This is a genomic window from Agrobacterium salinitolerans (assembly GCF_002008225.1).
Classification (GTDB): Bacteria; Pseudomonadota; Alphaproteobacteria; order Rhizobiales; family Rhizobiaceae; genus Agrobacterium; species Agrobacterium salinitolerans.
Map to the genome: position 1 here is coordinate 1 of NZ_MRDH01000037.1, position 115343 is coordinate 115343.

Genomic DNA, 115343 nt, shown 5'->3' on the forward strand with positions numbered 1-115343 from the left:
CTGTTCAGGAGCAGGTTTCTTCAACATGTCCCAATGAATCATAAACCCCCAGCTCACGCCAGGGGTTTGTCAGCAGTCTGGGCCGCGCTTCGAAGCGCGGCCCTTTTTGTGCCTTGTCAATAGGTCTGTGTCGGTTGCGACAGGCCGTCGCCGATCACGCCGTTACCATATTGCGCCACGGGCACACCGTCCTGGCTAATCGGCACGCCCTGTTGTGCGGGGCCGAGCGCCGTCACCACGATCGGTGTCCCGTCGGGTACGCGGTTATAAAGATCGATGATATCCTGGTTCAGCAGGCGAACGCAGCCTGAGGATACCGACTTGCCGATGGTCCACCATTCCGGCGAACCGTGCAGGCGGTAGATCGTGTCTTTGCCATCCTTGAAGATATAGAGCGCACGCGCGCCGAGAGGGTTCTTGAGGCCCGGCTCCATGCCGCCGTTGCGGCTGCTATAGGGTTCCAGCTCCGGCTGGCGCGCTATCATCTCATCGGGTGGCGTCCAGCGCGGCCATTGCCGCTTGTACTGAATGACGCCGCGGCCGGACCATTCAAAGCCCGCGCGGCCAAGACCGACGCCGTAACGCATGGCCTGATTGTTCTCATAGGTGAGATAGAGGAAATGATTGGCCGTATCGACCACGATGACGCCGGGGCGCTCACCCGTCGGGTTTGCCACCATTTGCCGCAGGAACTGACGCGGAATCCGCTTATAGGGAATCTCGGGCAGCGGGAACTGTTCGTCCGGCTTGGGGCCATACATCATAGCGTACATCGGGTCGTCAGCGGGCGGCGCAGGCCTCACGGCCTCACGCGTCGTCGTGTTGCAGCCCGCAAGGCCGGCAAGCGCCACACCACCTGCTCCAAGCAGGAAACCCCGCCGGGTCGTCATCGTCTTATTCAATTGAAAAACCTCATTTACGTCATCTCACGCCGGCAAAGGGATCTGCCAGCGCCGCCTCGGGGCGGCTTATAGGATACTTCGTGCCGGAAACCCGCGACGCCATGGCCTTGGCGCCGCTGGATTTCAAAATGGCTCGGAAGCTTGGATGCATGCCGCCGTCTACATACGCGCTGAGCGGGGCGGAAGTTCCGTCGCTCATGGCAGCGGCAAGCTTTTGTTGCTCTTCGGCCAGTTTCGACGCCACCAGCGGATCCTGCTGGTTGATCGCCGGAGGGCAGGCCGCCAACGGATCGGCAGGTTCGCCTTCCGCGAATTCACTGTTGAAAACATAACGGCGGCCGCAGACGGAAACCTTGGGCTGCCTGCGCGTTACCTCGAAATAATCGTAGCCTTCCTTCAGCGTCTTCCAGAACGGCATGTTGGGGTCGTCCCGATGCGCCGCCATGTTCCTTGCGGTCATACGGAAGGGATAGGCCTGCACCTGAAAGCGGTCCTGTCCGCCCTGGAGCGCACGCGCGACGATGGCATAAATCTCACCAACCTGGGCATCCGTCATGGCGTAGCAGCCGGAAGACGAGCAGGCGCCATGCACCATCAGCGCCTCACCGGTGTAACCGAGCGCCGATTCCAGCCGGTTAGGATAACCGAGATTGAAGGAGACATAATATTGTGAGTTCGGGTTCAACATGCCGGCCGAAACATGATAAAAACCTTCCGGCGCCTGCCGGTCGCCCGACTTCATCTTGGGGCCGAGTTTTCCGGACCAGCGGCACATGGGATAAGCCTTGAGCAGAGCGTAATTTCCGGTCTTGTCGATCTTCCAGACCTCAAGCTCGCTTTCCTGCTTGAAAATGCGAACGAGGACAGGACTTTCCGGGCGCATGCTCTTGGCCGACATCTGCGCCATCATCTTGGACGACAGTTTCGGCGGGTCTTTCTTGACGCTATCGAGCCCCATGGAAGTGCACGCGGCAAGGCCGCCGCCGATCGCAACGATCGCAGCCATTCTTGCCCCTGCCCTTACCTTTTGCCGCAACCCCGCAACCGCGAAATCCAGCATTGCCTGCATGCCCATGTATCGTTCTGCCCGCCTGATTTGCCCGCCTTTCCGGCAGACGCTTAACTATCGAAGGTGGCCACAACACGGCAACCTCGCCCATGGACAAAGTCTCGTGAACAGACGTTACCCATTCGTTAATCATAAAGACACAAGCCTGTGATGCCGCTGGCGTTGAGCTTAAAGGCTGCAGATTATCGGAGCAGCCCTTGGCCGCCATCGATCCAAACCGGCGTGCCGGTAATGTGGCGGGACGCATCCGACGCCAGGAAACCGATCAACGCGGCGACGTCGTCGCTCGTTCCGGCCACGCCGCCGGTTACCGGAATATCCCCAGCCGGGAAACGAACTGGAACCTCCGTTTTTTCCCGCCCGCGTATATCGGTATTTTCATCAATTGCCGTTTCGATTTCGCCCGGACACACCGCATTGACGCGAATACGCTGGCGCCCCAGCTCAAGCGCCAGTTGCTGCGCCATGGCGAGTTGCCCGGCCTTCGTCACGGAGTAGGCCGTAGCACCGGGCGATGTGAAGGTTCGGGTGCCATTGATCGACGAAATGATAACGATGGATCCGCCGCCGGCCGCTTTCAGATGCGGCACGCTGGCATGGACGGTCAGATAGGTGCCGCGCAGGTTGATGCGGATCGTATCGTCCCATTCGGACGGTTTCAGCTCATCGATGGGCGCCCAGACACCATTGACGCCGGCATTGGCCACCACGACATCAAGCCGGCCGAAATCCTCAACCAGCGCTGCGACCGCGTGACGCATGGCCGCCTCATCCGCCACATCGGCCATGAGCACTTTCGAAGAACCGGATTCGGCTCCTATTTCACGCGCGACATTGTTCAATTCCGATTCGGTGCGGCCCAACAGACCGACCGAGAAGCCCTGCGCCGACAGATGAAGGGCGGCGGCGCGCCCGATGCCGGAGCCAGCGCCGGTCACCAGTGCAACTTTGCGAACAACCAATGTCACTGCCCTCCTTTTCGCGAAGCAATGGAGGTGACCGTTGCCGAGACGGGATCACTCGCCGGGAAACTGTCTTCCAGTCCCTCTTCCAACTCCTCCTCCAGAATGTCGCGATCCTTCGATGTGCGAGCGCTCGCCTGTCCGTGCGGAGCTTCATCCTGCGCCGTACCTAGAGCGGAAAATTGCGAAGGCGCATCCGCGCCATGGCGCGTTCCGAAGGCGGTCAGTTGCACCATCACAGCGCTCGCCCGCTTGATGGCCTCGGCATCGTCGATCCCTTCAAGACCGTCGGCGAGGCGGACCGAGACCTGATCGCCGTCGCTGCCGACGAACTCGATGGAGATAACCCCGTTATTGCGTTTTACATAGGTCGTGGAAAGTTGCATGACATGCCCTCCGGCTGGGGAAGCACCGATACGAATCCGATGCTGGAAAACGGTTAAATCCTGAATTCACAACGATGGCAGAGCGGAAGGGTTCCAGATGAATCAGGCCTTTGGCCCGGAAATGCAGGAGCCTTTCTTCCTGCGCGATGCGGTGGATGTCGCCCGCGCCCTCATCGGCGCGGAGTTCCGCATTGGCGATACCGGCGGCATCATCGTGGAGACAGAGGCCTATCATCCGGACGACCCGGCATCCCACAGCTTCAACGGGCAGACGCCGCGCAACAGCGCGATGTTCGGCCCGGCCGGCCGTCTTTATGTCTACCGCTCCTATGGTATTCACTGGTGCGCCAACTTTGTCTGCGCCCCCGGTTCCGCCGTACTTCTGCGCGCCATCGAACCCATGACCGGCATAGACATAATGAAACTGCGAAGGGGAACTGACAAGCCGAAACTTCTCTGTTCTGGTCCGGGTAGACTCTGTCAGGCGCTGGCTATTACTGGGGAGATGGACGGCGCGCCGTTGGACGCAGCGCCTTTTTTCCTGCAGTTGCCGAAAGAAGCCACCGCCGTTACCAGCGGCAGACGAATCGGCATCAGCCGCGCGACGGAATATCCGTGGCGCTTCGGGCTAAAAGGCTCGGCTTTCGTCAGCAAGAAATTCGAGAATTGAAAGGTGTGAAAGGCGAGAGCACCCTCGGCGGCTCGTCATTTTCGTCGGGGTTGGGAATCGGCGCCTCGTCCGGCAACCGGTCAGGTTCCGGTTCTTCTACCGGCGGTATATCCGGCTGCGGCGGCATAGGCATAGGCGGTTCGGGATAGGGTTCGACGGGAACGGCTGGCATGGCGGCCTCCTGATAACCAAGCTTTGCCACCGTGGACACAAGCAGCAGTTTTATAGCATGGGACAGCGCCTTCGCGCTTAAACAAGTCAGGCGGCGCAACACCCAATTCGCCCATCGGTCAAATGCCGGTCAGGTCCCTTCGGTCGGGTTGCGCCGCCTCGCGGGTCGTATAGGGAAAACGCGGAGACGGCCCGTCCGTTCCGTTTTAATGAGGTTTTTTGCGCCGGCTCAGGCGAAACCCAGCGCGCTGCGGGAAACGTCGCGATTTTCACAATAGTCGCGGGAATGGGCCTCGTGACCATGTTCGCGAGCGGTCGAGCGGGTCAATTCCCGGCTTGGAACATTGAGCAACGCATCGGCATAGGTGCCGGTCGCCTCGACGTCATCGATCACAGTCTGCTGTTGCAGCTTTAGAAATTCAAACATCCGTCCACCTCCTTCGACACGTCCCCTCAACGCGCCGGCCCGGGTCCTGTTCCATAACGCCCGTGACTGTTCCGATTATACATGAGACGACGCGGACGTATAGATGACGAAAGGCGAACGTCATCAAACGACGTTCGCAAAATGGAGTGGAATCAGTGAGCTATGGCACCAGGCTCAGGCCGGACTGACCGACTCCCGCAAGATCAGTTCGACCGGCCACAATTCCTGAACCTCGCTGACGGGGCGACCGCCGATGATCTGCAAAAGCAGGTCCGTCACCCGCATCCCCGCCATGCGCATGGGCGAGCGAGTGGTAGAAAGCGGCGGCATCATGCTTTCCGGCGTGAGGTAAGGAAAAACGTCGTCATGGGCGATGACGGAGACATCCTTGCCGATCGTCAGCCCCATCTGCGTGGCCGCTCGATAGACACCCTGTGCCGTCATCATCGCGCCTGCCACGAAGGCCGTCGGGCGCGGCGTCTGCTCCAGAAGCGAGCGGGCGAAACGGAAGGCCGCCTCCTCGCTGAAATGCTCACTCATCATGAACCGCGGATCGGGCGTAATGCCGTGGGTCGCCAGCGCCTTCCGAAAACCCTGCTCGCGGTCCTGCACGAAAGTGCGGCCAACCGGACCATTGATAAGGGCGATACGCCTGTGTCCGCGCTCCAGAAAATGGATTGTCGGACGATAGGTCACATCGTGATTGTCGATATCGAGCCAGGCATGTTCGAAAGGCGTTTTTGAGCGGCCGTGCACGATGAAGGGCACACCCAGCCGGTTGAGCAGCGCAATGCGCTCATCCTCCGGGCGCGGCGAATGCACGATGATGCCATCCACCCGGCCGCTCGCCGCAAGCCGGCTGAAAATCGCCAGTTCCTCGTCAATATTATTGTCGACCGTGACACTGACGAGGATGTCGGTCTCCTCATTTTCCAGCCGTGTCGCCATGCCGCCCATGAATTCCGAAAAGAAATGCCCGCCGCCTGAACGACCCATGACAACGCCGATGGCGCCGGCCCTGCCCGTTGCAAGCCTCACGGCGTTGGCATTCGGCCGGTAGCCATATTTCAGCGCAGCCTCCATCACCCGCTGGCGCGTTTCCTCGCGCACCTCGGGGTAGCCGCCCAGCGCCCGGCTGACGGTGGTGGGCGAAAGCCCGACTTTCTCTGCGAATTCCTTGAGCTTCATAATTTTTTGCCAATTTGCCCCTGCATGCGTTGCCGCCGCGGATTTTTCAAGCCGACAAAAATTGAAAACGATTTCAATTTTCCTTCACCTGAAACCTTACAGTTGATCATTCCCAAAGGCAAACGCCGAAAATTACAGACTAAATCAGCCGATTTCCGGGAAAATAGAAAGAGTATTGACAGATCGCTCGGCTTTTGAGAGCCTCGCATCAGTCAAAAGCGCTTTCAATTTTGAGGATAATCGGAAGCGTCAACGGAGGAGTTTGACAATGAATATTTCCCTGAAGACTTTGTTCCTGTGCGGAACCGTATTTTGCGGCGCCGTTTCGGCTCAGGCGGCCGAACTTTCGATCGCCGCCAACTCGACCGGCAAAAACATCGCATTTTTCAAGGAGCGGATAGCCGCCTTCGAAAAAGAAACCGGTCACAAGGTCAATCTCGTCACCATGCCGTCATCGTCCAGCGAACAGTTCAGCCAGTACCGGCTGTGGCTTGCCGCCGGCAACAAGGATGTCGACGTCTACCAGACGGACGTGATCTGGGCGCCGCAGCTGGCCGACCAGTTCGTGGATCTGACCGCAGCGACTAAAGATGTCATCGGCGATCATTTCCCCTCCATCGTCGCTTCGCAGACGGTAGACGGCAAGCTCGTCGCCATGCCGATGTTCACCGACGCGCCAGCGCTTTTCTATCGCAAGGACCTTCTGGAAAAATACGGCAAACAACCGCCGAAAACCTGGAAGGAACTGAGCGAGACCGCCAAGGAAATCCAGGACAAGGAGCGCGAGGCTGGCCAGAAGGACCTCTGGGGCTTCGTTTTCCAGGGCAGCGCCTATGAAGGCCTGACCTGCAACGCGCTGGAATGGATCGCCTCTGCCGGTGGCGGCCATATCGTCGAGACCAACGGCGATATCTCCGTGAACAATGAAAAAGCCGCGGCCGCCATCGAAACCGCCAAGGGCTGGGTCGGCACCATCGCGCCGCAGGGCGTGCTTGCTTACAAGGAAGAAGAAGCGCGCGGCGTCTGGCAGACCGGCAATTCCGTCTTCATGCGCAACTGGCCCTATGCCTATGCACTGGGCAATGGCGACGACAGCGCCATCAAGGGCAAGTTTGGCGTCACCCCGCTGCCCGCCGGTGCGGAAGGCGAGGCCCCTGCCTCGACACTCGGCGGCTGGAACCTCGCCGTTTCGAAATATTCCGACGATCAGGAAGCGGCCATTCAGCTGGTGAAATTCCTGGCGTCGAAAGATACCCAGAAGATGCGCGCGATCCAGCTCTCCAACATGCCGACGATCGCATCCCTTTACGATGACAAGGATGTCGCCGACGCGCAGCCCTTCATGCCGACATGGAAACCAATCTTCCAGACCGCCGTTCCGCGTCCCTCCGCCGCGGCGAAGGTGAAATATAACGAAGTTTCCGCCAAGTTCTGGGGCGCCGTGCACAACACGCTCTCCGGCAACGGCACGGCGGCTGAGAATCTCGAACTTCTCGAGGTTGAACTGACCGATCTCAAAGGCAACGGCTGGTAATCCGGCCCGCGCGGGCGGCGGTCTCGCCTGATCGCCTTCCGCGCCCCAACCGCGAGATATCCCCATGAACGACATCGCCCTTCAAAAACCGGTCGCGGCATCCGGCGCCAGCTCCGACCTGCAATCGGAACGCCTGAAATCCGCCTGGCTGTTCCTTGCCCCCACATTTCTGGTGCTGGCGCTGGTGGCCGGCTGGCCGCTGGTGCGCACCGTGTGGTTCAGCCTCACCGACGCTTCGCTGACCAATCTGGAGGGTGCGCAATTCGTCGGCCTCAAGAACTATCTTACCTGGATCACGCTCAGCAGCGGCCGCACCATCTATCGCGGCCTTCTTGCCGATCCCGCATGGTGGGGCGCGGTTCTCAACACACTCAAATTCACCATCCTCTCTGTCAGCTTCGAAACCGTGCTAGGCCTCGTCGTCGCTCTGGTTCTGAACGCGGAGTTCAAAGGACGCGGCTTTGTGCGCGCCGCCATCCTCGTGCCATGGGCCATTCCGACCATCGTCTCGGCGCAGATGTGGGCGTGGATGCTGAACGACCAATTCGGTATCCTGAACGACCTGTTCCTCAATCTTGGGCTGATCTCCCAGAAGATCGCGTGGACAGCCAATCCGGATACCGCAATGGTCGCCGTGCTGATCGTCGATATCTGGAAGACGACGCCGTTCATGGCGCTGCTCATCCTCGCCGGCTTGCAGATGGTGCCGAAGGACATGTATGAGGCGGCCAAAGTGGACGGCATCCACCCCGTCAAAGTGTTCTTCCGCGTCACGCTGCCGATGATCAGGCCCGCGCTCATGGTCGCTGTCATCTTCCGCATGCTGGATGCGATGCGCGTCTTCGACCTTATCTACATCCTGACGCCGAATAATGCCCAGACCCGCACCATGTCGGTGCTGGCGCGCGAGAACCTGTTCGATTTCGACAAGTTCGCTTACGGTGCTGCAGCCTCCACCATGCTGTTCCTCATCATCGCCTCGATCACCGTCATCTATATGTGGCTGGGGCGCGTCAACACCGATGGAGCCGCGCGATGACCCTGCCAAGCATCCTGAAAACCACCGCGTTTTATGCGCTGGTCGCCGTCATCATGGTGATTTCGGTATTCCCGTTTTACTACGCGATCCTGACGAGCCTGAAATCCGGCTCGGCGCTGTTTCAGGTCAACTACTGGCCGCGTGAATTCTCGTTGACCAATTACAACTTCGTCATCGGCAACGGCACGTTCCTACGCAATCTCGGCAATTCGCTGTTCGTTGCGTCTTCAGTCGTCGTACTGTCGCTGTTCCTTGCGGTAACGGCGTCCTATGCGCTTGCACGTGTCCGTTTCCGGGGCCGCTCGCTGCTTCTGCTCACCATCCTCTCGGTTTCGATGTTCCCGCAGATCGCCGTTCTTGCCGGCCTGTTCGAACTGATCCGCTGGGCTGGCATCTTCAACACGCCGCTCGCGCTGATCTTTTCCTACATGATCTTCACCCTGCCCTTCACGGTATGGGTGCTGACAACCTTCATGCGTGACCTGCCGATCGAAATCGAGGAAGCGGCAATCGTCGATGGCGCAACCCCATGGGTCATCATCACCCAGGTGTTCATGCCCTTGATGTGGCCAGCGCTCGTCACGACAGGGCTTCTCGCCTTCATCGCGGCGTGGAACGAGTTCCTCTTCGCGCTCACCTTCACCTCATCGAACGAGCAGCGCACGGTGCCTGTCGCCATCGCGCTCCTGTCGGGCGGCTCGCAGTTCGAAATCCCCTGGGGAACGATCATGGCGGCCTCCGTCATCGTCACAGCACCCCTCGTCGTCCTCGTTCTGATCTTCCAGCGACGCATCATCTCCGGCCTCACCGCCGGCGGCGTCAAAGGCTAGGAGAAACATCATGACCACCATTCAACTGCGCGATCTTCGCAAATCCTTCGGCGCCTTCGATGTCATCAAGGGCATCGACATGGATATCCGCTCCGGCGAATTCATGGTCTTTGTCGGCCCTTCCGGCTGCGGCAAGTCCACGCTTCTGCGCCTCATCTGTGGGCTGGAAGAGATTTCGAGCGGCACCCTGTCCTTCGACGGCGAGGCGGTGAACCGCCTGCCGCCCGCCAAACGCGGCGTCGCCATGGTCTTCCAGTCCTATGCGCTTTATCCGCATATGACCGTGTTCGAGAACATGGCCTTCGGCATGAAATTGTCAGGTGCGAACAAGGAACAGCGCAGGAAACGCGTGGAAGCGGCAGCCGAGATGCTGCAGCTCACACCCTATCTGGAACGTCTGCCGAAGCAGCTTTCCGGCGGCCAGCGCCAGCGTGTTGCGATCGGCCGCGCCATCGTGCGAGATCCGAAGGTGTTCCTGTTCGACGAACCGCTCTCCAACCTCGATGCGGCGCTGCGCGTCGCCACCCGTCTGGAAATCGCCAAGCTGCATCGCGAAATGCATGACACGACAATGATCTACGTTACCCACGATCAGGTGGAGGCTATGACGCTCGCCGACCGAATCTGCGTGTTGCGTGACGGCCGCGTCGAGCAGATCGGCACGCCGCTGGAGCTTTATGAAAGCCCTGTCAACACCTTCGTCGCAGGCTTCATCGGCTCGCCGAAGATGAACTTCCTCACCGGCAAATATGCCGAAGCCGAAGGCGCAAAAACCATCGGCATCCGCCCCGAACACATCGCCATCGCCCCCAACGGCGACGGCTGGAGCGGCGAGATCGTGCATTCGGAAATGCTGGGATCGGACAGCTATATCTATGTCGAGATTGGCGCGGATGAACCCGTCGTCGTTCGTGAAGAGGGCGTGACCGGCCGCACGGCGGGCGAACGCATCGCCGTTGTGCCGGATGAGGCTCAAATCCACCGTTTCGACGCCGAGGGCCGGGCGCTTACCCGCAACCCTGCCAGGGGTGCCGCCTGAACATTCAACTTTCGCCGGGCTCACCCAAAGTCCCGGCTTTCACCGAGGAGCATGACAATGACCATCAACACCGTTGTATGGGGCGAAAATATCCACGAACACATCAACGAGACGGTGCGTTCGATCTATCCAAACGGCATGCACAACACCATCGCCGACGCGCTGAACCAGAACCCTGAGATCAATGCCACGACAGCTACGCTGCAGGAGCCGGAACACGGGCTTTCGCAGGAGCGCCTCGACAAGACCGACGTTCTCGTCTGGTGGGGCCACAAGGACCATGGCGCGGTTCAGGATGAAATCGTCGAGCGTGTCGCCAAGCGCGTCTGGGAAGGCATGGGCCTGATCGTCCTGCATTCCGGCCACTTCTCCAAGCCGTTCAAGCGTTTGATGGGCACGCCATGCGCGCTGAAATGGCGTGAGGCAGGCGAACGCGAGCGTCTGTGGACAATCAATCCGCGCCACCCGATTGCCGCCGGCCTGCCGGAACATTTCGAGCTCGAAAACGAGGAAATGTATGGCGAACAGTTCTCCGTGCCGGAGCCGCTGGAAACCGTCTTCATCTCCTGGTTCCAGGGCGGCGAAGTCTTCAGATCCGGACTCACCTGGCGTCGCGGCGCCGGCAACATCTTCTATTTCCGCCCCGGGCACGAAACCTATCCGACCTATCACGATGCCAATGTCCAGAAGGTCATCAGCAATTCGGTGAAATGGGCCTATAATCCGATTGGCGCACTGAAGAGCATTCACGACGCCCCTAATGTCCCCATCGACAAGGCGCTGGAGCCCATCGAAGAACGCGGTCCCAAGCTGCACAAGGCAGGCGAAGCAGGTTACAGGTAAACACCATGAGACTTCTCATTCTCGGAACCGGCGGCATGGCCAACAATCATGCGACCTATTTCTCACAAATTCCCGGCGTCGAACTGGTCGCGGCGGTGGATGTGGATGACGTGGTGGTGCGCGGCTTTGCGCTCCGCCACAACATCCCGCTTTCCTTCACCTCGTTGGACGACGCCATCGCCTGGGGTGAATTCGATGCGGCAGCCAATGTCACGCCGGACGCAATCCACCACCCGACCAGCCTGAAGCTGCTTGCGGCCGGCAAGCATGTCTTCTGCGAAAAGCCGCTGGCGGAAAACTACGCCAAGGCCGCCGAAATGGCCGATGCCGCCGAGAAGGCTGGCCTCGTCGCCATGGTCAACCTCACCTATCGCAACGTCGCACCCTTGCAGGCGGCGCGTGAAATGGTGTTGGCCGGCGAAATCGGCAAGGTGCGGCATCTGGAAGCCTCCTATCTCCAGAGCTGGCTCGTTTCCAAGGCCTGGGGCGACTGGATGACGGAGAGCAAGTGGCTGTGGCGGCTTTCCACCAAGCACGGCTCGAACGGCGTGCTCGGCGATGTCGGCATCCACATTCTCGACTTCGCCTCCTATGGCGCGGGCAGCGATGTGGAGCGCATCTTCACGCGGCTGAAGACCTTCGACAAATATGAAGGCAACAAGATCGGCGCCTACGATCTCGACGCCAATGACAGCTTCACCATGACCGCCGAGTTGGAAAACGGCGCCATGGGCGTCATTCACGCCAGCCGCTGGGCAACGGGCCATCTCAACGAACTGCGCCTGCGCATCCACGGCGACAAGGGCGCTCTAGAAGTCATCCACACGCCCGATTACTCCAGCCTGCGCGCCTGCGTCGGTGACGATGTGGAAAAGGCGATCTGGAAGACGATCGATGTCGACCCGGTGCCGACGAATTACGAAAAATTCGCCAAGGCGGTGATGGAAGGTGGCGTCGCCGACCCGGACTTCCGCCACGCCGCCAATCTGCAGAAGGTGCTCGATCTGTCGATCATTGCGGATCGGGAAAGGCGCGAGCTGACCGTTTCGGCTTGATGTGAAAGAACAACATGCGGCAAAACGTTGCTGCATGCTTCTTCTCCCCGCCGGGGAGAAGAAGCAAGTGGCACCCGCTCGCTCAATCCGCTATTCGCTTTCTCAAAGACGTGGACTACGACGTGGAATTTTAATCCTTCCGCGCAACCTATACCCCCCGCTTATTCCCCCACAACAGCACATGCAGCTGCGGCAGCACGCGGGCGGAAAACCAGCGATCCACGCTGACCTTGTCCACCAGCCACAACATCCGGTCCATCACCCCATCGATATCGACACGCGCATCATCGTCATCCGGCGGTGGCGGGGTGTGGTTGCCGGGCTGGAGATAGACAGGCAGATGCGGGAAACGTGCGGATGCCGCCTTGGCATAGGCATAGTCCGCATCGTCGAACACCACGATCTTCAGCGCCACCTGCGGTCCGTCGCCGGCGGCGGCAAGACAGCTTTCGAAGGCTTGCCAGTCGGTTTCCATTTCGCTCGATGGCGGCTTGGGGCTCAGCACCAGATGGTCGAGATCGGCAAACCAGTCTTTGGCGATACTGCCCTGCGTTTCCAGCGCAAAGCGATACCCCTCGCCCTGCCCCTTCGATATCAAAGATCCGAGCGGCTGGATGGCCGGATTGCCGCCAGACAGCGAGACCGTCAGCGGCACGCCGCCGGACAGCCGCCGCACCTCCTGCCAGATTGCGTCGATCGACATGGGTTTCCACGTTTCGCGATAATCGCTATCGACCGCGTGCAGCGTGTCGCACCAGGAACAGCGATAATCGCAGCCGCCGGTGCGCACGAAGACGGTCGGCAGACCGATCAGCAGACCTTCGCCCTGAATGGTGGGCCCGAAGATTTCGCTGATGCGGATCGTTGCGTCCTTCGCTGCAATCTTGTGTGCAGCCATCGTCATGGCCGGTATTCCGCCCAGGTCTTGGCGGTTTCGCTGACGCGCACGGCGCTGGTTTCCGGCAGACGCTCTTTGCACCAGTCATAAAAATGCTTCGCCAGGCATTCCGCCGTCACCCGGTCATGGCCGAGAACGTCATTCAGGTGGCGATGGTCGAACTTGTCGTCGATGTAGTGCTTCAGCGGCGCAAGCTCATGATAATCGCGCACGAAACCGTGCTCGTTCAGCGCTTCGCCTGCCAGCTCGATCTCGACAATGTAATTATGCCCATGCAGGCGATTGCACTGGTGATCCGACGGCAGGCTTTTCAACTGATGAGAGGCGGAAAAGTGAAACTCCTTGGTGATGCGGAACATCAACGCACCTCCTGCGCCGCAAAGGCGTGCGTGGCCGCCACCCAGAAGTCCGGGTCCTCATAGTCTGTCGGATCGGTGACGCCTGCCAGATGAAAGGCCTCGCGCCGTTCCACGCAGGTGCCACAGCGGCCGCAGTGGCGCAAGCCACCCTTGTAACAGGACCATGTTTCACCGAAGGGCGTTCCATATTTTGCACCATCGGTCACGATGGCCGCCTTGGAAACGGTGACGTAGGGCGCGAAGAGTTTCACATCGGCATAGCCTTCAAGCGCGTGCGCCTGCATGGCGTTGAAGCTGTCGATGAAGCCCGGCCGACAGTCGGGGTAGATGAAATGATCGCCGCCGTGCACCGCAATCGCCACCGCATCCGCCTGCTGCGCGGCAGCCAGCCCAAAAGCAATGGTGAGCATGATGGCATTGCGGTTCGGCACCACGGTGGAGCGCATGGTCTCCTCCGCATAGTGGCCATCAGGCACCTCCACATCGTCGGTCAGTGCGGAACCGGTGAGATGCGCGCCGATGGTTCTGATATCGATAATATGATGCGGCACGCCGAGCCGTCTGGCGCAATCGGCGGCAAAATCCAGTTCCTTCCTGTGGCGCTGGCCATAATCGAAGGAGACGAGAGCGAGAAGCTCATGTTCCGCGGCGATTTTATGCGCGAGCGAAACGGAGTCCAATCCGCCGGAGCAGATGACGATAGTTTTCATAATTTAGGATCCCTTGTTTTGACCGGGTGGGCTGCGACCGGATACGGCGCGGCTTTAAAGCAAAGCGAAGGGATTGTGAAGGGCTGCCGCGAAAACAGGAAAGCGGCGAAGTCGCCTTCGCCGCTTTCCGGATCATAAACGCATTAGCGCAGCAGCGCCTGCGCCTCCTCGATGCCGAGGGCTGCCGGCTGTGTGCAGGTCGTTGTCATCTCGATGAAGCGGCCTTCCTCACCGGACTTCAATATCGAGGTCATCACGTCGATACCGTGCAGGGAGCGATCCAGCGAGCAACGTGCATCACGGCCCTCCAGAATGGCAATCGCCATATCGGCAAGGCCGGCCGTGCGGTAATTGGCGCGCGGGCCGTGGGGACTTTCCTGGTTGGAAATGCCGAAAGGATGCGCCCAGTCTTCCAGCGGCTGGATATTCTTGTCTCGGCCGCTGGCTTCGACAACCCCGCCGAAGAAATTGGGGTCCGGCACATAGATCGAGCCTTCCGTGCCGTAGAGTTCCATATTGGCGTGGCGGTGTGACCAGACATCCCAGCTGGCGGAAAGTGTGATCGTCGCACCGTTCACAAATTCCAGCAGCGCGTGGATATTGGTCGGCGTTTCGACAGGAATGACCTCGCCGTTCAGCGGCTGGCTGGTCACCGTACGGGTCGGATTGGCCATGCTTGTCAACGCGCCGACGCGCTTTATCGGGCCGATGAGGTTGATGAGATTGGCAACGTAATAGGGACCGAGATCGAGGATCGGCCCGCCGCCCTTCAGGAAGAAGAAGCCCGGATTGGGGTGCCACATCTCCATGCCGGGGCTCATAACGTGGCAGGTTCCGGACGTGATGCGGCCGACCTTGCCGTCATCGATATATTGCCGCGCAAGCTGATGCGCACCGCCGAGGAAAGTATCCGGGGCGCAGCCGACGGAGAGATTTTTCTCGCGGGCAATGCGCCGCAGCTCCTCACCCTCTTCCAGCGAAAGCACCAGCGGCTTTTCCGAATAGACGTGTTTTCCCGCCTCAAGGGCTGCTTTCGACACCGGGAAATGTGCAGCGGGGATGGTGAGGTTCACCACCACATCGATTTCGGGATTGGCGAGCAGTTCCTCGATGGACTGCGCGACAACACCGAATTCTTCCGCCCTCAGCTCCGCCGCATTGCGGTTGAGATCAGCGCAGGCCAGCACCTTGATGCCCTTGAAGAGCGGTGCCAGCGAAAAATAAGCAGACGAGATATTGCCGCATCCGATGATGCCGACGCCAAGATCTCTGGCCATGATTTAGACTCCGAAAATTGAAACTTAGTAGGTTTTGAAGGACGCGATCGAGCGGGTGATCAGCCGGTCGATATCCTTCGGATTGTCGTGCTCGACCACGAAATGTTTCGTGGCGGATTTCGCCTTCAGCGCCGCGACGAGGCCTTTCCAGTCCACCGTGCCATGGCCGACATCGGCCCAGCCGTCCTCATCCGCATTCTCGCCAGCCGGCGCGATATCCTTGACATGCACGGCGGAGATGCGCTTGCCGTAGCTTTCGATCCAGGCGAGCGGATCGGCATTGCCTCTGATAATCCAGGCTATATCCGCCTCCCATTTCAGGTCCGGGCCGCCGGCAAAAATCTGCTCCTGCGGGGTGGAGCCGTCGGCGAGCTGCTTGAATTCAAAGTCATGGTTATGCCAGCCGAAAGTCAGACCGGCATCCACGAAGGGCTTTCCGGCCTCCTGCAGACGCTTGCCGAAGGCAAACCAGCCAGCGGCGTCTGTCGGGCGCTGATCAGGCATCAGATAAGGGCAATAGATTGCCTCTACACCCAGAACCGTGGCAATATTGAGCGCCTTTTTCGGGTCACCCTCGAGAAGATCGAGGCCGAAATGACCGGTCGGCATCGAAAGGCCGTTGGCTTCGAGTTCGGAGCGCAGGCCTTTTAGGCCTGGTTCATCCAGCGAAGCATACATCGCGCCATAACCCTCGACATGTTTATAACCCGCAGCCGAAAGCTTTTTCAGAATATCGGAAAAAGGCTGGAAATTGCGGGCGCTGTAAAGCTGAAAACCGAGTTCTGTCATTGTCTCCTCCATAGAGATCTGGGTCTTGGGATTGTGTGGGGGAAATCGGAGGCGCTCTAGAGCCGCTCCTCGCTTTGCGCGTCAAACAGTGAGGCCATCGTCATGTCGAGGCCGAGGCGCACCTTCGTGCCCGGAGAGAACCGCCTGTGGCCGCCGACGCGGACCGACATGGTGTGCCCGGCATGTTTCAGCCAGATCAGATTGTCGGCCCCCATCGGCTCCTCGATATCGACGATTGCCTCATGCACTTCGCCACCGACGATATCGGCATCGACCCGCACATGTTCCGGGCGCACCCCGAGAACGACGGCGCGGCCGCCGGCCAGCGGCGTTTCCGCATGATAACCGTCCAGCGCGAAGGTGACGCCGTTGGTGGTGAAGACCACCTTGCCGTCCTTTTCGATCAACTCGCCGCGCAGAAAATTCATCGAGGGGGAACCGATGAAACCGGCGACGAAGAGGTTCCGCGGTTTGTTGTAGATGGTGACGGGGTCCGCCAACTGCTGGATGACGCCGCTCTTCATGATGGCGATGCGATCCGCCAGCGTCAGCGCCTCGATCTGGTCGTGCGTCACATAGATCATGGTGTTCTTCAGCGACTGGTGCAGCCGCTTGATTTCGACACGCAGTTCCGAGCGCAGCTTGGCGTCGAGGTTCGAGAGCGGCTCGTCGAACAGGAACACATCCACATCGCGCACCAGCGCCCGACCGATCGCCACGCGCTGGCGCTGGCCGCCGGAAAGCTCGGCCGGCTTGCGCTTCAGCAAAGGCTCGATCTGCAAAATGCCCGCCGCCCTTTTGACGCGGCGGTCGATCTCCTCCTTCGGCACCTTGGCGACCTGAAGGCCGAAGGACAGGTTCTTTTCCACCGTCATCTGCGGATAAAGCGCGTAGGACTGGAACACCATGCCAATGCCGCGATCCTTCGGCTCTTCCCAGGTGACGTTGCGGTCCTTGATGTATATCTGTCCGTCGGTCGGTTCCAGAAGCCCGGCAATGCAGTTGAGAAGGGTCGACTTGCCGCAGCCGGACGAGCCGAGCAGCACGAGGAATTCGCCGTCATAAATATCGAGATTGAGATCTTTCAGCACGGCAACGGCGCCGAAGGACAGTGAAAGATCGCGGATGGAAACGCTTTTGTTCATATAGCTCAACCTTTTACTGCGCCGGCGGCAATGCCGCGGACGAAAAGCCTGCCGGAGACGAAATAAACGATCAGCGGCACGGCCCCGGTCAGAAGCGTGGCGGCCATGTTGACGTTGTATTCCTTCACGCCCTGCACGGAGTTGACGATGTTATTGAGCTGCACCGTCATCGGGTAATATTCCGGCCGGGTGAAGACGACACCGAACAGGAAGTCGTTCCAGATGCCGGTCACCTGCAGGATCATCGCCACGACGAAGATCGGCAGCGACATGGGCAGCATGATGCGGAAATAGATTTGCCAGAAGTTCGCGCCGTCAATGCGCGCTGCCTTGAACAATTCTTCCGGCAGCGAAGCGAAATAGTTGCGAAACAGCAACGTCAGGATCGGCATGCCGAAGATGGTGTGCACGATGACGAGGCCGGTCAGCGTGCCATAGACACCCATTTCCCGTAGCACGATGACGATCGGATAGATCATTACCTGATAGGGGATGAAGGCGCCGATGATAAGGATCGAGAAGAACAGCTCCGATCCCTTGAACTTCCAATTCGCCATAGCGTAGCCGCTGACGGAAGCGACGATGATGGAAATGACCACCGATGGTACGAGAATGCGCACGGAGTTCCAGAACCCACGCGAAAGCCCGTCGCAGTTAAGCCCGGTGCAGGCATTCGCCCAGGCTTTCACCCAGGGTTCGAAAGTGATTTCCACCGGCGGCGCGAAGATGTTGCCGAGCCGGATTTCCGGCATGCCTTTCAGCGAGGTCACGACCATCACGTATAGCGGCAGCAGGTAATAGGCGGCAGCCACAAACAGCGTGCCGTAAAGAATGATGTTGCGGCGTGAAAAGGTCTTCCTCGGTTTCCTGCCGCGAGGGCCGGAAAGGTCCGGGGCAACCGCATCGCTGGCGGTGACAACCGTGTTCAATGTGCTGATATTAGCCACGCTTCTTGCCTCCGAATTCGAGGTAGGCCCATGGAATGACGATGATCGCGACCGTCAGGAGCATCATTGTGGAGGCGGCAAAGCCCTGCCCCAGATTCTGCGCCTGAAACATGTAGTCATAGACATATTTCGCCGGCACTTCGGACGCGATGCCCGGCCCGCCGCTCGTCTGCGCCACGACAAGATCGTAAACCTTGACGATGCCGCTGGCGATGATGACCAGCGTGGTGATGAAGACCGGCCGCATCATGGGAATGATGATGAGAATATAAGTCTTCCACATCGGAATGCCGTCGACGCGCGCCGCCTTCCAGATATCCTCGTCAATGCCGCGAAGACCGGCGAGCATCAGGCACATGACGAGCCCCGTGCCCTGCCAGAGCGCGGCAATCAGAATGCCGTAGATGACGATCTGGGAATTATAGAGCGGATCGAAAGTAAAGCTTTCCCAGCCCATCGAGCGGACCACGGACTGGATGCCGAATTCCGGGTTCAGCAGCCATTGCCAGACGAGGCCGGTGACGATGAAGGACAGGGCGAAGGGATAAAGGAAGATCGTGCGGAAGGTGTTTTCAAAGCGGATCTTCTGATCCATCAGCGCCGCCAGCACAAAGCCGATAACGAGGCTGAAAATCAGCGACAGAATACCGTAGATCGCCAGGTTCTGGATGGAGACGATCCAGCGTGGTGCTGCCCACAAACGCTCATATTGATCGAAGCCGATAAAGCTTGCCCGCGGCAGAAGCTTGGAATTGGTGAAGGAATAAACCACTGTCCAGATCGTGCCGCCGAGGAAAATCACCATCGCGGTCAGGATCATCGGAATGGAGGCAATCTTGGAATTGAGATTGCGGAAAAGCTGGTTGGGGCGCCCTGAGCGCGCTTGACCTGCCATGCTACCTCCTCCTGTAACGTTACAGTTAGCGGTCAGGCAAAAGCCTCGCCGCATGAAACCCCTGCCCGTGCTGGTGATTTTGCACAGGCAGGACGCTGGAAGGGAAAGCGTCGAAGCGCTTTCCCACCCGGAGAGATCACAATCAGTCCGCCGAACCGATAATGTCTGCGAAGCGCTTCTGCCCGTCTTCCGCCGACATCGAGCCCGCAAAGAACTCCGCCATCAGGTCTTCCTTTTGTTTCTGCGTATCGGCAGAAATCAGCTGGTCGGTGCTGGTCAGCGCATTGCCCTTGGCCAGAATTGCCAGACCCTTTTTCATGCAGTCATTGGCTGCATTGAGGTCGACGTCACCGCGGATCGGCAGCGAGCCTTTCTTCAGGTTAAAGGCAACCTGCGTTTTCGGATCGACGATGGTTGCGGCAAGAACGTCCTGCGCCTTGGTTTTCGCCTCGTCCTTCAAAACAGGGAAATAAAAGGCGTCGCCACCCGTGGTGAGGTATTCACTAAGACCAAGTCCGGGAAGGCAGGAATAGTCCGTGCCGGCTTTCTGGTTGGCAAGCTGGAATTCACCCTGCGCCCAGTCCCCCATGATCTGGCCGCCGGCCTTGCCGGTGATAACCATGTTGGTGGCCTGGTTCCAGTCCTGAACATTGGTGCCCTTGGCCATGTCGCGCGCCTCGACGGCAGCCGCGAAAATCTTCGCCATCTCAGGCCCGGCTGCAGTCTCGGCATCCTTGTCGCCATAGACTTTCTGATAAATGTCCTTGCCGCCGAGCGAAAGCGTCAGCGTGTCGAACAGGCCGTTGGCCTGCCAGGCCTGCCCACCGAGCGCGAGCGGCTGGATACCGGCCTTTTTCAGCGCCGGTGCGGCGGCGACAAACTCCGTCCAGTTTTTCGGAACTTCGACGCCCGCCTTCTTGAAGGCTTCATTGGAAAGCCACAGCCATTGCCAGGAGTGGATGTTAACCGGCGCGCAATAAATCTTGCCGTCGATGGTGCAGCTGTCAAGCAGGCTCGCGGGCTTGATGACGTCTTTCCAGTTGCCCTTTGCAGCAACATCGGACAGGTCGCGCATCAGGCCTGCTTGAACAAGCTCTTCCGCCTGCCGGCCGTGGTTGAACTGGGTCGCACCCATCGGGTCACCGCCGGTGATGCGGCTGATCATGATCGGCCGGGCCGTGCCGCCCGAACCGGCAATCGCGCCGTCAACCCATTTGTTACCGGTGGCGTCGAAAGCCTTGGCCAATTCGGCGACCGCGGCGGCTTCGCCGCCCGATGTCCACCAATGGGTCACCTCAAGATCGGTGGCCCCGGCGATACCCGCCGGAATCATGACGCTGGCCAAAAAGGCCGCAGAAATAACACGCATTCGCATGAGTCTCCTCCCTCACTGAAACGTTACAGTTGGAACGTATGCGAAGATTTTTGATTAGGCAACCGCCTAAAATACGAATCTCGATGTGGCAATTTCGGACATGCCTTGCGACTGGAAACCTCGCAAATCGACGACCGGCGGCATGCCAGGTCCTGCCGGCCTGCCCCTTCCATTCCTACAATTTCTGCAAGGGACGCGGCTGCCGCATCCGTATTTGAATAAGGGGGCTCACCCTTTAAACATACAAACGAGCCGGAACGCCTTCCGCCTCGCCTCTGTCGTGCTGCCTCACAACACTATCCATTATTGCCTCTTATAGTCATCCTCGATGCGGATGACATCATCCTCGCCGATATAGGCTCCGGTCTGGATTTCGACCAGTTCGAGCGGAATCTGCCCCTCATTGGCAAGCCGATGTGACTCGCCGATCGGGATGTAAACCGACTGGTTCTCCGTCAGCAGCCGGGTTTCCTCGCCAATCGTCACCGTCGCCGTGCCCTTGACGACGATCCAGTGTTCCGAGCGGTGATAATGTTTCTGGAATGAGATGCGGTGGCCGGGATCGACCGTGATGTGGCCGACCCGGTAGCGCTCGTCCACATACATGTGTTCGATATAACCCCAAGGGCGATAGACCCGCTTGTGGGTCTGCGTCTGCGGTGCGTGTTCGCCATTCTTCAGCGTCTCCACCAGACCCTTCACATCCTGCACCCGGTTTTTCGGCACCACCAGAACCGCATCCTTGGTGGCCACGACAACCATGTCCCTGGCGCCCACCACCGTCGTCAGCAATTGCGTCGAATGGATGAGGCAGCCTTCGGAATCGATGAAGACGCCGTTGCCTTCCAGCGCATTGTCGTTGCCGCGCTTGTCGGCAATTTCCCAGATCGCATCCCAGCTGCCGATATCCGACCAGCGGAAATGGCCGTGCACCACCGCCATGCGTTTGGTCTTCTCGATCACCGCATAGTCGATGGAATTTTTCGGCGAAGCCTCGAAGCTTTCCTGATGAAGGCGCACGAAACCCAGGTCGCTTTCATATTGGTCGACCGCTTGCGTCACCGCCGCCAGAATCTCCGGGGCAAAGGCCTTCAGCTCGGCAATCATCACATCGGAACGGAACAGGAAATTGCCGGAATTCCAGAGATAACCTTTTTCCAGATAGGAGATCGCCGTCTTCATATCCGGTTTCTCCACAAAGGCATCCACGGTGCTGAGGTCTTCCTCGCCGTCGATCGCCTCGCCCGGCTTGATATAACCGTAGGAGGTGCGCGGTTCGGTCGGCACCAGGCCGAAGACGACGATATTGCCCTGATCGGCGGCTTTTGCGCCGAGTTTCACGGCGTCGGAGAACTTGTCGGCATCGAGCACCACATGATCGGCGGCAAGCGCCAGCACCAGGCATCCTGGCTCGCGGCGCTCGGCCAGCACGGCGGCGGCGGCCATGGCGGCGGCGCTGTCGCGGCGGGCGGGCTCCAGCACCACCGTCGCCGGCAAATCGATTTCTTCCGCCTGACGGCGGGCGAAGAAACGGAAATCCTCGTTGGTGATGACAAGCGGCTCGGCATAGAGGCTCTTGTCGCCCACCCGCTGCAACGTTTGCTGATAGGTCGAAAGATTGCCGACCAGCGGCTGGAACTGCTTGGGCAACTGATCGCGCGAGACGGGCCAAAGTCGGGAGCCCGCACCGCCAGCCAGAAGAACCGGCGTGATCTTTCGAGTATGTTCCTTCACGGCAAAACCTTTCCAATATCAAAAATTTTCCGGCGCGCCGGACAATTTACATATTTCCCAATGCCGCCATCATCGGTTTGCGAGCGGGCAAGCGCAAGCTCATAAATTCGCCTTGTGAAAGCTTGGTGAATGAGCAACAGGGCATTTGGAGGACATGTCGATTGCCCGGGGACCCGTTTCGCTAACGCGACATGGCTTGTGAGGTTCCACAGAACTCGCCACGGAAAAGCCCACGAGGATCGCGGCAATGCACCACCCACGGATCCGCATCTGCGGTCGGGCGGTGGCGCACGGGCCGGATAATCCAGCAACGGGTCAAGAACGACGACTTAATCGATTAAATCCGGCCGCAAATTTCATCACGCTTAAATTTGCTGCACTGAACAACATTCAAGACTTGGCAGACGCGCGAAAAATACAATAACAACGGCGGATATTTTTACAATGTTATCGACACGAAAGCACGTTCAGCCCATGTCCGACACGACGAAGCCCGCCAGCACAAGAACATCGGTTACGGATCAGGAAGCCCTGGATTTTCACGCTCAAGGCAGGCCGGGGAAACTGGAAATCACCCCGACCAAGCCGATGGCGACGCAGCGGGATCTGTCGCTTGCCTATTCGCCTGGCGTGGCCGTACCAGTGAAAGCCATCGCCGAAAATCCGGCGACCGCTTACGATTATACAACGCGCGGCAACATGGTTGCGGTCATCTCCAACGGCACCGCCATCCTGGGTCTCGGCAATCTCGGCGCTCTGGCCTCCAAGCCGGTCATGGAAGGCAAGTCGGTCCTTTTCAAGCGCTTCGCCGATGTCGATTCCATTGACCTCGAGGTCGATACCGAAGACGCCGATGAGTTCATCAATTGTGTGCGTTACCTCGGACCCTCCTTCGGCGGTATCAATCTGGAAGACATCAAGGCGCCGGAATGTTTCATCATCGAAAGCCGCCTGCGCGAGCTGATGGACATTCCCGTTTTCCATGACGACCAGCACGGCACCGCCATCATCGCCGCCGCCGGCCTCATCAACGCCATCGAGTTGACGGGCCGCGACTTCAAGACCACCAAGCTGGTCTGCAACGGCGCGGGCGCTGCGGCAATCGCCTGCATGGACCTCATCAAGGCCATGGGGTTCAACCCTGAAAACATCACGCTCTGCGATACCAAGGGCGTGATCTATCAGGGCCGTGCCGAAGGCATGAACCAGTGGAAATCCGCCCATGCGGTGAAAACCAACAACCGCACGCTGGCGGAAGCCATGAAGGGTGCGGATGTGGTGTTCGGCCTCTCCCAAAAGGGCGCTTTCAGCGAAGAGATGATCCGCTCCATGGCGCCGAAGCCGATCATCTTCGCCATGGCCAATCCGGACCCGGAAATTACGCCGGAAGAAGTGTCGCGCATCCGCGACGACGCCATCATGGCGACCGGGCGTTCGGACTACCCGAACCAGGTCAATAACGTCCTCGGCTTTCCCTATATCTTCCGTGGCGCGCTCGATGTTCGCGCCAGCCAGATCAACGATGCGATGAAGATCGCGGCGGCACAGGCGCTGGCCGATCTTGCCCGCGAGGATGTGCCTGACGATGTGGCCGCCGCCTATCAGGGCAACCGTCCGCGCTTCGGGTCGCAATACATCATTCCGGTTCCCTTCGATCCGCGCCTGATTTCGGCAATTCCTGTGGCCGTGGCGAAAGCGGCGATTGAAACCGGCGTCGCCCGCCGGGAGCTGCCCGATCTCGATGCCTATGCCCGCGAGCTTTCCGCCCGTCGCGACCCGATGGCTTCCACCACGCAGCGCCTTTACGAACGGGTGCGCCGCTCGCCCAAGCGGGTCGTGTTTGCGGAAGCCGAAGAAGAACAGGTCATGCGCGCGGCGATTTCCTTCACCGCGCAGGGCCTCGGCACCGCCATCCTGCTCGGCCGTGACGACATCATCCGGGCCAATGCGGAACGCGCCGGCATCGATCTCGACCGCGCCAATATCGAGATCACCAATGCGCGCCTTTCCAGCCGTGTCGATGCCTATGTCGATTACCTCTATGCGCGCCTGCAGCGCGGCGGTTTCCTGCTGCGCGACGTACAGCGCCTGATCCATAACGACCGCAACCATTTCGCCGCCTGCATGGTGGCGATGGGCGATGCGGACGCCGTGGTCACCGGCGTCACCCGCAATTACTCCACGGCGCTGGAAGATATTCGCCGTTGCATCAACACAAAGCCCGGCCATCGCGTCATCGGCGTTTCGCTGGTGGTCTCGCGCAACCGAACCGTCTTCGTTGCCGATACGGCCGTGCATGATATGCCGAATGCCGAGGACCTGGCGGATATCGCCGAAGAGGCCGCCCACCTTGCACGCCGTTTCGGTTACGAACCGCGCGTTGCCATGCTCGCCTATTCCACTTTCGGCCAGCCGGTCGGCGAACGCTCCGACAAAGTACGTGAGGCCGTGAAAATCCTCGACAAGCGAAACGTCAATTTCGAGGTCGATGGCGAAATGTCGGCCGATATAGCACTCAACCATCACCGCATGCAGAGCCAGTATCCCTTCGCGCGTCTTTCCGGCCCGGCCAATGTACTGGTCATGCCCGCCATCCATTCCGCCTCCATCTCCACCAAGATGCTGCAGGAACTGGGCGGCGCGACCGTCATCGGCCCGCTTCTCGTCGGCCTCGACAAGTCGGTGCAGATCACTTCGATGGGCGCGAAAGACAGCGACATCGTTAACATGGCGGCAATCGCGGCCTACAACGCCGGTCGTTAAGACGGGCTGGAGGTTGCAGCACGTTTCTTCGCACCGGGGAGGCGCGTTGCAATATCCATCGCCTGGCCCCTTTCTGGTCTGGAGATTTTGGAAGCGTATCGCTGGCCCGCCTCTGTCTGAGGCGGGCTTTTTCGTGGTCTTGAGGGTGGTTTGGGTGGATTTCAGGCCCGATGAGACGTTGTCGGCGTCGGCAATGTCACCCAGAGGGGCGTGTTGAAAGCCACCACTGCTAGCAAGATCTGCGCCTTTGTCTCGACGATCCCACGGTAGCGGATCACGCCGGGGCCAATACGGTTCTTCAGTGTGGCAAATGTCGTTTCCACGGCCGCCCGACCCTTCAATATCATAGGGTTAAGGCGGACAAGACGCAGCGTCAGGATACGGTGACGCCGATTCGGCCGGCGCGTCGGCGATGGGGGCAACGTTACCGTCGCCCCCGACATTCCCGTCAAACGTAACGATTGACCACGTTTTCCAGATACTCCTGACGGCCGGACTTCGGCTCAGGATTGATATCCTCACGCTCGACCAGCGCTGCAATCTCTTCCAGCTTCAGCTCGCCACGCAGCATCTTCTGGGCTTCAGCCGAATCCCACTTGGCGTAACGCTCGGCAAGCGGTTTCGACAATGCGCCGTCCTCGATCATCTTCGCCGCTGCTTTCAGGCCACGGGCGCAGCAATCCATGCCGCCGATATGGCCGATCAGCAGATCCTGCGGATCGAGCGACTGGCGGCGCAGCTTGGAATCGAAGTTGGTGCCACCGTTCTTGAAACCGCCGCCGGCAAGAACATGGTAATAAGCCAGCGCCATTTCCGGCACGTTGTTGGGGAACTGGTCGGTATCCCAGCCGGACTGGTAGTCGTTGCGGTTCATGTCGATGGAGCCGAAAATGCCGAAGGCATTGGCCATGGCCAGCTCATGTTCGAAGGAATGGCCGGCGAGGATGGCATGGCCCTGCTCGATATTGACCTTCACTTCCTTTTCGAGACCGTTCTTTTGCAGGAAGGCATAAACGGTGGCGACATCGTAATCGTACTGGTGCTTGGTCGGCTCCTGCGGCTTCGGCTCGATCAGGATCGTGCCTTCGAAGCCGATCTTGTATTTGTATTCCACCACCAGATTGAGGAAACGGCCGAGCTGGTCGAGTTCACGCGACAGATCGGTGTTGAGCAGCGTTTCATAACCTTCACGACCGCCCCACAGAACATAGTTGGCGCCGCCAAGCTTCTTGGTGGCATCCATGCAGGTCTTCACCGTGGCTGCGGAGAAAGCGAAGACGTCAGGATCGGGATTGGTCGCAGCGCCCGACATGAATCGGCGGTTCGAGAAAAGGTTGGCCGTGCCCCACAGCAGCTTCACGCCGGTATCGGCCTGCTTCTGCGCGAAATAATCGACGATTTCGTTGAGATTTTTGGTGTTCTCGGCGAAGTTCTTGCCTTCCGGGCGCACATCGGCGTCGTGGAAGCAATAGAACGGCGAACCGAGCAGGGAGAAAAATTCGAAAGCCACATCGGCCTTCAGCTTGGCGGCCTGCATGGTGTCTTCGAACCACGGACGCTGGAATGTCTGGCCACCGAAGGGGTCACCGCCCGGCCATGTGAAGGTGTGCCAATAGGCTACCGCGAAACGCAGGTGATCTTCCATGCGCTTGCCGGCGACGATCTCGTCGGGATTGTAGTGGCGGAAGGCCAGCGGATTGGTGCTGTCGGGGCCTTCATATTTGATCTTGGCGATATCGCCGAAGAAGCCTGTCGTCATTGGGTGGTTCCTCCATGGTGGGCTTGGGTGGTGTTTGACAATTTCAAGGTTGGAGGGTGTGGCTCACCCCCCTCTGCCCTGCCGGACATCTCCCCCTCAAGGGGGGAGATCGACTCGTAGTTACGTCCTCACCTCTCGCGAGGCGTAGTATGAAGTGAGGTGTCCGCCACTTGCCGATCTCCCCCCTTGAGGGGGAGATGCCCGGCAGGGCAGAGGGGGGTGACGCCGCACACGCCGCGTCTCACTGCGAAAGCGCCCTTATCGCCGGATAAAGCGCATGATACCGCCTGTAAGCCTCCTCATAAGCCGCGGCCAGATCAGCCACCGGCTCAATCGTCCGCGCCGTCTCCGGCTGCGAGCAGACGGCCACCGGATCGGCCCCGGTCGCGGCAATCAGGCCGAGGCGGGCGGCACCAAAGGCCGCGCCGAAATCGCCCTCGGCCGGAATATCCACGGGAACACCAAGCGAGGTGGCGATCGAGGCCAGCCAGTAAGTCGAGCGCGAGCCGCCGCCGATGGCGGTGACGCGGGAGATTGAGGTGCCGGCCGATTTCAGCGCTTCGAGATTATCGCGGATGGCGAAGGTCACGCCTTCCAGCACGGCCTGGGTCAGCGCTTTGCGGTCGCTTTCATGCGACAGGCCGATGAAGGAACCACGGATGGCAGCATCATTATGCGGCGTGCGTTCGCCGGAAAGATAGGGCGCGAAAGTGACGCCGGAGGGGGCCAGAAGCGTCTCGCCGAGTTCACTGGTCAGATCGGCAGCGGATTGGCCGGTGAGGCGCGAATACCAGTTCAACGCATCCGTCGCGGAGAGGATGACGCCCATCTGGTGCCAAGTGTCGGGCAGCGCATGGCAGAAGGCATGCACGGCGCTTTCCGGCTTCGGCAGGTAAGAAGCGTTGGCGGCAAAGAGCACGCCCGATGTGCCTAGCGATACGAAGGCATGGCCTTCCTTCACCGTGCCCATGCCGCAGGCGGAAGCGGCATTGTCGCCCGCGCCGCCGGCGACCACGGCACGGCCGGAAATGCCCCATTCGGAAGCCAGCTCACTGCGCAGAACGCCCGCCTCATCCGTGCCTTCCACCAGCGACGGCATGTGTTTTTCATCGAGCCCCGTCGCCGCAAGCAGATCGGAAGACCATTTGCGCGCACCGGTATCGAGCCAGGCGGTGCCGGCGGAGTCGGACATCTCGGAGATATATTCGCCCGTCAGCCAAAGACGCAGATAATCCTTCGGCAGCAGCACCTTGGCCACTTTCGCGAAGATGTCGGGCTCGTTCTTCGCCACCCAGGCAAGCTTCGGCGCGGTAAAACCGGGGAAAACGATATTGCCTGTGATCTTGCGGAAACGCGGATCGGCATCGAGAGCGGCAGCCTCGGCATGGGAGCGCGTGTCGTTCCACAGGATGCAGGGGCGCAGCACCTTGCCTTCGGCATCCACAAGCGTCGCGCCATGCATCTGACCGGAAAGGCCGATGCCCTTGACGGCGGCAAGCTCTTTCGCAAACTTCTGCTTCAGGCCGGCAACGGCGGTTTTTGTCGCGGCGATCCAGTCTGCCGGGTCCTGTTCCGACCAACCATGATGCGGGCGCGAAACATCCAGCGAGCCGTTGGCCGAGCCGATGATTTTCTGATCGCCGTCCATCAGCAGGGCTTTGACGCCTGACGTGCCAAGATCGAGACCGAGATACATGTATTTCTCCATTCCGGCGCGCCTTGCGCCACTTCCAGCCTGTTTGCTCAGGGAAGATTGTCCCTGAGGAAGATGTCGATACGAATACGTTCCTGCGCGGCGATGACGGGCAGGCCATCGGCGCGCGCCTTCAACACGCGGATGGCGCTGCGCACCTCATGTCCCGCATCCTGGTTGAGCACGGCATCGAGCAGCCCTTGCCGCAGCGCATTGGCGGTGTTTTCCGTCAGTTCATGGGCGATGACCGAAAGCGCTCTTTCGCCATCTGCGGCACAAAGCGCGCGGATGAGACCGCGATTGCCGGCACCGAGACTGTAGATACCGGAAAGGGCATCATTGCGTAGAGCATCGCGCACCAGCGCATCGACGGTGAGCGGATCGTCCCTGCCCTCCAGCACCGGCAGCAACCGCAGCTGGGGAAATTCCGATTCGATGACGGCGCGAAATCCTTCCAGACGTTCGCGATGGTCACGCACCAGCATGGAGCCGGCAACAACGGCGACATCGCCGCCGCGCCCGGAGAGGAAACGCCCCATCAAGCTTGCCGCCGTGCGTCCGGCCGCAACGTTGTCCACACCGGCATAATGATCGCGCCTCGAGCCGGAAAGGTCGGACACCAATGTGACAGTGGCGATGCCATCTTCCGCCAGCCGGTCGGCGGCCTCGGCCACGTCTTCGGAATCGGTTGCGACGAAGGCAACGCCCGAGGGCTTTTCCCGGCGTGCAACTTCCAGTGCCTCGGTCAGTGCCGCGGCATTAAACGGCGGCACCTCGATGACACGGATGGCCGTGCGCTCCAGATGGGAGCGGCTGGCCGCCGCCCGCACCTCGGCGCGCAGCGTCGCCATAAAGGAATTGTCATTGCCGGGCAGGATGAAGACCATGGAGTAGTTGCGGCCCTTGGCCAAATTGGCGGCCGCGATATCGCGCACATAACCAAGCTCGGCAATGGCGGCTTCCACCCGCGCCCGCGTCGCCGCATGCACGCCAGGGCGCATGTTCAACACCCGGTCGATGGTGGCAAGGCTGACGCCTGCCCGCTCTGCAATATCATGAACTGTCGGCTTCATGGCTCCTCCCTCCCCCTTGCATATCCAGCTTTGCCGCCGCCGTAAATCGAAAAATGATGTACGTACCTCATATTTCATCAACCGGCTGCGGAATATCGATGCCCGCATGGGCTGAGGTTAATAAAGCGTCCGCCGGTAGTCCTGCTCCAGCTGCTCGTCCATCTTCTGCATCTCGCGCCCGTCCCTCGGCGCCCCCGTTGTCTCATCGAGAATGATCTTGATAAGCGAGGGCATTTCCGACCGGACCTGCAAATGCGCGGGATCCCACAGGTGGGAGCGCCGGAATGCCTTGGCGCAATGCATGAAGACCTCATCAACCTTCACGACGATGGCAAGTTTGGGAATACGATCCGCAACGCTCATGAGCTGAAGAAGATCGGGATCGTAGCTCAGTGTCGCCCGCCCGTTCACCCGCAGGGTGTCGTCAAAGCCGGGCACGATGAACAACAGACCCACAACGGGGTTGGCGATGATGTTGCTGAGAGTATCAAGGCGATTGTTGCCCGGCCGGTCCGGGATCACCAGGGTGCGGCCATCAAGAACCTTTACGAAGCCCGGCGGATCGCCGCGGGGGCTGACATCGGCCCTTCCTTCGAGATTCTGGGTACCGATGCAGAGAAACGGGGACCGTCTTATGAATTCCTGCGCATGTACGCCAAGCCTGTCCTGACACTTCTGTATCGCCAGCGCATGTGTCGGCTCGAACAACCCGCGAAGCGACTGCTCATCCGTTATGGCAAAGTCTGGCCTGATTGCAAAGTTTGGAGTGAGTTCCAAGTCCGTCATGATCTCCCCCTCTGAACAGCTCTGCCCAGCGGCAAAAATCCAGATCAACCGTCCTCCCGGCCCCGATTTCGCTCCCTCTGTGCATTATTTGAGGTACGTACCTCAATAATTGGTATACATGGATTGCCCGTTGCGATCAACAGCTGAAATCGGCCAACAGCCGCATTGGAATTTTGGACGGACGCAAAAAAGGGGCCGTCATTCCGACGGCCCCAGCTCTGCGGTGGATGGGAGGGGATTGTTATCAGTGCGCCGCATCTGGCGGCGGCGCTGCCTTGGGTTTCTGAATCAGCACGGTCATGAAGATCAGGCTGGAGAACAGGATCGTCAGCGCGAAGAACACATCCGCGAAGGCCAAAATCCATGCCTGCTGCGAGACCATGCCAACCATTTTCTTGACCGCGATGGATGCGCCGTCCAGGCCGTAGGAATCGTAGTTGGCGCCGACATTGTTCAGCCATTCCAGCGCCTGCGGGTTGGAGTAGCTGATATGTTCGGCCAGCCGCACATAATGGTCGTCCGTGCGCTGCGACAGCATGGTGTTGATGATGGCAAGACCAACCGCGCCGCCGAGGTTACGGGTGAGGTTGAAGAGGCCGGATGCATTGCGGATACGGGCGGGCGGCAGCGTGCCGAGCGCGATATTGTTGATCGGCACCATACACATCATCAGGCCGAAACCGCGCAGGATTTGCGGGATCAACAGCTCGTAGAAATCCCAGTCCGTCGTCACATGCGTCATGATCCATGTGCCGCAGCCGAAGCTGATGAAGCCGATGGCCATCATGATGCGCGGATCGAGCTTGGTGGAGACCTTGCCGGCAATCGGCGCGGTGAAGAACATGGCAAGACCGGATACGAACATGGTCTCGCCGATCATCAGCGCATCATATCCCCTCACCCGGCCGAGATAGAGCGGGTAGAGATATGTAAGGCCATAAAGCCCGATGCCCATGACGAAGGAGAAGAGCGAGCCGATGGAGAAGTTGCGGTCGGCAAAGGCGCGGATATCCACGACAGGGAATTCCACTTTGAAGGCGCGCCAGAAGAACACGACGGCGCCGACGACCATCGCAATCGAGCCCAGCACAATGTGTTCGTCGTTGAACCAGTCCTTGTTGTTGCCCTCTTCCAGCACATATTCCAGCGAGCCGAGGAAAACCGCCATCGAAAGCAGACCCCACCAGTCGAACTTCTTCCAGAGCGACTTTTCCGGCTTGTCGAAATCGATCAGGCTCCAGGTCAGGATGGTGACGATGATGCCGGGGATAATGTTGACGAGGAACAGCCAGTGCCAGGAAAAGGCATTGGAAAGATAACCGCCGACCGTCGGGCCGATGGTGGGTGCGAGCGTGGCGACAAGACCGATGATCGGCGAGACGACAGAACGCTTCGACGGCGGGAAGATGGTGAAGGCCGCCGCAAAGACCGACGGGATCATACCGCCGCCGATAAAGCCCTGGATCGCGCGATAGACGATCATCTGGTCGATATTGGTGGCGGTGGCGCAAAGCGCGCTCGATATGGTGAAGCCGGCAGCACAAGTGGCGAAGAGCACCCGCGTGGAGAGGATGCGCGCCAACGTGCCCGACAGCGGGATCATGATCACTTCCGCGATCAGATAGGACGTCTGCACCCAGGCGATCTCATCGGACCCCGCGCCGAGGCCGGCCTGGATTTCCGCAAGCGAGGCGGAGACGATCTGAATGTCGAGAATGGACATGAACATGCCGAAGACCATCGCGAAAAACGCGATGAGCCTGCGCCTGTCCATCGGGGGATCGGCGGGGATGGACGCCCCGCCCGTACCGACAACCGTAGCCGCCATGATCTTGACCTCAACGGCGCATCAGCGATGCGCCTTACTTGGCTTCCGGGTTGGCTTGCGCCGTTTTCGTGGTTTCCGGCGCCGTGCGGGTATCGACATCGACAACGACGCTGAGGCCGGCGCGCAGATTGTGCTTTTCAAGGTCTTCCTTGGAGAAGACGATACGAACCGGCACGCGCTGGATGACCTTAGTGAAGTTGCCCGTCGCGTTTTCCGGCGGCAGCATGGAGAAGACCGAGCCTGAGCCGGGCGAGATCGACTGCACCGTGCCTTCGATGGTCGCATCGTCGAAAGCATCGACATGGACGCGAACCTTCGAACCCGGCACAACGCGGGCGAGCTGCGTTTCCTTGAAATTAGCGTCGATATAAAGCTCGTTCATCGGCACCAGCGACGCCAGGCGCTTGCCGACTGACACCAGATCGCCACTCTGCACCGCCAGATTACCGATGACGCCGTCATAGGGCGCCTTCAGAACCGTGAAGGACAGGTCACGGGCGGCCTTGTCACGCGAGAGCTGCAGCGAACGGATGGTGCTTTCGGCTTCCTCGCGCTGGGCACGCAGAAGTTCCACATTGGCCTTGGCCGAAGCGATGGCGGCATCGCCGGCCACGACATTCGCCTTGGCCTGATCAAGCGCGACCTGCGCATTGTCGGAGGCGGCGACCGTGCCGACATCCTTCGCCTGTAGCTCGCTCGCGCGCTTCTGGGTGATTTCAGCGCCGCGAAGGGCGGCATCCAGCGCGCCCTTCTGGGCAACCGCCTGTTCCAGTGCAGCTTCGCCGCCGATGATCTGCGCATCGATGCGCTTCAGCGACAGTTCTTCGGTGCGGATCTGCGCTTCGGCCTGCTCAAGGGCGATGCGGTAATCGCCGTCGTCCAGCGTCACCAGCGGATCGCCTGCCTTCACTTCCTGGTTCTCGACGACGTTCACCTTGGCGACGTAGCCGGAAACCTTCGGTGCGATGACGGCAATGTCGCCTTCGATATAGGCGTCGTCCGTCGACACAAGGAAGCGCCCGTCAGTCCACCAGTTATAACCATACCAGCCAGCACCGGCCAGCAGGGCGACGGCGATGACGGGGAGAAGTTTGGAACGCTTTTTCTGCTTCGGCGCAGCCGTTGTCTGAGCAGGCGGCGCGGCCGGAGCCTCGGCCGGCTTTGCGGGAGAGGTCTCGGCCTTGGCGGAGATATCCGCCTCTTCCGCATCGTTGACGGCGCGAACCGCGCTATTCTTCTGGGCCGACATGAGAGCTTACCGTGATAGATTGAAGAAAGTTTTTCGAACTGAACCGTTCGGTTCGATTGACATAATCTCTTTCCTGACACATATCAAGTGTTATCGAACCGATTGGTTCGACGTTCGGTTAATTTTTTTTACGCCATTGCAATGCTAAGAGGCGGTAGCGATGGCAGGTGAAGACAGGGATATGGAGACGGAAACGGAAACGGGCTGTCCGGGCAATGCCGCCGGGCGTTTTGCGGCGGGCGAAGACCCGGCCAAACGCGCGCAGATTCTGGCAGGTGCCTGGCGCGTGTTCAAGCGCAAGGGTTTCGATGCCGCCAGCATGAACGACATCACGCGCGAGGCGGGCGTTTCCAAGGGCACGATCTATGTCTATTTCTCCAACAAGGAGGACCTGTTCGCCGCGCTGGTCGATCACCATCGGCAGGAATTCGCCAACTCGATGCGCGATATTCTCGCCGGCACCGAAGAGGTGCGCGACGGACTGAGACAATTCGGCAAGGCCTTCGCCAACAAGATGATCTGTTCCGAGATGATCCCGGCCATGCGGTCGGTCATCGGCGTCATCGACCGCATGCCGAAATTGGCGCAGCGCTTCTTCATCGCCGCGCCCAACAATGTCCGCACCGTGCTCCAGGATTTCATCGAACATCATGTCGCGCTCGGCCATCTGCAGGTCGATGACGTGGAACTGGCCGCCCGGCAATATATCGAGCTTTCCACCGGCACCTTCTTCAAGCTGCGCCTGTTCGGCGAGATCGACGGCCCGGTTCCGGAAGAAGAGCTGGACCGGGTGATCGCCAGCGCCATTATGGTATTCATGGCCGCCTACGGAACCGACAAGGCCTGAAATCATTCAGCAACGGAAAATATGCCAATACGCGGACTGCGCGAAATTTCGATAAAATCCTGCGCTGTGGAGCCATCATTTCCTTGTTTCTCGCGTATTGCGCTATAAGTTCCACCCACCGGCTGTTTCGGCTGGCCTTGTTGCTGAAAGGAAAAACGACCTGATGGAGTCCATTCTCCCTCTTTTATCTGACCCCGCCGCCTGGGTGGCGCTCGTCACGCTGATCGTCATGGAGGTCGTGCTCGGCATCGACAACCTGATCTTCATCTCCATCCTCACCAACAAGCTGCCGCCCGAACAGCGCGAAAAAGCCCGCAAGATCGGTATAGGCCTTGCGCTCATCATGCGCCTCGGCCTGCTCGGCACCGTCGCATGGATCGTGCAGCTCACCACGCCGGTCTTCGAAGTCTTCGGCCATGCTTTCTCGTGGAAGGACATGATTCTCATCGCCGGCGGTCTTTTCCTGATGTGGAAGGCCACGAAGGAAATTCACCACAATGTCGACCCGGAAGATCACAAGGAAGACATGGTGGGCGGCCCGGCCGCTATGAATTTCGGCGCCGCCATCGGCCAGATTCTGCTGCTCGACCTCGTCTTCTCGGTAGACAGCATCATCACCGCCGTCGGCATGACACCGCATCTGCCGATCATGATCGTCGCGGTCATCGTGGCCGTCACCGTCATGCTGCTGGCCGCAACGCCGCTCGCCAACTTCATCGAGCGCAACCCCACCATCGTCATGCTGGCGCTCGCCTTCCTGATGATGATCGGCACAACGCTGATCGCCGAAGGCATGGGCTTCCATGTTCCGAAAGGCTACGTCTATGCCGCCATGGCGTTCTCGGCGCTGGTGGAACTGCTCAACATGCTCGCCCGCAATGCGAGGCGCAGGAAGAAGGCCAGCGCGGAAGAGGCGCATTGACGGCACTTCCTTTTGTCATGCCGGACCAGATCCCGCATATTTTCAGCCCAGGCCCTTGGGCTGAGAAAACTCTTCCCGCTGCGTGAGAGCCCCGGCGGCCGGATACCGGTGCGGGGCCGGCATGACGGAAAGGCAGGAATGGCCGTATCCACTCCGGAACCGCTTCACCCCGGCTTGCGTTCTTTGATATCCTCGTCGATAGAGTCATTCTCCGCTTCTCCTTCGAAAGCATGAACCAGCATGACGACAGACCAGATCCTCGCCTTCACCGTCATCGCCGGCATGATGGTTGCGTTCATCTGGGACAGGCTGCGTTACGATGTCGTCGCCTGCAGTGCGCTGCTCGTGGCGGTGGTTCTTGGCGTCGTGCCTTTCGACAAGGCTTTTTCCGGGTTTTCGGATGATATCGTGATTATCGTCGGCAGCGCTCTGGTGGTCAGTTCGGCGGTGGCGCGGTCAGGCGTCGTCGACATGACGATCAAGAAATATTTTCCCGAAATGCATTCGAAGAGCCTGCAACTTGCCTTCCTGATGATCGTCGTCGCGGTCATGTCAGCCTTCATCAAGAATATCGGCGCGCTCGCCATCATGATGCCGGTCGCTTTCCAGTTCGCCCGCAAGTCCGGCAGTCCGGTCTCTTATTATCTGATGCCCATGGCCTTCGCCGCACTCCTGGGCGGGCTGATGACGCAGATCGGCACCTCGCCCAATATCGTCGTCTCACGACTGCGCGAAGAAATGACCGGGCAGAGTTTTTCGATGTTCGACTTCACACCCGTCGGAGCCGGCCTCACCGTCATCGGCATCATCTTCCTGACCTTCGGTTACCGGCTTCTGCCGGTGCGCAACCGCGAAAAGGCCTCTGTAGAGGATATTCTCGACCAAGCCTCCTATACGGCGGAAGCGACGCTGCCGGCGGACAGCAACTTTGCGGAAAAGCCGCTGCGCACGCTGCTGAAACAGGCCGATGGCGACGTGATTGCTAGCACGATCCTGCGCGGGCCGCGGCGCATCTCCCCCTTCCCCGACGTGAAGCTCAAAGCTGGCGACACTATTCTGCTCGAAGGCAGCCCGGAGGGGCTGGACCGCATCGTCTCCCAGGCAAAGTTGCAGCTCTCCGGCAAGCCGCTGATGGAGAACGGCCAGAAGACTGCCGATCTCATTTCCATGGAGGCCGTCATCAGCAATGAATCGGTGCTGAGCGGCATTTCCGCGCGCGAGCTTTCACTCTCTTATACGCGCGGCGTCAACCTGATCGCCGTCAGCCGGCGCGGCCAGCGTGTCAGCCAGCGGCTCTCCGAGTTGACATTGCAGGCGGGCGATGTCGTTCTTCTACAGGGAAGCCGCAAGAACCTGCCGCAGGTGCTGCAGGAATTTTCGCTCTTACCGCTGGCGCAACGGGAAATCCTGCTGGGCGTGCAGCGCCGCGCGCTTTTGCCCGTCATCGTGCTTGCCGCCGCCATGATCGCCGCCGGCAGCGGGGTGGTGCCGGTCTCCGTCGCCTTTTTCGCAGCCGCCTTCCTGATGATCGTCGTCGGTGCGATCCCGCTGACCGAGGTCTATAAATCCATTGACGGACCGATCCTCGTCATGCTCGCCACCCTCATTCCCGTCAGCGACTCGCTCCGCACCACCGGCGCAAGCGAACTCATGGCCGCCTGGCTTGGCCAGGCCGCGCAGGGATTGCCGCCCTTTGCGGCGCTCGGCATGATCCTGCTCACAGCCATGGCGGTCACGCCCTTTCTCAACAATGCCGCCACCGTGCTGGTCATGGCCCCCATCGCCGCCGGTTTCGCCACCACACTCGGTTTCAAGCCAGAGGCCTTCCTGATGGCGGTGGCAATTGGCGCGGGTTGCGATTTCCTCACCCCCATCGGCCACCAGTGCAACACTCTGGTCATGGGCCCCGGCGGTTACCGCTTCAGCGACTATCCGCGGCTTGGCCTGCCGCTGTCGATCATGATCGTCATCGCCAGCATTCCCATGCTACTTTACGTCTGGCCCGTGAACTAGGGCTCTCAGCTGGGACGCTGAACAAGCGCGGGCTTCGTATTTCCTTGACGCCTGCGGCAGAATATGGCCTAAGCCGAAGCCGAACGGGAATGTGCAAAAGGCGCTTTCATTGCGTCTTCCAACATGATTTCCTGCCGCATCCAAACGAAAACATCGTGACAGACGGGTGAAGCCGCCCCGATGTCACTGCCACGTCACGACGAGTGAATTTCATGACCACTTCCGGCGTTCGCGTCCGCATCGCACCTTCCCCCACCGGCGAGCCGCATGTCGGCACCGCCTATATCGCGCTGTTCAACTATCTCTTCGCCAAGAAACACGGCGGCGAGTTCATCCTGCGCATTGAGGATACCGACGCCACCCGCTCGACCCTCGAATACGAGCAGAAGGTGCTGGAAGCCCTGCGCTGGACCGGCCTCACCTGGTCGGAAGGCCCCGATGTCGGCGGCCCTCACGGCCCCTACCGCCAGTCCGAGCGCAAGGCCATGTATTGGCCATATGCCGAAGAACTTCTCGAAAAAGGCCATGCCTTCCGCTGTTTCTGCACGCCCGAGCGGCTGGAGCAGATGCGCGAAGCCCAGCGCGCGGCCGGCAAGCCGCCGAAATATGACGGCCATTGCCTCAACCTGAAGGCCGAGGAGGTGACCGCCCGCGTTGCCGCCGGTGAAGCGAACGTCGTGCGCATGAAAATTCCGACCGAAGGGTCGTGCGATTTCCATGACGGCGTTTATGGCGACGTGTCGATCCCGTGGGATTCCGTCGACATGCAGGTGCTGATCAAGGCCGACGGCATGCCGACCTATCACATGGCCAATGTCATCGACGACCACCTGATGAAGATCAGCCATGTGGCGCGCGGCGAAGAATGGCTGGCATCTGTGCCCAAGCACATTCTGCTTTACCGTTATTTCGGCTGGCAGGAGCCGGTGTTCATGCATCTTTCGCTGATGCGCAACGCCGACAAGTCGAAGCTTTCCAAGCGCAAGAACCCGACCTCGATCTCCTATTATTCTGCGCTCGGTTACCTGCCGGAAGCGCTGATGAACTTCCTTGGCCTGTTTTTCATCCAGATCGCCGAGGGCGAAGAGCTTCTCACCATGGAAGAGCTCGCCGCAAAGTTCGACCCGGAGGCGCTTTCCAAAGCCGGCGCTATTTTCGACATCCAGAAACTGGACTGGCTGAACGGCCGCTGGCTGCGCGAAAAGCTCTCGCCGGAAGAGTTCATTGCCCGCACAATGGAATGGGCGATGGAGAATTCCCGCCTGACCGAGGGCCTGAAGCTTGCCCAGAGCCGCGTTTCCAAGCTCGGTGAGCTGCCGAACCTTGCCGGCTTTCTGCTCGCAAGCGATGCTGGCCTCACACCCGCTTCCTTTGCCGGGCTGAAGAGCAAGCCGGAGGAAATCCACGAAATCCTCACCACCGTTGCAGCAGACCTCGAAAAGATGCCTGACTGGAACGTGGAAGCCATCGAGGCCGAGCTGCGCGATGTGGCCGAACGCACCGGCAAGAAGCTGCGCGTCGTCACCCCGCCGCTGTTCGTCGCCATGTCCGGATCGTCGCGCTCGCTGCCGCTGTTTGACTCGATGGCGCTGCTTGGCCGCTCTGTGGTGCGCCAGCGCCTGAAGGCTGCGATTACCGTTGTGGCCACGATGGTTGGCAGCGGAAGCTGATAATTTGGTGTTGGCGTTCACGCCGGCATCTTGAAATATACCCCTCTGCTTGGGGTACCCCCCCTCTGCCCTGCCGGGCATCTCCCCCTCAAGGGGGGAGATCGACAAGCGGCTGACACCTTGCCCATGGAACGGGCGGGCGTGGCATCTGATCTCCCCCCTTGAGGGGGAGATGCCCGGCAGGACAGAGGGGGGTAAGCCCCGAGCGCAAAGGGTAACCGCAACGAACAAGCCCGCTTAAGGCAAAAAACATGACCGACACCAAGACCGAAACCACCGCCCTTTCCTCCGACGCGACAGAAGTGCGCCGCCAGAAACTTGCGCTGCTGCGCGAGCAGATCGGCGACGTCTATCCGGCGCATTTCCACCGCACGATGAGCAATGCCGAGCTGGCGGAAAAATATGCCGATATCGAAGCCGACGTCGAAACCGGCGATACGGTGACGGTGGCGGGACGCGTTTATTCCTCGCGCAATTCCGGCATGTTCATGGATATCCATGACGCCTCCGGCAAGGTGCAGATTTTCTCTCACAAGGATACGACGCCGGAAGCGGCTCGCAACCTGCTGCCGATGATCGATATCGGCGACATCATCGGCGTAACCGGCAAGGTGCGCCGCACCAAGCGCGGCGAACTGACGATCAACGCCGAAGAAATCACCATGCTGACCAAGTCGCTGCTGCCGATGCCGGAGAAGTGGCACGGCGTCTCCGACATCGAGCTGCGTTACCGCAAGCGCCACCTCGACATCCTCTCTAACGAGGAATCCAAGCTGCGCTTCCTTCAGCGGTCGAAGATTCTCTCCGGCATCCGCCGTTTCATGGAAGCCGAAGGTTTCCTCGAAGTCGAGACGCCGATGTTGCAGACCGTTTATGGCGGTGCGACGGCTGATCCGTTCAAGACCTTCCACAACACGCTGAAGATGGACATGTATCTGCGCATTGCGCCGGAACTGTTCCTGAAGCGCACGCTGGTATCGGGCCTTTCCGACAAGGTGTTCGAAATCAACCGCAACTTCCGCAATGAAGGCGTCTCCACCCGGCACAATCCTGAATTCACCATGATGGAGTGCTATTGGGCCTATGCCGACTACGAAGACATCATGGGTCTCGTTGAGCGGCTGTTCGAGACGCTCGCGATCTCGCTGCATGGCACCACCGAGGTGGAATTCCAGGGCCAGACGATCTCCTTCAAGGGTCCGTTCAAGCGCGTTCCCATGCCCGATGCGGTGAAGGAAGCGACGGGCATCGACTTCCTCGCCATCAAGACCGACGAAGAAGCCCGCGCTGCCGCCAAGGCTGCCGGTTTCGCCGTCGAGAAGGACTGGACCTGGGGCGAATGCCTTGCTTTCATCTTTGAAGAAAAGGTCGAAGGTACGCTGATCCAGCCGAGCCACGTCACCCATTTCCCGAAGGACATCTCGCCCTTCGCCAAGGAAGTACCGGGCGAACCGCGCCTTGTCGAGCGTTTTGAGAGCTATTGCAACGCCTGGGAAGTGGGCAATGCATTCTCGGAACTCAACGATCCCGAAGAGCAGCGCCGCCGCATGGTGGAGCAGCTGGAGCAGGCCCATGCCCGCGGCGAAAAGGACAAGCAGCTGGACGACGAGTTCCTTGACGCCATCGACCAGGGCATGCCCCCCGCCGGCGGCCTCGGCATCGGTGTCGATCGCCTGATCATGCTGCTCACCAACGCCCCGTCGATCCGCGACGTCATCCTATTCCCTGCCCGCCGCAACAAGGCGGATTGAGGGGATAAAGCCAGGCGGCCGAAAAGCCGCCTGCTTCAAATGAGAGTCTTATGCCGTTTCGATCAATTTAAACCGGACCGCGGTGGGACAGGCCCGACAATGACGGTCGAGTATAACGGACCAAGAGAGCAAGACAGCCTGGATGTCAAACAACATCCCATCGCGGCCGCTATCTTTAATGCCCCGGGGTCCCCACACCCGGCTCTTCCGCAGCGACATTCTCATTCGCTGCTGCCTTCTCCTCCGCCGCCTGCGCGGTCGTCGAGCCCTTTCCGAAGATCAGTGATTTCAGATAGGACAGGCTGAAGACGCTGCCGCCGCTGGCTTCCGGCGTCGAGGTCAGAAGTTCGTCGGCAGCCGGTTCGCCATGCGCTTCGGGAGACGGAGTTTCACCGTGGGGTTCGGGTGTCGTTTCGTCATGACCAGGCTCTTTCGGCGCAGCACCATGTTCCCCGCCGGCCTCACCCTTGCCTTCGCCGTGAGCTGTGGTGGACTTGGTTTCGTGGCCGCCCGCTTCCGGCTCCGTGGCGGGCGTCGCGCAATCAGCCAAATCGCTGAGGCTTGCCGCCAGCGCCTCGGTATCTTCGAGCGGCAGATCGATGCGCAGGCCGTAAAACTGGCCGCTGCCATTCGCCGCGCCGTCATAATAGAAGGCGGAATAACGATGGGCATCCGCGCCTTCGGGAATCTTTGCCGGATCGGGAATGAAGACCACCTGCGCGGCAATGGCGCGGCCGCGCATTTCCGAACGCAGTTGCGGACCGTTCTGGTCCAGCACGGAAACCTGCACCAGATCGGGTTTCTGCTTGTCGTAAACCGCCCTTGCGACACGAAGCGCCGTCTTCAGCCGCTCTGCGCCGTCACCGCCCTGGGTGCGAATGAATTTGCGGACCCATAGGGAACCGTTCTTGCGGATATTGACCGTCTGGACCGCGTCGCAGGAAAGCCCGTTGGTAGAAGCGTAGGATGGACCGAGCAGCCGCTCGCTGCCGATAAAAACGGCAGCAGAGCCGGTCGCACCCGCCAAAAGCAGGATCCCGCCTCCAATCATAACGAGCTTGCGCGAAAACCGCATTCGTCCGAATACAGCTTTCACCCGCAACATCCTGACATCAAGTACCCCGTCTTACGCCCTCACCCCGAAACGTGGCTCGAAGAATGAGGAACACACGCGGGACGAGCTCCGGACCACGCTGTCCGAGCCTCGCGATAGTGCCGCTTTCTCATTGAAAAAAGTTTAATCCCATAGGCACAAGACCGGCAAAAACGCGCCAATTTCGGACATTTGCGAAATGCACTAATTTGCGAATGATTTGCAATAGCGTTGACAAGCGTGATTTTATAACAGATGGTATTGCGAATTAATCGCAACAAAATCTGGTGAGCCCCGTGAACTTCCATAAAATCCGCCACGCCATTTTCGCTTTTTCGCTTTTCCTTCCCGGTGCTGCCCTCGCTCAGGAAAAACCGACCGTCGTGACGACCTTCACCATCATCGCCGACATGGCGCGCAATGTGGCGGGCGATGCGGCCGAGGTGGAAAGCATCACCAAGCCGGGCGCTGAAATTCACAACTACCAGCCGACGCCGCGCGATATTCTCAAAGCCCGCAAGGCTGATCTGGTGCTTCGCAACGGCCTCAATCTGGAATTGTGGTTCGAAAAGTTCCTGGCCAACCTCTCCGGCGTGCCGAGCGTGACGGTGAGCGAAGGCGTGGAGCCCATGGCCATCAGCGGCGGGGCGTACCAGGGAAAACCCAATCCGCACGCCTGGATGTCCCCCGATAACGCCTTGATCTACGTGGAAAATATCCGCAAGGGCCTGACGGATATCGACCCTGCCCATGCGGATGTCTATGCCGCCAATGCCAAGGCCTATTCGGACAAGATCAGAGCCACCGTGCAGCCGATCCGCGACACGCTTTCCGTTCTGCCTGAAAACAAGCGCTGGTTGGTGACGAGCGAAGGCGCGTTTTCCTATCTCGCCCGCGATTTCGGCCTGAAGGAACTGTTCCTGTGGCCGGTCAATGCCGACAGCCAGGGCACACCGCAGCAGGTGCGCGGCGTGATCGACGCCATGCGCGAGCACAATATCCACGTCATCTTCAGCGAAAGCACGGTTTCCGCCGATCCCGCCCAGCAGGTGGCAAAGGAAACCGGCGCAGCCTATGGCGGCATCCTCTATGTGGACTCGCTGAGCGAGGCGGACGGTCCGGTTCCGACCTATCTGGACCTTCTGCGCGTCACCAGCGAAACAATCGCCAAGGGGCTGTCTTCATGAGAATGGGCAGTAAAAAAGCAGGCGGCCTGACGGTTCAAAATGCGACAGTGACCTATCGAAACGGCCACACCGCATTAAGAAATGCCAGCTTTTCCATCCCCCGCGGAACGATCACTGCACTTGTCGGCGTCAATGGCGCCGGCAAGTCCACGATTTTCAAGGCGATCATGGGTTTCGTGCCTTTGGCCGCCGGTTCCGTCTCGATCTTCGACCTGCCGGTGAAGGAAGCGCTCAGAAAAAACCTTGTCGCTTATGTGCCACAGGCCGAGGAGGTGGACTGGAGTTTTCCGGTGTTGGTCGAGGATGTGGTGATGATGGGCCGTTATGGCCACATGAATTTCCTGCGCATCCCGTCGAAACGCGACCACCAGATGGTCGAGGAAGCGCTGAAACGCGTCAACATGCTCGATTATCGCAAGCGCCAGATCGGCGAACTATCCGGCGGGCAGAAGAAGCGGGTGTTTCTCGCCCGCGCGCTTGCGCAGGAGGGTCAGGTGATCCTGCTGGATGAGCCGTTCACCGGTGTCGATGTGACGACGGAAGAGCAGATCGTCGCGCTTCTGAAAGCGCTGCGTGACGAAGGCCGGGTCATGCTGGTTTCCACCCATAATCTCGGCAGCGTGCCGGAATTCTGTGACCGCGCGGTCTTCGTCAAGGGCACGGTGCTGGCATCGGGCAAGACGGCGGACACCTTCAACGAGGAGAACCTGCAAAAGGCCTTCGGCGGCAGCCTGCGCCACTTCGTGCTTGGCGGGGCCGACCTGCATGACGACGCCGATCCTCGCCGGGTGAAGGTCATCACCGATGACGAGCGGCCCTTCGTGATCTATGGCAAGAACGGCCAGAACGGGCGCGATCCTGAGGCTCCGAAAGAAAAAGTCGATGATAAACAGCCTTCTTGAGCCTTTCACTTATGGTTATATGCTGAACGCCATCTGGGTCAGCGCACTGGTGGGCGGAGTCTGCGGCTTTCTCTCCGCCTATCTGATGCTGAAGGGCTGGTCGCTGATCGGCGATGCTCTTTCCCATGCCATCGTTCCCGGTGTTGCGGGCGCCTATATGCTCGGCCTGCCCTTTTCGCTCGGTGCTTTTCTTTCCGGCGGGCTTGCAGCCGGTTCCATGCTGTTCCTGAACCAGAAGACGCGACTGAAGGAAGACGCCATCATCGGGCTGATCTTCACCTCGTTTTTCGGGCTTGGCCTGTTCATGGTGTCGCTCTCGCCCACCTCGGTGAATATACAGACCATCGTGCTCGGCAATATTCTGGCGATCACCGCCGAAGACACCATTCAGCTGGCGCTGATCGGCGGCATCAGCCTCATCGTGCTGGCGCTGAAATGGCGTGACTTCATGGTGGTGTTCTTTGATGAGAACCATGCCCGCACCGTGGGGCTGAAACCGGAAGTGCTGAAGGTGATCTTCTTCACCCTGCTGGCCGCATCGACGGTTGCCGCCCTGCAGACGGTCGGGGCTTTCCTCGTCGTTGCCATGGTGGTGACGCCGGGCGCCACCGCCTATCTCTTGACCGACCGTTTCGAGCGGCTGATCCTGATGAGCCTCATCATCGGCGCGGCCACCAGCTTCGTCGGCGCCTATCTCAGCTATTTCCTCGATGGCGCGACGGGCGGTGTCATCGTCGTGCTGCAGACGGCGATCTTCCTTGCCGCCTTCGTTTTTGCGCCAAAGCACGGCCTGCTCGCATCCCGCGCCAAGGCCCGCAAGGCACTGGAGGAAACGCCATGAGCGACACTCTCGAACTCGCCATCCTGCCGTTTCAGCTGCCCTTCATGCAATATGCCTTCGTCATTACACTCATGATCGCCGTGCCAATGGCGATGCTCTCCTGTTTTCTGGTGCTGAAGGGCTGGTCGCTGATGGGGGATGCGGTTTCCCATGCCGTGCTGCCCGGCGTGGTGGTGGCCTATATCGTTGGCATACCGCTCTCCATCGGTGCTTTCATCGCCGGCATGATCTGCGCGCTCGGCACGGGTTTCATCAAGGAAAACAGCCGCATCAAGGAAGATACGGTGCTCGGCATCGTCTTCTCGGGAATGTTCGGTCTGGGGCTGGTGCTTTATGTGAAGGTGCAGAGCGATGTCCATCTCGATCATATCCTCTTCGGCGACATGCTCGGCATTGCGCCATCAGACATGTTGGAAACAGGGGTGATCGCACTTTTCGCCACGCTGTTCCTCGGCATCCTGCGCAAGGACCTGTTGGTCAACGCCTTCGATGCGCAGCACGCCAAAGCCATCGGCCTGCCGGTGCGCCTGCTGCATTATGGTCTGCTGATGGTGTTATCGCTGACCGTCGTCGGTGCATTGAAGGCGGTGGGCATCATTCTCTCAGTCGCCATGCTGGTCGCGCCGGGCGCAATCGCCTTCCTGCTGACCCGGCGTTTTTCCGCCATGCTGCTGGTGGCGATTACGGTAGCGGTCGCCTCATCGCTTTCGGGCATATGGCTAAGTTTCCTGATCGACAGTGCGCCGGCTCCGACCATCGTCATGTTCATGAGCCTTGCTTTCGTTGCCACCTTCATCCGCACCACCTGGAAGGCCCGGCGGATCGATGCTGCGGGAGAGACAGGCTTCTAGAGCATCTCCGGTGAAAGCCGGTTCACCTGAAATGCTCTTTCTCTTTGCTTTTGTGCAGTCCGAACGCAAAACCGCTAACGCACTTTTGCTGGACATGCTCGAGAACAACGATTTTTGCGGGCGTGTGGAACATTTCCGCCTTTTGCGCGTCATTTTACTGAGCCAGTCGCGGGGCGTCAGGCTCGGGAAAATTATGCAAAAGGGGAAGCACCATGCTGAAGTGGGCTCTTATTTTCTTCGTGATTTCTTTGATCGCAGGCGTATTCGGCTTTACCGGAATTTCGGCGGCCGCAGCGGGCGTGGCCCGCATTCTGTTCTTCATCGCCGTGGTGATCTTCCTGGTCTTCCTCGTGCTTGCACTGATGGCCGGAAGCGCGGTCGTCTGAATGAAAAAAGGCGACCCGGTTTTATGCCGGTCGCCTTTTCTCTTTCCAGTAAAGATAATCAGCCCGTCCAGCCGCCATCGATCACATGAATCTGGCCGGTGGTGAAACCAGCCTCGTCCGACGCGAGATAGGTAACAAGTGCGGCGATTTCTTCCGGCGTGGCGATACGGCCCATCGGCTGGCGGGCGATGAAATCGGCCAGCGCCTGTTCGTAGTTGCCAGTGGCGCGCAGGCGGTCATGCAAGGACGGGCTGTCGACGGTGCCGGGGCAAATGGCGTTGCAGCGAATGCCCTTGGTGACGAAATCGGCGGCGATGGCCTTGGTGAGACCCACGACGGCCGCCTTGGAAGCGGTATAGGCGAAACGGTTGGGCACGCCCTTCACGCTTGAAGCAACCGACGACATGTTGACGATCGCGCCCTTGCCCTTTTCCAGCATGCCGGGCAGGAAGGCGCGGCAAGTGCGGTACATGGCCTTGGCATTGAGATCGAAGGAGAAATCCCAGTCCTTTTCTTCACAATCGAGAATCGTGCCGGAATGCACGAAGCCGGCGCAGTTGAACAGCACATCCGCATGGCCGATATCCGCGGCGAAATCCTTGACGCCATCACCATCAAGCACGTTCAGAACCCGGGTTTCCGCACCTTTAAGGGTGGAAAGCGCCTGCTCGTTGATATCGGTGGCGATGACGCGCGCGCCGAGCGATGTGAAGCGCTCCGCCGTCGCCCGGCCGATACCCTGACCGGCGGCGGTGATCACCACTGTCCGGCCGTTAAAATCCTGCACCATGAATAGCCTCCCGCTAAGGCGCGCCCATCCGCCGTGGACTGGAACGCTGAATTTGAATGATCTCAAATATGGATCGACAATTCATATGTAAACGCGGTATTCATATGGCGTCAAGCAAACTTGCGCGGATGCGGGGTATCGGGCAACCATATTTTAACGTACCCCGCGGGGCGCACACACAAACCATCATCGAGGCCAGATGACCGACGAAGACAGCGAAAGATATCGCGCTCCCGCCCTCGACAAGGGGCTAGACATTCTCGAACTTCTGGCCCGCACCGATGGCGGGCTGACGCAGATCGAGATCGCCAAGTCTATCGGTAAAAGCCCGAACGAGCTTTATCGCATGCTGGACCGGCTGGTGCGCCGCGGCTACGTACAGCGGCTTGACGGCGACCGGTTCTCGCTTACGCTGAAGATGTTCGGGCTCGCCCATTTCCATGCACCGATACGCCGGCTGGTCTCTTTCGCCGCACCCGTCATGCGCGATTTTTCGGCGAGCGCCGAGCAGGCCTGTCATCTGGCCGTTTATGACCGCGGCAGCGTCGTCGTCATCGCCCAGCAGGAATCCGCCACCTACTGGGCCATGTCCATGCGGGTCGGCGCGCAGATGAGCCTGTTCCACACCGGTTCCGGCCATGTGCTTCTGGCCTTCCAGACAGAGGCGCAGCGCCAGATCATGATAACCGAACAGGTGCGCGGCAGCGGCGAAACCGTGCCGCCGGACCTCGCCGGGCGGCTGGCGGAGGTGCGCAAAAACGGTTTCGAATCCATGGACAGCCTTCAGACCGCCGGCGTGCGCAATATTTCCGCACCGGTGCTGACGCTGGACGGGACGGCGCTCGCCGTCATCACCTGCCCCTATATCACGCCGCTCGGCGGCAAGGCCCCGACACGCGAGGCCTGTGAAGCGCTGATCTGCGAGGCGGCAAAACGGATTTCCGAAGTGGCTACCGGAAATGGAAACTCCTGAAACCCACAAAAAAACGCGACCGGCAGGGACCCGATCGCGCTTTGAGTGACTGGAGATTTATATCTCTTAAACGTCAGGGGAACGTGGATGGTTCCCCCCTTTTTGTATCAGGCCGCAGCCAGCGTCAGTTCCTTGCGGACCATTTCGCGCAGCGTCACCAGATCCTTGGCGAACAGGCGGATGCCTTCCGAGAGCTTCTCGGTGGCCATCGCATCTTCGTTGAGCGCCCAGCGGAATGCCTTCTCGTCGAGCGACTGTAGCGGCTCTGCCTTGACGTCGTCAGCCGAAAGCTTGCGCTCCAGCTTGCCGCTGTCCTTGTCCAACTCTTCCAGCAGCGCCGGGCTGATCGTCAGGCGGTCGCAACCGGCCAGCGCCTCGATTTCGCCGACATTGCGGAAGGAAGCGCCCATGACAACGGTGCCGATGCCATTGGCCTTGTAATAATTGTAGATGCTGCGCACGGAAACGACACCCGGATCGGTCTCGGCGGTGTAGGTCTCGCCGGTCGACTTCTTGTACCAGTCCAGGATACGGCCAACGAAGGGTGAGATGAGGAAAGCCTTGGCTTCGGCGCAGGCAATCGCCTGGGCCTGCGAGAACAGCAGCGTCAGATTGCAGTCGATGCCTTCGGACTGGAGAACCTCGGCAGCCTTGATGCCTTCCCAGGTGGAGGCGAGCTTGATGAGGATGCGTTCACGCTCGATGCCGCGCTCCTTATAGGCCGCGATGATGTGGCGCGCCTTGGTGATGGAGGCTTCCGTATCAAAGGAAAGGTCGGCATCGACTTCGGTCGAAACGCGGCCCGGAACGAGGCCGGCAAGGGCCGCGCCCACCGAAATGGCAAGGCGGTCGGCAACGGCTGCAACCACGGCGTCAGACTGGCCGCCCTGCTTCTTGCCCCATGCCACGGCTTCCTTCACCGCGTCGGCGAAGGCTGGCGTGCCAAGCGCTTTGAGAACGATGGTCGGGTTGGTGGTGCAATCCACCGGCTTCAGGCGCGCTACAGCCTCGATGTCACCAGTATCGGCAACAACAGTGGTGATGGCGCGCAGTTGTTCGAGTTTGGACGTCATGGCGAATGATCCTTCATGATCTCTGGTAAACTTGCTCAGCCGTCATTTCGTTCCCGCACCATGGGTGCGCCCAAGGCCGAAATCGCGGTTTGTCCGGCTCCGACTATCGCAAGCGGCGCGGTCGAAAGTCAAGACATTTGCGCATCGCAATTGACATAAGTTTCACGCCTGCGATACTCCGCAAACATAAAGAATGGCGGAAACCGTGGCAAAACTGAGAAGAGAAACCCATACGGCCTATTCGGAAGCGGCGTCTCTGCGGCTGCGCGCCGCATGGCTCTATTATAATCAGGGCATGACGCAAAAGGATGTCGCCGAAAAACTGGGTATCAGCCGCTCCACCGTCATCCGCCTGCTCGATGAAGCGATGAAGCGCTCCGAAGTGCAGATATGGATCAATGAAGGGATCGAGGATTTCGTCTCGCTGGCCGGCCAGCTGGAGGCAGCCTACGGGCTGGACGAGGCCGTCATCATCCCTTCGCCCGACCCGTCTCCCGCCGGCCCATCTGCCACCAGCAAGACAAGCGCGGAAGGCACCGCCAAGGCCGTCGGCCTCGCACTCGGGCAATTCCTCTCCGAAGCGGTGCCGAACGGCGCCACCATCGGCGTCGGCTGGGGCCGCACCATGACCGCCTCGCTCTCCAGCTTTCGCCCGCCGCGGCGGGAAAACTGCAAGGTCGTCTCCCTGCTGGGCGGTATCGTCGCCGTGCACCAGACCAATCCGCTCGATTACACCTGGCGGCTGGCAAGCGCGCTTGGGGCGGAATGTTACATGTTCCTCGCGCCGCTTTTGGTGGATTCGGTCGAGACCAAGCGGGCGCTGATCGAAAAATGCGGGCTCGCCACCCTTTACGATCTCGCCGAAACGCTCGATCTCGCCATCGTCTCCTGCGGCGATATCGGTCCGCATTCGACCTCTTTGTCGGAAGGTTTCATTTCCAAGGCGACGCTTCAAGAACTCATCGACGCCGGCTGCGTCTGCGACACCATGTTCAATTTCATCGACGCCGAGGGCCGCTCGGTCGATCACCCGATCAACCAGCGCGCCATGGCAATCGATCTCGACACGCTGCGCAAGGCCAAACATATCGTACTCGCCTCCGGCGGTGCCCACCGCGCCATCGCAATCCGCGCCACCATCAAGCGTATCGGGTGCAATACGCTGATAACAGACGAGGCGGCGGCACGAGCGTTGATGGAGCTGGTTTAGGTGTTGTCGGGCCATTCACGGTCAATATTCGCCCCGCATCATCCTCGCCCTTGAGGCGAGGATCCACAAGCGGCTTGGTCGTGGATCCTCGGGTCAAGCCCGAGGATGACGTCGCGTATGAAGGGTCCGTGCAATATGCGCCCAGATTAAATGGATCTAAGTCAGATCGGCAAAGATAATCAACCCAATCACACCTTCCCCGTTTCCCAGCCGAGCATCGCCCGCTTGCGGGTCAGGCCCCAGTGATACCCCGTCAGCGCCCCGCTTTTACCGACGGCGCGATGGCAGGGAACGACGAAGGACACCGGGTTGGCGCCGACCGCCGCACCCACGGCACGCGACGCGGTGGGCTGGCCGATATCGCAGGCGATGTGCGAATAGGTAACCGCGCGGCCCATTGGGATCTTCAGGAGGCTTTCCCATACACGCACCTGAAAATCCGTGCCGAGCAGCACGACGCGCAGCGGCCTGTCCGCCGACCACATGGACGGATCGAAGATGCGCGCGGCGTAGGGCGCGGTCGCTTCGCGATCCTCGACATAGCCCGCATTCGGCCAGCGGCCGGCCATGTCCTCGAAACAGGCCCTTTCCTCACCCGGATCGGCAAAGGCGCAACCGGCAAGGCCACGATCTGTCACCATGACCAGCGCAAGGCCGAAGGGCGAGGTGTGGAAACCGTAACGGATCGTCAGCCCACCGCCCTTCGCCTTCCATTCGCCGGGCGACATGGCCTCATGGGTGACGAACAGATCGTGCAGCCGTCCCGGCCCCGACATGCCGACCTCGATCGAGGTTTCCAAGAGCGGCAAATCCTCCTCGCGCAACAGCCGCTTGGCATGATCGAGCGTTACGGCCTGCAGGAAGGCCTTGGGCGAAAGGCCGGCCCAGCGAGTGAAGGTCTTCTGCAATTGCGTCGGCGACTGGCCGAGCTCTGCGGCAATGGCTTCGAGGGAGGGCTGCTCGCGATAATCCAGCGTCAAAAGCTCGATAACCCCGCGCACCGTGTCGTAGTCGGATCCGATGGGGGTAATGTCTTCGTTCAACGTAATATTGGCGTTCATCGCAAATCTCCTAGCGCTTGACAGGAAACCATCAAAGCGTGTCGGCCTCCACCCGTTTCTTGCGCCGTACTCAGTTTCTATCGAGATACCAGCCTCGAGCCGATAGGACGAGTTGTAAGCGGAATTATCCGCTCACATCCGCCGCCGCACAGTCGCCAACGCACCGCCGAAAGCCTTGGCGAAGCTTTCACGGTCATCGGGATTGAGAAACGAACCAATATCGGTCGCCCGGCCTTCACCCGTCACATGCATGGAGACGATGCCGATCTCGTCATGCCGCCTGACCCTGAAGCGCGCCCAGAAGGGATTGAAGCGATGCTCCACTATACGCCCAGCCGGCGAAAATTTGCGGATCGACAGGCTGGTGCGCGAAACGCTGACCTCTTCCCGTGCCTTCGCAGCCCGGTAATTGGCGCGGAAGGCGGCATAAAGCAGCAGAAAATCCAGTCCGAAGAACAGGCCGACGGGCCATGCCCCGGTGGCGAGGAAAAAGCCGCCATAGACAAGGCAGGCCAGACCGGAGAAAAGCAGGAGCAGCCGGAAACCCCTTCTGCCAAGCGAACGGTGCGGAACGAGTTCCGCCGCGAAAATCGGCTGGTCGTTGAGCGTATCCACGTTGCTTTCCTTTGGGCGGGCTGGCTATAGATAGTCCATGACAATCGCCAAAAAACGATCCAGCACCCAAACATCGAAAAAGTCAAATCCGGCATCCGTCCGCAAGCCGGCGCGGGTGAAAACGGTCTATTCAAAGGATGAGCTGACCGAAATCTTCCGCCGTTTTTCCATTCAGCGGCCGGAGCCGAAAGGCGAGCTGGAACATACCAATCCCTTCACCCTGCTGGTGGCCGTGGCGCTTTCCGCACAGGCGACCGATGTGGGCGTGAACCGGGCCACACGCGCTCTGTTCAAGGTGGCCGATACCCCGGAAAAGATGCTGGCGCTCGGCGAGGAAGAACTGATCAGCCATATCAAGACCATCGGGCTTTACCGCAACAAGGCGAAAAACGTTATCGCCCTGTCGCACATGCTGATCGACAATTTCGGCGGCGAGGTGCCGAAAACCCGCGAGGAGCTGGTGACCCTGCCGGGCGTTGGCCGCAAGACGGCCAATGTGGTGATGTCGATGGCCTTCGGCGTGCCCACGCTTGCGGTGGATACCCACGTCTTCCGCATCGCCAACCGGCTCTGTCTTGCGCCGGGCAAAACCCCTGACGAGGTTGAAGACCGGCTGATCCGCATCATTCCCGAGCAATATCTGTTCCATGCCCATCGCTGGCTGATCCTGCACGGGCGTTATTGCTGCAAGGCGCGCAAGCCGGAATGCGAGCGCTGCGTGATCGCCGATATCTGCAAGTCGCCGGAAAAGACCTTCGATATTCCAGCACCGCTGGTGGAGTTACCCGCGCAGTTGTTCGGTGCGGCCGGCGGCGAATGAGGGGTCGCGTCGGCTGACGGCCTTGTGCAGATGTACCATCATCGAGGCGGCAAAAAGCGGCGTCAGCAGATTGAGGAACGGCACCGCCAGAAAGGCCGCTATCACCAGCCCGGCCATGAAGACGGTGGCGCGGTGTTTTGAGCGAAACAACCTCGCTTCGGCGGGCGAGCGGAAACGCATCGCCGCGAACTCGAAGAATTCCCGTCCGAGCAGGTAGCCGTTCACCAGGAAAAACGCGATGAGATTGATACCCGGCACCAGAAGCAGCAACAGCGCGACAAGGTTGCCGACAATAACGACACCGAAGAACTTGATGGACGACAGAACGGCCTCGCCGACCGGCATCGCGTTGCCCGGCGGATCGTTCGGATAGTTCTTTTTCTCAACCACTTCGGCGACATCGTCGAGAAACAGGCCGGCAATGACGGCGGTGACCGGCGAAATGAGCAGCGCGAGCGCCAGCGCCAGCCCGATACCCGCGAAAATGGCGAAAACGAAGGTCAGCCAGCCCGCCCAGTCCGGCACGCCGGGGATCAACGCATCCACCCACGGCAAGGCGAAATAAATGAAGATCGAGCGGATGGCGAACCACAGCGCCGCAAGCACGAGAAGCGTGAGCCCCAGAACCTTCCAGAATACCGACCGGGTTTCGGCGGCAAAGAGATTGTGGAAGGCAAGCCTCGCCGCATCAAAAATCATCTGGAACTCCTCGACGCCTTTGGCGCTGAAACACACTTACCAAAACGAGAGATAGGCGCTGCCCATCCGCTCTGCAAGACGGACGGAAAGATGCCAAATGCCCGGATCTAAACCGCAGATGGAATTTCTCTTGAATAAAAGGTATCTCTAAAATATAATAATACACCTATTACATTTCGCATTCCGGTCCGGTGGAGGACAAGGCCGGGAAGACCTATCCCCCACCGTCAAGTCGCGGTTCGCACGCTCGTTTGCGCGCGCGCATGCATCATCGTTCAATAAAGATAAAAGAATGAGGCGTTGGTGGAAAAGCTGCTGTTGAACCTTACGCGTGCCATGAAGGCAGGCACCCCTTCGGAGCGCAAGATCGCCAAATATCTGATCGAACATCTGGACGAATTGCCGTTCGAGACGGCGCAGACGCTGGCCGCCAAGCTCAGCCTCAGTCCGATGACGGTCGGCCGTTTCCTGCGCTCGCTGGGATACCGGCAATTCAGCGATATCCGCGCCGATCTGCGCCATGCCGAAGAAACGGCCAGCACGGAGCTGCCGGCCATGGGCGAGAGCGGCGAACGCCATTCCAGCCCGTTTTCACAGCTTCTGTCGCAGCAGATCCAGGCCATCCAGACGGCCTTCGACATGACCACCCAATCGATCTGGCGGATCGCCATGAACGAGATCGCCACGGCCGGCGATGTTTTTCTGGCAACCTCTCCGGAAGGTCTCGATGCCGGACGTCATTTCTACGGGCGGCTTCTGGAGAGCCGGGGCCATATCCATTATCTCGGCAGCGACAGCGCGGCCTATGTCGCCCTGTGGGATTTCGACCCCGCGCGATCGCTGCTCGTCATCATGGATTGCGGCGGCGCCCCGTCGCCGCTGCAACGCTTGTCGGCAATGGCGCGCAAGAGCGGCTACAGGACATTGCTGATCACCACACGCTTTTATGAATGGGGACCGGAAAGCGCCGATCTCTGTCTTGCCATGCCGCAGGCGCAAAATGGCGGCCAGGGCCTGCTGCAACTGGTCTCCCTGCTGGAATTCACCCTTTGTGCGCTCAGCGCCAGCGCCGATGACAGCAACAGGGCAAGGGCAAAAAACCTCACCGTCCTGAAACGCTCGCTGCGCGGTTGATTGCGGCTAACAGCAGCGGCGGCATATGGATCGAGCGGTTGCCGCGCGTTTCTTCTCCCCGCGGGGGAGACGTCCGCGGCAGCGGGATTAGGGGGCGAGAGTGCGTTCCATCGCTGGCGTCCCCTCTCATCTGACCCTTCGGGCCACCTTCTTCCTGGCGGGGAGAAGAAACGCGCGGCACCCGTCAACGCCTGTCATTTGCCTTCAGAAAATCAAAGGCTTTCCAGTTCCTGACGATGCCGGTACATGGCGAGAAAACGACGATAATCCCGCTCATAACGGGGGCCACGCGCCGGATTACCTGATATTTCAGCATTGCCCGGATACATGGCGGCCCCTGCCGCCGCAAGGCTTGCATGCACCCCGCCAGCCGTCGCCGCCGTCATCGCCGTGCCGAGAAGTACCGCATCGGCGGTGGCGGGAACCACGATACGCTTGCCCGTCACATCGGCATAAAGCTCCATCAGCAGCGGGTTCTTCACATGCCCGCCGGTAACGTGCAGGCTTTCCACCGCATAACCGAAACGCTCCATGGCGTCGAGCACATGGCGGGCGCCGAGCGCGATGGCGACGGCCGTGCGCCAGTAGAGGCGGCAGAGACTGTCGAAAGAGGTATCCAAAGTCAGTCCGCTGATGACGCCAACGGCATGGGGATCGGCAAGCGGCGAGCGGTTGCCGTGGAAATCCGGCAGGACGTGCAGCCGCTCGGCGAAAGCCTCGCCCTCAAGCGCGCGCAATTCCGTTACCCGCGCAACGATGCGGGCATGCAGCGCCGTATCCGGCTCACCGCCTGCCGCATGCATGCGCACGATATGGTCGAGCAGCGCGCCGGTGGCCGATTGCCCGCCCTCCACCAGCCAGTGCCCGGGCAGGATCGCCTGCCAATAGGGCCCCCAGAGGCTGTGGCCGGGCATCTGCCGCTCCGACATAGCCACAAGGCAGCTCGATGTACCGGCGATCAGCGCCACATGCCGTCCCACATCCGCAGACAGGCAGCCGCCTAGCGCACCAAGCGCGCCGGCATAGGCGTCGATCATGCCCGCCGCCACCTGGCAGCCGGTATCGAGACCCAGTTCGGCGGCAGCTTCGGGCGAAAGCGGGCCAATGCTATCACCCGGCATTACCGTGGTCTCCGGCAGCCCTGCCCGCTCTCTCAAATCGGCAAGGCCCGCCAGTTCAAGATAATCCGCCTGCCAGCCGGGATTTTCCTGCGCCAGGAAATTCCACTTCGCCGTCTGCGTGCAATTTGAGCGCTGCGCTGAACCGGTCGCCTTCCAGGTCAGAAAATCCGCCAGATCGAAAGCGAAGCACATGCGCGACCAGCTTGCCGCCATATGCGTCTTCAGCCACATCAGCTTCGGCATCTGCATTTCCGGCGAGACGCTGTTGCCGGCGAAATCCAGCACCCGGTGGCCGGATGCTGTCAGCCGGTCGGCTTCGCCAATCGCCCGGTGATCGAGCCAGACGATAGTGTCGAAGCAGTCTTCGCCGGTAGTGGAAACCGAGACCGGCGCGCCCCGCCCATCGCGGATGACCAGCGAGCAGGTGGCGTCAAAACCGATTGCGGCAATGCTTTGCGATGAAACCCCGGCCTCGGCAAGCGCCGCCCTCACCACGATGCAGACCGCTTTCCATATGTCGGTGGAATCGTGCTCGGCGTGGTTTTCCTGCGGCCTCTGCATCAGGATCGGATGGGTGGATCGGGCAAGCAGCCGGCCCGCCGGATCAAAAATGCCGGCTCGGGCGCTGGCGGTGCCGACATCGACAGCGACGAGATTTTGACGCATCAAGACTGCAGTTCCATCCCTTGCGCAACGACCCGGCGACGGCGGCAGGCAAAATCTGCTTCAACCCGCATCACGTTCCATTTGGCCGCCAAAACCGCCCTTCCCCACATAGCTTGCGACAAGTTGAACCAAATCCGGCATCGCGTCAAACACCACATTCGCCCCAAGCCCGGCGATCTTTTCACGGAATGCGGGAAAGCGCGCATGCGAACCGCCGGTAAAGGCAAAAACGCCCATGCCCGCCGCCTTTGCGGCGGCAATGCCGGCCGGGCTGTCCTCAATCACGATGCAGTGACGCGGCTCTACCCCCATTTCACGCGCCGCATGCAGGAAGAGGTCGGGCGCCGGCTTGCCGTTCTTCACCATCGTGGCGCTGAAGACATGGGGTTCGAATTTGTCGATCAGCCCGGTCAGCCCCAGCGAATAACGGATGCGCTCCGGCTGGCTTGAGGAGGCCACACAACGCCGCAGCGGCAGGAGCCTGTCCAGCGTCTCGCCAATGCCGCCAATCGGCCGAAGCTCGGTGCGGAAACGCTCGAATAGCGTCGCCCGCATATGGTCGAGAAAATCGATGTCCGTCTCGACACCGTAATCCTCAAACAGCGTCGCCGTCATGCTGGCGACGCTACGGCCGAGAAAGCGCTCATAGGCCTCTTCCTCCCCCATCGCCACGCCGAGATGGGAGAGCATGTCGAGAAGGACCGAAATGGAGACCGGCTCGCTGTCGACGAGAACGCCGTCGCAGTCGAAAATCAAAAGGGGCCCGGTCTCGTCTTCCATTTCGCGGTCACTCTTCAGCCAGCTTGTCATCCAGATAAAGCTTCAAGGTCTTCACCGTGCCGTCTTGCCACAGCGTCTTCAGTGCATGGGCAAAGCGTTTACGGAAAAGCTCCGATTCGGCAACCTCACCGAAAATATCGTCGAACACGAGAAAGGCCATCGGATCGTCCTTGGCCTTGATCGCCGCCGCATGAAGGCGCTCGGCGCTGGCATCGTTGAAGGCGATTTCCTTGCCGCTGTCGGAGGTGCCCTGGAAATAACGGCACCACAGCGCCGAAACCAGCGAAAGGCCGACAATATCCTCGCCGCGCGCCAGCCGGTCGGCGGTGGATGGCAGAATGAATTTCGGCTGGCGGTTGGAGCCGTCCTGCGCCAGACGCGGAATGGTGTCGCCGATCTTCGGGTTGAGGAAACGGCGCTCGATCAGCGCGAAATAATCGGCGAGATTCGTATCGGGAACCGGTGGAATGACCGGAATGATCTCTTCATTTTCAAGCTTTGCCAGAAATGCCCGGACTAGCGGATGTTCCATCGCCTCATGCACGAAATGAATGTCGAGCAGCGCCGCCGGATAGGCGATTGCCGCGTGGCCGCCATTGAGGATGCGGATTTTCATATGCTCATAGGGCGCGACATCTTTGACGAACTGCACGCCGGCCTTTTCCAGCGCCGGGCGACCGGCGGGGAAATTGTCTTCCATCACCCATTGCTTGAACTCCTCGCAGAAGACAGGCCAATTGTCCTCGATGCCGAAATCGTCGCGGGCGATATTGCGTTCGCGCTCCCCGGTGGCTGGTGTGATGCGGTCGACCATGGAATTGGGGAAAGCGACGTTTTCGCCGATCCAGTTGGCAAAGGCCGGGTCGGAGAGCGCTGCCAGCCCGACCACCGCATTTTTGGTGACCTTACCATTATGCGGAATGTTGTCGCAGGACATGACGGTGAAGGGTTGCAGCCCCTTGTCCCGCCGCGCCTTCAACCCGGCGACGATGAGGCCGAACACGGTTTTCGGTGAAGATGGGTGCCGGCCATCCTCGGCAATGGCCGGGTGCTGCGGATTGAAGGAACCGGAAGCATCGATGAAATAACCACCCTCGGTAATCGTCATCGAGACAATACGGATTTTCGGGTCGGCGAGCGTGTCGATGATGGCCTTCGTGTCGCCGACCGTCAGAATGTCGATCATCGGTCCGGTGACGCGCGCGCCGGTGCGGTTATTGTCCTGCTCCACCACCGTGGTCAGAAAATCCTGCGCGGCGAGTTTCTCGCGCATCACCGCATCAGATGGCAGAACCCCCGCGCCGATGATGGCGAAGTCGTGATCCGCACCCGTGTTGAACAGGTCATCCAGATAAACTGCCTGATGGGCGCGATGGAAATTGCCAACGCCGAAATGCACGATGCCGGCGGAAAGATCGGCCCGGGAATAGGCCGGAACCGCCGCCGTCTTTCTGGCTTCGTCAAGCGTTGCGAGGGAGAGTTTGCATGTCATGTCACGATCCTCGAAGGGGAAACGTTGGTCTTGCCGATCGCCCTCTTGCCGGACAATCGGCCTGTCGGAACACCGCCAGCTGCAAGAGGCAGTCAGGCGGCAAAGCTTTTTAGGGTCGCTTTCCCCTAGATCGCCTTGCCCTTGTCATCGAACCTGTGAATCTTGGTCTCATCGGGGGTAATGAAGACGGTATCGCCGTGTTTGCATTCGAACTCGCCATCGGTTCTGGCGGTAATCGGGCCGATGCCTTGGACGTCGAGATGCAGGAAGGTATCGGAGCCGAGATGTTCGGCGACGGTTACCTTGCCCTGCCACAGACCGGCCTCTTTCGACAGCGCCAGATGCTCCGGCCGCACCCCGGCGGTGGTGGCATTCTTGCTGCGGGCATAGTCGCCGGTAATGAGGTTCATGCGCGGCGAGCCGATGAAGCCGGCGACGAAGAGGTTGGCGGGCGAGCGGTAGAGTTCCATCGGCGAGCCGACCTGTTCGATATTGCCGCGGTTGAGGACAACGATCTTGTCGGCCATGGTCATGGCTTCCACCTGGTCGTGGGTGACGTAGATCATCGTCGTCTTCAGCGTGTTGTGCAGCTCGGAGATTTCCAGCCGCATGGTGCCGCGCAGCGCCGCATCGAGGTTGGAGAGCGGTTCGTCAAACAGGAACGCCTTCGGTTCGCGCACGATGGCGCGCCCGATGGCGACGCGCTGGCGCTGGCCGCCGGACAGTTGCGAGGGCCGGCGCTCGAGATAATCGGTGAGGTTGAGAATGCGGGCGGCATCCTCGACCTTCTTGTCGATGACGGCCTTGTCGAGCTTGGCCATCTTCAGCGGGAAGGCGATGTTGTTGCGCACACTCATATGCGGATAAAGCGCATAGGACTGGAACACCATGGCAAGGCCGCGCTCGGCCGGCGCCTTTTCGGTGGCGTCCTTGCCGTCGATGACGATCTTGCCGCCGGAGACGTCCTCCAGCCCGGCGATGAGGCGCAAAAGCGTGGATTTGCCGCAGCCCGAGGGACCGACGAAGACGACGAATTCGCCGTCGTGGATATCGAGATCGATCGACGGGATGACTTTCGCCTCACCGAAGAGCTTGGACACGGTCTGAAGGGAAATGCTGCCCATGTTTGTCGTTCCTTATTTCACGGCGCCGAAGGTCAGGCCACGCACGAGTTGTTTCTGCGAGAACCAGCCGATGACGAGAATGGGGGCGATCGCCATCATCGAGGCGGCCGAGAGTTTTGCCCAGAACAGCCCCTGCGGCGAAGAGAAGGAGGCGATGAAGGCCGTCAGCGGCGCCGCATTTGTGGTCGTCAGCCGGATCGTCCAGAAGGATTCGTTCCAGGCAAGGATGACGTTTAGGAGCAGCGTCGAGGCAATGCCCGGCACCGCCATTGGCGTCAGCACATGCACGATCTCGTTCCAGAGCGAAGCGCCATCCATGCGCGCTGCTTCCAGGATCTCGCCGGGGATTTCCCGGAAATAAGTGTAGAGCATCCAGATGACGATCGGCAGGTTGATGAAGGTGAGCATGATGGTCAGCCCGATGCGGGTATCGAGCAGGCCGGCATTGCGGAAGATCAGGTAGATCGGCACCAAGACGGCGACCGCCGGCATCATCTTGGTGGAAAGCATCCACATCAGGATGTCCTTGGTGCGTTTGGTCGGCGAGAACGCCATGGCCCAGGCGGCGGGAATGGCGATGATGAGCGCGATGATCGTTGAGCCGAGCGACAGCACCACCGAGTTCATGAACGGCTTGAAGTAATCGCGCTGGGTTTGCACCGTCACGTAATTCTCAAGCGTGCCCGAGGGAATGAGGCTGAAGCCTGCGATCGCCTCCGGCTCTGTCTTGATGGATGTGAGGAAGGCATAGAGGATCGGGAAGAACAGCAAAAGCGCCACGGCCCATGCCGCGATGGAAAAGCCGATCTTTGCGCGAGTGGTTGTCTTGCGGGCCATGATGTTTCCCCTTTACCGGTCGAGGTTCTTGCCGACGGCGCGCATCAGGAAGATGGCGACGATATTGGCGAGGATGACGGCGATGATGCCGCCGGCCGAAGCGCCGCCGACGTCGTAGCCCAGAAGCGCCGTGCGATAGATCAGGAAGGCAAGGTTGGTGGAGGCGTAACCCGGGCCGCCATTGGTGGTGACGAGGATTTCCGCGTAAACGCCGAGCAGGAAGATCGTCTGGATCAGGATGACGACGGTGATGGCGCGCGACAGGTGCGGTAGGGTCAGATAGATGAAACGGTTGACGAAATTGGCGCCATCCATCTCGGCCGCTTCCTTCTGCTCGCCATCAAGCGACTGCAGGGCGGTCAAGAGAATGAGCGTCGCGAACGGCAGCCATTGCCAGGCGACGATGATGACGATGGAAAGCAGCGGAAACTGCGCGAACCAGTCCACCGGCTGGAAACCGAGGAAGCGGGCAAGGTCGGCCAGCACGCCGTAGCCGGGATGCATGATCATGTTCTTCCACACCAATGCTGCCACCGGCGGCATGACAAAGAAGGGCGAAATGATCATGATGCGCACGATGCCCTGACCGAAAATGTCATTGTCGAGCAGAAGCGCAATGGCGATGCCGCCAACCACCGTGATCAAAAGCACCCCGCCGACGATCAGCAGCGTGTTCCAGATCGACTGGAAGAAGGCCGGGTCGGTATAGAAATACTGGTAATTGAAAAGACCGGCGAAGCTGACATTGGCCGGGTTGAGGAGATTGTAGTTCTGGAACGAAAACCACAGGGTCATCGCCAAAGGCACGATCATCCACACCAGCAACAACAGCACCGACGGCGCAAGCATTACCCGCGCTAATCCGCTCGTGTTTCGGGTTGCCATTGCACTCACCTCCCCTTGGGCCTGGGCGTCACGACATGCGCCCGGCATATCCGGAAGAACCGGCTCATTCTTGTTTTGATGTGAAAGGCTTAAATGCCGCCGTACGGACCGCGGCTTCCGATCCCCAAGGTTCGCTGCCCGGCGTTGACGCCGGACAGCGATCTTCAGGAGGATTACTTGATGTAGCCGGCGCGGGTCATTTCACGCGTCGCAGTCGACTGGGCGCCCGCAAGCGCATCATCGACGCTGGACTGGCCGGCAACAACCGCCGAGAACAGCTGGCCGACCGTGGTGCCAAGCGCCTGGAATTCAGGGATCGCCACGAACTGGCCGCCGGTATAAGGCACGGGCTTTACAGTCGGCTTGGTAATGTCGGCGGCGTCCATCGCGGCAAGCGTCGGCTTGGCGAAGGCGGCGGCCTTTTCATACTCGGCGTTCTTGTAAAGCGAGGTGCGGGTACCCGGAGGCACGTTTGCCCAGCCTTCCTTCGAAGCGACAAGCTCGGTGTATTCCTTGCTCGTCGCCCAGGAAATGAACTTCTCGGCCGCTTCCGCCTTCTGCGAGCTCTTCGGGATCGCGAGGTTCCACGACCACAGCCAGTTGCCGTGGTTCTTCAGTTCGCCATGCGTCGGGAACAACGCATAACCGACCTTGTCGGCAACGGTCGAATCCTTCGGGTTGGACACGAAGGAGGCAGCCACCGTGGCGTCGATCCACATGCCGCATTTGCCCTGCTGGAACAGCGTCAGGTTTTCGTTGAAGCCGTTGGAGGAAGCACCCGAAGGACCGGCATCCTTCATCAGGTCGACGTAGAACTGCAGGGAACTCTTCCATTCCGGCTGGTCGAACTGCGGTTTCCAGTTTTCATCGAACCAGCGGCCGCCGAAGGAGTTGTTGAGCGCGCTGATGAAGGCCATGTTTTCGCCCCAGCCGGCCTTGCCGCGCAGGCAGATGCCGTTGATATCGGCCTTGCGGTCGGTGATCTTGCGGGCGGCGTCGCCGATGAATTCCCAGGTCGGGTTTTCAGGCATCTTGAGGCCTGCTTTTTCGAACAGGTCCTTGCGATACATGATCATGGCGGATTCGCCATAGAAGGGCGCGGCGTAAAGTTTGCCGTCCATGGAAAGACCGCCCCGGATCGCCGGCAGCAGATCGTCGACGTCATATTTGTCGCCGAGCTTTTCAAGCGGCAGCAGCCAGCCCTGCTTGGCCCAGATCGGCACTTCGTAGTTACCGATAGTCATGATGTCATATTGACCGCCGTTTGTGGCGATATCGGTCGTCACACGCTCGCGCAGGACGTTTTCTTCAAGCGTCACCCATTCGACCTTAATGTCAGGGTTCTTGGTGGTGAAGTCCGAGGTCAGACCCTGCATGCGGATCATGTCGCCGTTGTTCACGGTCGCGATGGTCAGCGTCTCGGCGGAAGCAAGGGTCGAAAAGGCGAGTGCCGAGCATGCGCCCAGCAAAATGGTCTTCAATGTCATATCTTCCTCCCAGAAGAAAAATGATGAGCATTCGCTTTGCTCTAGGGCATTTACTCACTTCATAAGCAAAAATGTCAAGCGACATCCTATGCTGCGACGCACAGGGAAAAACCAAGCCATTGATTTTATGCGTTTAATTTTTGCTCAATGAGTGAGCAAATATTCGCTGGTAGTCTCATCGGTGATGAGGCCGTTCAGCAGACCGCCCCTCAGCGCCGCCAGAATCGAAGCGTTCTTGCGTGCGCCCTGCGCCATGCCGATGACGGTGCAGGTCTCTCTTGAAGGGATGGGAACAGAGGCGACGCGCTCGTTGACGGCGTGCTCGAGAATGCGGCCATTGGCATCATACATCCAGCCGCAAATCTCTCCGATCGCCCCGCTCGCCATCAGCGCCTTCATCTCATCCACGCCGAGGAAACCATCGACGCAGAGCGGTGCGTTCTCGCCGAGTTCACCGACACCGACGAAGGTGACATTGGCCGCGGACCCCAGCGCCAGCGTGGAGCGCACCATGGACTGGTCATGCAGCAATTCGCGCTCTTCCGCAGAAGAACATAGAACCGGCAGCGGCATTGGGAAATGCCGCGCCTTGATGGCATCGGCCATGCTGAAGATGACGTTATAATATGCGGCCGAGCCATCCGGCCCGATATTACCCGTCAGCGACACGATACGGTGCTGCGGGCATTCCATCGGCGGCAGTTGGTCGACAGCGGCCTTCAAGGTACGGCCGGTGCCGATGGCGAGCACGATGGGATCGGCATTTTTCAGCCAGCGCTCGATTTCCGCCGCCCCGGCCTCGGCAATGCCGACAGTGGAGGAGACCCCGGCCGGATCGCTTGGCACCACCTCAATATATTTGAGGTCGAATTTCTCCTTCAGCCGTTCGGCTTTTTCGAGACAGGCGGCGATGGGGTGATCGAGCCGGACCTTGATCAACCGCTCGGCGACCGCAAGCGACACCAGCCGCTGCGCCGATTGCCGGGAAATGCCCATGGCAGCGGCGATCTCATCCTGCGTGCGGCCGGCGACATAATAAAGCCAGCCGGCGCGGGCCGCATCGTCCAGCCGTCCATGTGCGTCGTTTCGTCTGGCCATGCCGCCGCCCTTTGAGAATTATTCTTGCGCATTTGCTGGCATTTTTTTGCATCGGCTGTCAAACGTAGGATGAGGAAGAGAGCGGCAGTTAGCTGAAAATGATTGGCACGCCGGTACGGCGCGTTTCCTCTCCCCGGCGGGGCGCGCTGCAATATCCAGCGGCGGCATCGAGGTCGCCGTTGCGGCCTCTGGGCGGCTGCGCCGCCGTCGTCTCGATGATCGCCGCATCCAGCACCGCGCCGCGCCGCAGGATCGGGCCGGCAGCGTCAAGCTGCCGGTCGAATTCACCAAACAGCTTCTCCAGAAGACCTTCGACGATCGGCAGGCTGCGGAAACGGCAAGGCCTGGAATGCTCGGGAACGACCTCTTGCAGTGCAAGTCCGATGAAATGCTTGAACGACAGCCGGTCGCCCAACGCCTCCTCAAGTTCCATCTCGGGAAACCCATAAAGCGACCGCAAAGCGGCGCCTTGAACTTCACCAGCGGCTCATAGGCCCGACGCCCGGCGCTTTTCTCATCACGAAGACGCGATAGAAGCTTCTCGAACTGCCGCGGCGAAGGCGAAAGCTGCAATCGCTCGCTTCCAAGGGCGATACGGTCCGTATGCTGCGCCGGATTTACTGTCCCGCCCCTCTGGGGAGGCGAACGAAGAACAGGGTTCTACAATTCCAAACTATTAGGATATTTTTTCCCTCTAAAAGATTTATTGGAACCGGATTTTATTCATACTATTTTTCACGCAATGCCAATTCTCGCTCTCGGCGGGCGCCTCCTGTAGTTTCCCACGACAATCAAAAGGAAATGCCCATGGCCCTCTCTTTCTCCAGATTTACCGCAAAATTGATCGCCGGAGCCGTCGTCATCGCTTCGATGGCCACAGCAGCCCATGCGGATGCGACGCTCGACCGGATCAAGGGTCGCGGCAAGCTCACCGTCGGCGTCATCCTCTCCGGCGCGCCCTTCGGCTTCATCGACCCGAAGACACAGGAGCAGAAGGGTCTCAACATCGACCTCGCCAAGGCTCTGGCCGCCGGCCTCGGTGTCGAACTGGTCACCGAAACCGTGACCCCGCCCAACCGCGTTCAGTTCCTGCAGCAGGGCAAGGTCGATATTCTGATCGCCAACATGCAATACACGGAAGAACGCGCCAAAACGCTGGGCTACGTGCCTACCCCCTATGATCGCCAGGGCGGCGCCGCCATCGGCCGCAAGGACAGTGGCATCAAGGACTGGCCGGACCTGAAGGGTAAAATCGCCTGCGTTTCACAAGGCTCGAACTACACCCAGCCGCTGATCGAACAATATGACGCGCAGGTAAAGGCGCTGCCGAGCCAGCCGGAATCGCTGCTGGCGCTCAAGGGCGGCAATTGCGATGTCTCCGTTCACGTCAACGGCACGCTGAGCCTGATGCTTCAGGACCGCGTCGATGAGTGGAAGGATTACGGCATCCTGATCCCCACCGACCTCATCCCTTCCGATTCCGTGATCTGGCTGCGCAAGGGTGAGGCTGACACACAGGCCGCTCTCGACAAGATCGTCAAGGACCTGCACGCTTCCGGCAAGATGCTCGAATTCGCCAAGGCCAACCGTCTGCCGAGCATCGGTTACATGGAAGAGCAGCAGAAGAAGCTTTCGGCCGCGCAATAAACGGCCAGACGGTCTTGGCTGTCCCGTCGCCTCCAGATGGCGGATGGCGTTTACGCCAACCCTCAAGAACGGCCGGTTTCGCCTGTCGTTCTTTTTCGCTCTACAAAACGGCAGGCCATTCCGGCGCCGCTCGCGAGGCGGCGCCCGCAATAAAAGCATGGATTTCCGATGCAGGATTCACTTACAGCGCGCTTTATAGAACTGGCTGCGCATTTCGGCCTCAACTATGATTTTCTGAACAGCGGGTATGAGGTTCAGATCTGGCTTGACGGCATGAAGATGACGCTCATCCTCGTCTCTGTCACCTTGCCGCTCAGCCTCGTCTTCGGCTTCATTTTCGCGGCCATGCTGACATCGGGCAAGAGCTGGCTTTCCGGTCCCGTGCGCGCCTATGTGGAACTGACACGCAACACGCCGACGCTGGTGCAGCTGATGTGCGGGTTCCTCGTGCTTAACATGCTGATTTCCAATGCGCTGGGCGGCGCGCAGAACAACCCGCTAACACCCTTTTTCTGGGTGGTCGCCATCACCGGCCTGCATATTGCCGCTTTTCATGCGGAAGCGTTGCGCGGTGGTATCGAGGCGGTGCCGGCCACCACCATCGAGGCGGCGCGCGCGATCGGTTTCAGTTCATTCGAGATTTTACGCTATGTGGAGTTTCCGCTGGCGATCCGCACGGCGCTGCCCTCCATCATCAACAACCTCGTCAATCTGGTAAAGCTCACCACGGTCGGCTCGGCCATTGCGGTGGGTGAAATCACCTATGCCTCAATCCTGATCTGGACCCAGCGCGACAATGTGGTCGAGCTGATGCTCGTCATCCTCATCTTTTTCAGCGTCATCAATTTCATCGTCGCAAGGGCCGGTCTCTGGCTGGAGCGGCGTCTTGCTGTTCCGGGGGTTGGTCAATGAGTGCGGTGGTTTCTCCTACACAGGCGGTAAGGAAGCCGCCCTTCGGCACCATTCTGCTGCTCGGCGTGGTGATATCGGTCATCCTGTGGCTGATCCTCGATCCCTCGCTCGGCCAGGTGCTGCTGCAATGGCTGCCCTATCTTGCCAAGGGTTTCGCCATGAACGTGCTGATCAGCGTTCTGGCAATCGCCATCGGCACCTTCGTCGGCGTCCTACTCGGCATCATGGAGCTTGCGCCCTATCGTCTCGTGCGCGCGCCGGCGCTTACCTATGTGCAAATCTTCCGCAACGCGCCGCATCTGGTACTGATCTTTGCCGCGACCTACATCTTCCCCTTCGAGATTGTCGCCTTCGGCAACTACATTCCCTTCCCGGACTGGATCAAGGCCGTCGTCGGTCTCGCCATTCCGGCCAGCGCCCATATCGCCGAAATCACCCGCGGCGCCATCCAGTCCATTCCGACGGCGCAATGGGAAGCGGCGCAGGGCCTCGGTTTTTCGCGCAACCAGACGCTGCGCTGGATCATCCTGCCGCAATGCGTGAAACGTTCGCTGCCGCCATGGATGAACCTCTACGCGTCGATCACCATGGGTACGGCGCTCGCCTCGCTGGTCGGCGTGCATGAACTTCTGCACGCCGCGACGGACGCCAGCACCGCCGTGCAGCGCAACGATTTCACCGTCGTGGTCTATCTCACCGTTCTGATGGCGTTCTTCCTGTTCTGCTATCCCGTCTCCCGTTTCACGCAGCGCCTGGAACGGCGCTTCGCCTCCCGCTGATTGGAACAAGCCATGTCCGCACCTGCACCACAAACCGCCGAAAAAGCTCTGGTTGAACTGGAAGGCATACACCTGTCCTTCGGCGACAATCAGGTCCTGAAGGGCATCGATCTTACGGTCAACAAAGGCGACGCCGTCTCTATCATCGGCCCTTCCGGCTCCGGCAAATCCACCATCCTGCGCTGCATCAACGGCCTGCTCATTCCGCAATCGGGCAAGATCACCGTCGGCGGCACCCGCGTAGACCAGTTGAAGACCGAGGCTGAGCGCGTTGCGCTGCGCAAGCGCATTGGTATCGTTTTCCAGCAGTTCAATCTATTTCCGCATCTGACGGTGATGGAAAATATCACCATTGCACCAATCAAGATTCTCGGCACGCCGAAGGCGGAAGCCGAGCGACATGCCCGCGAATTGCTGGAAAAAGTGCGCCTTTCCCAGAAGGTCGATGCCTATCCCGGCCAGCTTTCCGGCGGCCAGCAGCAGCGCGTGGCCATTGCCCGCGCACTTGCCATGCGGCCGGAACTGGTGTTGTTCGATGAGGTCACTTCCGCGCTCGACCCGGAAACCGTGGGCGAAGTGCTCGCCGTCATCCGCGATCTCGTCAATGACGGTATGACCAGCATTCTCGTCACGCACGAAATGCGTTTTGCCGAAGAAATCAGCGATAATATCGTCTTCACCGAAAACGGCCTGATCGTCGATCAGGGCACGCCGGAGCATATCTTCTACAAGTCGACCAATCCGCGCATCAACGCCTTCGTCAAGGGTCTTGGCGGACAGGTGGCGCGGGTGAATGACGGTGAAGGGATCTGACGCCATGGTCGCCGAGGAAAAACTCACCCTTCGTCTGGCCGAAGCGATTGCCGCATCTGACCCCCTGCGTGACGAAGAGGCTGTTACCATCGCCCGCACGGCGCTGATCGATTTTTTCGCCTGCGTGCTGGGCGGCGCTGCCGACAGAAGCACGAAAATCCTGATCGATACCTTCACGTCCGGCATACAGGGCGCAGCCGGAATCATCGGCCACGATCTTCGCACGGACGCCTTTACGGCCTCCCTTATCAACGGCCATGCCGGCCATGTGCTCGACTATGATGATGTCCATGGCAGCGTGCGCGGCCACCCCACTGTCGCCATCATCCCGGCTTTGCTGGCTATTGCGGTCGAAGAGGGATCAACGGCGGATGCCTTCATCGCCGCCTATATCGTCGGGCTTGAAACCATGGCGCGGATCGGCCTCTCGCTCGGCACCAGGCATTACGAAAACGGCTTCCACGCCACCGCCACGCTCGGCCCCATCGGCGCTGCGGCGGCGATTGCCCATCTCCTGAAATTCGATACGAAGACCACGGCCACAGCACTCGGTCTCGCCGCCACGCAATCGGCCGGGCTTCGTTTGCAATTCGGGTTCGACGCTAAGCCGCTGCATGCAGGGCTTGCCACCCGCGCTGGCCTCACTGCTGGGCGGTTGGCGCGATCGGGCTTTCAGGGCGCGCCGGATTTTCTGGAAAATCCGATCGGCTTTTATTCCGCCTTCGCCTTCGGCGCCGAGCAACCAAAACGCGTTCTCTCCGGCTGGGGCGCACCCTGGCAGATCGTCTCGCCCGGCCTCACCCTCAAAGCTTTTCCCTGCTGCACCGCCAGCCATCCCGTTGCTGTCGGCGCGCTGGCGTTGCGCAACAGCCACGATCTGACGCCGGATGAGATCGAAACGGTCACCATCACCTTCCCGCCGGGCGGCGATGCCGCCCTCGTTGGCTCGGCCACGCCCGCGACGGGCATCGATGCACGCTTCAGCGCCGAATATGTCTTTGCCGCCGCGCTGACGGATGGAGCGCTCGGCATCGGCCATTTCGACGAACGCCCGACCCGCCTTGACCTTCTTGCCCTTTCCGCAAAAGTCTCACGCCGGCATGACGAGACCGCCCGCCGCCTCTCGCCCGATCCGACCACCCGGTTCGTGATCATCGACGTGACGAAGAAGGACGGCTTGGTGCTGTCGCGCCGTGTCGATGGCCTCCCCGGCATCGATGACCCGACCGAAAAATTTGCCGACGCGACCGGCGGCAATGAAAAATTCGCCAGCATCCCGGCACTGGTGCGGAGCATGAAGACCGCAGCCGACCTCCGGAAGCTCGAGGCGCTTCTGACAACTGACATATAACTCGACCGACATGAAGGCATGATCCCCATGACCAATACGACCCGCGACAGACAGATGCATCTCGGCCTTTTCCTGCAAGGCGCCGGGCACCACGTTTCCGGCTGGCGTCACCCCGATGCGGAGGCCGGTAGCGAGAACTTGGATCTGCTCACCCGCGTCACAAAAATGGCGGAAGCCGCAAAATTCGACATGGTATTCCTCGCCGACGGCCTCACCAGCGGCGTCGACGCCCACCCTTCCATGATCGCGCGCTTCGAGCCGCTGACGTTGCTGGCGGCGCTTGCCATGGTGACTGACAAGATCGGTCTGGCCGCCACCGCCTCCACCACCTATGGCGAGCCGTACCACACCGCCCGCGCCTTCGCTTCCATCGATCATCTCAGCCATGGCCGTGCGGCGTGGAACATCGTCACCACCTCTTACGCTCGCACGGCGGCGAATTTTTCCAAGGACCATCCCGAGCATGACGAGCGTTATGCGGTGGCGGAAGAATATGTGAATGTGGTACGCGGCCTTTGGGACAGCTGGGATGATGACGCCTTCATCAAGGACAAGCAGGCGGGCCGCTACGTCGATCCAGAGAAAGTCCATATCCTCAACCACGAAGGCAAATATTTCACGGTCAAGGGGCCGCTCAATATTCCGCGCTCGCCGCAGGGCCACCCGGTTCTCATCCAGGCCGGCTCTTCCGGTCCGGGGCAGGATCTCGCGGCCCGCACCGCCGATATCGTCTTCACCGCCCAGCAGGCGATTTCCGAAGCACAGGCCTTCTATACCGGCCTCAAGGCTCGCGTAGCGAAATTCGGCCGCGATCCGGCCAGCGTCGCCGTCATGCCCGGTTTCATGCCGATTATCGGCAGGAGCTTTGAAGAGGCTGGCGAAAAGCTGAAGGAACTGAACCGTTGGACCGATATCAAGAGCGCCATGCCGCTGCTTGAGGAACGCATCGGCCACAGCCTCACGGATTACGATCTCGACGGCCCGCTGCCGGACCTGCCGATTTCCGACCAACTGCGCAGCCGCGCCGAACTTCTGACTGAACTGGCGCGCCGCGAAAAGCTGACGATCCGGGAGCTGGCGCTGCGCGTCGCCGCCGGTCGCGGCCACCATATCGTCATGGGCACGGCCAAGGATGTCGCCGACCGCATGCAGGAATGGTTCGAAAACGGTGCGGCCGATGGCTTTAACGTCATGCCGCCCTTCTTCCCCGGCGGGTTGGAGGAATTCAACCGCGAGGTCGTTCCACTCCTGCAGGAGCGCGGCCTGTTCCGCAAGGACTACGAAGGCTCGACGCTGCGCGACCATCTCGGTATCGCAAGGCCGGCGCTGCGGTAAAAAGCCATGCGGATGCCCGTTCAAAGGCATCCGCATCCACCGGATCTCATTCTCAAGCTGAAGCGGGCCTGAGCCTGCTCCTTTACGCGGCCGCCCGTGCCGATGGCTTGTCGCGCCGGGTGGTATTGGCGGTATCCGAGCGGGTGGACGATCCGTCCTCGCGTTGGACTGTGCGGCGGTTCAGCTTGAAGAGGCTGACGAGCTGTGCCAGCGCATCCGCTCCCTGCGCCAACGTGGTGCTGATCACCGTGGTGCGGGCGCTCATCGCCGCGTTTTCCTGCGTCATCCGGTCCAGCCGGTTGACTGCCTTGTTGATCTCGCTGATGCCGGCAGCCTGCTCGTCAGCCGCCTTGGCGATCATGTCGACATTGCCGTCAATGTGCCTGACCAGCGCGTCGATCTGCTTTAGCGCTTCGCCGGTTTCGCCCACCAGCCTGACGCCTTCCAGAACCTCGGTCCCGGAATTGTTGATCAACGCCTTGATTTCCTTGGCGGCATTGGCGGAACGCTGCGCCAGCTCGCGCACTTCCTGCGCCACGACGGCAAAACCTTTACCTGCATCGCCCGCCCGCGCGGCCTCCACACCGGCATTCAGCGCCAGCAGGTTCGTCTGGAAGGCGATTTCGTCGATCACACCGATGATCTGACTGATTTCCCGCGAGGCCGTCTCGATACGCTGCATGGCGTCGACTGTCCGCTCCACGACCTCGGTGGAGGCCACGGTGGATGTCCGCGCGCTCTGAACCAGCTTGCGCGTCTCTTTCATGTTTTCAGTCGACGAACGCACCGTGGCGGTGATTTCTTCGAGTGCTGCCGAGGTCTCCTCAAGCGCCACCGCCTGCTCACGCGAACGTTCGGCGAGATTGACGGAGGCTTCGCTGACCTCCTGGCTGCTGCGGGTCAGGTCTCCGGTCTGGCCGAGAACGTTTTCCAGCGTCTTCTGGAATTCAGCGATCGATTTATTGAAATCGCGGCGCAGTCGTTCGAACTCGCCGACGAAGGGTTTGTCCAGCGTAATGCGGATATTGCATTGAGAAAGCCGCTCGAGCGCAGCACCAAGTTCCTCGACCGCATGCATCCGGTCCGTCACATCGAAAGCGAATTTCACGACCTTAAAGACACGACCCCGATCATCGATGATCGGATTATAGGAGGCCTGAATAAAAACGCGTTTGCCATCCTTGCCAAGGCGCATGAATTGCCCCGTCGAGAAATGTCCCTTTCCGAGTTCTTTCCAGAAATCCCGATAGTCCTGGGACTGGGCATAGGTCGGCTCGCAGAACATCGAATGATGTTTGCCGATGATGTCTTCCGCGGTGTAACCGAGCGTCGCGAGGAAATTTTCGTTGGCGCTGAGGATTTTTCCATCGGGCGTAAATTCGATCATGGCCTGCGCGCGGGAGAGCGCCGCCAGTTTCCCGTTATCCTCAGCGCTCCTGCGCTTGATCGAGGTGATGTCGGTTGCGATCTTGACCACCTTGTAGGGTTTACCGAAACGGAACACCGGGTTGTAGGAAGCCTCGATCCAGATTTCGTCGCCATTCTTGGCGCGACGACGATACTGGCCCTGATCGTATTCGCCACGCGACAGCTTCGCCCAGAAGCTTTTGTATTCTGGCGATGCCGAATCTTCGGGAGACAGGAACATGCTGTGGGCACGCCCAACGATTTCAGACTGCTGATAGCCGACGGTCTTGCAGAAATTATCGTTCGCTCTCAAAATCTTGCCGGTCAGATCGAACTCGATGATGGCCTGCGAGCGGCCAAGCGCATCAAGCACTGCAGAAGCGTCCGGACCAAGTTTAGAAAAGTAAGACATCTTTTTGAACCCTCAAACAGCAACCCATATGCAGACCTCTTTCACCCTCGAAATATAAGATGAAAAGCGGTTGGCCCGACTGTACGCGAAACTAGCCGGATACCGTTAAATAGCGATTAATAATGAACTATAACTATCGGTCTTGAACCTCATTAAACTGCCAATATGCTTCACCGCGAATATATTCCCCTTGTCTGTTTCGGACCGCTTATTTGCCACAGTGCTGATATTTCTGCGCCAGCAACACGATACGGCCTTTCATCGCAGCGGCATTCATTGTTATGCGGGGTTGAAAGATTTGTGTTGCAGGAGCGCCGATGACCAAAACCCTGAAATGCGATGTGCTGGTGATCGGCACCGGCATTATCGGTTCCATGGCGGCCCTTTATCTGCAGAATGCCGGACGCGAAGTGGTGCTTCTTGAGCGCGGCGAGGTTGCCCGGGGCGCGAGTTCCGGCAATGCCGGCATTCTGGCCTTCCCCGAAATCATCCCCATTCCCGCTCCCGGAATCATGAAAAAAGCGCCGCGCTGGCTGTTCGATCCGCTCGGCCCACTTAGCGTGCCGCCGGCCTATGTGGCGAAGATCGCACCCTGGCTGTGGCGCTTCTGGCGGGCGAGCGCCGAGCGCAGCTTTCGCCATGGGCTGAAGTCACTTACCGACCTCAACCGGCTCGCTGCCATGGAAATGGCCCATGTCGCGGCGATGCCTGAACTCTCGCACCTCGTTTCGAAAACCGGAACGCTCGATCTTTACGACAGTGAGGCAAGTCTCAATGCCGCCCGCAGGGACTGGGACGAAAAGGAAAGCGCCGGTTTCACCTTCCAGCGCGTCGGCCGCCCCGAAATCGAGGAACTTCAACCGGGTCTCGCGCCCCAGTTCCGCCATGCCATGTTTTCGCCGGACGGTCTGCAGGTTTCCGACCCTTACGACTTCACCCGTGCCATTTTCGATCTGGTAATCGCCCGCGGCGCCAGCCTGCGCAAGGGCGAGGCCGAACGCATTGATGCTGTCGGCGAAAGTACGATCGTGACGCTGGAAAATGGTGACAAGATCGATGCCGACAGGGTGGTTATCGCCTGCGGCGCCTGGTCGAGAAAACTTGTCGCGACGCTTGGCAGCATCGTGCCGCTGGAAACGGAACGTGGTTACAACACCACCCTTTCCCCCAACGCTTTCAACCTGACGCGCCAGCTTTATTTCAACGACCATGGTTTCGTGGTCACCCCGCTATCGACAGGTATCCGCATTGGCGGCGCGGTCGAACTTGGCGGGCTGGAACTGAAACCGAATTTCCGCCGTGCCGAAGCCATGCTGAAAAAAGCAGGACGTTTCCTGCCCGGCCTCAAACTGGAAGGCGGGAAACAATGGATGGGATTCCGGCCGTCCATGCCGGACTGTCTTCCCGTCATCGGTACGGCGCGCGCCACGCCGTCCGTCATCTATGCCTTCGGACACGGCCATCTCGGGCTGACGCAATCGGCAGCCACAGCCCGTCTGGTGACGCAACTGGCCAGCGGGGAGGATACGGAAATCTCGATCGATCCTTTCCGGCCGGGGCGTTTTTCCTGAGTTCAGGAAGACGGGACTATTTCACCGGCTGCATGGAATCGTCCGGAAACGCCACCTCGGCGAAGGACGGATAGACCTTGCGAAGGATGGTGACCTGCTGCTGGTCGCTTACCCGCAGCAAATACCAGTCTGCACCGTCCATCAACGCCAGCGTATGGGATTTCGCCTCGATCGTCTGGCCGCCAGTTTCCATCACCGTCCTGGTCGGAATGAGGGCATAGGGCGTTCCATCAGGCGTTTGCGCAAGGCTGATCGCCTGCATATCCATGGTGAATTCGGTTATCTTGACCGCCGCAAGCGCCATCTGCATCTGCGCGGTCAAAGCGCCGCGCAATTGCTCCACGGTAATGCCGGCGTCGCGGGCGATGAATTCAAAGATTTTCGGCGGTACAGTCTTGCCGACGACATCAAAATCCTGCGCGCTCAAAGCCGTCTGGAAGCGCTCGATCTGTGTGCGAAGACCCTCCTGCTCTGCAGGTGAGAGATCGCGTGACAAAGCAGGATGCGCAATCGCCGCCAGCAGAAACAGACAATAGAGCAGACGCTTCATGACCTGGCCTTTCCGGTTATCCGGCATCCGCCCGCCCCCCGGAAAGGGAACCGCTCATGAACAGGATTTTTCAGCGCAGCAGAAAGAAACCCGCAGCCGACAGCACCACGAAGACGACCAGGCCGCCAAGGAAGCCGGCAGTGGTGAAGAAACCGGCGACCATGGCCAGCATCAGCACGCACAGCATCATCGTGCCGTACTTCGTCAAGGCCAGAAAACCGTTATAGGTCTTTTCATGCTCGGCGTAGTTCATTTCGGCGCCGACTTCGACAGGACCTGTGTGGTGTTCGCTCATTCCGCTTCCCCTTATGCTCCATCCGCCATGCCCGCCATACGGGAAATCTGCCCGTGGACGATCTCGGGCCCATGCCGGATTCTCCATCGCCAGAGGTAACATGAAGTCGTGGCGAAGTGCAATGCATCGTCACCCACCCGTTCTCTTCCGGCAAGGCTGGAAAAGTAAAATTAATGCGCTGCAAAAAAGGAGCATGATATAGCGCGCAACACAAAATAAGTGCACGATGAATAGTCACAGGCGCCGCCCGTGCGGGATTCCCGGAGGAAGGGCGACCGTTCGGAGTTGCTTTTTGAAATGCTGTTGAATAAGCACCTGCAAACAAGAAAAAAATCGGACTTGCCAGGCAACAGGGCAAATAAAACGCCGATAAAAAAGCTGCGGACCGGACCCTGGCTCTGGTCCTGAGGAGGGGAAAGTGAAGTTCTTATTGGGAATAAGCCGGGCCGTTGACACGGTCACCACGGTTATCGGTCAATCTGTGTCCTGGTTATTGCTAGCGGCGGTGCTGATCAGCGCCACAAACGCCGTGGTGCGCAAGATGTTCGACATATCGTCGAATGCATGGCTCGAAGTGCAATGGTATCTCTATGGCGCTGTTTTCATGCTGGCGGCGGCTTACGCGCTCCTGAAGAACGAGCATGTCAGGATCGACATATTGTCGTCCACATGGTCGAAGCGCACACGTGACATCGTTGACTTCGTCCTCCACATTGTTTTCCTGGTCCCCTTCGCCGGCCTGATGTCCTATCTCGCCTGGCCGTGGTTCTGGAATTCCTTCAACTCCGGAGAAATGTCCTCCAATGCCGGCGGCCTGATCATCTGGCCTGCCAAGCTCGTCGTCCTTCTGGGCTTCTCCCTGCTTCTGGTTCAGGCATTTTCGGAGATCATCAAGCGCTATGCGGTGATTGCCGGATATATTGCCGATCCGCGTGAAACGGTGCTTTCGGAAACCGACACGGAATCCAACGGAACGGCAGGGAGCTGACATGATAGATCTGATTGCGCATAACCTGCCGCTGGTGATGTTCAGCAGCGTGATGCTGCTGCTGCTGCTGGGTTACCCTGTCGCCTTCACGCTTGCCGCCGGCGGCCTCATTTATTTCGTGCTTGGCGTGGAGCTTTCATGGATTTCCCCTGAAATCCGCCTCTTCTGGCCGCTGCTGCAATCCCATCCCGAACGAATCTACGGCATCATGTATAATGATACGTTGCTGTCGATCCCGTTTTTTACGTTCATGGGCATCATTCTTGAGCGATCCCGCATGGCGGAAGATCTTCTCGATACGATAGGACAATTATTCGGCCCGATCCGCGGCGGCCTCGCCTATGCGGTCATTCTCGTCGGCGCGCTGCTGGGAGCCACCACCGGCGTTGTGGCGGCTTCCGTGATGGCCATGGGGCTCATCTCGCTGCCGATCATGATGCGATACGGTTATAATCGCCCCCTCGTCGCGGGTACGATCGCCGCCTCGGGCACTCTTGCGCAGATTGTCCCCCCGTCCCTCGTCCTGATCGTCATGGCGGACCAGCTCGGCCGCTCCGTCGGCGACATGTATGTCGGCGCTCTTTATCCCGCTCTTTTGATCATCGCGAGCTATTGCGCCTATATTTTCGCAGTCTCCATTTTCAAACCGTCGCTCGTCCCTGCCCTTCCGAAAGAAGCGCGCACGCTCGGCAACGGCGTGACCTCGCTTTTCGTGATGATCGCCGTTTCGGTGGCGCTCTATTTCATAGGAATGCACCTCCTTTTCACGGGCATGGCCAGTCCGGAGTGGCGACTGGTCGCTGCACTCGCCTTCGCCGTCTTCACGGTTTATCTGGTTGCGCTTTTTAACAGCGTCGCAAGCAGGAAGGTCATTTCCCGCCTCGCCGAACAGGTCATTATCGTTCTGGTGCCGCCGCTGGCGCTCATCTTCCTTGTGCTCGGCACCATCTTCCTCGGCATCGCGACGCCAACAGAAGGCGGCGCAATGGGCGCGACCGGGGCGCTGATCCTCGCACTTGCCAAGGGCAGGCTTTCGCTTGCGACGATCAAGAATGCGCTGGATGCGACGACGAAGCTTTCTGCCTTCGTCATGATGATCCTCATCGGCGCCCGCGTCTTCGGCCTTACGTTCTATGGTATCAACGGCAATGTCTGGATCGAGGAACTGTTGCTTGCCCTGCCCGGCGGCGAATACGGCTTCCTGGTCGTGGTCACGATCATTATTTTCATTCTCGGCTGTTTTCTCGACTTCTTCGAAATCGCCTTTATCATGGTCCCGTTGCTGGCACCGGTCGCGGACAAGCTCGGGATCGATCTCGTCTGGTTCGGCATCATTCTCGGCATCAATCTGCAAACCTCGTTCCTGACACCGCCCTTCGGTTTCTCGCTGTTCTTCCTGCGCTCCATCGCCCCGAACGCCGCATGGGTGGATAAGGTGACAGGCAAAAAAATGCCTGGTGTAAAAACGACGGAGATCTACAGGGGCGTCTTGCCCTATATCGTCATCCAGTTCGTGATGATCCTTGTCGTCATCGCATTCCCCGGCCTGGTGCTGACCTATAAGAGCGGCCATACCAGCGTCGATCCCAATAGCGTCAAGATCGAGATACCCGGTGGCCCGGGAGGCAGCGGCCTGTCCCTGCCACCGCTTGGCGGCGGCGGCACATCTCCGCAGCAGCCATCCATGGGCTTGCCGCCGCTCAATCTCGGGGGCCCCGCGGCGGCGCCGTCGGGTCAGGAAAGCGGTGCGCCGACCTCACCGCCCTCCCTTGGCCTGCCGCCCCTAAACCTGGGTGGACCGCAACCCCAGCAGCCTGCGCAGAATAGCCAGCCCGATCTCAGCCAACCGCCGAAGATCGGACCGTAACGGCGCGGCGCGGCATCAATAGGGACGTCGTCCGAAGCCGCGCCCCCTTGAAAACCCCACCTTGGAACCATTGCAACAAAGACACAAAAAGCCCCGGAGACCGAAATCTCCGGGGCTTTTTGCCCGGTCCGCCTTTTACCGAAAGATCACAGCTTTCCGTTGCGCTGCTGAATCATCATGAACGTGTCAAATGTATATTCCGCAAGCTGCATCCAGAGATAACCCTCGCGCTTGAAGGCCACCTGATCCTCATAAATCTTCTTGAAATCAGGGTTGGTAGCCGAGATGCCAGCATAAACTTCCAGCGCCGCCTTGTAGCAGGCCTCAAGAATTTCCTGGCTGAACGGCCGCAGCACAGCTCCCTCGGCCACCAGCTGTCGCACGGCGGTCGGGTTCTTGGCGTCGTATTTCGCCATCATGCTGGTGTTGGCGAAAGCGCAGGCATCCTGCAACGCAGCCTGATAATTCTTCGGCAGGTTGTTCCATTTTTCCAGATTGACGAAGGAATGGATGACCGGACCGCCTTCCCAGAAGGCCGGGTAATAATAATATTTGGCCACCTTGTAGAAACCGAGCTTGTGGTCGTCATAAGGACCGACCCATTCCGCCGCGTCGATGGTGCCTTTTTCCAGTGCTGGATAAATGTCGCCGCCGGCGATCTGCTGCGGCACCACGCCCAGCTTTTCCACCACCTTGCCGGCGAGACCGGCAATGCGCATCTTTACGCCCTTGAAATCGTCGACGGTGTTGATTTCCTTGCGGAACCAGCCGCCCATCTGGGCGCCGGTATTGCCCGCAATCATGCCATAGAGATTGTGCTTGGCGTAAAACTCGTTGAGCAGCTTGTTGCCGTTGCCTTCATAGAACCATGAATTGGTCAGGCGGGCATTGAGGCCGAAAGGTATCGCCGTGCCGATGGCGAAGGTCGGATCCTTGCCGACGTAATAATATGAGCAGGTGTGGCACATTTCCACCGTGCCGGAAGACACCGCATCGGCGGCCTGCAGGCCGGGCACGATTTCGCCGGCGGCGAAGGTTTGAATGGTGAAATTACCGTCGGTTGCGGCTGCAACATGCTTGGCAATATCTTCCGCGCCACCATAGATCGTGTCCAGCGATTTCGGAAACGACGACGTCAGGCGCCATGTGATTTTGGTATTCTGCTGTGCAATGGCGGGCGCAGCCAGAGCTGCCGTTGCAGCTCCCGCAAGCGCGCCCTTTTTGATAAAGGAACGGCGATCCATCTATATCCTCCCAGATATGAACGCTGCCCGCAGCTTTGAATTCCCCTCGGTGCTGTTCAGGCATCGCAGCAAAGTAAGCACGGTTACGACCCGGCTGACAAGCACCCGCACCAAGAATTAATCGCAGAAATACCGGCCTTTCCGGGATTCTTCGGGAACTTTTCTTCGCATTTTATTTTCAACTGAAATATCCCGGCATCGCCTTATACTTTAGGCGCATAAAGACCCTCCGGAACGCAAAACGTATGCTTGACTTGACCCTCCGGCAGTCGCACAAATTTCGAAGATTCGTCCCGGAGCCACCATGCCAAAACCCATTATCGCCGTTCCCGCAGACATCCGGCATTTCACCGGAGCCGACTGGCACGCCGCGCAGAACCAGTATGTTTCCGCTGCACTGAAAGTCGCTGGCGTCATGTCCTTCATCGTCCCGGCCTTCGAGGACGGGAACGAGGTCGACGCCATTCTCGACAGGGTGGATGGCCTGCTCGTGTCCGGCTCCGCCACCAATGTCCACCCTTCCCTTTACGGAAAAGAAGCGCAGGAGAGCGACGGCCCCTTCGATCAGGCCCGCGACGCAACCAGCCTGCCGCTCATCCGCCACGCCATCGAACGCGGCATCCCGATGCTGGCCATCTGCCGCGGCATTCAGGAGCTGAACGTCGCGCTTGGCGGTACGCTCGCTTCCGAAATTCAGGAACAGCCCGGCATATGGGATCACCGAAAACCGGAGCATGACGACCGCGACGTGGCCTTCGCCATCCGCCAGCCGGTGCATGTGCGCGAAGGCTCCTGCATTGCGCAGCATCTTGGCATGTCGGGCGAAATCCAGATCAATTCGCTGCACCGGCAGGCAATCGCCGAGACCGCGCCACGCCTGCAGGTGGAGGCGACAGCCGCGGACGGCACCATCGAGGCCGTATCCGTCATCGACGCCAACGGATTTGCCGTCGGCGTGCAATGGCATCCGGAATATTGGGCTGAGACGGATGCGCCCTCCCGGGCGCTGTTCGAGGCCTTCGGCAAGGCGGTCCACGACTATCGCAACAGCAAGGCATAATCCGCCATTAATCCCCCCGGCTCATAAGAACATAAAAAAAGGGCAAGCCCGAAGGCCTGCCCCAAGTCTGGGAGGAGGATTTAGCGCTTTGCGCGTTTCTTCTGTCGGTAGACGTCGGCAACGACCGCAGCCACGATGATCAGGCCCTTGACGATTTCCTGGTAATAGGCGTCCACCCGAAGGAAGGTGAAGCCCGACGTCATGACGCCGAGGATGATGGTGCCGATCACCGTTCCGGTGATCCGGCCGGCGCCGCCGGCGAGCGATGTGCCACCGATGACGGCTGCGGCAATGGCGTCGAGTTCATACATCACGCCCATGCCGGCCTGCGCCGTCTGTGCGCGGGCGGCGGTGACAACACCGGCAAGACCGGCGAGCATGCCAGCAATGGCATAGACCTTGATCAGATGCGCTTCGATATTAATACCAGACACGCGGGCCGCCTGCTGATTAGCGCCGATAGCGTAAGTGAATTTGCCGTAACGGGTGTAACGTAGCGCCACGTGGAAGATAAGGGCGACGACGAGGAACACTACGACCGGCCAGATGCCCGTGCCGATGAAATTGAAACCATCAGTCAGACCGGAGATCGGTTGGCCCTTCGTATACCACTTGGAAAGACCACGCGCCGTCACCATCATGCCAAGCGTTGCGATGAAAGGCGGGATTTTGGTGCGGGCGATGAGCTGTCCGTTGATGAAACCCGCCAATGTACCGGCCAATATGCCGACCGCGAGCGGTATGAAGAAAGGCAGATCGGTCAAGCCCGGATAAAGCGCCCGCGGCCATGTTGAGGATTGCGCCACGCTGGCGGAGAGCATCGCCGTCAGGCCGACGACGGAACCGGAAGAGAGATCGATACCGCCGGTGATGATGACCTGGGTCACGCCAACCGCGATGATGCCGATCACCGAGACCTGCAGGATCATGATCGTCAGGCGCTGCTGGTTCATGAGGAAGCTCTGGCCGATGAAAATCCAGCCAAGAATTTCATAGACCAGCGCGATGCCGATCAGCACGAAAAAGATATTGGCTTCGGGCGGGATGCGCCGGTGCGGCTTGCGTCCGGATTTTGCGTCCAACTCTGTGTTGGCGGCGGCGTTCGTATTCATAGTTATTCCTCCTCGAGAAATCCCGGCGCGCCTCACCGCGATGCGAGATCCATCACTTTAACCTGCGTGGCTTCACTTCTATCAAGAAACCCCGTCACCCGGCCTTCATGCATGACCATGACGCGGTCGCTCATACCCAGAACCTCCGGCATTTCGGATGAAATCATGATCACGGCGACGCCCTGGCGCGCCATCTCGCAAACCAGCTTGTGGATTTCGGCCTTAGCCCCGACATCGATGCCGCGCGTCGGCTCATCCAGAATGAGAATGCGCGGTTTGGTCAGCATCCAGCGGCCGATCAACACCTTTTGCTGGTTGCCGCCAGACAGGTTCTCGATGCGCTCGTAAAGATGCGGCGTCTTGACCCGGAGCTTGCGGCACATGTCCTCGCAGGCTTCCGAAAGCGCGTTTTCCTGCACGAAACCATTGGCGACATATTTGTCCTGCAGGACGGCGATCTGCATGTTCTCCAGAATGTTCAGGATCAGCAGGCATCCCGTATCCTTGCGATCCTCCGTCAGGAACGCCATGCGGTGACTGATAGCCTTCGTCGGGCTGTCGATCGAAACCGGCTTACCGTCGATTGCAATCGTGCCCTTGGACGCGGGCGTTACACCGAACACCGTTTCCGCAACATTGGAGCGGCCAGATCCGACGAGACCGGCGACGCCGAGAATTTCACCGGCGCGCACCTCGAAGGAAATGTCATGGAAAACGCCGTCGAGCGTGAGATTGTTGACCGAAAGCACAACGTCACCGATCGGAACCTCTTCCTTAGGGAACATCTGGGTGATTTCGCGACCCACCATCATGCGGATGATGTCGTCGCGCGTGACTTCGGTCGACGCATGGGTGCCGATATATTTGCCGTCGCGGAAAACCGAAAACTCATCGGCGATCTCGAACAGTTCGTTCATCTTGTGGGTGATGTAGACGATACCGATGCCGCGTTCCCGGAGATCGCGGATGATGCGGAAGAGATGCTCGACCTCGCGCTCCGTCAGCGCCGATGTCGGCTCGTCCATGATGAGAACATCGGAATCATACGAAACAGCCTTGGCGATCTCGACCATCTGGCGACTTGCCACCGAAAGCTCGCCAACGCGGGTCTCCGGGTCGAGATCGATGCCGAGCCTTTGAAGCAGCGTTTCGGTTCGACGATACATTTCGCCGTGATCGATGAAGCCCAGCCGGTTTTTTGGCTCGCGTCGTATCCAGATGTTTTCCGCCACCGTCATATAGGCCATCAGGTTCAGTTCCTGATGGATCATGGCAATGCCGTTTTCCAGCGCATCGAGCGGAGAATCGAGACGTATGCCGGCGCCTTTCAGGCGAATTTCGCCACTGTCCGGCTGATAAATGCCAGCCAGGATTTTCATCAGCGTCGATTTTCCGGCGCCATTCTCGCCCATCAGCGCATGCACGGTGCCGCGCTTCAGCTTGAACTGCACATCATCGAGCGCCACGACGCCGGGAAATTCCTTGCGTATGCCTTCCGCCGCGAGAAGATACTCCGCATTCGGCACGGCTCCGCTGGCGCGCACGGCGGCCATTGTCGATGGACTGACGACCATCTCACCCTCCACAATAGACAAAAATGACCGGAAACAGGCTTTGCCAGACGGCACACCTTGCCTCCGGGGAGGCTTGCAGCGCCATGCCGACCACGACATGAAAGCGCTGCAACACTTTGAATTGACTGAAATTCAATCGTAATCCGCTCACGCACCGAAACTTGTCTTCGATGGCGTCGGAAACCGGCATCTGCCTCCAATATCAATCTGAACGGGCGCAGATGCCGGAAGGCGGCCGTTAGTTCTTGGCCACGTAGTCCTTGACGTTTTCAGGCGTGACGAGCTGGAACGGAATGTAGACCTTCTTCTCCACCTTGTCGCCCTTGGCGAGCTTCAACGCAGCATCGAGCGCACCCTTGCCCTGGCCTGCCGCATCCTGGAACACCGTCACATCCAGATCGCCCGCCTGCATGGCGGCAAGGGCGTCCTGCGTGGCGTCAACACCGGCAACGACATAGCTCTTCATATCCTTGCCTGCGGCCTTCAGGGCCTGGATCGCGCCAATCGCCATTTCATCGTTGTTGGCGATGACGGCGTTAAATTCGATGCCGCTGGAGAGCCAGTTGGTCACGAGGTCGGAACCCTGCGTACGCTGCCAGTTTGCGGTCTGCTCTTCAACAACCGAAATGCCCTTGCATTCGTCTGTCATCAGAACGTCTTTCGCAGACTGCGTGCGCATGCGCGCCGCCTGGTTGGAAAGCTCGCCCATCATGATGACCGCATTGCCCTTGCCACCGAGAAGGCGGCAAACTTCTTTCGCTTCAAGCGTGCCGGCAACCGTTTCGTCGGAGGCAACGAATGCCTGGCCGTCCGGCAGGCTATCAACGTTCACCGGCTGGCGGTTGACGTAAACCAGCGGAATCTTGGCGTCGGCGGCGAGCTTCGACATGGCCGCTGTCGCATCCGTATCAACCGGATTGACGATAATCGCATCGACCTTGGACGCGATGAAATTCTGGATCTGGCTCTGCTGCTTGGCGACGTCGTTCTGCGCGTCCTCGACCTGCAGCGAGACGCCATTCAGTTCCTTGGAATAATCCTGCATGCCGTTGCGCAGCACGGTCAGGAAGTTGTCGTCGAACAGCGCCATCGAGACACCGATGGTCTCCGCGTGGGCCGCTGTGCCGAGAAGCACAGACATGGCTGCGCCGATGATAAATTTCCTCATTGTTTTTCTCCTCCATGGCGTCCGGCGCCGCCTCTCCCAGCCGGAGGCGGACCTTAAAGCCCGCCGCAACCTCCTCACATCAGAAAACGGAATAATGAAACCGAATTTCTGCCTGCCCGATATATTTATTCCATTTTTGGCCTGAACGTCAATGCTTTCTTCGTGACCTTGTTACAGAGCGATGCAAAAGCGAGGCAAAGCCCAGCTTCAGAGGATCATAAGGCGTCCAGAACAGGCCGGTCACGGCGGTGGTGAGCAGGTGGGCGGTGAAAAAGCCGCCGACAAGCCCGTTAAGTGTGAACTTTTTCATTCGGCAACCACACGCGGATCGAAGAGGGGATCGCTGCCGGCCGATCACAATGAGCGGAATGTTTGGGCAGGTCCTTGACGGTGATTTCGTCAAGCGCGGCCAGGGGATGATCCTCCCGGACCACACAGACGCTTTTGCCGGGCGCGAGACGCTCGACATCGATGCCCGGACCGATCTCGCCTTCCATCCGCAGGAAACCGAGATCGATCACCCGTTCGCCGACGAACTTGTTGATGGCGGTCGTCGTTTCAAAAAAGTCTCTATCCGAACGCCGGAAAAATCCCTGACATAATTGATCAGCATGGCGGGCGCGAAATTCTCCCACATGCTGCTCGGCAGGCCGATGCGGACGATTTTCGGGCCAGCCGCGCCATTGCGCAGATCCTCGGCGTCGCCCGTTAGCCGGTATGGTTGCCGGTTACAGTTCCACCTCACAAACCGTGTCGTGGGTGGCCACGCATGCCTCTCCTGATGGCGTCACCCAGCCGCGGAACATGCCGGGGGTATTGTAAGGCGCGGCAATGCCACCTTCGGCATCGATCGCAACGAGACCGGCACCGATCTCATAAGGCGCCAGATCCTTGTGGACGAGATTGCCGGCGGCGGTTTCCAGATCCTGCCCGAGATAGGCGACGCGGGACGCAATCTCGTGGCCGACGACATAGCGGATGAAAAACTCGCCCTTGCCGGTGCCGGAAACGGCGCAGGCACCATCACGCGCATAGGTGCCGGCCCCGATCACCGGGCTGTCGCCAACCCGCCCCTCCGGCTTGTTGGTGTAACCGCCGGTGGAGGTGGCGGCGGCGAGATGCCCCGCCGCATCGAGCGCCACAGCCCCGACGGTTCCGTGCTTTTCGTTTTCCGTCGCTTCGGTACCGGCGGAGGCATGGCGCTTCATCGCTGCCAGTGCCTCAAGGCGTTTTTGCGTGGTGAAATAGGATTGAGGCTCGGTGGCGAGCCCCTTTTCCTTTGCGAAGCAGTCGGCCGCCTCCCCCGTCAGATAGACGGCACGCTCATCCGCCATCAGCGCGCGGGCCGCCTTTACCGGGTTGCGAATGGCGCGGGAGGCGCTGATCGCGCCCGCCGCCAGCGTCGCGCCGTCCATGATCGAGGCATCGAGTTCATGAATGCCGTTTTCGTTGAGCGCCGCCCCGTGACCGGCATTGAAATGCGGACTGTCCTCCATGACGACGACCGCCGCCTCAACCGCTTCAAGCGCGGTTCCGCCAGCCTTCAGCACGCCATAACCGGCGCGTAGCGCCGCTGCCAGATCGTCGCGCGCGGCAGCCCACTCCCCGGCCGTCATGCTGTCTTCCGGCATCACGCCGCAACCACCGTGAATGGCCAGTGCGATCTTCGTCATGTGCTCACTCCCTCGTCGCCCCGCCAGCGGCAGGGCCTCTTCCCGTCAATGAAAGGCGATATCGCCGATGACCCGCACGCGCACCCTGCGAGCGCCGCCAGGCAGATAGGCGATCGGAATATCCTCCACCTCAAGCGTCTTGAGGCTTGCCCGCTCCGCGCCAGACGCGACCGCCGCGTTCTGCGCCTCGGTCTCGGCTTTCGCAAGTGCTTCGTCCCGGCTCAGGCCGGAAAAGACCTGATCGACTTCGCCGGAAACCTGCGCCATCGCCGCGCCGAGCGCATTGGCGACGCCAGCATTTTCCACGCGCAGCACTTCCGACGCTCCAGGAACCCGCTCGGGGATAAGGAACGCCCCGCCGCCGACGGCAATGAGCGGCACATCCTCGGCCGAGGTCTTCATCTGGTCGAAGCTGTCCGCCACCATGTCACGGATGCGTTGAAGTGTGGCCTGCACGAATGCCGGATCAAGGTCTTTTACACGGTCGCGGTCACCCATCTCGATCAGGCCTGCGGCCACCGCAATATCCGATGTCGTCAGCGTCTCACCGCCGAAAACACGGGCTTCCGTCAGAATGCGGTAACCGACCGAGCGCGGACCGATCTTGCCCGTCTCAGGGTCGACGATGGTGCCGCCGCCGAGCGCAATCGGCAGAAGATCGGGCATACGGAAGAGCGTGCGCACCCCACCGATATGAACGATATTGTTCGCCTCCCGTGGAAAACCGCCGACAAGGCAGCCGATATCGGAAGTGGTGCCGCCAACATCCACCACCATGGCATCGGAAAGCCCGGTGAGGAAGGCTGCCCCGCGCATCGAGTTGGTCGGGCCGGAAGCGAAGCTGTGTACGGGGTTCGCAGCCGCGACATCCGCGAGCGCCACGGTGCCGTCATTCTGGGTCAGATAAAACGGCGCCTTCACACCGGCTTCGCGCAGCGCATCCGAAAATGCCTGCACCGTGGTCTTGCCGAGCGTTTGCAGCGCTGCGTTCAGCAGGGCCACATTCTCCCGCTCCAGAAGCCCGATACGGCCAAGCGTATGGGAGAGCGTGATGCGTGCATCGGGAATGACTGAACGGACGATTTCCGCCGCCCGCACCTCGCACTCCGTCGTCAACGGCGAGAAAGTCGCCGAAATGGCGATGGAGGTGATGCCCGCATCGCGAATTTTCATCGCCGCTTCGCGGATTTCATCGGGAACCATGGGCACCAGCGGACTGCCGTCATACTCATGGCCGCCATGGACCATGAAGATCAGCGGATCGACGGCATCGCGCAGATCCCCAGGCCAGTCGCACATGGGCGGAAGCGAGGAACCGGTGGGCAACGCGATGCGGATCGCCGCAACCCGCTCCAGCCGGGCGCGCTCCACCACCGCATTGGTGAAATGGGTGGTGCCGATCATCACCGCATCAATCGGCCGGTCCGCAGCGCCTACGTGGCCCGCCACATGAGCGAGCGCCGACTTTACGCCGGAGAGGACATCCTGCGTGGTTGGAACCTTGATGGACGCGACGATGGTGTCTCCATCGATCAAAACGGCATCCGTATTGGTGCCGCCAACGTCAATACCGATGCGTTTCATGGGAATACCGATCTGAAATCAATGTCATAACCGAAGGCGCGCGGGCCGACAGCGGCGATGCCGGCAGGTGTCGTCAAAAGTTCCGGCGCAGGCAGGGCGACAACCGTGACGCGCTGGCCGTAGCGCACCGATTCCGTACCGATGGCGCCGCCGGAAACCGTATCGAGAAGGCAGAGCAGGTCCGGCGTCATGGCGACCGGCTGGCCATCGCGGAAAGCGACCGCCCATTCGTTCTGGAAGGCCAGCTCCATGCGCGAACCGCGGTCGGCATCGACGCCTTCAATGGTCGTGCTGCCGCGCAGGAAACCACCCGTGGTCTCACGGGCCACATCAACCACTTTGCCGCGGAACAGTTGCTTGCCGCCCTCATGGTCGAGAACCGCCTGAACTGGATCGTCATGACGCGCACGCGCCTCCATCACCGCGCGTCCAAGTTTTGTCGCCTGGGTGACAGTGTAATGAATGCCCCATTCCTTCACTTCCTTGCCGGTGCGCGGCGCCTTGCAGGTGGCGGCGGTTGAGCCGACTTCCGTGCAGACCTTGCGCGAGATGCGCTCCATCCATTTCCACGAAGCCGCGCGCGTCACGATAACCTCATTGTCGCGCACATCGACCAGCGACAGCGGAAACATCGGCAGGTTGCCGATGGCGAAGGATGTCATCTGCGCTTCCGGATAGGCCCGTCCCATGGCATCGGCATTAACGACCGGCCGGTCGAGCACGGCGGCGGCGAGGAAGGATGACAGCGCATTGGAACCGCCGATCTCCACGCTCATGATCGCCCGGAACGGCTTGCCGAGATAATCCTCCATCACCTCGACGGCGCGGGCAAGATGCACGGGGTCCCCCAGCCGTTCCTGACCGACAAGCGGCGCACCCATCTTGGAGACGACGGCAACCATATCGTCATCGGCGAGCGACATGGGATCCATGACCTTCACCCGTCTGCCCTCGGCATAAAGACGGCGCAGGTTGAGCGTCGATATATAGGGATTGCCTCCCCCACCGGTTCCAAGAATCCAGGCGCCGGTGGCCAGAGGTTCGATATCGTCTTCGGAAAATTCCTGGATCATGCGTCATCCTCGGGCATGCCGTAGCCTTTCCGGCCGCAGGCGATGCTCCTTCCCTTTGAAGTTCCAAGTCTGGCCAACCCCGCCGTCTGGGCGGGGCCGGTTTTCATGAGGTGAAGATCACTCCGCCTTGCAGTCCCAATGGAAGTTGGAGAAGTTCAGGTCCCAGCTCTGCATGGGAATGAACTCGTAACCCTGAAGGCACTTGTTCGCCGCATAACGGCGGTTCGGCGCAACGGCCCAGACGTCAGGCTGAAGATCAACGATCTTCGTCTGCAGTTCCTTGTAGGTGGCGTTCTGCTCGTTGACATCGGTGGTGGCGCGAACCTTGTCGATCAGCCCGTCGATTTCCGCATTCTGCAACCATTCCATCGACATCCAGGTGCCGGATGCCTTGGAGTGATACTGGTTGTAGAACATCGCATCCGGCGACGGATAGGTCGGCGAAATATTCACCTGCGTCGATGCCGGCGTCGTTTCCGGCTTGGAAGAAAGCTCGACGATGCGGTTCCACGGCTCCGGCTTGATATCGAGCGTGATTCCGATCTGCTCGAGGCTGGATTGCAGAAGCAGCGCCACTTCGGCCTCAAAGGCGAGCGACGCGACGTAGCTGTTGACGAGCGTGATCTTCTGGCCGGCATATTTCGACTTCGCCAGCTCTTCCTTGGCTTTTTCCAGATCGTAAACGCCGGGCTGGATATCGCCATTATGCGCGTCCTTGAACGCGTCGGAAAGCGGACCCGTCATATCGAAGCCCGGATAGATCACTTCCTGGATCGTCTTGTAGTCGGTCGCATAGGCGATGGCGCGGCGCACATGAACGTCGTCGGTCGGATAGACCTTGGTGTTGAGCTTGATGACGAAACCGCCGGCGGTGCGGGTCTGGATCAGCTTGTAACCCTTCATGCGGCCGATGGATTCATAGGTGTCGTTGCCAAGCCCGTGTGAGGACAGGCCGAGTTCGCCCTTTTCCGCCAGTGCCTTGACGGTCGCGTCGTCGCTGGTCTGCACGAAGCGCACTTCATCGATCGGCTTGCCCTTGGTCCAGCCGAGGAAATAATCGGCATTGCGGGCGATGACCATATCGGCGGAACGATTGTAGCTGACCAGCTTGTAGGGGCCGGAACCGGCGGAATGTTCGCCGACATAGGCCTCACCCCATTTGTCTTCGGGCTTGGCATTGCCCTCGATCAGCGTCTTGTTCATCGCCATCATCAACGGCGTCGCCGCCATGAAGGGCGAGAACTGGCGCTCGATCTTCATGACCAGCGTGGCATCGTCAGGCGCGGTGACGTTTTCGGGCTTCAGCACGCCGACGATGAGGTTCGACGGCCCCTTGTTGATACCGAGCAGGCGCTGGATCGACCAGGCAAGATCGGCAGCCTTCACCGCCGTGCCATCCTGGAATTTCGCATCGTCGCGCAGGTGGAAGGTGTAAGTCAGGCCGTCCTCGGAAATCTCCCAGGATTTCGCCAGATGCGGCACGATTTCGCCCTTGGCGTTCACCGTGGTCAGACCGTCATACATGTTCACGATGGCCATGTAGCCGGTGTAGTCGGTCACTTTCGCCGGGTCGAGCGAGCTGAATATCTGCATGGTGTTGACCGCCACCGACACCTTGTCTTCCGCAAAGGATGCGGAAGAGACAAGCGGCAACGTAAGCGCCGTGCCGAGTGCCAGCGCGGCGAGACGGGAAGAAACTACAGGCATTTTCATTATCGTTCTCCTCTTTATTGCGGGTCATTGGCCCCGCTTATGGTTAGGCAGCCTTGCTGACCGGAACGGGCAGCGGTGAGAAAGGAATGTCGGGGTAACCGAAGGCCGCCGGCCCGACGACTTCGAGCGCACGGGCGCTGCGCAGCAGGTCGTGGCAGGGGATGGCGATGACGGCCACACGCTGGCCGTAGCGCAGCACTTCGGTAGTGATCGGGTAACCCGTGTCGACATCGAGCAGGACAATCAGGTCGGGGACCGTCACTTCCACCTTGCCATCACGGGAAAACAGCAGAAATTCGTTCTGGATGGCGACGCCCGCCGTCTGGCCGGCGCAATCGTCGAAGCCGGACAGCGTGAGATCGCCGACCGCGAAACCACCGCGCAGATGGCGCTTCAGATCGGTGATCTTGCCGTTGAAGATGCGCCGCCCGCCTTCGAGCGCGCAGACCGCGGCAATCGGGTCTTCCTGCTGCTTGCGGGCTCGGATCACGGCCTCGCCGATGGCAATCGCCTTGGTGTAGGTTTTCGGAATGCCGTACTGGTGCACATAATGCGCCTGCATCGGTGCGGTCGCCAGCATCGCGCCGCCACCCTGCGAGACGACGCAGGCGCGCGCCATGCGCTCGTGCCAGACCTCGGAAACGGCATGGCTGAAGATGACGGCATTGCCGTGCAGATCGCACATCACCGATGGCGTGGAACTATGACCGTAAATGGAGAAGGTGGTCATCTGCATTTCCGGGAATGCCCGGCCCATGCCGTCGCAATCGAGGATTGGCAGGCCACCCAGCGCCGCCGTTACCAGCGGGTTCATGGAGTTGGAGCCACCGATTTCCTCGCAGACGATGGCGTCTACCGGCGTGCGGATCAGCTCTTCCATCGCGCGCAGGCAGCGCAGGCCTTCGCGGCCTTCACGAATGCGCTCTACTCCGACAACAGGTGCGCCGATGCCGCCGATGGACATGCACAGCGCGTCCGGCTCGATTGCGTCGGTCGCGAGGATCTTCATTTCGTACCCGGCTTTCATGGCTTCCAGCGCCAGCAACTTGCCGAGATAAGGATTGCCGCCGCCGCCCGTGCCGAGAATGCCGGCACCGATTTCCAGCGCGTCGAGATCTTCACGGGTCAGCGTCCGCAATGCCGCTTCGTCATATTTCAGCTTGCGCGTCTCAGCCATGATTGGCTCCCATTTCTCCAACAACTTTCACATGAATGCGGGTGGCATTGCCGGGCAGGTAGGCAAGCGGCATATCCTCGCGCTCGATGACCTCAAGCGTTTCGGGAATCGCACCAGCGGCAATCGCCTTTTCCCGGGCCTCCGCTTCTGCCTCTGCCAGCGCGCTCTCGCGCGTGCGCCCGTCCACCAGAGAAAAGACCCGGTCGGTCTCGCCGCTGATCTGCGCAATCGCCGCACCGACAGCATTCGCCACCGCGAAATTCTCGGGCCGGATGACCTCAAGATCACCGATGCGATCCGGCATCAGGATAGAACCGCCGCCGACGGCGATCACGGGCACCGGCGACGACGAGATGCGGCTGCGTTCCACGCAGGCCTCAAGCATGTCGTTGATCTTGTCGACCGCCGCATCCACCAGTTTTTTGTCGAGGCTGGAGACCAGCTTTTTCTCCCCAACGTCCGCCTTGCCGGAGGCAACCGCGATATCGGTCGCTGTCAGCGTCGAGCCACCGAAGCAGAGCGCCTCGCGACGGACGCGATAACCGACGGATTTCGGCCCGACGGTCAGGCCGTGATCGCCATTGACCACGAGCGAACCGCCGCCGAGACCGATGGAGAAAACGTCAGGCATACGGAAATTGGTGCGCACGCCGCCAATATCCACCGTGGTCGAGGCCTGACGCGGGAAACCGTGGGACAGCGAGCCGACGTCGGAGGTGGTGCCGCCCACATCCACGACCACGGCATCCTTGAGACCGGTGAGGAAGGCCGCACCACGCATGGAGTTCGTCGGACCGGACGCGAAGGTGAGCACGGGGAAACCGCGCACCACATCAGCCGCCATCAGCGTGCCGTCGTTCTGGGTGATATAGAACGGGCAGGTAATGCCCGCAGCCTTCAGCGCCACGCCGAAAGCCGCAACCGTGCGGTCGGCCAGCGACAGCAGGCTGGCATTCATGATTGCAGCACTTTCCCGTGCAAGCAGGCCATGCCGGCCGATATCCTTGGACATCACCACCGGCAGACCGGGGCAACGCTCTTGCAGGATTTCTTTCGCCCGCAACTCCATCGCATCGTTGATGCCGCTGAAAACGCAGGTGACGGCAGCCGCCTTCAGGCCCTTGGCGCGGATATCCGCGGCGATGCGAACGATTTCGTCCTCGTCGAGCGGCGAAATTTCGCGGCCGTCGAATTCGTAACCGCCGCGCACCTGATAGCCGTGGTTGCCGACGATTTCCCGGAGGTCATCCGGCCAGTCGACCATCGGCGGCAGGCCGGCGCCGGAGGGCAGGCCGAGACGGATGGCGGCCACCTCGTCCATATGCCGGCGCTCGATCACCGCATTGGTGAAATGCGTGGTGCCGATCATCACGGCGCCGATGCGCGCCCTGTCTATGCCCGACGCCTCGATGACCTTTTCAAGGGCTTCGATGACACCGGATGTCACATCCTCTGTCGTGGAGGCTTTTACCCCCGCCAGAACGGTTTTATCCTGCAACACAACGGCATCGGTATTCGTGCCGCCGACGTCAATTCCAACGCGATACACGTCAGGCTCCTCTTTCATCAATCGGTCGTTTTGACGAGGAAGCGCATGCGCTCTTCCTCGGTCACGGTGGGTTTGAGACGTTCTTCCTCGTCGGTGACGACGGGTATGGCCGCGATCAGGGCGCGGGTGTATGGATGGGCCGGCTCGGCGAAGACCGCCGACGTCACGCCCTCTTCAACAATCTCGCCCCGCAGCATGATGGCGATGCGCGAGCAGAAATTGCGCATCAGCGACAGGTCGTGCGAGATCATCAGATAGGTCAGGCCAAGCTCCTCGCGCAGCTGCAAAAGAAGGTCGATCACCGTCTTCTGGACGGACACATCGAGTGCGGCCGTCGGCTCATCGAGGATGAGGATTTTCGGCTCGGCCGCCAGCGCCCGGGCAATTGCCACACGCTGCTTCTGGCCGCCGGACAGTTCATGCGGATATTTGCCGAGATAGGATTGCGGCAGCCGCACCAGCCCCATCAGTTCCAGCATGCGGTTTTCACGCGCAGGCCCGTCCATGCCGATGGATTTCAGCGGCAGGGCAAGCGTCTGTTTCACCGTACGCTTCGGATTGAGCGAGGTGCCCGGATTTTGATAGACGATTTGCGTCAGCCGCTTGCCGCGCTGAGGTGCTGGAGCGTCGATCACGAGATTGCCGGAGGTCGGGCGCGAAAGGCCCATGATCATGCGCGCAACCGAGGTCTTACCGGAACCGGATTCACCCGCCAGGCCGAAAACCTCGCCCTCGTTCAGGGTCAGGTTCACATCCCGCACGGCGTGATAACCGTTGCGCCTGCCGTAAATCTTGTTCAGCCCTTCAATCGTCACGATGGGCGAGCGCGTGCTTTGCGCCAGATCGGTGACGCGCGGGCCATAAAGCGGAGGCACTGCATCCAGAAGCGAGCGCGTATAGTCCTCGGCAGGCGTATGCAGGATTTGCGTGCAGGGTCCGGTCTCAACGATATCGCCGTGATGCATGACCACGACCCTGTCCGCCACCTTGCGCACGACGCCGAGATTGTGGGTAATCATCAGCAACGCCATGTTTTCTTCGGCAACCAGCTGGTTGATGAGATTGAGAATTTCATCCTGCGTGGTGACGTCGAGCGCCGTGCCGGGCTCATCCGCGATCAGGAGCTTCGGCTGGTGCAGCAGGGCAAGCCCGATCAGAACGCGTTGGCGCATGCCGCCCGAAAGTTCGGACGGATAGGCGTTCATCACCCGTTCGGTATCGGCAAGCTGTACCCGGCGCAGCACCGCCGCGATGCGGTCGCGGCGCTCCGCCTTCGACGAATTGATACCGTCGCGCTTGTCGGCAAAACGCATGACATCATCGAGATGCGTGCCGATTTTGAAGACCGGATTGAAGGAGGAAAGCGGGTCCTGCATGATCAGCGAAAACGCCGTGCCCTTCAGCGCCTCGCGCTCCCTGCGCGGCATGGACAGCACATCCCGGCCATCGATGACGATCGCACCTGATGTGATCGCGGCATTCTTCGGCAGGGTGCCGATGATCGCCTTGGCGGTGACGGACTTGCCCGATCCAGTTTCGCCGATGAGCGCCACGCGCTCACCCGCGGCAACCGTGAAGGCGACATCGCGCAGCACCTGCCGGGTGCGGCCGTAATTGGTGAAGGTGACGTTGAGGTTTTCGACCTTGAGAAGCGGTTCAGTCATGACTTTAGCTTTCCACGTCGAACATGTCGCGCAGGCCGTCGCCCAGCAGATTGAAACCCAGCGTCACGTAAAGCACGGCCGCGCCGGGGCAGAGCACTTCCCACCAGAAATCCGGCATGAACTGGCGCCCGTCGGCGACCATAGATCCAAGATCGGGGGTCGGCGGCTTGACGCCGAAACCGAGGAAGCTCAGCGTCGCACCGAACAGGATGACAAAGGCGGCATCGAGCGTGGTCTTGACCGATATGACCGAAACGCAATTGGGCAGGATTTCGCGAAAAAGAATATGCAGCGGGCCTGCACCGGCAAGACGTGCCGCCTCGATATAGTCTTCCGAAGCGATAGACTTTGACACCGAATAGATCAGCCGTGCATGCCAGGTCCACCATAACAACGTGATCGCGATCATGGCGTTCGTCAGCGTCGGTTCCAGGAGGTTGGAGACCGCGAGCGCCATGACGAGCGGCGGCATGGCCAGCATCACATTCGTCAGGCCGCTGATGAGTTTCTCGGTCCAGCCGCCGAAATAACCGGCAATGAGGCCAAGCACGGTTCCGACTGGCACCGAAATACCGAGCACGCCGATGACGAGAAGCAGCGAGACGCGCAGCCCGAAGATGGTGCGGGAGAAGATATCGCGGCCGGCCTTGTCGGTGCCGAACCAGTGCTCCAGGTCCGGCGGCATATGGCGGGCGCGGAAATCGACGACCGCGCCGATATGTTTGGGATAAGGCGTAAGCCATGGCGCGAAGACCGCCAGTACCAGTACCGACAGAAGGATCAGCGAGCCGATGACCGCTGCCGGATTGCGGCTGAAGCGATACCACATCATGTAACCGGCACTCAGGCCTCGATCGGTGGGTTCGAGCATTTTTATGTCAGCCATCAGCGAGCCTCCTTGCGGCGCAGGCGCGGGTCGATGATCGAGATCAGGACATCCACGATCAGGTTCGCAACGATGAAGAACAGGCCGGCCACCAGCACCACGGCGGTCACTGCGTTGAGGTCTTTCTGCAGGATGGCGTTGAGCCCGTAGGAAGCGAAGCCGCCCCAGGCGAAGACCATCTCAATCACGAAGGCATTGCCGATCAGCGACGCGAATTCGAGCCCCATGATCGTCAGCGGCGCGATGGAAGAAAGCTTCAGCAGGTAACGGAAGATGATGACACGCTCCGGCACGCCAAAGCTTTGCAGGGTCAAAACATGGTCCTTGCGCTGGTTCTCGATCATCGAGGAGCGCGTGATACGGGTGATCTGGCCGATGCCGGCCATGGAGAGCGCAAAGGCCGGCAGCGCGAGATGTTTCAGCGCATCGAGCACGACATCGAAACGCCCGGCCAGCGTCCCGTCGATCAGGATGAAGCCGGTCGGGCCGCCCTGCCAGCCAAGCCCGTGGTCGAGCCTACCGATGATCGGCCAGCCGGAAAGAAAACGGGCGGCCAGCAATTGCAGCGTGATGGCGAAAAGAAAGCTCGGGATCGTCACCCCGGTAAGCGACAGGATGCGGCCGATATGGTCCAGCGGCCGGTCGCGGTAATGCGCCGTAATGACCCCGAGCGGGATAGCCACGGCAAACATGAAGATGACCGAGACCAGTACCAGTTCGACCGTCGCAGGAACGGTCTGTGCCAGATCGGTAGTCACCGGGCGTTGCGACACCAGCGAGAAACCGAGATCGCCATGCAGGGCATTGCCGATATAGTCGAGATATTGGACGGCCAGCGGCTTGTCGAGGCCCATCTCGCCGCGCAACGCATCCACCTGCTCTTGCGTCGCCGCAGGGCCGAGCGCCATGCGCGCGGGATCTCCCGGCACGACGCGGGCGAGCGCGAAAATCATGATGGACAGGGCGATCATGACCAGCACGAAGGTGCCGAGCCTGTTCAAAATCGCGACCAACGGATGTTGCTGCATCGGTGGAACGTTCCTTGTGCATCGGTTGCCTGAGCACAAGTTTTCATCACCAACCCTTTTGAACAATCTAAAAAAGGTATAGTTTTTTGAAACATGAGTATAGGTTTTTAAGATAAAGTCCCCTATCCCGTTGCCAATGACGCTCCTGCCCCGCACCCGCCTCTGCCGCCGCATCGCCAGCGAAACCGCCGGCGTAGTCTTCCTGCGCGCTCCGGCGGGTGCGGGAAAAAGCGTGCTGCTGGAAATGCTGGCAAAGGAGTTGGGAACGCAGATATGCCGCACGCACCAGCCGCGAAGCGATGATGCCGTAAATGACTGCCTTCTATGGGACGTGCCGGTTTTCGCGCGGGCGGTGCGCATGCCCGCCGCCATTCTGGAAAAGGTCCGTTTTTTGGTCATCGCCTGCCGCCCGGATCAACGGATCAGCGGACTGGCCCGGCAGATCCTGCATCACGGTTCGCTTACCATCGGCCCGGATGAGCTGCTTCTTGGGCAGGAGGAGGTTGAAGACCTGCCACCTGAGCAGAAGCGTCTCGCCCTTCACGACTATGCCGGCTGGCCGGCTTTACTGTCACTGGTCCGTCTTCCAAACGAACCGCTTTGTGCCGATTATCTGCGCGAAAACTACCTGCCGCATCTTTCGCCCACCCAGACGGTTGAGCTTTCGCTCTGGCTCGAAAACCCTTCCGCAGACCCCGAGGCGGAATGGACCGAATTGCTGCCGCCCTTCCTGACCGGAAATCCCGAAAATCATCCCACCCTGATAAGGCTTCTGGGCGTGGCCGCACGGGAGCGTCTCACTACGCTGCAGGCCGGGAGCGCCGTGGTGGAGGTCGCATCGGCTTTCGAAAAGGAAGGACGGGCGCTTGCGGCCATGGCGATGCTGCTCGACCGCGGTTATGAGACCCATGCCGCACAAATTCTGGAACGCGCCCATGGCCGCGAACTGATTTACAGAAGCAGCGTCGGCAGGTTTCGCGAGATCATTATGCGTTTTTCGCAGGATATGATCGCAACGAATGAAACCGTGCTCTTCGCCGTTACCCGCGCCCTGTTGAAACAGGGTGAGTTGCAGCGTGTGCGCCATCTGCTCGGCAAGAGCCTCGGATCGGATTATCTCGATCCGTTGAAGGTGCTTGCCCGGGGTTCACGGTTTTCCTTCGCCGCCCGCACATTCCGGCTCAACCTGATGATTGCCGAGGACCTGACTCCCAATGACGCGATGATAACGCGGCTCGGCGAGTTCATGGCCGATTACCCGATGGACGACCACGGCAAATGGGCGGCCTATTACAATGCGCTGCTGGAATTCGAAATCCGCCGCCGCAATTTCCGCGAGGCGGAGGCCGCCGCTGCCCGCGCTTTGATCTATCTGCGCAAAATGGGCGGGCAGCCCCTGCTGGAGTTCTTCATCCACCTGCACCAGATCGTGCTGCGGCTGATGAGCGGCGACGTGCTTCTGGCGCGCCGGGCCGCGCAGGAGGCGCGCACGCGGCTGGAACAGGTGCCGCATGACGCCGTGCAGGAGTTCCGGATGTTGCGGCTGGCGGAAGCCTGCCTTGCCTATGAGGCTGGAAAGCCCCGCGACCTCCTGCATTTCGTCGAACATGAATTCGATCACTTCGCCGCTGCCGAAATCTGGCCGAGCCTCATGCAATTTGCCCTGTTTTACGCCTCGCAGGTACTGATCGACCATTTTCCGATGACCGTTCGCCCGGGCTTTCTCGATGGCTTGTGGATCCACCTTTCGGAAGGGTTGCAATTCCATGCGATGATGGAAATCAGGACGGCCATCGCCTATCAGAACGCCAACCGCTGGGCGGACGCGGCGGCAACCCTTTCGGCAATCCGCATGCCCATGGGCCGCAACTGGGTGGAGAGCGCGCACGAGGATCTTTCCCGCCTGACGCGGCGCGATGAAATCTCCTATGTCATGGCCTGGCTGCGGGATGCGGTGCATCTTTTCACGCCGCGCGCCTATCTGTCCCGCCAGATCGACGCGATGATCGCCAATCCCAAGGTGACCAACCGCGAGAAGGTCGCGCTGAGAATCTGGCAGAGCTATGCCGCGCACCAGCGTCGCGACAACGCCGCCGCCCGCGCCCATATCCTCACCGCCCTTGAATCGGCGACCCGGCTTGGATGCAGCGGCGTCCTGTCGGAGGAACGCATCTTCCTGTCGCCGCTTCTGAACAATCGCCGCATCCGCAGTTTCATCGAGACCTCTTCCGATGTCCGCAGCGCACTATCGATTTTCGCCGCCTCAATGAACTCACCGCAGGCGCGCGCGCTGCATGGCGGGCTTTCGCAACGGGAAGCGCAGATGCTGCAACTGCTGGCCAGCGGCATGTCGAACAAGAAGATTGCCCAGACGCTCAACATCTCGGAAGTGACGGTGAAATTTCACCTCGGCAACCTGTTCCGCAAGCTGGATTGCAAACGCCGCGCGGAGGCAATCCGCGCGGCGAAAGCACTGGGCTGGCTGTAAGGTTCAGCGGTTGTTCTTCTTGCGCCATTCGGCAAATGCCGTCTGGTGCTCTTCCTTGGTGCAAGGGTAAAGCCCGATGATCGTCTGGCCGGCCTTGACCTGCTCCACGACGAAATCTTCGTAAGCGGTCATTTCCACCGCCTCGGTCGCCACCTCGTCGGCAATGCCCGCCGGGATGACGATAACGCAATCGGCGTCGCCGACGATAATGTCACCCGGGAAAACCGGCGCGTCGCCGCAGCCGATCGGGCCGTTGATCTCGATCGCCTCGTGTTTGGTGAGGTTGGTCGGGCTGGAGGGCCGGGTGTGGTAGGCTGGAATATCCAGCTCGGCAATGGTGGCCGCGTCACGGAAACCGCCATCGGAAACGATGCCTGCACCACCGCGAACCATCAGGCGCGTGACCAGAATATCGCCCGCCGAGGCGGCAGAAGCGTCCTTGCGGCTGTCCATGACAAGCACATGGCCGGGCGGGCAGGTTTCGATGGCGACGCGCTGCGGATGGGCGGGATTGCGGAATTCCACGAGCTGGTTGCGATCCTCGCGGGCCGGCATGTAGCGCAGGGTGAAGGCCGGGCCCACCATGTTTTTACCCTTGTAGCCCAGAGGGCGCACGCCCTGAATGACCTGGTTGCGCAGGCCGCGCTTGTAAAGCGCCGTCGCCAGGGTAGCGACGGAAATCGTCATCAGTTTTTCGCGCGTTTCATTGTTCATCTCTGTCTCCTCGCAATGGCGGATAAATGCGTTTCAAGTCCTGTGAATGGGCTCATCGATAAAAATGCCGCCCTGATATTTTGCGATCGCAGCCTCCGGGTCGGGGCGCGGTACGTCGCGCTCGATTTCCGCACGGTAACGCGCGGCATTGTCGCGCCGCTGCCAGCCGAGAAAATCGACATGGGAATTGTCCCACCAGCTGTCGTCATTGGCCGAAACGCCCCAGATGACCGGGCAGCCGAGCGTCGGCACGCGGAATGTGGCCTCGATCAGCGAGACGAAGTCACCGTAGCTCAGCCACGTCGATAACATCCGCCAGTTGGACGGTTTTTCTTCGCAGGAGCCGATGCGGACAATGGCCGTCTCCTGGCCGAATTTGGAATGGTAGAGGCTTGCCATCGCCTCGCCGAAAATCTTCGAAACCCCATAGAGGCCATCTGGCAGAAAAGGCGTCTCCGGGCTAAGCTGCTCACCCTGCGGGTAATAACCGATCGTATGGTTGCTGGAGGCGAACAGAATGCGCGGCATGCCGTTCAACCGTGCCGCCTCATAGAGATTGTAGACACCACGCAGATTGGCCGCCTCTATCGGATCGAAAGCCCTCTCGACGGAAACGCCGCCGAGATGGACGACGCCGTCGCAGCCCTTGACGAGATCGTGCACCGCCTGCTCGTCTTCGAGCGCGCAGCGAACGAGTTCCTCGTGAGGAGCTGGCGTACCCAAATCGACGACATCAGACAGGCGAATAGTTTCGGTAACGTGGCCAAGCCGCCCGCGCAGCATGCTTCCCAGCTTGCCGCCGGCACCGGTGATGAGCAATCGCTTCAACATGATGGCGCCTCTTAGAAAATATCGGGCTCGCCGGCGGTGCGGCCGAAATCCGTTTGCAGGAAGTCGAAGTCGCAGCCCTGATCAGCTTGGGTGACGTGCTTGGAGAAAAGATAGCCATAACCACGCTCATAACGCGGCGCAGGCGCTTGCCATGCCGCCCGGCGCTGGGCGATCTCTTCTTCGCTAACCAGCATATCGAGACGACGCTGGGGCAGGTCGAGGCGCACGATATCGCCGGTTTTCAGAAGCGCCAAGGGACCGCCGACGAAGCTTTCCGGCGCGACATGCAGTACGCATGCACCGTAGGACGTGCCGGACATGCGTGCATCGGAAATGCGCAGCATATCGCGATGGCCTTTTTTGATGAGCGCCTTGGGAATGGGCAACATGCCCCATTCCGGAAAGCCGGGGCCGCCAAGCGGTCCGGCATTGCGCAGCACCAGCACATGATCGGGCGTCACATCGAGATTTTCATCGTCGATGGCGGCTTTCATTTCCGGGTAGCTGTCAAACACCAGCGCCGGACCTTGATGGACATGCAGTTTGGGATCGCAGGCGGCAGGCTTGATCACGGCGCCGTCGGGGCAGAGATTGCCACGCAGCACCGCGAGCGAGCCTTCCGCATAGACGGGATTATCGAGCGAGCGGATGACGTCGTCATTATAGACTTTCGCGCCTTCGAGATTTTCGCCCATGCTACGGCCGGTCACGGTCAGCGCCGAACAATCGAGACGGCTTTCCAGCTGTTTCATCAGCGCCCTCAGGCCACCGGCGTAAAAGAAGTCCTGCATGAGATAGTCCTTGCCGGAGGGGCGGACATTGGCGATGAGCGGCGTCACGCGGCCAAGTTCGTCCAGCTCGTCCAGCGTCATCGGCACACCGGCGCGCCGCGCCATGGCGATGAGGTGCACGACGGCATTGGTGGAACAACCGGTCGCCATCGCAACAATGGCGGCATTACGGAACGCTGCCGCCGTCAGGATATGGTTCGGTGTCAGGTCTTCCGACACCATCTCGACAATGCGGCGGCCACAGGCTGCGGACATGCGCTGATGTTCGGAATCGACTGCCGGGATGGAGGAGGCACCCGGCAGGGTGATGCCGAGCGCGTCGGCAATGGCCGTCATGGTCGAGGCCGTACCCATCGTCATGCACACACCGGCAGAACGGGCAATACCGCCCTGCACGCCACGCCATTCCTCGTCCGTGACATTACCCGCGCGCCGCTCATCCCAATATTTCCAGGCGTCCGAACCCGAGCCCAGCACCTTGCCGGCATAATTTCCGCTCAGCATCGGGCCGGCCGGCAGATAAATCATCGGCACACCGGCTGAGATTGCACCCATGACGAGGCCGGGCGTCGTCTTGTCGCAACCGCCCATCAGCACCACGCCGTCGAGCGGATGCGAGCGGATCATCTCCTCCGTCTCCATTGCCAGCATGTTGCGGTAAAGCATCGATGTCGGCTTGGTGAAGCTCTCGTCCACCGAGAGCGACGGCATTTCGACCGGGAAACCGCCCGCCTGCAACACGCCGCGTTTCACATCCTTCACCCGTTCAGGGAAATGCGAATGACAGGTATTGAGCTCCGACCAGGTGTTGAGGATACCGATGACGGGTTTGCCGACAAAATCCTCCTCCGCATAACCAAGCTGCATCATGCGCGAGCGGTGGCCGAAGCTGCGCAGGTCGTCGGGTGCGAACCAGCGGTCGGAACGGAGTTTTTTATCTGTCATGTCAATGGTCCTGCGTTGCGGGTTGCGCCAAAGGCTGTCAGTCCTGCCGGAGCGTCAGCCCGCTCGTCGTATCGAAAAGGTGGACGTGTTGAAGCGGTGCGGAGAGGCGGATGACTTCGCCCGCCGATGTCGAGGTCTGGCCGGAAAGATGCAGCGTCACCGGGGTGCCGTCACCCAGATTACCGTAGAGATAGGACTCGCCGCCCAGCTGCTCTGCGGTGCGTACTGACATCGTCAACGCACCACCTTCGCCCGGTTCCACATGGTTCGGGCGGACGCCGAGCGTCACCTTCTGACCGGGCTTATAGGCAAAGCCGGTCTGCGGCAGCGGGATAGTCTCGCCCGTCGCGATTTTGAGAGCAGGCGTTGCGTCCGAAGTCACTTCGCCCGCAAAGAAATTCATCTTCGGCGAGCCGATGAAGCCTGCCACGAAAATATTGGCCGGGCGGTTGTAGAGATCGAGCGGCACGCCGAACTGTTCAAGCTTGCCGGCACGCAGAACAGCAATCTTGTCGGCCATGGTCATGGCCTCCACCTGATCATGCGTCACGTAGATCATGGTGTTGCCGAGACGCCGGTGCAGGCTGGAAATTTCGCCGCGCATATCGACGCGCAGTTCCGCATCGAGGTTGGAAAGCGGCTCGTCGAAGAGGAACACGCGCGGCTCGCGCACCACGGCGCGTCCGATGGCGACGCGCTGGCGCTGGCCGCCCGACAGGTCCTTGGGGCGACGCTCCAGCAGCTGGTCGATCTGCAGCATCTTCGCTACCTGAGCGATCTTCTCGGCGACTTCCTTTTTGGGGGTGCCGATATTCTCAAGGCCGAAAGACAGGTTTTCGCGCACCGTCATATGCGGATAAAGCGCGTATGACTGGAACACCATGGCAAGGCCACGGTCCGCCGCCGGCACCGTGTTGACCACGTCGCCGCCGATGACGATATCGCCGCCTGTCAATTCCTCGAGACCCGAGATCATGCGCAGCAGGGTGGATTTGCCGCAGCCGGATGGGCCGACGAAGACGCAGAACTCGCCATGTTTGATATCGAGATCGATACCCTTGATGACATCGAGGGCGCCATATGTCTTTTTGACCTGACGAAGCTGAATACTTGCCATTGTCGTATTTCCTCCCTGAGGATTATTTGCCGCCCGTGGACGCAATGCCGGTGGCGATATATTTTTGCAGGAACATGAAGACCAGCGCGATGGGCGCAAGCGTCAGCACGGTCATGGCCAGAAGGTTGCTCCATTCCGTCGTCATCTCCCCCTGGAAGGAGTTGAGCGCCAGCTGCAGGGTGAAGTTGTCGTTGCGGGTCAGCACGATGAGAGGCCAGAGGAAGTCGTTCCAGCGCCACATGATCGCAAGGATCGCCAGAACGGCAAGCGCCGGAGCCGATAACGGCAGGATGATACGCCAGTAGATTTTCCACTCGCTCGCCTTGTCCATGCGCGCCGCATCGAGGATTTCATCGGGTATCGTCAGCATGTATTGCCGCAGCAGGAAAACGCCCGTGGGTGTCGCGGCACCGGGAATGATGACGCCCCAGAGACTGTTGATCATGCCAAGCTGGCTGGTGATGAGAAACAGCGGCACCAGCACGACCGTCTGCGGGATCATCAATGTGCCGACAACCAGCGCCAGCACCACGCCCCTGCCCTTGAACTGATATTTCGAGAGCGCAAACGCGGCCATGGAATTGACGATCAGCATGATGAGTGTCGACGTCACCGTGATGAAGGTCGAGTTCCAGAAATAGAGCGGGAAATTGAAGCGCTGGAAAAGCTCGGTGTAGTTTTCCGTCGCCAGCGCCACCTTTTCAGCCGGTTTCAGCTCGTTGAACGGCATCTTCAGGACTTCGGTCGGCTTGGCCGGGTCAACCACCTGGGCCACGAGGCCGATGCGGCGGATCATGCCGAGCTTGCGGCCATCCTTGTCGACATAGGCCGGCAGCGGCGCTGCCTGCCCATCAACCGCCACGGTTTCTTGGCTATAGGGCAGAAGGCGCGGCGGGAAGCGTTGAAGGTCGGCCTCCGTCTTGAACGAGGAGAGCACCAGCCAGACGACGGGGCCGAACATCATCAGCACGGCCACGCCGAGATAGGCGTAGGACAGCCAGTCGGTCCAGTGCAGCCTGCCGTTGCGGCCGCGGGTACGGGTCAGAAATGCGCCAATCCTAGCCATCGACCTTGCTCCTGTTTGCCCGGAATTGCAGCGCGGTCAGCACCACGAGCACCACGGCGAGCAGCAGCGAAGCGGCGGCCGCAAGTCCGAAATTCCGGGGCGTCCCGGCAAAGCCGGTCTGATAGATGAATTGAATGATGAAGGTCGTCGCCGAACCCGGACCACCGCCGGTAAAGGCAAAGACTTCATCGAAAGTCTGCACGCCCTTGATGACCGACAGGACGAGAACGACAAGCATGGTGGGCGCAAGCAGCGGCAGGGTAATGCGCCGGAAGATGCGCCATGGGCTTGCCTTGTCCAGCTGCGCCGCCTCATAGACATCACGCGGGATCGCCTGCAGGCCGGCTAGAAGGATGAGCGTGTAAAAGCCCATATGCGCCCAGACCGACAGGAAGACCGACCAGCCGAAGGCAAGGTTGGCCTCGAGCAGCCAGTCCACCGAACCGAGGCCGAGCCCCTCCATCGCCGCATTGAGAACGCCGAAACGCTGGAGAATCCACTTCCAGATCAGCGCGACCACGACGGGTGACAAGAGAACCGGGAAGAAGAAGACCGCGCGAAAAAAGCCACGGGCGCGGATATCGCGATTAAGCACGATGGCCGTGATCAGCGAGAATCCAACCATGAAACCCACCTGCAGCACGACGAAGAACAGCGTGTTCCAGACGGAGCGCCAGAACAGGTCGCGCGCACAGGAATTGGGATCAAGATAATTCTGACAGGAAAGAAGGACCGAAAAGTTTTCGCCGCCCACCGAAGGGCGCTCGGAAAGCAATATGTGTTCGCTGCCGGTCACGGAATAGGCCATGTTCAGCAGGATCGGCAGGAAGGCGAAGACCGCAAACAGGATCAGGTTGGGTGTCAGAAACACCCACGCAATCCGCCGGTGGCCAAGAACCTTCTGCAGGAAGGCAAAGGGCAGTTCGACGATGCCCATGACGGGCGCAAGAAATTTATACATGAGGGTCCTCCTTCGATCCGGCGCGGCGCGGCATGCGCCGCGCCGGAAGGCGATGGATCACTTCGCCTGTTTCAACGCTTCCTCGAGGTCCGTCTTCGCACGGGCCATGGCCTCATCGACGGTGCTCTCACCGACGATGGCCTGCGTAATGCGCTGGACGGAGATGTTGAACATGGCGCGATTGTTCTTGTAGCCCTGATAGGCATAGGCAATCGGGCTGAGGCCGGGAATCTGGTCCAGCCAGGCATTCATGGCCTTCTGCGTCGCAGGCGTCGCACCGGTATAGGTCACGCCCTTGTCGGCCACGGCCTTGTGGGCCGGAACGTTGCGAGTGCGAACGGTGAAGTCGAGATAATTTTCGTCCTGAGCGAGGAAGTTCAGGATATCGGCGACGATCTTCGGGTTCTTGGTCTGCTTGAAGCCGACGATGCCGGTACCGCCCGGCATGCCCGTGCAGGCGGCGCCACCGCAGGGCTGCGGCACGACTTCCCAGTCAAAGGCATCGCCCACCTGGCTGTCGAAGCGCGCGGTCTGCCAGCTGCCGGAATAATAATAGACCAGCTGGCCGTTGATGAATTCCTGCGCGGCGTCGCGGTAGGTATTGCCGCCCTGCCCGGCCCAGACGTCACGCGCCATGGTGCCGTCCTTGTTCCACTCCACGAACTTCTTCACGAAAGTCGTAAAGCCTTCGTCGACGAGGATCGGCTTGCCGTCAGCATCGAAAATCTTCGCGCCATAGGAAATGGCCGGGCCGGCGATGCGATGGCCGGAACGGTCGATGGCCATCGGGTAAGGTGTGCCGGTTGCCTTGGCGACGGCATTGGCAGCCTTCGCCCAATCGTCCAGCGTTGCATCCTTGCCGGGTACGGCGACATTGGCCTGATCGAACAGGGTACGATTGATGAAAGCGCCGGTGATGGTGAGCTGGGTATGCATGCCGTAGATGCCCTTGTCGTCGGGGCCGCTGCGGTACCATTTCAGCACGTTGGAGAAATTGTCTTCCCAATATTTCGCGTCCACATAGGGCGTGAGATCGAGATAATAGCGGTTGAGGCCGCCGAGGTCGGTCACGGTTGCGAAATCCGGCCCGCTGCCGCCGGCGAGCTGGACGGGCAGGCCTTCCAGCAACGCCTTGTAGGGCACAATGTCAGTAACGATCTTCACGTCCGGATGCTGCTTTTCGTAACGGGCGAGAATGTCCTTCAGGATTTCGCAGCCATTGCCGTCATAAGCGCAGGTGAAGCGCACTTCCTCGGCCGCCTGGGCGGCGCCTGCAAAGGACGCCGCGCCAATGGCGAGCGCCAATGCCATGCTGTATTTACCGATCATCTCTTTTCCTCCCTTAGATGATTATGCGTTGGCGGATGTGTGCGGAGCCCAGCCTTTGATCCATTCACCTTCTGCGGCGTCGGACAGGCGGACCGGCTTTCTTTCCCGTACCGAGCGATAGATGGCGGTAACGAGTTCTATGGACTGCAGGCCGTCATTGACCGTCACTTCCTTGCCGCCGCGTCCTTCCATCGCGTCGGCAATGGCTTCGACAAAACCGGCAAAACCGTTTTCGCCGTCGGCAACCTTTGCCAGAACGGCATCGATCTGGTCCTGCGTGGTGGGTGCACGGGCGATGAAACGCCATGTGTCTTCGGCCGGGCGATAGGGAAGCGTGCCACTCTCGGCGGTGAAGCCTTCGAAGCAGAAACGCAGACGGGACGTATCTTCTGCTGCACCGAGCGTGACGGAGCTGGTTGCCAGCGCACCGCTTTTCATGCGGAAACTGAGTGCTGCGCAATCTTCGGTTTCGATGGTGTTGACGCGCGTGTCGGCCATGGCGAAAACTTCCTCGACCGGGCCGAGGACGTGGCAGAGAAGATCGTGGGCGTGGATGGCGTGACCGAGGATCGCGCCGCCGCACTCACCCTTCCAGGTGCCGCGCCACGGGATGTCGTAATAGCTGGCGCCACGGTTCCAGTGAACTTCCGAGCTTGCGACAAAGGCTTTGCCCGCAAGACCGGCATCGATCAGCGCCCGCAACTGCCGCATGGCATGTCCAAAACGGTACTGGAAGACGGGAAATACACCGCGTCCGGTCTTCTTGACGGACTCGATCAGCGCATTGGCCTCTTCCAGAGAGCGAACCAGCGGCTTTTCGCAGACCACATCCTTGCCCGCCGCATGCGCCTTCAGAGTGACAGGAAAATGCAGGTGAGGCGGCAGGCAGACGTCGATGAGCTGAATGCTCTCATCGGCCAGAACCTCATCGAGATCGGTGGTCAGACGAATGGAGGTGTCATCGCCGGCGACGGAGCGCGCGCGCTCCAGATCGAGATCGCAGATCGCCTTGACGACGAAGCGCTTGGGCAGCGCCCGATAACCGCTCAGATGCTGGGCGCCGATGCCGGCGCCGATGATGGCAACACCGATCATTTCGAGGCTCCCTCAGCCTTGGCCTGCGCCTGAAGCGAGAGGTCGCAGACCTTGAAGACGTGTTCCTGCGTCATCGCCGTCTCCGTGCGGTTGCGGATATCGTCGCAGATGCGGGCGAAATAGGGCAGACCGGCGCCGGAAGCATCAATATACTCGCAGCGGTCGCCGTTGACGAGAACGAGGCGGTCCGTGCCTTCGGTATTGCCGACATCCACATATTTACGCAGTTCGATGTAACCTTCGGTACCGAGGATGGTCAGGCGGCCGTCACCCCAGGTCGGCAGCGCATCGGGCGTGTACCAGTCGACGCGGATATAGCCGTGGCCCTTGTCGCCGCGCAGCACAACTTCGCCGAAATCCTGAAGACCCGGATCGCCGGGGTTGGCATAATTGGCAACGGTGGCGGACACGATCTCAACCTCGGTCGAACCCGTGAAGAACATGAACTGATCGATCTGGTGGCTGGCAATATCGGTGAGGATACCACCATAGGCTTCACGCTCGAAGAACCATGTCGGGCGGATCTGGCGGTTCAGACGATGCGGGCCGAGGCCGACGGTCTGGATGACGCGGCCGATAGCGCCCTGGGCAACGAGTTCAGCCGCCTTGGTCACGCTCGGCACTTCAAAACGCTCCGAGAAATCGACGGTCCAGATGCGCTTGGTCTTTGCCACAGTCTGACGAAGGCGGTCGAGCTGTTCGAAGGTGGTGCAACCGGGCTTGTCCGACATGACGTCCTTGCCGGCTTCCATGGCGGCGATAGCGAGATCGGCGCGCTTGGAGGGAATGTCGGCGATCACGACGAGATCGACAGTGCCGTCAGCCAGCAGCGCCTCTTTCGATGCTGCGCGCGGCACATTCGGGAAGCGCTTGACGAAGCCCTCCACGACATCGGGCTCGCCTTCTGTCCACCAGCCGGCAAATTCGGCGCCGGCATCCAGCAGGTTCTGGGCCATGCCGAAAATATGCCGATGCTCAATACCAAGAGCGACGAACTTGATTGCTTTACTCATCCTGCAGTTCCACTTCCTTGCCGGTGTCGGCCGAGTTGATGATCGCGTCGATCAATCTGTGAGACAAAAGAGCCGCTTCGCCGGTGACGACCGGCGGGCGTCCTGAAGAGATGGCGTCTGCGAAATCATCGAAAACGCCCTGATGCCATTCATGCGTGAAAGCCATGGGGTCGGCGCCGCCGCCCGTGCCAGCGGCCGCGCCGCCAAAGGTTTCCTGCCGGCCATCGCGCCAGTCGACATGCAGCAGGCCGGAGGCGAGCCGCAGGCTGGCATTGTCGAAATGCAGGAGGATCGATTCCGCAGCCCCGGGGAAGCTTGCGGTGCTTGCCACCAGCGAGCCGACAGCGCCATTCCTGAAACGCAGGCCCGCAGACACGTAATCTTCGGTTTCCATGCGGTGGAAACGCGTCGTTGCAGCCATCGCCTGAACACGGGCGACCGGCCCCGTCAGGCTCAAGGCCAGATCAATCGTATGGATTGCCTGGGAGATCAGTACGCCGCCGCCATCGCGCGCCAGCGTGCCGCGACCCGGTTCGTCGTAATAGGATTGCGCGCGCCACCAGGGCACCGAGATTTCGCAGAGGCCGAGCATCCCGAGCGTTCCGCCGTCCACAAGCTCGCGCGCTTTTTGCGATGCGACCCGCATGCGGTGCTGGAAGATGATGCCGAGCGCGACACCCGCGTCACGACACAGGGCGACGAGACCCTCGGCTTCCCGCGTATTGCGAGCGACCGGCTTCTCCATCAGGATGTGTTTGCCAGCCTGCGCCAGTTTTCCGACAATATCGATGCGGGCATTGGGCGGCGTGGCGATAATGGCGAAATCGACATCCGCATCGCGCGCCGCTTCGTCGACGGAGGAATAAACCGCCACCGCGTATCCGGTATGTTTCGACGCCTCGGCAGCCAGCGCCTTGGCGCGGCCGGAACCACCATCGACGATGCCCTTCACGCGAATTTTTTCCGGGCTTGCCGCGCAGGCAAGCACATGCGTCTTCGCCACCATTCCGGCGCCAACGATGACACAGGTCTTGATATTTTGCATTTCGGGAGCCTCCTTCCCAATGCGCGATCATTTGCATACCGGTATGCCGGTTGTCAACAGACTTGTGTTCCGGTATACCGGTTATGAGAACAGTGGAGGGTACATGCCGAAAATTCCTGTAACAGGCGTGCCGACGATGGAGCGGCTGGACCTCAACCGTCCGGTCGTGGACCAGATTTACTCCGCGCTGAAATCAGCCATCCTCTCGCGGGAGCTTTTTCCCGGGCAAGCCGTCTCTGAAAACGAGATCGGACAGTCGTTCAATTCGAGCCGAACGCCGGTACGCGAGGCGCTGAGCCGCCTGCGCGACGACGGCCTGATCGTCACGCTGCCAAGCCGTGGAACCTATGTCTCGCGACTATCGGAAAAGAACATCCGTAGCGCGCAATTCATCCGCGAGGCGCTTGAAGTGGCCGCAGTGCGCAGGCTTTGCCAGATTGGCCTGGCGCCAGAGGCCGAGCAGGAGATCGAGCATGCGCTGAATGGCCAGCGGGCGGCGATGCGCAACGGCGACAGAAAAGCTTTCCGCATCCATGACGACCAGTTTCACAGCGCGCTTGCCGCCGCAACGGGCCTCGAAAGGCTGGAATCTCTGTTGATCCGCGAGAAGGCGGGGCTGGATCGTTTGCGCGCCCTGGCCATCACCGATGAGGCGCATATGGCGCGGCTGCTTTCCGAACATGAGGCGGTATACGACGCAATCAGGGCGGGTGACGACACCCGCGCGACGGATTGTCTGCAAAAGCACCTGAGACGCGTCCTAGGCATTCTCTCACAAGTTTTCGAGAACCATCAGGACTACTTCGAATAATTCCGCAGCATTTTTTCAACGGTTCGAGCATCATGAATACGGCAAACCCCGGACACACGCTTGCCATGTCGCAGGCGGAACTTCTTTGCGACACGATGAGCACACTTGCGGAATCTCCTGTTTGGGACGAGCGGCGACAGGTGCTTTTCTGGTGCGATATTCTCGGCGGGACGGTGCGGTCCGCAGCGCTCGAGCCCGGGCGTTATCGCGAATGGTCGTTCCCCCACACCGTATCGAGCCTTGGACTTTGTCAGAACGGCGATCTCGTCATCGCCTGCGGCATGGATGTTATCATTCTCGATCCTGATAGCGGCGAAACGCGCCTCCTCCATTCCATTCCTGCGCCAAAAGGCATCCCCTGCCGGCTGAACGACGGGCGGATCGGCCCCGACGGCGCTTTCTGGGTGGGAACCATGCACAATGTCCCGCTCCCGGAGATGGAGCCCCATGGCGAACTCTGGCGGATCACCGAAAAGAACGCCGAGCGTATTCAGACGGGGCTGACATGCCCGAACGGGCTCGCCTTCTCCGAGGACGGATCGATCATGTGGCAGAGCGATTCCGTCCAGAAATGGATACGTCGGCGAAATTTTGACAGCCGGAACGGCAGCTTCGATGAGGGCGTGCTGGTGGCCCAAATGACGGAAGAGACTGGAAGGCCCGATGGCGGCTGCCTCGATAGCAGCGGCAACTATTACAGCGCAGGCGTGTCGGCCGGCCTGCTCAACGTTTTCACGCCCGACGGCGCGTTGGCGGACGTGATAGCAGCCCCAGTGCCCCACCCCACGATGCTCTGCTTCGGGGGCACGGATTTCAGTACTCTTTTCCTGACATCCCACCGCCACAACATGTCCGAGGACCGACTGCACAAAGCGCCATTTTCAGGTGGCGTCTGGGCGATCCCCACTCAGACGAAAGGGTTTGCCGGCTTCCGCTTTGGCGACGGTAGGTAACGTCCGGAAGCCGGGTTCCGAACCCTATTCCTCCCGAAAGGCGCGACTGATCTGGTCGGTCAGCGGTTTGGCGATATAGGACAGCGCCGTTCTTTCGCTCGTCTGAATGAAGGCCTCGGCCGGCATGCCCGGCACCAGCGGCGCATTGTTCAGCTTCCGCCGCTCGGAGACCGGTACGGAAATCCGCGCCAGATAATAGGAGAGACCGCTGCGCTGATCGGTGGTGATATCCGCCGCGATGCGGCTGACATGGCCTTCCAGTTCCGGCGTGACGCGCTGGTTGAATGCGGTCATGCGCAGCATCGCCTTTTGCCCCAATTGAAGCTGATCGATATCCTTGGGCACGATCTGCACCTCCAGCGCCAGCTCGTCTCCGTCAGGCACGATGAGCATGATCGGATCCGCCGGCGTCACCACGCCGCCCAGGGTGTGCACGGCCATTTCATGCACCACGCCTGATTGCGGCGCGACAATGTCGATGCGTTTCAGCTGGTCTTCGGCCGCAACCTTGCGCTCGACGAATTCGCCCATCTGGGCCTGTATCTCGCGCAGTTCCCGCCCGACCTCGGTGCGCAATTCCTGATCGATCTGCAGGATTTGCAGCCTGGTTTCGGTGATGCGCCCCGCCGTCTGCGCCTGATAGGCGATTTTCTCGCCGCGCTCACCGCCGAATGTCGCGGCCTGCGTCTGCAGGCTGTTCAGCCGCTGCACGGACACGACACCCTGTTCAAGCAGGGATTTCTGCGAGGTGATTTCAGCCTCCAGCACGGCAAGGCCGTTATCATAGGCGACTTCCTGCGCCTTCAACCCTTCGATCTCATGTTCGAACTGGGTGATACGCTCGGAAAGCTGTGCTTTGCGCCCTTGGCGATAGGATTTGCGGAATTCGAACAGCTTGGTCTCGCTGCGCATGGCGGAGGCGACATCGGCATCGTCTTTTCGCGCCATCAACGCCTGCGGAAAGACGAGTTCCGGCAGATCGTCGCGCTCGGCCTCCAGCCTTGCCATGCGCGCATTCAGCTCATCCAGACGCTTGGTCACGATGGCGAGATTGGCGCGGGTCTGGGTCGCATCAAGGCGCATGACCACATCGCCGGCCTTCACTCTATCGCCTTCGTTCACCAGAATTTCGCCGACGACACCGCCGCTCGGATGCTGCACCTTCTTCGTGTAGGAATCCACCACCAGATGACCGGAGGCGACAACCGCGCCGGCAAGATTGGTCGTAGCAGCCCATCCGCCGACACCGGCCAGCAGCGCTACGCCCGCAGCAAGGCCGGCAACGAGATGCTTGCGGATGGAGCGGGACACATGGCTGCGCCGGTCAATGTTTGACATCTGCATCTCCTTCCTGGCTGTTCTCTTCACGGACGTCTTCCAGCACCAGCGCGTGAGGCTGGGTATTGGCGACGACGCGCAGCGGCGAGATGGTCTGGGCGGATGCGGTAAATCCCTTGGCCGCCTGCGCTTGCGGAACGCGCAGTACCTTCGAAAGCACCTCGTCACGCGGGCCGAAGGCCTTCATCCGCCCCTCTTCCATCATCAGAATGAAATCGACAGCACCGATGGCGCTCGGCCGGTGGGCGACGACGACGGCAATGCCGCCCCGCGCCTTGACCGAGGAAATTGCCTTGACCACGGCGGCTTCGCCTTCCGCATCGAGATTGGCGTTGGGTTCGTCCAGCACCACGATGAAGGGATCGCCATATAGCGCGCGGGCAAGGCCGATGCGCTGGCGCTGCCCGGCGGAAAGCGCCGAACCCGCCTCGCCGATATCGCTGTCATAACCCTTTTCGAAACGCAGGATCAGTTCATGCGCACCCGCAGCCCTGGCCGCCGCGATGATGGCCTCAGGATCGGGATTATCCTCGAAACGGGAGATATTCTCGCCGATCGTGCCATCGAATAACTCAACGCCCTGCGGCAGATAACCGATATGGCGGCCCAGCGCCTCACGGTCCCACTGCTCGAAACTTGCACCGTCCAGCCGTACCTTGCCGGCCGCAGGCATCCAAGCGCCGGTGAGAATGCGCGACAGGGTGGATTTGCCCGAGCCGGAGGGGCCGATAACGCCGAGCGCGTTTCCAGCGGTCACGATGAAGCCAAGTCCGGTGACGGTTGGTTTTCTTTCTCCCGGCGGAACGATGGTGACGTTTTCGACCCGCAAATCCTTTTCAGGCCTCGGCAGGGCCATGGCGGCGGCATTGGCCGGCATCTGTGCAAAAAGCTCCCTCAGCCGCGCCCAGCTCTGCCGGGCGGCCACAAAGGACTTCCAGTTGGAAATGGCAAGATCGACGGGCGCCAGCGCCCGGCCCATCATGATCGAACTGGCGATCATCACGCCGCCGGAGGCCTCCTGATTGATGACGAGCCACGCGCCGACCGCCAGAATTGCCGATTGCAGCACGACCCGCAAAGACTTCGCGATGTTGCCAAGACCGCCGGCCACATCGCCCGCCTTGCGATTGGCGGCGAGATGGGCCTCGTTGGAATTCTGCCAGCGTTTTCCGAGCCTACCGCCAAGCCCCATGGCCTGCACGACTTCGGCATTGCGGCGCGAAGCCTCCAGTTGCCGGTTGCGGGCCATATTCTCGACCATGGTGTCGCGGATCGGCTTCTGCGAAAAGATGTTGGTCAGGATTGTGAGGGAGACAAGCAATATCGCGCCGGCAAGCGCCGTCACACCGATCCAGAAATGAAACAGAAAACATATGCCGAGATAAAGCGGCATCCACGGCAGATCGAAAAAGGCCGTCGGCCCCGTGCCGGAAAGAAAACCGCGCACATTGTCGAGATCGCGCAGCGGCTGCAGACCGTCCCCCGGCATGCGGTTGACAAGCGGCAGGCGCACGACCGCATCATGCACCTTACCGGAATAACGCAAGTCGAAATCTTCACCGATACGGATCAGAACGCGAGCGCGGATGATATCGAGCAGGCACTGGAAGCCGTAAAGGCCAAGCGCGAGAATGGCGAGCCCGACCAGCGTCGGCAGGCTGCCGCTGGCCAGAACCCGGTCATAAACCTGGAGCATGAAGAGCGGCGAAGTGAGCGCGAGTATATTGACCACGCCGCTGACGAGCGCAAGGCCGAGAAACGTGCTTTTAAGGGGCGAAACAACCGCCGCAGTGAGGGACTGCGGCGGCGTCTGCTGGTGGTTTTGAAAGCCCACAGCCTGATTTTCCTTTACGCGGCAAGCGCCGATGCGCTGGCGAAAATGAAGTCCGACGCGTCGAGCACATTTGCATCGACACCATTCAGTGTGACGGAGACGGACGTGTCTGTGGCCGAAAGGATAACGGCATTTCCGTTATCATTATACCACAACAAATCGTCCACCGAAGTTGCGCCCCAGGCGGAAACATCGAGCGTATCGGTACCGTCCTGATAGCCGTAGGTTCCGGTCGGGCCGGCCGCTACGACGTCGTTGCCGCCGGAAAATACGAAGGTGTCTGCGCCGGCAAAGCCGGTCAGGGTGTTGGAGGCAGCCGTGTCCTCGATCACCGTGCCGGTGGCTGCAAAGTAATCATAGAAGCCGGCCAGCGAACCGAAGCGGGCAAGCTGGTAGACGGCGAGATCGAGAAGATCGCGAGCGCCGGCAAGCGAATAGGCGCTGTCGGGATCGATCAGCAGTTCCTGCTGGCTGACGGCGATGCCGCTGGTGGACTGGCCGTAGCCGGCGCCTAGAACGATGCTGTCGACCGAACCCGTCAGGTTGCCCTGGGAGTACTGCAAAGCGCCGCTCATGACGATGCCCTTGCCGCCGGAACTGCCATCGCCCCACGCCTCATAGGTCGTGTTCGGATCGATGGTGGTGGTGGCGAGAGAGCTGGTCTGAGCGTCGTAGAACGCACCATAGGTCGAACCGAAACCGCTCGTCCAACCGTTGAGGTAGCCGATCAGATCGGAGGAAGACTGCGTCAGTTGAATTGTGGTAGCCATAGGTGTACTCCTTTGCTGGCCAATAGGGATACCTTGGTCATGTGACGAAGGCGTTTCATCTCCGGGACGGGCTGCAACCCCAACCCG

The 115343-nt window shown here is 60.2% G+C and carries 101 protein-coding genes and 3 pseudogenes; 35 read left to right on the plus strand and 69 right to left on the minus strand.

What is annotated here, in order from left to right:
* Window positions 1-116 precede the first annotated feature (116 nt).
* The 4 genes from BS627_RS20340 to BS627_RS24650 form a co-directional block, all read right to left on the minus strand.
* Entirely contained in the window at window positions 117-902 is a 786-nt protein-coding gene (locus BS627_RS20340) for a L,D-transpeptidase (RefSeq protein ID WP_077984994.1), read from the minus strand.
* Between the two features lie 19 nt (window positions 903-921).
* On the minus strand, window positions 922-1977 hold the full coding sequence (locus BS627_RS20345; RefSeq protein ID WP_165691335.1) for a L,D-transpeptidase family protein: 1056 nt from the start codon (window positions 1975-1977) through the stop codon (window positions 922-924).
* A 176-nt stretch (window positions 1978-2153) separates the two neighbouring features.
* Complete coding sequence (locus tag BS627_RS20350; protein ID WP_077984995.1) at window positions 2154-2939, minus strand: SDR family oxidoreductase; 786 nt, start codon at window positions 2937-2939, stop codon at window positions 2154-2156.
* Window positions 2936-3319, minus strand: coding sequence for a hypothetical protein (locus BS627_RS24650; RefSeq protein WP_165691336.1), 384 nt, complete (start codon window positions 3317-3319; stop codon window positions 2936-2938). The genes BS627_RS20350 and BS627_RS24650 overlap by 4 nt, the downstream gene beginning before the upstream one ends.
* 97 nt (window positions 3320-3416) lie before the next feature.
* On the opposite strand from BS627_RS24650, the gene BS627_RS20360 reads away from it, so the two are divergent.
* A complete protein-coding gene (locus tag BS627_RS20360) occupies window positions 3417-3989 on the plus strand; it encodes a DNA-3-methyladenine glycosylase (protein ID WP_077984996.1) in 573 nt (190 codons plus the stop codon).
* 400 nt (window positions 3990-4389) lie between these two features.
* Here BS627_RS20360 and BS627_RS20370 read toward each other — a convergent pair whose 3' ends face one another.
* Window positions 4390-4587 (minus strand): hypothetical protein, encoded by a 198-nt coding sequence (locus tag BS627_RS20370; protein ID WP_077984997.1) that lies wholly within the window; start codon window positions 4585-4587, stop codon window positions 4390-4392.
* Between the two features lie 174 nt (window positions 4588-4761).
* Complete coding sequence (locus BS627_RS20375; protein ID WP_077984998.1) at window positions 4762-5775, minus strand: substrate-binding domain-containing protein; 1014 nt, start codon at window positions 5773-5775, stop codon at window positions 4762-4764.
* A 268-nt stretch (window positions 5776-6043) separates the two neighbouring features.
* Between BS627_RS20375 and BS627_RS20380 the strand changes: the two genes are divergently transcribed.
* From BS627_RS20380 to BS627_RS20405, 6 genes are all read left to right on the plus strand, one after another.
* Window positions 6044-7309, plus strand: a complete 1266-nt coding sequence (locus BS627_RS20380; RefSeq protein ID WP_077984999.1) for an ABC transporter substrate-binding protein — start codon at window positions 6044-6046, stop codon at window positions 7307-7309.
* Window positions 7310-7373: 64 nt separating this feature from the next.
* A complete protein-coding gene (locus BS627_RS20385; protein WP_077985000.1) occupies window positions 7374-8348 on the plus strand; it encodes a carbohydrate ABC transporter permease in 975 nt (324 codons plus the stop codon).
* Window positions 8345-9178, plus strand: a complete 834-nt coding sequence (locus BS627_RS20390; RefSeq protein ID WP_003510927.1) for a carbohydrate ABC transporter permease — start codon at window positions 8345-8347, stop codon at window positions 9176-9178. The genes BS627_RS20385 and BS627_RS20390 overlap by 4 nt, the downstream gene beginning before the upstream one ends.
* A gap of 10 nt (window positions 9179-9188) precedes the next feature.
* On the plus strand, window positions 9189-10217 hold the full coding sequence (locus tag BS627_RS20395) for an ABC transporter ATP-binding protein (RefSeq protein WP_077985001.1): 1029 nt from the start codon (window positions 9189-9191) through the stop codon (window positions 10215-10217).
* 57 nt (window positions 10218-10274) lie between these two features.
* Window positions 10275-11060 (plus strand): ThuA domain-containing protein, encoded by a 786-nt coding sequence (locus tag BS627_RS20400; protein ID WP_077985002.1) that lies wholly within the window; start codon window positions 10275-10277, stop codon window positions 11058-11060.
* Between the two features lie 5 nt (window positions 11061-11065).
* On the plus strand, window positions 11066-12115 hold the full coding sequence (locus BS627_RS20405; RefSeq protein WP_077985003.1) for a Gfo/Idh/MocA family protein: 1050 nt from the start codon (window positions 11066-11068) through the stop codon (window positions 12113-12115).
* Between the two features lie 148 nt (window positions 12116-12263).
* Here the strand turns inward: BS627_RS20405 and queE are convergent, their stop codons facing one another.
* From queE to BS627_RS20455, 10 genes are all read right to left on the minus strand, one after another.
* A complete protein-coding gene (gene queE, locus BS627_RS20410; protein WP_077985004.1) occupies window positions 12264-13019 on the minus strand; it encodes a 7-carboxy-7-deazaguanine synthase QueE in 756 nt (251 codons plus the stop codon).
* On the minus strand, window positions 13016-13372 hold the full coding sequence (gene queD / locus BS627_RS20415; RefSeq protein WP_077985005.1) for a 6-carboxytetrahydropterin synthase QueD: 357 nt from the start codon (window positions 13370-13372) through the stop codon (window positions 13016-13018). The genes queE and queD overlap by 4 nt, the downstream gene beginning before the upstream one ends.
* Window positions 13372-14082, minus strand: a complete 711-nt coding sequence (gene queC / locus BS627_RS20420) for a 7-cyano-7-deazaguanine synthase QueC (protein WP_077985006.1) — start codon at window positions 14080-14082, stop codon at window positions 13372-13374. Before queC ends, queD begins: the two co-directional genes overlap by 1 nt.
* 143 nt (window positions 14083-14225) lie before the next feature.
* Window positions 14226-15359 carry a Gfo/Idh/MocA family protein gene (locus tag BS627_RS20425; protein WP_077985007.1) on the minus strand — a complete coding sequence of 378 codons (1134 nt, stop codon included), beginning with the start codon at window positions 15357-15359 and terminating at the stop codon, window positions 14226-14228.
* Window positions 15360-15383: 24 nt separating this feature from the next.
* On the minus strand, window positions 15384-16148 hold the full coding sequence (locus tag BS627_RS20430; RefSeq protein ID WP_077985296.1) for a sugar phosphate isomerase/epimerase family protein: 765 nt from the start codon (window positions 16146-16148) through the stop codon (window positions 15384-15386).
* 56 nt (window positions 16149-16204) lie between these two features.
* A complete protein-coding gene (locus BS627_RS20435) occupies window positions 16205-17293 on the minus strand; it encodes an ABC transporter ATP-binding protein (RefSeq protein ID WP_077985297.1) in 1089 nt (362 codons plus the stop codon).
* A gap of 5 nt (window positions 17294-17298) precedes the next feature.
* The gene (locus tag BS627_RS20440; RefSeq protein ID WP_077985008.1) at window positions 17299-18240 is read right to left on the minus strand and encodes a carbohydrate ABC transporter permease; all 942 of its coding nucleotides are present in this window, start codon (window positions 18238-18240) and stop codon (window positions 17299-17301) included.
* Window positions 18233-19135 (minus strand): carbohydrate ABC transporter permease, encoded by a 903-nt coding sequence (locus BS627_RS20445; protein WP_077985009.1) that lies wholly within the window; start codon window positions 19133-19135, stop codon window positions 18233-18235. The genes BS627_RS20440 and BS627_RS20445 overlap by 8 nt, the downstream gene beginning before the upstream one ends.
* Window positions 19136-19277: 142 nt before the next feature.
* Window positions 19278-20510: an ABC transporter substrate-binding protein gene (locus BS627_RS20450; RefSeq protein WP_077985010.1), complete on the minus strand. Its 1233-nt coding sequence runs from the start codon at window positions 20508-20510 to the stop codon at window positions 19278-19280.
* Window positions 20511-20813: 303 nt separating this feature from the next.
* Window positions 20814-22244, minus strand: coding sequence for a mannose-1-phosphate guanylyltransferase/mannose-6-phosphate isomerase (locus tag BS627_RS20455; RefSeq protein ID WP_077985011.1), 1431 nt, complete (start codon window positions 22242-22244; stop codon window positions 20814-20816).
* A gap of 474 nt (window positions 22245-22718) precedes the next feature.
* Between BS627_RS20455 and BS627_RS20460 the strand changes: the two genes are divergently transcribed.
* On the plus strand, window positions 22719-25007 hold the full coding sequence (locus BS627_RS20460; RefSeq protein ID WP_077985012.1) for an NADP-dependent malic enzyme: 2289 nt from the start codon (window positions 22719-22721) through the stop codon (window positions 25005-25007).
* 448 nt (window positions 25008-25455) lie between these two features.
* Here the strand turns inward: BS627_RS20460 and xylA are convergent, their stop codons facing one another.
* The 6 genes from xylA to BS627_RS20495 form a co-directional block, all read right to left on the minus strand.
* Complete coding sequence (gene xylA / locus BS627_RS20470; protein ID WP_077985014.1) at window positions 25456-26766, minus strand: xylose isomerase; 1311 nt, start codon at window positions 26764-26766, stop codon at window positions 25456-25458.
* Window positions 26767-27007: 241 nt separating this feature from the next.
* The gene (xylB, locus tag BS627_RS20475) at window positions 27008-28462 is read right to left on the minus strand and encodes a xylulokinase (RefSeq protein ID WP_077985015.1); all 1455 of its coding nucleotides are present in this window, start codon (window positions 28460-28462) and stop codon (window positions 27008-27010) included.
* A gap of 47 nt (window positions 28463-28509) precedes the next feature.
* Window positions 28510-29532 carry a LacI family DNA-binding transcriptional regulator gene (locus BS627_RS20480; RefSeq protein ID WP_077985016.1) on the minus strand — a complete coding sequence of 341 codons (1023 nt, stop codon included), beginning with the start codon at window positions 29530-29532 and terminating at the stop codon, window positions 28510-28512.
* A 117-nt stretch (window positions 29533-29649) separates the two neighbouring features.
* Window positions 29650-30318 carry a pyridoxamine 5'-phosphate oxidase family protein gene (locus BS627_RS20485; protein WP_077985017.1) on the minus strand — a complete coding sequence of 223 codons (669 nt, stop codon included), beginning with the start codon at window positions 30316-30318 and terminating at the stop codon, window positions 29650-29652.
* A gap of 244 nt (window positions 30319-30562) precedes the next feature.
* A complete protein-coding gene (locus BS627_RS20490) occupies window positions 30563-32146 on the minus strand; it encodes a DHA2 family efflux MFS transporter permease subunit (protein ID WP_077985018.1) in 1584 nt (527 codons plus the stop codon).
* Window positions 32147-32180: 34 nt separating this feature from the next.
* Window positions 32181-33395 carry an HlyD family secretion protein gene (locus tag BS627_RS20495; RefSeq protein ID WP_077985019.1) on the minus strand — a complete coding sequence of 405 codons (1215 nt, stop codon included), beginning with the start codon at window positions 33393-33395 and terminating at the stop codon, window positions 32181-32183.
* Window positions 33396-33555: 160 nt separating this feature from the next.
* On the opposite strand from BS627_RS20495, the gene BS627_RS20500 reads away from it, so the two are divergent.
* The 4 genes from BS627_RS20500 (at window position 33556) to gltX (ending at window position 38847) form a co-directional block, all read left to right on the plus strand.
* Window positions 33556-34242, plus strand: a complete 687-nt coding sequence (locus tag BS627_RS20500; RefSeq protein WP_077985020.1) for a TetR/AcrR family transcriptional regulator — start codon at window positions 33556-33558, stop codon at window positions 34240-34242.
* Window positions 34243-34405: 163 nt separating this feature from the next.
* Entirely contained in the window at window positions 34406-35164 is a 759-nt protein-coding gene (locus BS627_RS20505; protein ID WP_077985298.1) for a TerC family protein, read from the plus strand.
* Window positions 35165-35404: 240 nt separating this feature from the next.
* Window positions 35405-37177: an SLC13 family permease gene (locus BS627_RS20510; RefSeq protein WP_077985021.1), complete on the plus strand. Its 1773-nt coding sequence runs from the start codon at window positions 35405-35407 to the stop codon at window positions 37175-37177.
* Between the two features lie 212 nt (window positions 37178-37389).
* Window positions 37390-38847, plus strand: coding sequence for a glutamate--tRNA ligase (gene gltX / locus BS627_RS20515; protein WP_077985022.1), 1458 nt, complete (start codon window positions 37390-37392; stop codon window positions 38845-38847).
* A gap of 18 nt (window positions 38848-38865) precedes the next feature.
* On the opposite strand, the pseudogene BS627_RS24900 reads toward gltX, so the two are convergent.
* Window positions 38866-39066, minus strand: a pseudogene (locus BS627_RS24900) (bifunctional diaminohydroxyphosphoribosylaminopyrimidine deaminase/5-amino-6-(5-phosphoribosylamino)uracil reductase RibD); the annotation flags it as partial.
* A 32-nt stretch (window positions 39067-39098) separates the two neighbouring features.
* Here BS627_RS24900 and lysS point away from each other — a divergent pair.
* On the plus strand, window positions 39099-40598 hold the full coding sequence (gene lysS / locus BS627_RS20520; protein ID WP_004445220.1) for a lysine--tRNA ligase: 1500 nt from the start codon (window positions 39099-39101) through the stop codon (window positions 40596-40598).
* A 175-nt stretch (window positions 40599-40773) separates the two neighbouring features.
* On the opposite strand, the gene BS627_RS20525 is transcribed toward lysS, so the two are convergent.
* Entirely contained in the window at window positions 40774-41703 is a 930-nt protein-coding gene (locus BS627_RS20525) for a hypothetical protein (protein WP_245307227.1), read from the minus strand.
* Window positions 41704-41987: 284 nt separating this feature from the next.
* Here BS627_RS20525 and BS627_RS20530 point away from each other — a divergent pair, with 284 nt between their 5' ends.
* The 5 genes from BS627_RS20530 to BS627_RS20550 all read left to right on the plus strand — a co-directional run bounded on the left by BS627_RS20530 (window position 41988) and on the right by BS627_RS20550 (window position 45858).
* Complete coding sequence (locus tag BS627_RS20530; RefSeq protein WP_165691337.1) at window positions 41988-42878, plus strand: metal ABC transporter substrate-binding protein; 891 nt, start codon at window positions 41988-41990, stop codon at window positions 42876-42878.
* Window positions 42875-43780, plus strand: coding sequence for a manganese/iron ABC transporter ATP-binding protein (locus BS627_RS20535; RefSeq protein ID WP_165691338.1), 906 nt, complete (start codon window positions 42875-42877; stop codon window positions 43778-43780). The genes BS627_RS20530 and BS627_RS20535 overlap by 4 nt, the downstream gene beginning before the upstream one ends.
* Window positions 43761-44621, plus strand: coding sequence for a metal ABC transporter permease (locus BS627_RS20540; RefSeq protein WP_077985025.1), 861 nt, complete (start codon window positions 43761-43763; stop codon window positions 44619-44621). The genes BS627_RS20535 and BS627_RS20540 overlap by 20 nt, the downstream gene beginning before the upstream one ends.
* Complete coding sequence (locus BS627_RS20545) at window positions 44618-45472, plus strand: metal ABC transporter permease (protein WP_077985026.1); 855 nt, start codon at window positions 44618-44620, stop codon at window positions 45470-45472. The genes BS627_RS20540 and BS627_RS20545 overlap by 4 nt, the downstream gene beginning before the upstream one ends.
* Before the next feature lie 212 nt (window positions 45473-45684).
* On the plus strand, window positions 45685-45858 hold the full coding sequence (locus BS627_RS20550; protein ID WP_003499086.1) for a DUF1328 domain-containing protein: 174 nt from the start codon (window positions 45685-45687) through the stop codon (window positions 45856-45858).
* A gap of 58 nt (window positions 45859-45916) precedes the next feature.
* Here BS627_RS20550 and BS627_RS20555 read toward each other — a convergent pair whose 3' ends face one another.
* Window positions 45917-46648: an SDR family oxidoreductase gene (locus BS627_RS20555; RefSeq protein WP_077985027.1), complete on the minus strand. Its 732-nt coding sequence runs from the start codon at window positions 46646-46648 to the stop codon at window positions 45917-45919.
* A 199-nt stretch (window positions 46649-46847) separates the two neighbouring features.
* Here BS627_RS20555 and BS627_RS20560 point away from each other — a divergent pair, with 199 nt between their 5' ends.
* On the plus strand, window positions 46848-47621 hold the full coding sequence (locus BS627_RS20560) for an IclR family transcriptional regulator (protein WP_077985028.1): 774 nt from the start codon (window positions 46848-46850) through the stop codon (window positions 47619-47621).
* 107 nt (window positions 47622-47728) lie between these two features.
* Here the strand turns inward: BS627_RS20560 and tal are convergent, their stop codons facing one another.
* Window positions 47729-48694: a transaldolase gene (tal, locus tag BS627_RS20565; protein WP_077985029.1), complete on the minus strand. Its 966-nt coding sequence runs from the start codon at window positions 48692-48694 to the stop codon at window positions 47729-47731.
* A 205-nt stretch (window positions 48695-48899) separates the two neighbouring features.
* On the opposite strand from tal, the gene BS627_RS20570 reads away from it, so the two are divergent.
* On the plus strand, window positions 48900-49904 hold the full coding sequence (locus BS627_RS20570) for a sugar-binding transcriptional regulator (RefSeq protein ID WP_245307229.1): 1005 nt from the start codon (window positions 48900-48902) through the stop codon (window positions 49902-49904).
* Between the two features lie 188 nt (window positions 49905-50092).
* Here BS627_RS20570 and BS627_RS20575 read toward each other — a convergent pair whose 3' ends face one another.
* Together BS627_RS20575 and BS627_RS20580 are read right to left on the minus strand one after the other, a co-directional pair.
* On the minus strand, window positions 50093-50965 hold the full coding sequence (locus BS627_RS20575; RefSeq protein ID WP_077985031.1) for a methylated-DNA--[protein]-cysteine S-methyltransferase: 873 nt from the start codon (window positions 50963-50965) through the stop codon (window positions 50093-50095).
* A gap of 132 nt (window positions 50966-51097) precedes the next feature.
* Entirely contained in the window at window positions 51098-51580 is a 483-nt protein-coding gene (locus BS627_RS20580; RefSeq protein ID WP_077985032.1) for a DUF2244 domain-containing protein, read from the minus strand.
* A 37-nt stretch (window positions 51581-51617) separates the two neighbouring features.
* On the opposite strand from BS627_RS20580, the gene nth reads away from it, so the two are divergent.
* Window positions 51618-52400 (plus strand): endonuclease III, encoded by a 783-nt coding sequence (gene nth, locus BS627_RS20585; RefSeq protein WP_077985033.1) that lies wholly within the window; start codon window positions 51618-51620, stop codon window positions 52398-52400.
* Here nth and BS627_RS20590 read toward each other — a convergent pair.
* A complete protein-coding gene (locus BS627_RS20590) occupies window positions 52362-53099 on the minus strand; it encodes a sulfate transporter family protein (protein ID WP_077985300.1) in 738 nt (245 codons plus the stop codon). The genes nth and BS627_RS20590 overlap by 39 nt on opposite strands.
* A gap of 300 nt (window positions 53100-53399) precedes the next feature.
* Between BS627_RS20590 and BS627_RS20595 the strand changes: the two genes are divergently transcribed.
* Window positions 53400-54233, plus strand: coding sequence for a MurR/RpiR family transcriptional regulator (locus tag BS627_RS20595; protein ID WP_077985034.1), 834 nt, complete (start codon window positions 53400-53402; stop codon window positions 54231-54233).
* Window positions 54234-54445: 212 nt separating this feature from the next.
* On the opposite strand, the gene BS627_RS20600 is transcribed toward BS627_RS20595, so the two are convergent.
* The 9 genes and pseudogenes from BS627_RS20600 to BS627_RS20640 form a co-directional block, all read right to left on the minus strand.
* The gene (locus BS627_RS20600) at window positions 54446-56020 is read right to left on the minus strand and encodes an FGGY-family carbohydrate kinase (protein WP_165691355.1); all 1575 of its coding nucleotides are present in this window, start codon (window positions 56018-56020) and stop codon (window positions 54446-54448) included.
* A gap of 60 nt (window positions 56021-56080) precedes the next feature.
* Window positions 56081-56800 carry an HAD family hydrolase gene (locus BS627_RS20605; protein ID WP_077985301.1) on the minus strand — a complete coding sequence of 240 codons (720 nt, stop codon included), beginning with the start codon at window positions 56798-56800 and terminating at the stop codon, window positions 56081-56083.
* Window positions 56801-56807: 7 nt separating this feature from the next.
* On the minus strand, window positions 56808-58292 hold the full coding sequence (locus tag BS627_RS20610) for a mannitol dehydrogenase family protein (RefSeq protein WP_077985036.1): 1485 nt from the start codon (window positions 58290-58292) through the stop codon (window positions 56808-56810).
* 125 nt (window positions 58293-58417) lie between these two features.
* The gene (locus BS627_RS20615) at window positions 58418-59416 is read right to left on the minus strand and encodes an ABC transporter ATP-binding protein (RefSeq protein ID WP_077985037.1); all 999 of its coding nucleotides are present in this window, start codon (window positions 59414-59416) and stop codon (window positions 58418-58420) included.
* A gap of 12 nt (window positions 59417-59428) precedes the next feature.
* A complete protein-coding gene (locus BS627_RS20620) occupies window positions 59429-60253 on the minus strand; it encodes a carbohydrate ABC transporter permease (RefSeq protein WP_003525171.1) in 825 nt (274 codons plus the stop codon).
* Between the two features lie 12 nt (window positions 60254-60265).
* Window positions 60266-61138, minus strand: a complete 873-nt coding sequence (locus tag BS627_RS20625; protein WP_077985038.1) for a carbohydrate ABC transporter permease — start codon at window positions 61136-61138, stop codon at window positions 60266-60268.
* 173 nt (window positions 61139-61311) lie between these two features.
* On the minus strand, window positions 61312-62625 hold the full coding sequence (locus BS627_RS20630; protein ID WP_077985039.1) for an ABC transporter substrate-binding protein: 1314 nt from the start codon (window positions 62623-62625) through the stop codon (window positions 61312-61314).
* A 144-nt stretch (window positions 62626-62769) separates the two neighbouring features.
* Window positions 62770-63723 (minus strand): sugar-binding transcriptional regulator, encoded by a 954-nt coding sequence (locus tag BS627_RS20635; RefSeq protein WP_077985040.1) that lies wholly within the window; start codon window positions 63721-63723, stop codon window positions 62770-62772.
* Window positions 63724-63847: 124 nt separating this feature from the next.
* A pseudogene (locus BS627_RS20640) lies at window positions 63848-64272 on the minus strand (transposase); the annotation flags it as partial.
* A 258-nt stretch (window positions 64273-64530) separates the two neighbouring features.
* On the opposite strand from BS627_RS20640, the gene BS627_RS20645 reads away from it, so the two are divergent.
* The 6 genes from BS627_RS20645 (at window position 64531) to BS627_RS20670 (ending at window position 70560) form a co-directional block, all read left to right on the plus strand.
* The gene (locus tag BS627_RS20645) at window positions 64531-65370 is read left to right on the plus strand and encodes a transporter substrate-binding domain-containing protein (protein ID WP_077985041.1); all 840 of its coding nucleotides are present in this window, start codon (window positions 64531-64533) and stop codon (window positions 65368-65370) included.
* A 168-nt stretch (window positions 65371-65538) separates the two neighbouring features.
* A complete protein-coding gene (locus BS627_RS20650; RefSeq protein ID WP_089153276.1) occupies window positions 65539-66282 on the plus strand; it encodes an amino acid ABC transporter permease in 744 nt (247 codons plus the stop codon).
* Window positions 66279-67061: an amino acid ABC transporter permease gene (locus BS627_RS20655; protein WP_077985042.1), complete on the plus strand. Its 783-nt coding sequence runs from the start codon at window positions 66279-66281 to the stop codon at window positions 67059-67061. The genes BS627_RS20650 and BS627_RS20655 overlap by 4 nt, the downstream gene beginning before the upstream one ends.
* 12 nt (window positions 67062-67073) lie before the next feature.
* Entirely contained in the window at window positions 67074-67874 is an 801-nt protein-coding gene (locus tag BS627_RS20660) for an amino acid ABC transporter ATP-binding protein (protein ID WP_077985043.1), read from the plus strand.
* Between the two features lie 4 nt (window positions 67875-67878).
* Complete coding sequence (locus tag BS627_RS20665) at window positions 67879-69225, plus strand: MmgE/PrpD family protein (RefSeq protein WP_077985303.1); 1347 nt, start codon at window positions 67879-67881, stop codon at window positions 69223-69225.
* 18 nt (window positions 69226-69243) lie between these two features.
* On the plus strand, window positions 69244-70560 hold the full coding sequence (locus BS627_RS20670) for an LLM class flavin-dependent oxidoreductase (protein ID WP_165691339.1): 1317 nt from the start codon (window positions 69244-69246) through the stop codon (window positions 70558-70560).
* 82 nt (window positions 70561-70642) lie between these two features.
* Here BS627_RS20670 and BS627_RS20675 read toward each other — a convergent pair whose 3' ends face one another.
* Window positions 70643-72379, minus strand: a complete 1737-nt coding sequence (locus BS627_RS20675; protein WP_077985044.1) for a methyl-accepting chemotaxis protein — start codon at window positions 72377-72379, stop codon at window positions 70643-70645.
* Between the two features lie 317 nt (window positions 72380-72696).
* Between BS627_RS20675 and BS627_RS20680 the strand changes: the two genes are divergently transcribed.
* Complete coding sequence (locus BS627_RS20680) at window positions 72697-73950, plus strand: NAD(P)/FAD-dependent oxidoreductase (protein WP_077985045.1); 1254 nt, start codon at window positions 72697-72699, stop codon at window positions 73948-73950.
* A 16-nt stretch (window positions 73951-73966) separates the two neighbouring features.
* On the opposite strand, the gene BS627_RS20685 is transcribed toward BS627_RS20680, so the two are convergent.
* Window positions 73967-74500, minus strand: a complete 534-nt coding sequence (locus BS627_RS20685; RefSeq protein ID WP_165691340.1) for a hypothetical protein — start codon at window positions 74498-74500, stop codon at window positions 73967-73969.
* Window positions 74501-74570: 70 nt separating this feature from the next.
* Window positions 74571-74795, minus strand: a complete 225-nt coding sequence (locus BS627_RS20690; RefSeq protein ID WP_003524572.1) for an aa3-type cytochrome c oxidase subunit IV — start codon at window positions 74793-74795, stop codon at window positions 74571-74573.
* Between the two features lie 418 nt (window positions 74796-75213).
* On the opposite strand from BS627_RS20690, the gene BS627_RS20695 reads away from it, so the two are divergent.
* Window positions 75214-75783, plus strand: a complete 570-nt coding sequence (locus BS627_RS20695) for a TRAP transporter small permease subunit (protein ID WP_245307231.1) — start codon at window positions 75214-75216, stop codon at window positions 75781-75783.
* 1 nt (window position 75784) lies between these two features.
* Complete coding sequence (locus BS627_RS20700; RefSeq protein ID WP_077985048.1) at window positions 75785-77650, plus strand: TRAP transporter large permease; 1866 nt, start codon at window positions 75785-75787, stop codon at window positions 77648-77650.
* 146 nt (window positions 77651-77796) lie between these two features.
* Here the strand turns inward: BS627_RS20700 and BS627_RS20705 are convergent, their stop codons facing one another.
* The gene (locus BS627_RS20705) at window positions 77797-78894 is read right to left on the minus strand and encodes a TRAP transporter substrate-binding protein (RefSeq protein WP_077985049.1); all 1098 of its coding nucleotides are present in this window, start codon (window positions 78892-78894) and stop codon (window positions 77797-77799) included.
* A gap of 304 nt (window positions 78895-79198) precedes the next feature.
* Here BS627_RS20705 and BS627_RS20710 point away from each other — a divergent pair, with 304 nt between their 5' ends.
* Window positions 79199-79954 (plus strand): gamma-glutamyl-gamma-aminobutyrate hydrolase family protein, encoded by a 756-nt coding sequence (locus BS627_RS20710; RefSeq protein WP_077985050.1) that lies wholly within the window; start codon window positions 79199-79201, stop codon window positions 79952-79954.
* A gap of 80 nt (window positions 79955-80034) precedes the next feature.
* Here BS627_RS20710 and BS627_RS20715 read toward each other — a convergent pair whose 3' ends face one another.
* From BS627_RS20715 to BS627_RS20785, 14 genes and pseudogenes are all read right to left on the minus strand, one after another.
* Complete coding sequence (locus BS627_RS20715; protein WP_077985051.1) at window positions 80035-81066, minus strand: ABC transporter permease; 1032 nt, start codon at window positions 81064-81066, stop codon at window positions 80035-80037.
* Between the two features lie 32 nt (window positions 81067-81098).
* Window positions 81099-82640 (minus strand): sugar ABC transporter ATP-binding protein, encoded by a 1542-nt coding sequence (locus tag BS627_RS20720; RefSeq protein ID WP_077985052.1) that lies wholly within the window; start codon window positions 82638-82640, stop codon window positions 81099-81101.
* 1 nt (window position 82641) lies between these two features.
* Window positions 82642-82830, minus strand: coding sequence for a hypothetical protein (locus tag BS627_RS20725; RefSeq protein WP_077985053.1), 189 nt, complete (start codon window positions 82828-82830; stop codon window positions 82642-82644).
* Between the two features lie 48 nt (window positions 82831-82878).
* Window positions 82879-83808 carry a sugar ABC transporter substrate-binding protein gene (locus BS627_RS20730; protein WP_077985054.1) on the minus strand — a complete coding sequence of 310 codons (930 nt, stop codon included), beginning with the start codon at window positions 83806-83808 and terminating at the stop codon, window positions 82879-82881.
* 340 nt (window positions 83809-84148) lie between these two features.
* A pseudogene (locus BS627_RS20740) lies at window positions 84149-84523 on the minus strand (LysR substrate-binding domain-containing protein); the annotation flags it as partial.
* A 13-nt stretch (window positions 84524-84536) separates the two neighbouring features.
* The gene (locus BS627_RS20745; RefSeq protein ID WP_077985055.1) at window positions 84537-85481 is read right to left on the minus strand and encodes an isoaspartyl peptidase/L-asparaginase family protein; all 945 of its coding nucleotides are present in this window, start codon (window positions 85479-85481) and stop codon (window positions 84537-84539) included.
* Window positions 85482-85526: 45 nt separating this feature from the next.
* Window positions 85527-87065 (minus strand): hydantoinase/oxoprolinase N-terminal domain-containing protein, encoded by a 1539-nt coding sequence (locus BS627_RS20750; RefSeq protein WP_077985056.1) that lies wholly within the window; start codon window positions 87063-87065, stop codon window positions 85527-85529.
* Complete coding sequence (locus BS627_RS20755; RefSeq protein ID WP_077985057.1) at window positions 87062-88138, minus strand: DUF917 domain-containing protein; 1077 nt, start codon at window positions 88136-88138, stop codon at window positions 87062-87064. Before BS627_RS20755 ends, BS627_RS20750 begins: the two co-directional genes overlap by 4 nt.
* Before the next feature lie 117 nt (window positions 88139-88255).
* Window positions 88256-89851: an ABC transporter substrate-binding protein gene (locus tag BS627_RS20760; protein ID WP_165691341.1), complete on the minus strand. Its 1596-nt coding sequence runs from the start codon at window positions 89849-89851 to the stop codon at window positions 88256-88258.
* A gap of 43 nt (window positions 89852-89894) precedes the next feature.
* The gene (locus tag BS627_RS20765; RefSeq protein ID WP_004438394.1) at window positions 89895-91028 is read right to left on the minus strand and encodes a DUF917 domain-containing protein; all 1134 of its coding nucleotides are present in this window, start codon (window positions 91026-91028) and stop codon (window positions 89895-89897) included.
* A complete protein-coding gene (locus BS627_RS20770) occupies window positions 91021-92577 on the minus strand; it encodes a hydantoinase/oxoprolinase N-terminal domain-containing protein (protein WP_077985305.1) in 1557 nt (518 codons plus the stop codon). The genes BS627_RS20765 and BS627_RS20770 overlap by 8 nt, the downstream gene beginning before the upstream one ends.
* A gap of 17 nt (window positions 92578-92594) precedes the next feature.
* A complete protein-coding gene (locus tag BS627_RS20775) occupies window positions 92595-94241 on the minus strand; it encodes an ATP-binding cassette domain-containing protein (RefSeq protein WP_077985059.1) in 1647 nt (548 codons plus the stop codon).
* 4 nt (window positions 94242-94245) lie between these two features.
* Window positions 94246-95127 carry an ABC transporter permease gene (locus BS627_RS20780; protein ID WP_077985060.1) on the minus strand — a complete coding sequence of 294 codons (882 nt, stop codon included), beginning with the start codon at window positions 95125-95127 and terminating at the stop codon, window positions 94246-94248.
* Window positions 95127-96155, minus strand: coding sequence for an ABC transporter permease (locus BS627_RS20785; protein WP_077985061.1), 1029 nt, complete (start codon window positions 96153-96155; stop codon window positions 95127-95129). The genes BS627_RS20780 and BS627_RS20785 overlap by 1 nt, the downstream gene beginning before the upstream one ends.
* Before the next feature lie 136 nt (window positions 96156-96291).
* On the opposite strand from BS627_RS20785, the gene BS627_RS20790 reads away from it, so the two are divergent.
* Window positions 96292-98643 (plus strand): helix-turn-helix transcriptional regulator, encoded by a 2352-nt coding sequence (locus BS627_RS20790; protein ID WP_165691342.1) that lies wholly within the window; start codon window positions 96292-96294, stop codon window positions 98641-98643.
* Between the two features lie 3 nt (window positions 98644-98646).
* Here the strand turns inward: BS627_RS20790 and BS627_RS20795 are convergent, their stop codons facing one another.
* From BS627_RS20795 to BS627_RS20840, 10 genes are read right to left on the minus strand one after another with little or no spacing between them, the layout of a single operon-like run.
* On the minus strand, window positions 98647-99357 hold the full coding sequence (locus BS627_RS20795; protein WP_003506768.1) for a ribonuclease activity regulator RraA: 711 nt from the start codon (window positions 99355-99357) through the stop codon (window positions 98647-98649).
* A 33-nt stretch (window positions 99358-99390) separates the two neighbouring features.
* Window positions 99391-100188 (minus strand): NAD-dependent epimerase/dehydratase family protein, encoded by a 798-nt coding sequence (locus BS627_RS20800; protein ID WP_077985062.1) that lies wholly within the window; start codon window positions 100186-100188, stop codon window positions 99391-99393.
* Between the two features lie 11 nt (window positions 100189-100199).
* On the minus strand, window positions 100200-101924 hold the full coding sequence (gene araD, locus BS627_RS20805) for an L-arabinonate dehydratase (protein WP_077985063.1): 1725 nt from the start codon (window positions 101922-101924) through the stop codon (window positions 100200-100202).
* 37 nt (window positions 101925-101961) lie between these two features.
* The gene (locus BS627_RS20810) at window positions 101962-103041 is read right to left on the minus strand and encodes an ABC transporter ATP-binding protein (protein WP_077985064.1); all 1080 of its coding nucleotides are present in this window, start codon (window positions 103039-103041) and stop codon (window positions 101962-101964) included.
* Window positions 103042-103063: 22 nt separating this feature from the next.
* Window positions 103064-104107, minus strand: coding sequence for a carbohydrate ABC transporter permease (locus BS627_RS20815; protein WP_089153277.1), 1044 nt, complete (start codon window positions 104105-104107; stop codon window positions 103064-103066).
* Entirely contained in the window at window positions 104100-105068 is a 969-nt protein-coding gene (locus tag BS627_RS20820) for a carbohydrate ABC transporter permease (RefSeq protein ID WP_077985065.1), read from the minus strand. Before BS627_RS20820 ends, BS627_RS20815 begins: the two co-directional genes overlap by 8 nt.
* Window positions 105069-105125: 57 nt before the next feature.
* Entirely contained in the window at window positions 105126-106397 is a 1272-nt protein-coding gene (locus BS627_RS20825) for an ABC transporter substrate-binding protein (RefSeq protein ID WP_077985066.1), read from the minus strand.
* Between the two features lie 21 nt (window positions 106398-106418).
* A complete protein-coding gene (locus BS627_RS20830) occupies window positions 106419-107492 on the minus strand; it encodes a Gfo/Idh/MocA family protein (RefSeq protein ID WP_077985067.1) in 1074 nt (357 codons plus the stop codon).
* The gene (locus tag BS627_RS20835; protein WP_077985068.1) at window positions 107489-108505 is read right to left on the minus strand and encodes a Gfo/Idh/MocA family protein; all 1017 of its coding nucleotides are present in this window, start codon (window positions 108503-108505) and stop codon (window positions 107489-107491) included. The genes BS627_RS20830 and BS627_RS20835 overlap by 4 nt, the downstream gene beginning before the upstream one ends.
* The gene (locus BS627_RS20840; RefSeq protein WP_077985069.1) at window positions 108498-109550 is read right to left on the minus strand and encodes a Gfo/Idh/MocA family protein; all 1053 of its coding nucleotides are present in this window, start codon (window positions 109548-109550) and stop codon (window positions 108498-108500) included. Before BS627_RS20840 ends, BS627_RS20835 begins: the two co-directional genes overlap by 8 nt.
* 103 nt (window positions 109551-109653) lie before the next feature.
* Here BS627_RS20840 and BS627_RS20845 point away from each other — a divergent pair, with 103 nt between their 5' ends.
* The gene (locus tag BS627_RS20845) at window positions 109654-110361 is read left to right on the plus strand and encodes a GntR family transcriptional regulator (RefSeq protein ID WP_077985308.1); all 708 of its coding nucleotides are present in this window, start codon (window positions 109654-109656) and stop codon (window positions 110359-110361) included.
* Window positions 110362-110393: 32 nt separating this feature from the next.
* Window positions 110394-111314 carry an SMP-30/gluconolactonase/LRE family protein gene (locus BS627_RS20850; protein ID WP_165691343.1) on the plus strand — a complete coding sequence of 307 codons (921 nt, stop codon included), beginning with the start codon at window positions 110394-110396 and terminating at the stop codon, window positions 111312-111314.
* A 24-nt stretch (window positions 111315-111338) separates the two neighbouring features.
* Here BS627_RS20850 and BS627_RS20855 read toward each other — a convergent pair whose 3' ends face one another.
* Genes BS627_RS20855 through BS627_RS20865 form a run of 3 tightly spaced genes read right to left on the minus strand, consistent with a single transcriptional unit; the run spans window position 111339 to window position 115256 of the window.
* Window positions 111339-112652, minus strand: a complete 1314-nt coding sequence (locus tag BS627_RS20855; RefSeq protein ID WP_077985070.1) for an HlyD family type I secretion periplasmic adaptor subunit — start codon at window positions 112650-112652, stop codon at window positions 111339-111341.
* Window positions 112639-114486 (minus strand): type I secretion system permease/ATPase, encoded by a 1848-nt coding sequence (locus tag BS627_RS20860; RefSeq protein ID WP_077985071.1) that lies wholly within the window; start codon window positions 114484-114486, stop codon window positions 112639-112641. Before BS627_RS20860 ends, BS627_RS20855 begins: the two co-directional genes overlap by 14 nt.
* Window positions 114487-114500: 14 nt before the next feature.
* Window positions 114501-115256 carry a hypothetical protein gene (locus BS627_RS20865; protein WP_077985072.1) on the minus strand — a complete coding sequence of 252 codons (756 nt, stop codon included), beginning with the start codon at window positions 115254-115256 and terminating at the stop codon, window positions 114501-114503.
* Window positions 115257-115343 lie beyond the last annotated feature (87 nt).

Bases quoted from the DNA above. Each gene is read 5' to 3' on its own strand.
- xylB (WP_077985015.1), bottom strand. From the start codon at position 28,462: ATGTATCTCGGTCTCGATCTTGGCACGTCAGGCGTCAAAGCCCTGCTG.
- BS627_RS20500 (WP_077985020.1), top strand. From the start codon at position 33,556: ATGGCAGGTGAAGACAGGGATATGGAGACGGAAACGGAAACGGGCTGT.
- BS627_RS20435 (WP_077985297.1), bottom strand. From the start codon at position 17,293: ATGAACAAAAGCGTTTCCATCCGCGATCTTTCACTGTCCTTCGGCGCC.
- BS627_RS20560 (WP_077985028.1), top strand. From the start codon at position 46,848: ATGACCGACGAAGACAGCGAAAGATATCGCGCTCCCGCCCTCGACAAG.
- BS627_RS20720 (WP_077985052.1), bottom strand. From the start codon at position 82,640: ATGGTCGTCAGTCCATCGACAATGGCCGCCGTGCGCGCCAGCGGAGCC.
- BS627_RS20710 (WP_077985050.1), top strand. From the start codon at position 79,199: ATGCCAAAACCCATTATCGCCGTTCCCGCAGACATCCGGCATTTCACC.
- BS627_RS20840 (WP_077985069.1), bottom strand. From the start codon at position 109,550: ATGCAAAATATCAAGACCTGTGTCATCGTTGGCGCCGGAATGGTGGCG.
- BS627_RS20825 (WP_077985066.1), bottom strand. From the start codon at position 106,397: ATGATCGGTAAATACAGCATGGCATTGGCGCTCGCCATTGGCGCGGCG.
- tal (WP_077985029.1), bottom strand. From the start codon at position 48,694: ATGACGTCCAAACTCGAACAACTGCGCGCCATCACCACTGTTGTTGCC.
- BS627_RS20835 (WP_077985068.1), bottom strand. From the start codon at position 108,505: ATGAGTAAAGCAATCAAGTTCGTCGCTCTTGGTATTGAGCATCGGCAT.
- BS627_RS20400 (WP_077985002.1), top strand. From the start codon at position 10,275: ATGACCATCAACACCGTTGTATGGGGCGAAAATATCCACGAACACATC.
- BS627_RS20540 (WP_077985025.1), top strand. From the start codon at position 43,761: ATGATAAACAGCCTTCTTGAGCCTTTCACTTATGGTTATATGCTGAAC.
- queD (WP_077985005.1), bottom strand. From the start codon at position 13,372: ATGTTCCGCATCACCAAGGAGTTTCACTTTTCCGCCTCTCATCAGTTG.
- BS627_RS20820 (WP_077985065.1), bottom strand. From the start codon at position 105,068: ATGTATAAATTTCTTGCGCCCGTCATGGGCATCGTCGAACTGCCCTTT.
- BS627_RS20655 (WP_077985042.1), top strand. From the start codon at position 66,279: ATGAGTGCGGTGGTTTCTCCTACACAGGCGGTAAGGAAGCCGCCCTTC.
- BS627_RS20610 (WP_077985036.1), bottom strand. From the start codon at position 58,292: ATGACATGCAAACTCTCCCTCGCAACGCTTGACGAAGCCAGAAAGACG.
- BS627_RS20850 (WP_165691343.1), top strand. From the start codon at position 110,394: ATGAATACGGCAAACCCCGGACACACGCTTGCCATGTCGCAGGCGGAA.
- BS627_RS20480 (WP_077985016.1), bottom strand. From the start codon at position 29,532: ATGAAGCCGACAGTTCATGATATTGCAGAGCGGGCAGGCGTCAGCCTT.
- BS627_RS20765 (WP_004438394.1), bottom strand. From the start codon at position 91,028: ATGGCTGAGACGCGCAAGCTGAAATATGACGAAGCGGCATTGCGGACG.
- nth (WP_077985033.1), top strand. From the start codon at position 51,618: ATGACAATCGCCAAAAAACGATCCAGCACCCAAACATCGAAAAAGTCA.
- xylA (WP_077985014.1), bottom strand. From the start codon at position 26,766: ATGACGACAGGCTTCTTCGGCGATATCGCCAAGATCAAATATGAAGGC.
- BS627_RS20460 (WP_077985012.1), top strand. From the start codon at position 22,719: ATGTCCGACACGACGAAGCCCGCCAGCACAAGAACATCGGTTACGGAT.
- BS627_RS20830 (WP_077985067.1), bottom strand. From the start codon at position 107,492: ATGATCGGTGTTGCCATCATCGGCGCCGGCATCGGCGCCCAGCATCTG.
- BS627_RS20575 (WP_077985031.1), bottom strand. From the start codon at position 50,965: ATGAACGCCAATATTACGTTGAACGAAGACATTACCCCCATCGGATCC.
- BS627_RS20865 (WP_077985072.1), bottom strand. From the start codon at position 115,256: ATGGCTACCACAATTCAACTGACGCAGTCTTCCTCCGATCTGATCGGC.
- BS627_RS20780 (WP_077985060.1), bottom strand. From the start codon at position 95,127: ATGGCTGACATAAAAATGCTCGAACCCACCGATCGAGGCCTGAGTGCC.
- BS627_RS20800 (WP_077985062.1), bottom strand. From the start codon at position 100,188: ATGTTGAAGCGATTGCTCATCACCGGTGCCGGCGGCAAGCTGGGAAGC.
- BS627_RS20775 (WP_077985059.1), bottom strand. From the start codon at position 94,241: ATGACTGAACCGCTTCTCAAGGTCGAAAACCTCAACGTCACCTTCACC.
- BS627_RS20645 (WP_077985041.1), top strand. From the start codon at position 64,531: ATGGCCCTCTCTTTCTCCAGATTTACCGCAAAATTGATCGCCGGAGCC.
- BS627_RS20370 (WP_077984997.1), bottom strand. From the start codon at position 4,587: ATGTTTGAATTTCTAAAGCTGCAACAGCAGACTGTGATCGATGACGTC.
- BS627_RS20670 (WP_165691339.1), top strand. From the start codon at position 69,244: ATGATCCCCATGACCAATACGACCCGCGACAGACAGATGCATCTCGGC.
- BS627_RS20665 (WP_077985303.1), top strand. From the start codon at position 67,879: ATGGTCGCCGAGGAAAAACTCACCCTTCGTCTGGCCGAAGCGATTGCC.
- BS627_RS20535 (WP_165691338.1), top strand. From the start codon at position 42,875: ATGAGAATGGGCAGTAAAAAAGCAGGCGGCCTGACGGTTCAAAATGCG.
- BS627_RS20430 (WP_077985296.1), bottom strand. From the start codon at position 16,148: ATGACAGAACTCGGTTTTCAGCTTTACAGCGCCCGCAATTTCCAGCCT.
- BS627_RS20505 (WP_077985298.1), top strand. From the start codon at position 34,406: ATGGAGTCCATTCTCCCTCTTTTATCTGACCCCGCCGCCTGGGTGGCG.
- BS627_RS20390 (WP_003510927.1), top strand. From the start codon at position 8,345: ATGACCCTGCCAAGCATCCTGAAAACCACCGCGTTTTATGCGCTGGTC.
- BS627_RS20650 (WP_089153276.1), top strand. From the start codon at position 65,539: ATGCAGGATTCACTTACAGCGCGCTTTATAGAACTGGCTGCGCATTTC.
- BS627_RS20680 (WP_077985045.1), top strand. From the start codon at position 72,697: ATGACCAAAACCCTGAAATGCGATGTGCTGGTGATCGGCACCGGCATT.
- BS627_RS20545 (WP_077985026.1), top strand. From the start codon at position 44,618: ATGAGCGACACTCTCGAACTCGCCATCCTGCCGTTTCAGCTGCCCTTC.
- BS627_RS20845 (WP_077985308.1), top strand. From the start codon at position 109,654: ATGCCGAAAATTCCTGTAACAGGCGTGCCGACGATGGAGCGGCTGGAC.
- BS627_RS20725 (WP_077985053.1), bottom strand. From the start codon at position 82,830: ATGCCGGTTTCCGACGCCATCGAAGACAAGTTTCGGTGCGTGAGCGGA.
- BS627_RS20510 (WP_077985021.1), top strand. From the start codon at position 35,405: ATGACGACAGACCAGATCCTCGCCTTCACCGTCATCGCCGGCATGATG.
- BS627_RS20450 (WP_077985010.1), bottom strand. From the start codon at position 20,510: ATGCGAATGCGTGTTATTTCTGCGGCCTTTTTGGCCAGCGTCATGATT.
- BS627_RS20745 (WP_077985055.1), bottom strand. From the start codon at position 85,481: ATGACGAAGATCGCACTGGCCATTCACGGTGGTTGCGGCGTGATGCCG.
- BS627_RS20495 (WP_077985019.1), bottom strand. From the start codon at position 33,395: ATGTCGGCCCAGAAGAATAGCGCGGTTCGCGCCGTCAACGATGCGGAA.
- BS627_RS20705 (WP_077985049.1), bottom strand. From the start codon at position 78,894: ATGGATCGCCGTTCCTTTATCAAAAAGGGCGCGCTTGCGGGAGCTGCA.
- BS627_RS20750 (WP_077985056.1), bottom strand. From the start codon at position 87,065: ATGAAACGCATCGGTATTGACGTTGGCGGCACCAATACGGATGCCGTT.
- BS627_RS20685 (WP_165691340.1), bottom strand. From the start codon at position 74,500: ATGAAGCGTCTGCTCTATTGTCTGTTTCTGCTGGCGGCGATTGCGCAT.
- BS627_RS20445 (WP_077985009.1), bottom strand. From the start codon at position 19,135: ATGGCAGGTCAAGCGCGCTCAGGGCGCCCCAACCAGCTTTTCCGCAAT.
- BS627_RS20485 (WP_077985017.1), bottom strand. From the start codon at position 30,318: ATGACGGACTTGGAACTCACTCCAAACTTTGCAATCAGGCCAGACTTT.
- BS627_RS20675 (WP_077985044.1), bottom strand. From the start codon at position 72,379: ATGTCTTACTTTTCTAAACTTGGTCCGGACGCTTCTGCAGTGCTTGAT.
- BS627_RS20395 (WP_077985001.1), top strand. From the start codon at position 9,189: ATGACCACCATTCAACTGCGCGATCTTCGCAAATCCTTCGGCGCCTTC.
- BS627_RS20345 (WP_165691335.1), bottom strand. From the start codon at position 1,977: ATGGGCATGCAGGCAATGCTGGATTTCGCGGTTGCGGGGTTGCGGCAA.
- BS627_RS20700 (WP_077985048.1), top strand. From the start codon at position 75,785: ATGATAGATCTGATTGCGCATAACCTGCCGCTGGTGATGTTCAGCAGC.
- BS627_RS20375 (WP_077984998.1), bottom strand. From the start codon at position 5,775: ATGAAGCTCAAGGAATTCGCAGAGAAAGTCGGGCTTTCGCCCACCACC.
- lysS (WP_004445220.1), top strand. From the start codon at position 39,099: ATGACCGACACCAAGACCGAAACCACCGCCCTTTCCTCCGACGCGACA.
- BS627_RS20380 (WP_077984999.1), top strand. From the start codon at position 6,044: ATGAATATTTCCCTGAAGACTTTGTTCCTGTGCGGAACCGTATTTTGC.
- BS627_RS20755 (WP_077985057.1), bottom strand. From the start codon at position 88,138: ATGATCCAGGAATTTTCCGAAGACGATATCGAACCTCTGGCCACCGGC.
- BS627_RS20690 (WP_003524572.1), bottom strand. From the start codon at position 74,795: ATGAGCGAACACCACACAGGTCCTGTCGAAGTCGGCGCCGAAATGAAC.
- BS627_RS20620 (WP_003525171.1), bottom strand. From the start codon at position 60,253: ATGGCCCGCAAGACAACCACTCGCGCAAAGATCGGCTTTTCCATCGCG.
- BS627_RS20855 (WP_077985070.1), bottom strand. From the start codon at position 112,652: ATGTCAAACATTGACCGGCGCAGCCATGTGTCCCGCTCCATCCGCAAG.
- BS627_RS20405 (WP_077985003.1), top strand. From the start codon at position 11,066: ATGAGACTTCTCATTCTCGGAACCGGCGGCATGGCCAACAATCATGCG.
- gltX (WP_077985022.1), top strand. From the start codon at position 37,390: ATGACCACTTCCGGCGTTCGCGTCCGCATCGCACCTTCCCCCACCGGC.
- BS627_RS20715 (WP_077985051.1), bottom strand. From the start codon at position 81,066: ATGAATACGAACGCCGCCGCCAACACAGAGTTGGACGCAAAATCCGGA.
- BS627_RS20790 (WP_165691342.1), top strand. From the start codon at position 96,292: ATGACGCTCCTGCCCCGCACCCGCCTCTGCCGCCGCATCGCCAGCGAA.
- BS627_RS20555 (WP_077985027.1), bottom strand. From the start codon at position 46,648: ATGGTGCAGGATTTTAACGGCCGGACAGTGGTGATCACCGCCGCCGGT.
- BS627_RS20660 (WP_077985043.1), top strand. From the start codon at position 67,074: ATGTCCGCACCTGCACCACAAACCGCCGAAAAAGCTCTGGTTGAACTG.
- BS627_RS20795 (WP_003506768.1), bottom strand. From the start codon at position 99,357: ATGAACAATGAAACGCGCGAAAAACTGATGACGATTTCCGTCGCTACC.
- BS627_RS20625 (WP_077985038.1), bottom strand. From the start codon at position 61,138: ATGGCAACCCGAAACACGAGCGGATTAGCGCGGGTAATGCTTGCGCCG.
- BS627_RS20760 (WP_165691341.1), bottom strand. From the start codon at position 89,851: ATGAAAATGCCTGTAGTTTCTTCCCGTCTCGCCGCGCTGGCACTCGGC.
- BS627_RS20630 (WP_077985039.1), bottom strand. From the start codon at position 62,625: ATGACATTGAAGACCATTTTGCTGGGCGCATGCTCGGCACTCGCCTTT.
- BS627_RS20525 (WP_245307227.1), bottom strand. From the start codon at position 41,703: ATGTTGCGGGTGAAAGCTGTATTCGGACGAATGCGGTTTTCGCGCAAG.
- BS627_RS20600 (WP_165691355.1), bottom strand. From the start codon at position 56,020: ATGCGTCAAAATCTCGTCGCTGTCGATGTCGGCACCGCCAGCGCCCGA.
- BS627_RS20550 (WP_003499086.1), top strand. From the start codon at position 45,685: ATGCTGAAGTGGGCTCTTATTTTCTTCGTGATTTCTTTGATCGCAGGC.
- BS627_RS20615 (WP_077985037.1), bottom strand. From the start codon at position 59,416: ATGGGCAGCATTTCCCTTCAGACCGTGTCCAAGCTCTTCGGTGAGGCG.
- BS627_RS20605 (WP_077985301.1), bottom strand. From the start codon at position 56,800: ATGGAAGACGAGACCGGGCCCCTTTTGATTTTCGACTGCGACGGCGTT.
- araD (WP_077985063.1), bottom strand. From the start codon at position 101,924: ATGACAGATAAAAAACTCCGTTCCGACCGCTGGTTCGCACCCGACGAC.
- BS627_RS20490 (WP_077985018.1), bottom strand. From the start codon at position 32,146: ATGGCGGCTACGGTTGTCGGTACGGGCGGGGCGTCCATCCCCGCCGAT.
- queE (WP_077985004.1), bottom strand. From the start codon at position 13,019: ATGACGATGGCTGCACACAAGATTGCAGCGAAGGACGCAACGATCCGC.
- BS627_RS20590 (WP_077985300.1), bottom strand. From the start codon at position 53,099: ATGATTTTTGATGCGGCGAGGCTTGCCTTCCACAATCTCTTTGCCGCC.
- BS627_RS24650 (WP_165691336.1), bottom strand. From the start codon at position 3,319: ATGCAACTTTCCACGACCTATGTAAAACGCAATAACGGGGTTATCTCC.
- BS627_RS20810 (WP_077985064.1), bottom strand. From the start codon at position 103,041: ATGGCAAGTATTCAGCTTCGTCAGGTCAAAAAGACATATGGCGCCCTC.
- BS627_RS20385 (WP_077985000.1), top strand. From the start codon at position 7,374: ATGAACGACATCGCCCTTCAAAAACCGGTCGCGGCATCCGGCGCCAGC.
- BS627_RS20730 (WP_077985054.1), bottom strand. From the start codon at position 83,808: ATGAGGAAATTTATCATCGGCGCAGCCATGTCTGTGCTTCTCGGCACA.
- BS627_RS20635 (WP_077985040.1), bottom strand. From the start codon at position 63,723: ATGGCCAGACGAAACGACGCACATGGACGGCTGGACGATGCGGCCCGC.
- BS627_RS20785 (WP_077985061.1), bottom strand. From the start codon at position 96,155: ATGCAGCAACATCCGTTGGTCGCGATTTTGAACAGGCTCGGCACCTTC.
- queC (WP_077985006.1), bottom strand. From the start codon at position 14,082: ATGAAAACTATCGTCATCTGCTCCGGCGGATTGGACTCCGTTTCGCTC.
- BS627_RS20425 (WP_077985007.1), bottom strand. From the start codon at position 15,359: ATGGCCAGAGATCTTGGCGTCGGCATCATCGGATGCGGCAATATCTCG.
- BS627_RS20815 (WP_089153277.1), bottom strand. From the start codon at position 104,107: ATGGCTAGGATTGGCGCATTTCTGACCCGTACCCGCGGCCGCAACGGC.
- BS627_RS20360 (WP_077984996.1), top strand. From the start codon at position 3,417: ATGAATCAGGCCTTTGGCCCGGAAATGCAGGAGCCTTTCTTCCTGCGC.